This is a genomic window from Corynebacterium axilliensis (assembly GCF_046097495.1).
Lineage (GTDB): Bacteria > Actinomycetota > Actinomycetes > Mycobacteriales > Mycobacteriaceae > Corynebacterium.
This window is the reverse complement of record NZ_CP175768.1, coordinates 2449518-2564860: the sequence shown is the minus strand read 5'-3', so window position 1 is coordinate 2564860 and position 115343 is coordinate 2449518. Positions and strand designations below refer to the sequence as shown.

Here is a 115343-nt window from a genome sequence, read left to right as displayed (position 1 = left end):
AGGGCGGCAGTGATCACTTTGGAGAAACCGCCGTCGCGGCCCTTAACGTCGAACCGGAGCGCATCTTTAAGACCCTCGTTATTGACCTCACCGCGGGCAAGGCCCCAAAGCCGCAGCTCGCCGTGTGCGTGCTGCCGGTGAGCTTCCAGCTCAGCCTCAAGAAGGCCGCCGCCGCGTTCGGCGCCTCCAAGGCCACGATGGCCAAGCCGGAGGATGCCTCCAAGTCCTCCGGCTACATCCCCGGCGGCATCTCCCCGCTGGGCCACAAGAATGTCTTACCCACAGTGGTGGATGAAACCGCGCTGATGTGGGACACCATCTTCTTCTCTGGCGGAAAGCGCGGGCTGGACATTGAGATGAACGCCGAGGACTTGGCGCAAGTCCTCGAGGTGTCCTTCCAAGACGTCCTCGCGGACTAGCGCCCAAGGAGTAGGGCTTAGCCAAAAAGGCTAGAAGAGGGTTGCCGAGGAGGCGTCGATAAGCTCCGCGTAGTCGTTGCGGACGTTGCCCACCGCCGGGTCTGCCGGCTGCGCGGCAAAGCCCCGGACCGAGCTCGGCTCCAGCAGCTCCTCCCCCGCCAGCCACGGACCAATCTCCTCAGACGTCAGGAACTTGGGCAGCCGGTGGTGCAGCCACTCCATCTCCTCTGTGGCTGCCGTGGTCACCATCGTGGCGGACAGGCGGTCCATGCCCGTGGCCCACAGTCCGGCTGCCCACAGCATCCCCTCCGGCCCCGTGACGTAGTACGGCTGCTTCTTCGGCTTGCCCTTCCCGCTACCCGCGGAGTCCTCGTCCGCCTTCCATTCGTAATAGCCATCCAGCGGGATGACGCAGCGCTGGGCCTTGAAGGCATCTCGGAAGGAAGGCTTAGAGGCCACCGTTTCCGCGCGCGCGTTGAACAGCGGAGGCCCATCCAGGTCCTTCTTCCAGTGCGGGATGAGACCCCACCGCGCCGGCTCCACGCGCGCCACGGACTCCTCCACCCGCACGATGGCGATCTGCTGGGTAGGCGCAATATTGTAGCGCGCCGGCGGCAGGCCTTCGGGCGCGTGCACCTCCGTGACGGACTCCCACTGACCAACCTCATCCAGAAGGGACTCGGTGAACAAAACAAATCTTCCGCACATGCCCTTTATTATGGACTACATGTCTGCTTTCTGGAGTGCCCCGCAACCCTCCGGCCCCCTGTCCTGGACACAGGAGGTGCCGGGGTCGAAGTCCATGACCAACCGCGCCCTCATCCTCGCGGCGTTGGCGGACTCCCCCTCCACCATCTACAACCCGCTGGTCTCCCGCGATACGGAGCTGATGAAGGACGCCCTGCGGGCCATGGGCGTGGGCATTGTCGAATCCGGGGCTGAGTCCGGGCCACACCTGCGCGTGGACCCGGCTGGCGGGCTGCACGGCGCGGAGGTTGACTGCGGCCTGGCCGGCACCGTGATGCGCTTTCTGCCGCCGGTGGCAGCACTGGCGGATGGGCCGGTGCTTATCGACGGCGACGCGTACGCCCGCAAGCGCCCCATGTCCACCATGACCGCCGCGTTGCGGGACTTAGGCGTTGACGTCGAGGGCGATAGCCTGCCACTGACAATCACGCCGCACGGCGTGCCGGAGGGCGCCGAGGTGACTATCGATGCTTCCGCGTCCTCCCAGTTCGTCTCCGGCCTGCTCTTGGCCGGCGCCCGCTTCCGCCACGGCATCAGCGTGCACCACGAGGGCGGCGCAGTGCCCTCCCAGCCGCACATCACCATGACCATCCGCATGCTGCAGGAGGCCGGCGTCCACGTCGACGCAGGCGCGGACACCTGGGTGGTACGCCCGGGCGCCATCGCGGGCCGCGAATGGGCTATCGAGCCGGACCTGTCCAACGCCACCCCGTTCCTGGCGGCAGCCGCCGTTGCGGGCGGCAGCGTGAGTGTCCCAGAGTGGCCGGAGGAGACCACGCAGCCGGGGGATGCGTTCCGCGAAATCCTGGAGCAGATGGGGGCGCGGGTGGAGCTAGTCCCCAGCACCCCACAGCAGAAGCAGCAGCTGAAGGTCACCGGCCCCGCGCAGGGCGCGGCAGGTTTGCGCGGTGTAGATCTCAACATGGCCGATATTGGGGAGCTCACCCCCACCGTCGCAGCACTGTGCGCACTGGCCTCAACCCCCTCGACCCTGACCGGCATCGCGCACCTGCGCGGCCACGAGACGGACCGACTGGCAGCCCTGGCTGCCGAAATCAACGGGCTGGGCGGCAACGTCACCGAGCTTGACGACGGTCTCCGGATCACCCCCGCCCCGCTCCATGGCGGAAAGTGGCATGCCTACGCGGACCACCGCATGGCCACCGCCGGCGCCATCATTGGCCTGGTGGTCGAGGGGGTTGAGGTCGACGACATCGAGTGCACGTCAAAGACCCTGCCCGGTTTCGCCACGATGTGGGAGGAGATGCTCCGTGGCTAGGCGCGCTAGCAGCTACGACGAGTCCGACGTCCGTATCCGCCCCGGCAAGGGTTCCCGGCCGCGCACGAAGGACCGCCCGAAGCATAAGGATGCGAAGTTCGGCATGGTCATCACCAAGGACCGCGGGCGCTGGGGCGTGGCGCTGGACGGCGGGCCGGTGGTCACCGCCATGCGCGCCCGGGAGATGGGCCGCACCGCAGTGGAGGTGGGTGACCGCGTCGGCGTGGTCGGTGATACCTCCGGCAAGAAGGACACCCTCGCCCGCATTGTGAAGTTGGAAGAGCGCACCTCGGTACTGCGCCGCACCGCCGACGACACCGACGCCTACGAGCGCATCGTGGTGGCCAACGCGGACCGCCTGCTGATCGTCACCGCGGTGGCCGATCCCCCGCCGCGCTCCGGCTTTGTGGAACGCGCCCTCATCGCCGCGTTTGCCGGCAACATCCGCCCCGTGCTGTGCCTGACCAAGACGGATCTCACCGATCCTGCGCCCTTTGCGGCGGAGTTCGCGGACCTCGATGTCGAGGTGGTCGAGGCCGGCGTCGACGACGAGCTGGCGCAGGTACGCGCGGCTATCGACGGCCACGTGACAGCACTTATCGGCCACTCCGGCGTGGGCAAGTCCACCCTGGTCAACCGCTTGGTCCCCGACGCGCACCGCGAGACCGGTGAAGTATCTGCTGTGGGCAAGGGCCGCCACACCTCGACGCAGTCGGTAGCACTCCGCCTGCCGGAGTCAGAATCCACCCCGCACGGCGGCTGGATCATCGATACCCCCGGTATCCGTTCCTTTGGCCTGGCGCATATCGACGCCGAAAACGTCATCGAGGTCTTCGAAGACCTCGCGGCCGCCATCGAAGACTGCCCCCGTGGCTGCACGCACGCCGGTCCCCCGGCTGACCCGGAATGCGGGCTGGACCTGCATATCGAAGAAGGCACCGCGTCGGCGCGGCGCCGCGATGCGGTGCGCGGGCTCCTCGCGGCCCTGCGCACCAACGTGGACTGGGAGTAAGAACTCTCTCCCCTCCCGCTTTAGTAGTTCGGGAGCATCGCCGCAATCTCCGGCGGCAGGATGTTCTTCAGCTGCGGGACGGCCACGCGGAAGGCGAACATGAGAATGCTCAGCGCGGCGGTGGTGCCGAGGATGATGGCGCCGCCCTTATCGATGTTGCCGAGGGTGTTATCCCGATCGTCATCCTTGTCGGTGCCGTACTTTTCCTTCTTCGCGCAGGCGTTGAGGGCCTTGACGTAGTCCGGCGCAATCTTGCGGAAGGTCTCTGCCACCGCGATGTTGTTCTTGGCGCGCTTTACCTCGTTTTCATCGCTGCTCAGCTCCGCGGTGGTCTCGTAGCTGGGGATCTCGCGGTACAGCTCGTCGGCTTGGTCCTCCACGGCGCGTGCTCGGGAAGCTGCATCCTTGGGCCAGATCTTGTAGTCGTCCTTCAGCAGAGAGGAGTCTACGTCGTTGGCCTTGCCCTCAGCCTTGGACAGGTCCCCCGCCTCATCGTCGCTGAGGCGGATCGTGCACTTGTTGTCCTTCAGCGTGGTGGTCACCGCCCCAGCGGTCGGAGCAACAACGCCGCCGGCAACGAGCGTTGCGGTCAGGGCCGTGGTGGCGAGCACGCGGTGGAGACGGTTGGAGGACATGATAGAGAGCCTTTCGGTGAAGCGGGAGAATTTACTTCAGCAGACTATCAAGTTTTAGCCGAGTGTGGGCAGGTACTTTCCAAACTCCTTGTAGGCGGCCATGCCCACGCTAATGATGCCGAACAGGACAGCAAAGATAACACCCGCAGGTCCGTTGGATGAGCCCTCCAGGATGCGCAGCCACGGCGTCATCGGCTGCTCAGCAATCTTCGGGTCCGGCGCGGTGAGCGTGCCGCCGTTGGCCTGCTCTCCGTCGGTCGTGCCAGCAGCGCTAGCAGCTACCGGTGCCTGTGCCCCGCTGGGTACTTCGGCACCAGCAGTCGGCGCTACGCACGCGCCCGCGCCTAGGGCTACAACCACGGAGGCGGCCACGAGGCGCTTCTTCATCGACGAGGTCATAAGGTTTCGCATGAGGATGGATTCTCCTTTGGATAAAAGAACGTGGGGATTTAAGCTCTGTGATCAGAGCAGTTCCACGAGGAAGGGAAGCTCCGTCGGGTCATAGAACGCCATGAAGTTATCCAGCGCGTCGCCCACGGCCAGCTCCGCGTCCTCGTCGCCCAAATCGGCGGTATCGATGGCCTCAATGGCCTTCGCGGTGGCCGCTTCTGATTCCTCGATGTCGACGTGGATGCACTGCAGGTTGTCCTTCGTGATGACCGCTGGGTCCAGCTTCACCACGGGCTCGCCCATATCGGGCTGGGGCGTCACCACGGATTCATCAACGTTGATGGAGATGACCACTCGGCGGTGCGGGAACTTCTCTTCATCACCAATGGCGAGCAAGCGCAGAGAAGCCATGGAGGCCTCCAAAAATGCGGAGTAGGCAATCTCCTCCTCATCGCCGCCCTCGGTGTAGAACTCCCGCAGCGCCGGGGTCACCATGAACCCCCAGCCCGACCGCGCGGCCAACTGGCCGGTCTGCTCGAGCTCCGCCAACATGGCAAAGGTGGCGGGCAGGTAGACACGCACGTCCGCCACTTAGAACTCACCCTCAATATCGAAGACCGCCTGGACTTCCACGCTGGTGCGGTCGAAGACCGTGTAGAGCATGCCCACCATTCCGTTCTCCACCGCGGCGCGGACGTTGACGATAGAATCATCCACCATCACGCAATCATTGATCGGAAGCTCGATGGCATCCGCTGCCGCCTGGAACGCTGCGCGATCCGGCTTCTCCGCCCCCACTTCCCCGGAGAGCACAACGGCATCAACGATGCCGCGGTACTCCCATTCGCGGATGTGCTCCGCACCGGGACCGCCCGGATCGTTGGACAGGATTGCGGTGGCCACGCCATTAGACTTGGCGGCGGCAAACAGGGCGCGCCAGCGCTTGACGTCCTCTTCGGTGCCGTCGAGCACACCCACATAATCGACGATGAGTCCACGCATATTCTCTATCCTTGGTCCTTCGCGTTGAGCTGTGTTTATCGTCCGAAAGTATAGCGAACATCCAGTACCTATGCCGCCACCACCCACGGCACTGCCCAGCCCGCGCCACCTAGTTTGTGGGTAGAATAAGCACCGCGTCCGTCTCTTCCTCTCCGCGCCAGTCGACCGCGGAAAGGTACATCCCCGTGTACACCCCCATACCCGGCATGAGCCACCTACAGCTCTACGTTGCCCCGCAGCGCATCCGCTACGAGCGCGAGCCGACCGCCGCCGACGTGGCCACCCGCAGCGATATTCATGGGCTCGTCCTCATCGCGCTCGAAGTAGCGGCGACGTTGCGCCCCATGCATCACTTGGATAAGAACCGCTTCGCGCCAGAGATAGTGACCCACATCAAGGCGTGGATCAAAGGCCAGCACTCCAGCGGAAAGCGCGGCCGATTCTCATTAACCAGCCTGCATGCCCGAGCCAACGGCGAATACTTTGGGTCCGCCTTCATCGGCGGACAACAGCGCGCTTTTACGGGGGCGGCCACTGGGCGCTATCTACGCTCCTTCCGCCTCCTCACCGTAGGCACGCGGTTGCCGGCCTCATCAACACGGCCGGCAAGCAAGCTCTAGAACATCGAGCCAAGCTTGATCAGGATCGGGGTCCAATCAATGCCGGCGAAGGCGGCAGAGGCGCTCACCAGCGCCAAGCTAATTCCACCAAACATGGTGGCCTGAGTCGCGGGATTTGGCGCCTGCGCCTCCGCGGCGCTGTACTGCACGGCAACCTCTTCTGCGGCGGTCTCGGCGCACGCGGCAACGTGGCCCTTGTCCTTCACCGCGGCAGCCGGGGCCTCCGCGTCCTGGGTGCCGTCCGCAGCATCCAAGACTGCGGAGAGCTGGCACTGCTCCTCCGGGGCGACCTGCAGCGCAGAGGCGGCTGCACCGCCGCCCAGCAGGGTGGCGGAGGCGAAGACGGACAAACCTACTCGCAGAGAGATGCGGCGCATGGTGAAGACCTCCGAGGGCACAACGGCACGAATAATTAATATCTTGCCAGTATATAGCTAAGTGCCTCCAATGGAAAGACGGTGCGGGGATTGCACCCCGCACCGTCTCTCAATGGCGCTCTAGCGCCCTGCGATGAGCTCTTTGAGGAGCTAGGCCTCGGTATTCTCCGCGGACTCGGCAGCCTTCGCCTCTTCCTGGGCCTTGAACTGCTTGCGCAGCATGAACAGCTGGCGCACAGTTTCTTCCTTCACGCCGTCGTTCATAGCGTTAAACATGTCGCCGCCCTCCTTCTGGTACTCCACCAGCGGATCGCGCTGTGCCATCGCACGCAGGCCGATGCCCTCCTTGAGGTAGTCCATCTCATAGAGGTGCTCGCGCCACTTCTGGTCGATGACCGGCAGGATCACCATGCGCTCGGTGTTGCGCATCTGGCTCTCGCCGCCGATGGCGGTCACTGCTTCCTCCAGCTTGTCGTACTCCGCGTTGGCATCCGAGACCAGCGCGTCACGCAGCTGCTCCGCGGAGAGCTCGCCGGCGGAACCGTACTCGGTGCCGTCCACCAGCTCTTCGTGGGACATCGTCGGGCCGTAGAGAGACTCCAGTGCATTCCACAGCTCATCCAGGTTCCAGTCCTCGACGTAGCCGGTGGCGGTAGCGCCGGACACGTAGGCCGACACGGTGTCATCGATCATCGTACGGATGTTGTCCTTGATGTCACCGGCGTCCAGGATGTCGTGGCGGGTGGCGTAGACAACCTTGCGCTGCTCGTTGAGAACCTCGTCGTACTTGAGCACGTTCTTACGCATCTCGAAGTTCTGGTTCTCCACCTGCGCCTGCGCGCCCTTGATGGAGTTAGACACCATCTTGGCCTCGATCGGGACATCGTCCGGAACGTTGAGGCGGTTCATCATGTTCTCCATGGACTGGCCCACGAAGCGCACCATGAGCTCATCACGCATGGACAGGTAGAAGCGGGTCTCGCCCGGGTCACCCTGACGGCCCGAACGACCGCGCAACTGGTTATCAATACGGCGCGACTCGTGGCGCTCGGTACCCAGCACGTACAGGCCACCTGCCTCACGGACCTCGTCGCCGAGCTTCTTGGAGCGCTCCTTCTCCGCGTCGATCTCGGCGTCCCAGGCCTCCTGGTACTTCTCCTCGTCCTCGAACGGATCGAGGCCGCGTTCACGCAGCTTCTCATCCAGAATGACCTCGGGGTTACCACCCAGCACGATATCGGTACCACGGCCGGCCATGTTGGTGGCCACGGTCACCGCACCCGGGCGGCCGGCACGGGCGACGATCTGGCCCTCCTCCTCGTGGTGCTTAGCGTTGAGCACGGAGTGCTTAACACCGCGCTTGCTCAGCAGCTGGGAGAGGTACTCCGAGCGCTCGACGGAGGTGGTACCCACCAGCACCGGCTGGCCCTTCTCCACGTGCTCAACAATGTCATCGACCACGGCGGCGAACTTCGCCTCCTGGGTCTTGTAGATGCGGTCGGAGTGGTCCTCGCGCTGGTTCGGCTTGTTCGTCGGAATCTGCACCACATCGAGGCCGTAGATGGAGTGCAGCTCGGCTGCCTCGGTCTCTGCGGTACCGGTCATGCCGGAAATCTTGTCGTAGAGGCGGAAGTAGTTCTGGAGGGTAACGGTGGCCAGAGTCTGGTTCTCGTTCTTGATCTCCACCTGCTCCTTGGCCTCAATGGCCTGGTGCATACCCTCGTTGTAGCGGCGGCCAGCCAGCACACGGCCGGTAAAGCCGTCGACGATGAGCACCTCGCCGTTGCGGACGATGTAGTCCTTGTCGCGGGTGAACAGCTCCTTGGCCTTCAACGCGTTGTTGAGGTAGGACACCAGCTGGGAGTGCTCCGGGGCATACAGGTTCTCAATGCCCAGCTGATCCTCGACGAACTCCACGCCATCCTCAAGCACGCCGATGGTGCGCTTCTTGTGGTCCACCTCGTAGTGGATGCCCTCGCGCATCTTCGGGGCCAGCTGTGCGAAGACACCGTAGAACTGGGAGGAGCCGTCCACCGGGCCGGAGATGATGAGCGGGGTACGGGCCTCATCGATAAGGATGGAGTCCACCTCATCGACGATGCAGAAGTTGTGGCCGCGCTGAACGACGTCATCGAGCGAGCGGACCATGTTGTCGCGCAGGTAATCAAAGCCCAGCTCGTTGTTGGTGCCGTAGGTGATATCGCAGGCATAAGCCTCTTTACGCTCCGGCGGGCGCATCTCGGACAGGATCACACCGACAGACAGGCCGAGCCAGCGGTGGACACGGCCCATCATCTCGGCGTCACGCTTGGCCAGGTAGTCGTTGACGGTCACGATGTGCACGCCCTTGCCCCCAAGCGCGTTGAGGTAGGCCGGCAGCAGCGAGGTCAGGGTCTTGCCCTCACCGGTGCGCATCTCCGCCACGTTGCCGAAGTGGAGGGCGGCGCCGCCCATGATCTGCACCTTGTAGTGCTTCTGGTCCAGAACGCGCCAGGCCGCCTCGCGTACGGTGGCGAAGGCCTCGAGAAGGATGTCATTCATCTCGGCGCCATCGGCCAGGCGCTTCTTGAACTCGTCGGTTTTGGCCTTCAGTTCATCGTCGGAAAGCGCGGCGTACTTGTCCTCGAGAGCAATAACATCATCGGCCATCTTGGCCAGGCGCTTAACGGTGCGTCCCTCACCGGCGCGGAGCAGCTTGGAAAGTCCAAACACGTCTAGATAGTCCTTCTTGTCGCGACAATATAGTTAACTCCGCGCCATTGTACTCACTGAGTTTTAAGTCTCGCTCCCCACCTCGCTCAAAAGGGCGCTCCACCCCACTTCTCCCCTGCCGCACGCGTTCCCCCTGCGCCCCTTATGAGCCCCATGCAAGCCCTATGTAACAGATTCTGCCCGCTGAGCGAATGCCACACTGAGGGCGCTACTGAGGACGTTACTGCGCGCCCACGCAGCTAACTCAGGCCCCACTTCCCCCTATTTTCCCTTTCACTCACCCCACTCCCTCACCGACCCCCTGGCAGCGGCGAAGGATTGCCTGTCTAGCCGGCCCGCCGGCTAAGTATTTCTTTGTACTTCTTTCCTAGGCGCGAGGAGCGAGTACAAAAAGAGGACCCAGCTGCACGTGGCAGCGGGGTCCTGTGCCTCTAGCTATCTGCTCAGCGCTGTGGCTTCTAGCCTTTAGCCTTCAGCATTCTCCTCAGTCAAGGAGATGAGACCGTAGTCGTAGGCGTGGCGGCGGTAAACCACGGAGGGCTTGTTGGTTTCCTCATTGACGAAGAGGAAGAAGTCGTGACCCACCAGCTCCATCTCACTGAGTGCGTCGTCGACAGACATCGGGGTGGCCGGGTGCTCCTTGAAGCGCACGATCTGGCCGGGGCGAACGTCCTCGACGGTCTCAGCGTAGGGGTCGATGTAGCGGTCTTCCTTGGCCTGCTTGGCCTGGGCTTCAGCCTCGGCGACCATTTCCGCGGCAATCTCGCCGGTGCCCTTCTGGGCGCGGTGGCCGGACTTGACGTTCTCGCGGCGGACCTTCACCTTGCGCAGGGAGCGCTCCATCTTGCCCAGGGCGGTCTCCAGGGCAGCGTAGAAGGAATCTTCCTTCGCCTCAGCGCGGGCGATGTGGCCCTTGCCGGTGGCGGTGATCTGCAGGCGCTCTGCCTCGGACTCGCGGCGCGGGTTCGGCTCGTGCTGGAGCTCCACGTGGAAGAAAGTCAGAGTCGGATCAAGGCGCTCGATCTTGGCCAACTTTTCGGAGACGCGCTCCTGGAAGTGTTCCGGAACCTCTACGTTACGGCCGGTGATGGTGACCTGAGCGTTGGTCTGCTGGGACATGGACAATGCCTCCCTGTACTCGTGGGGACTGAATGACTGCACATTCCGCGGACTTAAGAAGTTTGTGATGAAAGCTTCATGTCCGCTTCCCTGTGACACCCCTCATGCTACCACTGGTCATAACCAACTTGTCACACCGACCCCCACTTAGGCATCTGCCAGCACAATCGCGCCCGCAACGTCACCCCCGGCACCCCGCACCCGCGCCGCGCTGGCGCGCAGGGTCGCGCCGGTGGTCACGACGTCGTCGACAAGCAGCACCTGCCTCCCCCGCAGCTGTGCCGCGGCCGGGGTGAGCAACACCGCCGAGCGCATATTGTCCGCGCGCTCGTCCGCGTTGAGCCCCGACTGGTCGGCGCTGCCCTCCGCCGTGGCCAGGGCGGGTACCACCCGCCAGCCGGGCAGGCGCGCAGCCGCTGCCGCGCACATCGCTGTCACGGGGTCGCCGCCCCTCTCCCGGGCGGAGGACGCCCGCGTCGGTGCAGGCACCAGCACCGCGGTCTCCGGAATCTCCCCGCGCGCACGCAAGAACTCGATCCCCGCGGCTACTACCGCCCCCGCATGCGCGCGCACCGCGCGATTGCCGCGCTCCTTCATCGCAATGATGATCCCCCGGCGCGTGTCCGAATACGGTCCCAGCGCCCAGGCCGGGAAGCCAAGGGGACGGGGCCTGTCAATTGGATGCGGAACTCGGCGCAGCAGCTGCTGACACCGCGCGCAGAGCACCCCACCGGCCTCTGCTTCCCCGCCGCACCCGGCGCACGGGCGTGGCAAAATGAGCTCGACCAGGGAGGCCGCCGCCTTACCTATCCCCCACCGCTGTGACATGCCCCCACTCTAGCGCTGGCTAGCGTGCCACGATGGGGGACGAGCGCACGCCCTGCAAGCCATCCACCTCGCGCCAATAGGACGACGAGGAGCCGCCGGCCGGCAGCTGCAAGAGGGCGTGGGAGTCCGTGACGTAAAGCGTCGACGGCGAGGCCGCCACCGCCACGACCGGGGCGGTGATATTGCCCGTCGGCAGCGTCGTGGAGGAGGAGCCGTCCTGCTCAATGCGCCACACCGGAGAATTCGACGACGAGGTGCCCACCAGGAGCGATCCATCGGCCTGCCAGTCCAGGGACAGCGCGGAACCGGTCAGTTCCGGGCCGACGCGGTGCACGTTGACGATGCGCCGCTCGCCCGACGTCGCACGCGCGACCACGCCGGTGTAGATGCTGCCGTTGATGATCATGGCTACGCGCGCACCCGTGGCGGAGAGGCGGAGGACGGAAATCTCGCCCTCGATGTCCTCCAGCTCGGACATGTCCACCTCGGAGGTGGAGAGTTCACCGGTGGCCGGCGAACGCGTCACCCGTACCACGCGGTCACCGTCGATGACGGTCCACGCCACCTGGCCGCTATTTTCAAATGTCGGCCGCGCCAGGGTCTTGCCCTTAATGGAGTTCTCCAGGTTCTGCCCCAGCTTGCCCATGGCTAGCTGCGACTCCTCCTCGGAGCGCTTGCGCACGGCGGCCACCACGCCCTCGTCGGAGACGTCCGCAGACTGAATGTCGTGAATCTGCCCGGCAGATCCGCTCACCTCGGCGCTGCCCTCGGACGAAACCTCCAGCAGCGATCCGTCGTTCACGGCGTAGAGGGTCGAGACCGTCTGGGCGGAATCCTCGGGGTTGAATTCCGCGAAGTCATCGATGGTCATCTCTTCCATGCCATCGACGAGTGGGCTGCCATCGATGGTCGCGCGCACTGAGTTCGCCGCCTCTGCGTTGTTGAGCGTCCAGACCAGCTGCGCCGCGAACTTCAGGCGATCCTCTTGGGACATGCCGGCCATGCCGCCGAATTCGTACACCCCGTCGTTGAGGCCCAGGAAGGTGGCATCCTTCGGGATCGGGCTGGACACCGCCGGCGCAATATCGGAGGACGGGCCCTGCAGCAGCAGGGTGACCAGCTCCGCGGCGATGGAGTCCTTGCCGCTGTAAAGCCAGCGGCGGTCCGCCACCAGCAGGCGCTGGGTGGAGTCGAAGAAGTACAGCGACTGCGGGCGGTAGCGGTTGCGTAGCTCGGTGCGCTCAATCACCGCACCCGTCGGCAGGTCCGTGATGCGCCACTGCCCGTCGAACTGGCGCAAGCGCACCGTGGCCTCCAGGCGCGAGTTATCGGGCACGTACGCGCCGCCATCGGCCAAGCGGCCGATGATGTTGCCGCGCACGGAATATTCCAGCTCGCCGTCCTCCATCTTGGAGGTCACCAGGTCCAGGGAGTCCACGACCAGTACCGTGCTGGTGGGGTCCCACGATTCCGAGATGTCCGAGGACAAAAAGGTGCGCGCCGCGGCGTAGTTGCCCACGGGGATGGCCGCGGCGGAATAAAAGTCACGAACCAGCAGGTCCGGCTCGCTGTTGGTGCGCGGCTCCACCACGGCGTCATCGGCGCGATCGTGCGGCTCAAAGGAACCGATGACCTGCGGGTCCGTATCGTGCGGCAGGGTGGAACACCCCACCAGCGCGGTCAAGGAGACACAGCTGAGCACGGCCAGAGTGCCGCAGGTAGTACTCCTCAGCCGTGGGTGCACTGCGCGGGTCATCGCTGCGCCTCCTCATCGAACTCGGGGACACTGTTCTGGTTGAAAGGCGCCTCCTCGGCTACCGGGCCACGGCCCTGGCGCTCGGAGGGCCACACGATTCCGGCAGCGTCCGCGATGGCTGCCGTGCTTTCCGACGCCTCCCCGGGCTCACTCGCGGCCGTGTACGTGTCTGAGCCGTCTGCCGAATTCGGGGCCGGCGCAGCCTCGGCGGTGCTCGAAGCGGTGGCGCCGTCTTCTCCCACCGGAAGCGCTGCCTGGGAGGTGGTCTTCGGCGGTGTCGCTCCGGGCAGGACCAGGGCAATCGGCTCGGACTCCACGGTCGCACCCGGAGTGCGCGGCAGGATGAGGCGGAAGCGCGAGCCGACGCCGAACTCTCCCACCGCGTCGAGGGTGCCGCCGTGCAGGACCGCGTCCTCGCGGGCGATGGCCAGGCCCAGGCCGGTGCCGCCGGAGTGGCGCTTGCGGGAAGAATCCGCACGCCAGAAGCGGTTGAACACCAGCTCCTCCTGTCCCTCCTTGAGGCCCACGCCGGAGTCGGTGACGGCGATCCCCACGGCGTCGTCAGTCGCGGCAATGTCCACCGTCACCGGGTTTCCCTCCGAGTGGTCGATGGCGTTGGCCAGGAGGTTGCGCAGGATGCGCTCGACACGGCGGGAATCGCATTCCACGGACACGGGCTCCTCTGGGGCGTTGACGCGAATCTCCACACCGAGCTCGCCTGCCAGGTGCGCCACCTGGCTCATGGCCGAGTCGACGCACGAGCGAATGTCGATAGAGGCCGTGGACAGGTCTGCCACGCCGGCGTCGTGGCGGGAAATCTCCAGCAGGTCCGCAAGCAGCTCCTCGAAGCGGTCGAGCTCATTGATGAGCAGCTCCGTCGAGCGCTTGGTGTAGGGGCTGAAATCATCGGCGTCGGCCGCAATGACGTCGGCAGCCATGCGCACCGTAGTCAAAGGCGTGCGCAGCTCATGGGAGACGTCGGAGGTGAACTGGCGCTGCAAGTCGCCGTACTCCTCCAACTGGGTAATCTGCCGGGACAACGTGTCCGCCATGTCATTGAAGGAGGACGCCAGGCGGCCCATCTCGTCGTCCGAGTTGACGACCATGCGCTCGCGCAGGTGCCCGGCCGCCAGGCGCTGCGCAATGCGGGAGGCGGAGCGAATCGGGGTGATGACCTGCTGGGTGGCCAGCCAGGCAATGCCCACGAGCAGGACCACGACGACGACACCTGCAGCCGACAGGAGGCCGCGCATCAGCGCCATGGTGGATTCCTCCGACTCCATGGACATCACCAGGTACACCTGGGTATTGGGGATATCGCTCTCGATGGGCGTGCCCATCATCAGCGCGTTATACGTGGCTCCCGATTGCTGGTCCACCTGGGCGTATTGCTGCACAATCTGACCCTGGCTCACCAGCTGACGCATGCTCTCCGGGATGCGGTAGCCCTCCGGGGAGGTTGTTGCCGTGCCATCCCCGTTGTCAACGACCACCACCGGCTCATAGGCCGCCTGCGCGTCGTTTTGCTGGGCGGACATCTGCCCCAAGGCAGCGCGGGCGGAGTTGATGCGCACCTGCGTGGAGTTCGCGGTACCGGTCGCATCGATCTGCTGCTCCACGGCCACGCGGGCGCGCTCCAGCTCCTGGAACGCGGCGTCCTCCTTCTGGCTCACCAGGCGCTGGGTGAGCACGGAGACCAAGGCATACGCCAAAATCAACATGACCACCGCGGAGGCCACCAGAATCATGCCAATGACGCGTGTCTGCAGGGAGGTGCGCCAGCGCTCAGCGACGGTCCCCTGTACCCGCCTTAACCATCCAAAGATAACGGCAGTCCTTTACTCGCCGACTTTTCCGGTCTTGTAGCCCACGCCGCGCACAGTCAGCACGATGTGCGGGTCTTCGGGGTCGTGCTCGATCTTGGCGCGCAGGCGCTGCACGTGCACGTTCACCAAGCGCGTATCCGACGCGTGGCGGTAGCCCCAGACGGATTCCAGCAGCGCTTCGCGCGTGTGGACCTGGCCGGGCTTGCGCGCCATCTCCAGTAGCAGGTCAAACTCCAGCGGCGTCAGCGAAATCTCCCCGCCGCCCTTGCGGGTGACGGTGTGCTCCGGGACGTCGATCAGCAGGTCGCCCACCTCGATCATCTCGCTCGACGAGGACTCCGTGCGGCGCAGACGGGCACGGATGCGAGCGATGAGCTCCTTGGGCTTGAAGGGCTTGGTGATGTAATCATCCGCGCCGGATTCCAGGCCCAGCACCACGTCCACGGTGTCCGTCTTGGCGGTGAGCATCACAATCGGCACGGAGGATTCGGTGCGGATGGCGCGGCAAATGTCCACGCCGTTCATGCCCGGGAGCATGAGGTCCAGCAGAATCAGATCCGGGTCGTGTTCACGAAAGGCAGGGATGGCCTCATTGCCATCATTGACGGCAATGGGGTCAAGGCCCTCTGCTTCCAGCACGATGGTGAGCATTTCGGCAATTGCCGGGTCATCATCCACGACCAAGATTTTCGGTGCCACGTTGCTGTTCTCCTAGTTGTTGACCTGCAGGGACCCCGCCAGGAGATCCTTGACTGATTGGATAATCATATCGGCATCGGCGGTGGCGATCCACCGCCCCGCCCACTGCTGGGCCGCCAAGCGCCGGTACGCGGCTGCCGTGCGCGCCTGCAGCCCGGCGTCGCGCTCGTAGCGGTCGCGCGTGCGGTTTTCGTTCTCGGCCGCTCGGCTCACCGCGCGCCGCCCCGCCTCCTCGACGTCCGTGTCGAGGAAAATCTGCAGCTGTGGCACCGGCAGCCCGAAGCGCCCGAACTCTAGGTCATACACCCAGTCCACCACGGACTCCTCGCCCACGCGGGCGGCGGAGTAGGCGGCATTAGAGGCCACGTAGCGGTCCAAGATGAGCAGGGAGTCCTTACTCGCCGCGGCCTCCTCGAGCTGCTGCTTGGCGCCTAAGCGGTCGAGGGCAAAGAGCGTAGCCATGCCGTAGGCCGAATCGGTGAGGTCCCCCATGCGCCCGTAGAGCGCCTCCTGCGCTAGTTGCGCGTGGACCGAGTCCTCGTAGCGGGGAAAGCCTAGGACCTCGACCGGGCAGTCGACTTCGCGGCGCAGGCGCTGGGTGACGGTGTTCTTTCCGGCGCCGTCGATTCCTTCAATACTGATCAGCATGCGTGTGTTTAGCCTCGTTCTGGTGGGGTTCCGCGGGGGCTTGACAGCAGCCCGGGCCGCCGAGCATACCCGTGCGTGTACTCCGCGCCCTGCGTGGGCTCCGTCGGTCTCCTTGTGGAATCCTCAGGGGCTCTTCTAGGACAGCGCCTCGATGAAGGCCTCAAGGTCGTAGTCTTCCTCCACGCTCTCCAGCAGCTCGAGCGCGTGTTCATTGAGCGTCTCACTGCCGGACCCCGCCAGGTCACGGATGAAGGGGTAGTCCTCCACCACGTCGCCGGCGCTGAACGGCGCACCGCTCCAGATGGCGGCGATGGTAGCGGCGGCAAGCGCGATGCGGCGCTCCTCGTCGCCCTGCTCCTCACCGGAAACGGCCAGCGCGCAGGCATCCTCCACGGCGGCGACGGCTTCGTCGTCCAAGTCTGCGATTTCGTCAAGAAACTCGACGACGGCCTCGTCGCTGAAGATGTCCTCATCCCATGAGCTCATTGGTTTCTCCTTAGTTATCGGAAGTGTTGGTCCACCTGGAAAGCAAGCGCGGTATCTCAACCAATTACTACCATTCTTTACTCCTCTCCACGCGGCCCCTCCACCTCGAGCTCCCCTCAGCCCTCTGCGCAGCGCCCCGCACACGCCCTCTTAGCAGGTTCTGCCCGCACGCATAAATCTGCCAAATCCCTGTGCCCCGGCTGTGTCAACGCGAGGATTACATGGTGAACCGTAGATTTTGTTGACATTCGTGCTATCGTTGTTATCGACTTGTGACCTTTGGCCCGCAGAAAGGAGATGTGCCATGACCAGCTCTACTCGCCGCATGATGACGTTCGTGGCAGTAGGTCTCCTCTGCGCGCTGGCCCTAGGGGTCATCGTGTGGCGCATGAGCGCGCCCTCTTCCCCCGTCGTCGTGGCGGAGCAGGCCTCCACTGAGACGGCGCATTCCTCCAGCGCTCGGGCGACCTCTTCCACGCAGCACACCTACACCACGACGTCGACGACGCCGGAGCCTAAGACCTCCCAGAACTCCACTCTGGCGGCCGGCGGCAACGCAGGAATCGTTAACGATCCGTACCTGGCGCCCAACGCGGTGTTCGACCGCACGGAGCCGGCGGAACCGACGGCCGTCTACCGCCCGGATAACGTCTCCTCCCTGCAGCAGAACTGGCAGCAGGGCCAGCAAAACCAGCAGGCCCCGCAGAGTCCGACTGCTCAGCAGAACCAGCAGAATCAGCAGAACCCGCAACCCCAGCCGGGAACTCTGGGCACGACCACACCGGCGCCGAGCACGCCGTCTGGCCCGCCGTCCACCTCCGCGCCGGCTACGCAGACTGGACCGAACGAACCGACCGAGAACAACAACCACAACAAGTCTGATGACTCCGCTGGAAACGTGGAGCCCTCCACCCCGGAGGGCAACTCCGCGGCGCCGACCCCCAGCGCCCCGATGGAGCCGCAGAACGAGCCGATTGGCCCTGCCAACAACGACTCGCAGCCGAACACGCAGCCTTCTGCGCAGTCTCAACCGGCCGCGAACGCCGCCCCGCAGAGCACACCGTCCCCCGTCGCTGCACCAGCCGCCGCGGCCCTGGCTCCTGACGGGTTGCCGGAGCTTGCGCAGTTCACCGCGCCGAGCGAGGAGTCTGGGAGCGACTCCCAGGCCTCCAAGTCCAACGAGGCACCGACTCCCGAAGCACCAACTGAGGCCGCCCCCACCGGACTGGAACCTACTGAATAGGCCCGCTGAATAAGACCAAAGGGCCCCCGCATTGCTTCTGCGGGGAGCCCTTCTCGTTTATTTTCTTCTTCGGCGCCTGCTTAGACGCGCGCGATGAAGACCTGCGCGGAATCCGCGCCGGCGGCGGTGACCGTCGCTGCGGGATCGTTCGCGGGCAACCACGCCGCGTGGCCCGCGGTCAGGTCCACGGATTCGCCGGCGGAGTTGCGCAGGTTCGCTGCGCCCCCGGTGCACAGCACGATGACGGGGCCGTCGAAGTCCACGTCGAGGGACTCCTCGCCGGCGAGCTCCACGCGGTCGAGCGCGAACTCGTCGATGGGCACCGGGTAGGACCATGCCTGCGCACCGTGCGCGGCCTCCGCGTCCGCCTTATCCTCCTGCGGCACGCGCGGGTCCGCGGCGGCGGAATAGGTCAGGACCTTGACCAGCTCGGGGACATCCACAAACTTCGGGGTCAATCCGCCGCGCAGGACGTTGTCGGAGTTCGCCATGATCTCCACGCCGAGGCCGGAGACGTAAGCATGCAGCTGGCCGGCGTCGAGGTACACGGCCTCGCCCGGCTGCAGCACCACGTGGTTGAGCAGGAGTGCGCCGAGCACGCCGATGTCTCCCGGGTACTGCTCATTGAGCTTGGCCACCGTTCCCATCACGGTGCCCATCCACTCTTCGTCGGCGCCGCGCTCCTGAAGGCGCTCGCCGGCGGCCACGATGGCGGCGATGAGCTCCTTGCGCTTGGCACCGGGGATGGTGATCCAGGTGGTAAACAGCGCGCGAAGGTTGTCGCCTTCAGCCGCGGGATCGTCGGCCAGCATGCCCTCGTAGTGGTTCAGCTCCTCGCACTCCAGGGCCGCGAAGAGGCGGCGGGTCTGCTCCAGCGGACGGAAGCCGGCCATGGCGTAGAACTCCGTGAGGGCCACGATGAGTTCCGGCTTGTGGTTGTCGTCCTTGTAGTTGCGGTTCGAGGCCGTCAGCTCAATCCCGGCCTCGTTCTCGCGGGCAAACCCTTCCTCCGCCTGCGCCTTGGAGGGGTGCGCCTGCAAAGACAGCGGCTCCGCCGCGGCCAGGATCTTGAGCAGGAACGGCAGGCGCGAGCCATAGTCGCCGGAAACCCGGGCACCGATCTGGCCTTCCGGGTCCGCCGCGATGATGTCATCGAGGCGCGTGCCGTCCACGGTGGACGGGTCGGCGGGGTGGGCACCGAACCACAGCTCCGCCACGGGGCTGTCAGACTCCGGCTGTCCCAGCAGGGACGGGATCAACGTGCGCGAGCCCCAGGAGTAATTGCGGGTGGCGCTGTCAAGCAACTGCATAGAAAACCTCTATTTCACGTCATAGGCGGTCGCGGCGTAACTCCGCGTGATGAGCTGCAGCGCGCGGGCCAGATCACCGGACTCGGGGTCGGCGCTCGCTGCAGCGAAAGAATGGGGCAGGTTCGCCTCCTCCTGTCCCCATAAAACAATTTTCAAGGGTACCAAAGGCTCCTCAGATTCGAACGGATCATAGAAGATGTCGCGGGGAGCGTTCTCCACGAGTGGACCCAGCCCCTCGGCGTCCACCACGGTTCCGCCCAGCCCATGGGCCGCCCACACCGCGCCGGCCATCCGCGCAACCAGCGCTCCCAGGTGAACGCGCGTGCGCTCCTCGGAGAATAGATAGGAATCCGGCCCGCTGCTGTGCACCACGTGCCCGCCTTCGGTGAATTCGCGCAGGGCACGTCCCGGATTCGTTGTGGAATCTCGCTGCGGGGAAAGGGCCTCGATTTCCCGGTCCACCGCGTCGGCCACGTCCTCAAGGCGGCGCGCCACCAACTCGGGGTCCTCGGAGAGCACGGCGTGTACGGCGTGCAGCGCGGCGATGTCGCGCACTGGGGAGCGGCCCTGCGTGGTGGGCAAGGTGTCGATGACGAGGGTGTCCTCGGGCGGTTCCTCCACGGTCCCGACGAGGATGGTGGTGGCACCCCGGCGGTCTGCGGTGACGAGGGCGCGCTCGAGCCAGGGGCTCTCCCCGACTGCCACGACGACATCAAGTGCACCGGTGAAGCGGGGCAGGGACTCGGCGACGACCACGGGGACCTCAGCTGGCTCTGCGAGTCCCGCGGCCACGTGGGCGGCGGCCCGGGCAATTTGATCGGCGGCGAGCACGACAAGGCTGCGCGGCTGCATGCCACCCACCGCACGGGCCAGGGTGGGAACCGCCGCGGCCACGAGCCGGGCTTGGGCGCCTTCGTGTGCGGCGTCGAAGAAGCGGACGGTTTCGGGGTCGTAGGAAGTCATAGGCCCGAGCATAGCTAGGATGAATGGGCATGAGCATTCACCCGGTCATCCTCGTCGGCGGCGGCCCGGGCGCCTGGGATCTCATCACGGTGCGCGGCCAGCGCGCGCTGCAGTCCGCGGAGGTCATCGTGGCGGATCACCTGGGCCCCACCGCGCAGCTGGATAAGTTGTGTGACGTTGACGCCAAGGAGCTTATCGACGTCTCCAAGATCCCCTACGGCAGGCAAGTGGCCCAGGAGCGTATCAACGAGATTCTCATCGACCATGCTCTGGCCGGGCGCCGGGTGGTGCGCCTCAAGGGCGGGGACCCGTACGTGTTCGGGCGCGGCTTTGAGGAGCTCACCGCGCTGGCTCAGGCCGGCGTGCCCGTGGAGGTCGTCCCCGGGGTGACCTCGGCGGTGGCGGTCCCGGCGCTGGCGGGCACGCCGGTTACCCACCGCGGGATGGTGCACGCCTTCACGGTGGTCTCTGGCCACCTGCCTCCCGGGCACCCCAAGTCCCTGGTGGATTGGGCGGCGCTGGCGCGCTCCGGGGCGACCCTCTCCGTCATCATGGGAGTAAAGAATGCCGGCGCCATTGCCGCGGCGCTGATCGACGCCTCCCGGGACCCCCGCACCCCCGTCCGCATCATCCAAGAAGGCTCCCTGGATGGCGAGCGCACCTTTAGCTGCGAGCTGGCCCAGCTCGGCGCCACGATGGAGGATAATGCGGTAAAGCCCCCAGCGGTCATTGTGATTGGTGACGTCGCCGGGCTCTAGCCCCGGCCGCCAGCGGTAACGGACGCTGTCTGGTCAGTAGCGTTCGCCTCGGCAGGAGAGCTCGGCTCGGTCGAGGAGACGACTCGGCTGCCGCCGTGTTGGCCGCCGTGCTCCCGCGCGGTCCCCGGCTGTGCTTGCGCACTCCCCTCCTGCTTTTCCACGAGCTTTTCTAAGCGCTTGCGGCGCCGCGTTGCCCACACGGTGAGGCCGACGCCCGCCACCAGTACGGCGACCTGCAGGCCCACGATAACCGCGTGCGGCAGCAGCCAGCCCAGCGCCCGCGGTAGGTTGAGCGCCACGATGGCGGTGCCCACGAACCCGCCCAACAGGGTGGGATTGATGCGGGAGATAAGCCACGCTGCCACGGGTGCGGTGATGGTGCCGCCGATGAGTAGTGCTGCTACCGCCGCCGCGTTCGCCACGATCTCGTCCCACAGGCCCACGATGAATCCTGCCGTCGCGCCGAATGTGACGAGGAACTCCGCGGTGTTGACCGTGCCGACAATGCGCCGGGGCTGCTCGCGGCCCACCGCTAGCAGCGTCGAGGTCGAGATGGGACCCCAGCCGCCGCCACCGGAGGCATCGATGAAGCCACCCACCACTCCCAGACCGGCAAGGAACGGGGTGGAATGCCTTCTGCGGGGTGCCGACTCCGCACGCGGGCGCAGGCGAGAAAAGCGCCACACCAGGTTCAGGCCCATGGCGATGAGGATGGCGGAGGTCACGGGTGCCGCGGCCTCCAGGGAAAGGTTTGAGAGCACCGTCGCGCCCAGAAACGCGGAAAGCCCGCCGGGCACGCCAAGCTTGAGAACGGTGGGCCAATGCACGTTGCCAAAACGCCAGTGGCTAATTCCAGAGACCAGTGTGGTGCCCAGCTCCGAGGTGTGGACCACGGCCGAGGCCGTCGCCGGTCCTAAGCCGGCGAGCAGCAGGATCGTCGTGGAGGTCACGCCGAAGCCCATGCCAATGCCGCCGTCGACAAGCTGGGCCGCGGCACCCGCGAGGGCAATGAGGATGAGGCTACGCATGCGCCACCTCCTCGAAGCGTCGGGCCACAATCCCTGCCAGATCCTCCCCCAGCGGGGGCAGCACCGTGCGGTGCGGGGATGATTGATCGTTTGCCGAGGGCTTGGTGAGGCGGTCTAGCAGCAGCCCGGGGCTGACGGAGAGCGGCACGACCACCTCACGGGTAGCGCCTTCTCCGTGGGCTGCTTCGTGCCCAGTGGCAGTCGCCGGTGCTGGCTGCGTGGCGAAGGACACCTCGGCGGCGCAGCCGGTCAGCTCGCCCACGCGGCGGGCAAGTTGCGCCACGACGGCGTTGGCGCGCGCATCGGAGGAGCCGACAGAGTAGACCACGACCTTCTGCGCTCCGGCCGGGACCCGCTGCGCCAGCAGCTGGGCCATGTCCTCGCCGGTTCCCAGGCCGCGCGCGCGGTGCAGGGTGAGGCCGGACTCGGCGGCAGCGCTGTTCAGTGCGGCGGGGACATCGACGCGCTGGTGGTATCCCTCAGTGAACAACAGGGGCACCACCACGGCTTCGCGCACGCCCTGCGCGGCGAGGTCGCGGGCCGCGGCCCCCAGCGCTGGGGCGGAGAATTCTAGATGCGCGGCGGCTGCCGGAACGCCGGCTTTGTCGCCGGCGGCGCGGGTTAACGCCTCCACGCTCGCCGCCGCCTCCGGGTGGCGCGAGCCGTGCGACAGGGTAATCAGTGCGGTCATGGTGGCCTTCCTCAAATACAGTGCTTAGGCCTCGGGGGTTTCGGGGGCTTGGTGAGCCTGGGGCGCGGTGGAATGCCCGCGCCGAGCCAGGGAGCGCTTGAGCGCCTCGTTGGCGGATACCGCCGGCGCGGGGGCCACGGGGGCGTCGTCCTGGCCGTGGAAGCGCAGCGAGAAGATGCGCAGGCACTCCTGGCACTTCCAGGCAAAGTCGTCTTCCTCATCCGGGAAGAGGTCAGTGCCGGCGCAATAGGGGCAGTAGGCCGGGTGGTTGCGGTTCGGGTTGGGGGTGCGGCGGAAATTCACTGGAGATCCTCGTCGTCGGCACGCAGGACCCAGTGGCGGAACTGCTCGCCGTCCTCGCGCTGCTCCTTGTACTTGTTGACCAGGCGGATGACGTAGTCCGGAACTTCGTCAGCCACCACCTTGTGGCCGCGCAGCTTCCGGCCCCAGTCCGGAGAGAGGCCGAGCGCGCCGCCGAGGTGCACCTGGAAGCCTTCCACGCGGTTGCCGTCGGCGTCGGTGACGATCTGGCCCTTGAGTCCGATATCGGAGACCTGCGAGCGCGCGCAGGCGTTGGGGCAGCCGTTGAGCGCGATGGAGATCGGGACATCGAGGTCACCCAAGGTGTCCTCCAGGATGTCGACGAGCTCGATGGCACGGGCTTTGGTGGTCACGTGCGCCAGCTTGCAGAACTCCAGGCCGGTGCAGGAAATGACGCCGCGGCGGAACTCGGAAGGCTGGGAATACAGGCCGGTCTCATCCAGCGCGCGGGAGAGCGCCGGAATGTCCTCTTCCTCCACGTCAAGGAAGAGCAGCTCCTTCATCGGGGTGGTGCGGATGCGAGTGATGCCGAACTTCTCGGCCACGTCGGCGATGGCAATGAGCTGCTCGCCGGTGGCATGGCCCACGGTGGGCTTGACGCCGACGTAAAACTTGCCGTCCTGCTGGCGGTGCACGCCCAGGTGATCGCGGGTACCGGGGGCGACGGGGAGCGGGGTGCCGTCGAGAAGCGGCTCCTCCAGGTATTCCTCCTCCAGAGCCTTTCGGAACTTCTCAATGCCCCACTGCGCCACCAGGAACTTCAGGCGGGCGCGGTTGCGGTTGCGGCGGAAGCCGTAATCGCGGAAGATGCGGGCCACGCCGGCCCAGACCTCCGGGACGCGCTCAAGCGGGATCCAGGCTCCCAGGGACTGCGAGAGCATTGGGTTGGTGGACAGGCCGCCGCCCACGAAGCAGTCAAAACCCGGGCCGTACTCAGGGTGCTCGGCGCCGACGAAGGCGATGTCCTGAATCTCGTGCGTGACGTCCTGGCGGGCATTGCCGGAAATGGCGGTCTTGAACTTGCGCGGGAGGTTGTGGAACTCCTCGCGCGGAAGATAGTTGTTCTTGATCTCCTCGATGGCCGGGGTGGCGTCAATGATCTCATCGGCAGCCACGCCCGCCACGGGGGAACCAAGAATGACGCGGGGAACGTCGCCGCAGCCCAGCAGGGTATCCAGGCCAACGGAGCGCAGCTTCTCCCAGATGGCGGGGACGTTCTCAATTTCGATCCAGTGCAGCTGGATGTTCTGGCGGTCGGTGAAGTCCGCGGTAGAGCGGACATAATCCCGGGAAATCTCCCCCACCGCGCGCAGCTTCGCCGGATTGGCGCGGCCGCCGTCGAAGCGCACGCGCATCATGAAGTACTCATCCTGCAGCTCAGCGTTGGTGAGCTTGGAGGTCATCTCCCCGCCCAGGTTCTGGTTGCGCTGGGTGTACAGTCCCAGCCACTTAAAGCGCGGGGCCAGGTCTTCTGCGGGGATGGAGGAAAATCCCTCCTTGGAGTAGATGTCGATCACGCGCTGGCGCACGGCGAGGGCCTCGTCCGCCTGCTTGATCTCCTCGTCAGCGTTGAGCGGTGTGGTGCCGTCGATCTTCCACTGGCCTTCCGGCTTCTTCGCGCGCAGCTTTCGCTGTGTGGCGGTGGTCATAGTCTGCTGCCTTTCGTTGGATACTGAAAACCTACCGGTCTAGACGAAACAGACAAAGCAGTCTTTTTTATTTGCAGTGGAATATGCAAAGCACGCTGCGTCTATGCCACAATGATTCCCGAATGTAATTAGAAAAAGTTGCTCAGACACCAGACTAACCGGTTCAATGAAGCCCACGCTCTTTAAAGAACTAAACTTTCGTTAGTTAGCACTCCACTCCGAAAGGTCATCATGACTCAGCAGCCCCTGAAAGTAGCCGTCATCGGCGCCGGCCCGGCCGGCATCTACGCCTCCGACATCCTGGTGAAGAAGACCGGCGGCAACGTTGAGATCGATCTCATCGAGCAGATGCCGGCCCCCTTCGGCCTCATCCGCTACGGCGTGGCCCCGGACCACCCGCGCATCAAGGGCATTGTTAACTCCCTGCACCGCGTGCTCGACACCGAGCAGATCCGCCTGCTGTCCAACATCACCGTTGGCCGCGACGTCACCGTCTCCGAACTGGAGGAATACTACGACGCCATCGTCTTTGCCACCGGCGCCGTAGCAGACCGCGGCATGCAGATCCCGGGCTCCGACCTCGAGGGCATCCACGGTGCGGGCGAGTTCGTCGGCTTCTACGACGGCAACCCACGCTTCGAGCGCTCCTGGGACCTCTCCGCTAAGGAAGTAGCCGTCATCGGCGTGGGCAACGTGGGCCTGGACGTGGCCCGCATCCTGGCCAAGACTGGCGACGAGCTCAAGGAATCCACCGAGATCTCGGATAACGTCTACGAGTCCCTGGCCAAGAACCAGGCCACCACCGTGCGAGTCTTCGGCCGCCGCGGCCCGGCGCAGGCCAAGTTCACCCCACTGGAGCTCAAGGAGCTCGACCACTCCCCGACCATCAACGTGGTGGTGGACCCGGAGGACATCGACTACGACGAGGCCTCCCTCAAGGCCCGCGAAGAAGCCAAGTCCTGCGACTTGGTCTGCCAGACGCTGGAGGGCTACGCCATTCGCGAACCCAAGGACGCACCGCACACCCTGCAGATCCACCTCTTCGAGCAGCCGGTGGAGTTCATCGGTGAGAACGGCAAGGTCACGGCCGTCAAGACCGAGCGCACCGCGCTCAACGGCGACGGCTCCGTGTCCGGCACCGGCAAGTTCACCGAGTGGCCGGCACAGGCGGTCTACCTGGCCGTGGGCTACCGGTCCGACGCCATTGAGGGCGTGCCCTTCAACACCGAGAAGAACGTCATCAACAACGACGGCGGCCACGTCATTGACCTGGACGGCAACGTAGTCAGCGGCCTCTACACCACCGGCTGGATCAAGCGCGGCCCGGTGGGCCTCATCGGCAACACCAAGTCCGACGCCAACGAGACCATCGCCATGCTGCTGGAGGACAACGAAGCGGGCAACCTCTCTCACGAGCGCGAGGAGGACATCGTCGAGCTCTTCGAGTCCAAGGGCCTGGAGCACCTGACCTGGGAGGGCTGGAAGAAGCTGGACGCCGCCGAGCGCGCCCTGGGTGAGGCCGAGGGCCGCGAGCGCAAGAAGTTCGTCGAGTGGGAAGAGATGGTTCTCAACTCGCGCGGCTAAAGCGCACGCTCAGCGCCTCACTGGCACCTCACCGGTGCTTCACTGGCGCAGTCGGCACAGACACAGCGGGCGCGGGGAGAAAGCACTTACGCTTCTCCCCGCGCCCGCTTGCGCGTTGAGTGAGTTTCTCTAGGCGCGGATGATGCCGAGGACCTCGTCCACGATTGCCTGGACCTCGTCCTCCGTCTTGGCCTCGACGTTGAGGCGCAGCAGCGGCTCCGTATTGGAAGCGCGGACGTTGAACCATGCGTCGGTGTCCTTGAGCTGTACGGTCACGCCATCAAGCTCGTCGACGGACTCAATCTTGTCCGCCAGCTCATCCAGCACGCGCTGCGTGGTGGCCTTCTGGTCCTCTACCGTGGAGTTGATCTCTCCCGAGGCCTCGTAGCGCGAGTACTGCGCCATGAGCTCGCTCAGCGGCTTGTCCTGCTCACCCAGTGCAGCCAGCACGTGCATGGCGGCGAGCATGCCGGAGTCCGCGTTCCAGAACTCCTGGAAGTAGTAGTGAGCGGAGTGCTCGCCACCGAAGACCGCCTTCTCCTTGGCCATCTGGGCCTTGATGAAGGAGTGACCCACGCGGGTGCGCACGGCCTTGCCGCCCTTCTCCGCGATGAGCTCCGGAACCGTCTTCGAGGTAATCAGGTTGTGGATGACGGTGGCGCCCGGGAACTTATCCAGGTAGCGCTCCGCCACCAGCGCGCAGATGGCGGACGGGGACACCGGCTGCCCCTTCTCATCCACCACGAAGCAGCGGTCGGCGTCGCCGTCGAAGGCCAGGCCGATGTCCGCCTTCTGCTCCACCACGAACTTCTGCAGGTCCACCAGGTTCTTCGGGTCCAGCGGGTTGGCCTCGTGGTTGGGGAAGGTGCCGTCCAGCTCGAAGTACAAATCACGCACGTCGAAAGGCAGGCCCTCAAATACGGCCGGGACGGTGTGGCCGCCCATGCCGTTCGCGGCATCCACCGCGACGACGAGCGGGCGGGACTGCTCCAGCGGCACCAAGCCTCGCAGGAATGCCGCGTAATCCGGCAGCACCTCGCGCTCAGTGACGGTCCCCGGCTCGCCATCAAAGGCCGGCGTGCCGTCGATCAGCATGTCCTTGATCTGCTCCAGGCCGGTCTCCTGCCCCACCGGCACCGCACCCGCGCGGCACAGCTTGATGCCGTTGTACTTGGCAGGGTTGTGGGAAGCGGTGAACATTGCGCCAGCACAGTTCAGGTTGCCGGCTGCAAAGTAGAGTTCGTCCGTGGAGGTCAGGCCCAACTGGATGACGTTGATGCCCTGCGCCGCAGCGCCTTCAGCGAAAGCCGCCGCCAGGTCCGGGGAGGACGGGCGCATGTCGTGGCCCACGGCTAGGGTGGTCTCGCCCTCACCGCGGAGGATGGCAGCGTAGGCCGCGCCGGTATCCCGCACAAAGGCTTCATCGATGTCCTCGCCCACGACGCCACGGACGTCATAGGCCTTGATCACTGCATTGAGCTGTTCACGAGTTCGCATAGACCACAAGCATACCCGCGTACCCGGCTACTCTACGTCGGGCACCACCGTAAGATGTGCGCGTCGGCGCTGCCGGGCGTCGTGCACGCGGCGCGTGCGGAAGACCGGGTGGTTGGAATTGCGGGGATCCGCGCCGTCGAAGGTGGCAGCGTAATCAATGGGATCGGCACCAGAACCCGTCGTCGAATCGTCGACGAGCCCAGTGGTCACGCGGCCGGCCTCCTTCACGGCCTCCGCCAAGGCGGTGAGGTCATCGTCCTCATCCAGCTCGATGCGGTCCACGCGCACCATCTCCCAGCCCTGCGGCGCAGTGATGCGCTCGCTGTGCTTCTCACACAGATCCCAGCTGTGTGGGTCAGCTTCCTCAGAAAGCGGACCGACCACAGCAGTCTGCTGGGCATAGGCGTACGTCAACGTTGCCACGGCGGGACGGCCGCAGCCGGGGCGAGAGCAATGGCGGGAGGAAGTCACGCGCCCAAGTCTAAACCCTAACTTGAGATTTGAATAGTCCTGCGCGGCGAGTCTGCGCCTTTCGCCCCGCGTCCGCGCTTTAGACTTAGCCGCATGAACGCTCCCCGCCCGCACATCCGCCCGGCCCGCCACCGCCACGGCCGCGGCGCCCGCGGGCCGCTGCTGCCGCAGGCCACCCCGCGCTACCGCAGCGCCGCTGAGCGCTTCGATATGGCGGTCTTGGAGGCCTACGCCCCCATCCAGAACTCCTTCGCGGAACAGCTCGCCGGCCTAGATCTGGCGGTGGATACGGTGCCCCGCATGCGCCTGTCCGTGGACATGACTGTGCTGCCGGACGAGATCATCGCGGATGGCCCCGTACCACTCGGGCGCATCGTGCCTGCCGGCGTGGATTCTCACGGCCAGCCCACCCGCGCCCGCCTAGTCATCTTCCGCATGCCCGTGGAAGAGCGGGTGCGCTCGGCCCGCGAGCGAGAAGAGCTCCTCTCCACCGTGCTTACCGCCCTGGTGGCTAACTACCTCAACCTCGACCCGGAGGATATTGACCCGCGCTTTAGCTGGTAAGACATAAAAATCTCCCCGTCACAGTACCCCACCAGCCTCGCTACACATACAGAAGGCTGATGAGCACCACGACGGGGAGAAGGATTCTTCAGAACTAGCTGATTTCCCGCTTCAGGCGGCGGCGCTCACGGTCCGAAAGACCGCCCCAGATACCGAAGCGCTCATCGTGCTCGAGCGCATACTCCAAGCATTCATCGCGCACCGCGCAGGCCTGGCAAATACGCTTGGCCTCACGGGTTGAGCCGCCCTTTTCTGGGAAAAAGGCTTCCGGATCCGTCTGGGCGCACAGCGCCTGGTCTTGCCACTCCTGCTCGACGGCACCAAAGAGTTCATCGAGCGACATCTCTGCAGCAGCACCGCCACGGAGAATAGCGCTGTTATTCGATTTATTGTCCACGCCGCTTCCTTTCTCCGAGGTCGTTTCTCTCTTAGTCGGTGGCACCGACCCTACACCGAGAATTACTTCTGGTGCCGTGCCCGCCGTGCCGTTGATTACACTGATGTCATTTCACACCGGATCACTAAATATCGTCAACCTGTCCCGAGTGATTTCTCCGCGAACTCGACAAAAACGCAGCACACGATCCCCAATTTTCACACCAGTCACACAACCCACCCTGCGGGGGTGAACGTAGGGGGTACTACATGTAGTGGCACCCCTTAACCCTGTGAACAATTCCAAGGTTTCCTCGGCGTGTCGCCACCCAAGCACAGAGATCTCGTGGATCCCTCACACACCACGCGGCACATGGCGGCAAGAACGTAGAAGCAACAAGAAACGACAAAAAGGCGCCGAAGGAAGCTGTCCTCCCTCGGCGCCCCTGCCTGCCTGCCGGCCGGCCGGACCGGCTAGCTACGTCGATGCCGCACTCGGCGCTTAAGCGTCCGAGCTGAAAACGCACGCCCGCATCCGGGATGCTCACACCCGGGAAGACGCGCATGCCGCCCTGCAGTTCGCAGCGCGCGCCGATGGTCGCGCCTTCGCCAATCACACAGTTGTCGATGTGGGCGTTGGCGCCGATGTGCGCGCCCGAGGCGATGATGGAGTTGCTAATGATCGCCCCCGGCTCAATCTTCACACCGTCGAAGACCACGGTGCCATCCAGGCGCGAGCCCGCGCCGATCTCGGAGCCGCGACCCACCGCAGTGCCGGAGAGCAGGAGCACGCCGCCGGCGATACCGGCGGACTCATCCACCACGGACTCGCCGGTGCGGCCCGCCAGCAGCGGCGAGTGGGCGATGCCACGCACAAGGTCAGAGGAACCGCGCACGAAGTCATCCGGGCGGCCCATGTCGCGCCAGTAGGAGTTGTCCACGTGGCCCACCACGAGGCGGCCGGACTCCAGCAGCTGCGGGAAGGTCTCGCGCTCCACGGAGACCACGCGGTCTGCCGGAATGGTCTCGATGACCTCGCGCTTGAACACGTAGCAGCCGGCGTTGATCTGGTTCGTCGGCGGATCCTCGGTCTTCTCCAAGAAGGCGGTCACGCGGCCGTTGGAATCCGTCGGCACGCAACCAAACGCGCGGGGGTCCGCCACGTTGAGCAGGTGCATCGTCACGTCCGCATCCTTGGCGTGGTGCGTGTCCAAGATGCCGTTGAGGTCCATGCCGGACAGGACGTCGCCGTTGAAGACCATAACGGCGTCGTGGCGCAGCTTGTCGTAGACGTTGCGGATTCCGCCGCCGGTACCCAGCGCGGTCTCCTCCACCACGTATTCAATCTCCAGGCCCAAGTCGGAGCCGTCGCCGAAGTACTCCTCAAAGACCTCCGCCTTGAAGGACGTAGACAGCACCACGTGCTCAATTCCGGCGTCCTTGATGCGGGCCAAAAGGTGCTGCAGGAAGGGGTAGTTCGCCGTCGGCAGCATCGGCTTCGGCGTACCAATCGTCAGCGGGCGCAGGCGGGTGCCGCGGCCACCGACCAGAATCACGGCATCTGCCGTGGAACCCCACTGGGGTGCTGCATCAGTCATAGTGTCTCTGCGTTCCTTTAACTCTTACTGATAAATCAGGCTTAGTGTATCCGCCACACGGCCCTAGGAGCGGTCGCGGCACGCGCTAACCGCCACGCCGCGCAGCCGCAGGCCCAGCCACAGGGCCGCGCGTAGCGGCGCCTCGAACCACCGCGGATGCCGGTCCGCCTGGAAGCGGTAGGCCGAATCATGGTGGGCGCGCAGCATCGCGCCGCGGTGCGCCTGGGTGGAATGTCCCTTGGCGTGGGTAATTTCCGCAGTCGGGCAAAAGATGTTGTCCCAACCAGCGCGGGTGAAGCGGTCTCCTAGGTCCACGTCTTCCAGGTACATGAAGTAGCGCTCGTCAAAGCCGCCAATCTGCTCGAAGGCCTCCCAGCGCACCAAGAGGCAGGAGCCGGAGAGCCAGCCCGCGGGGCGCTCGGTGTCCATGTCAGCGTCGTCGCGGTAGGCCGTCGACCACGGGTTGGAGGGCCACACCGAGCCCAGCAAGGCGTGCCCGATGCCGGTGGCCAGGGTCGGCACGGCGCGCGCCGAGGGGTAGTTGGTGCCGTCGGGCTCCACGATGCGCGGTCCCACCGCCGCAGCCTCCGGGTGACGCTGAGCGCACTCAATGAGCTCGTCCAGGGAGCCAGGGTTGAAGGTGACGTCCGGGTTGGCGATGAGGAAGAACTCCTCGTCCACGCCGCGCTCGCGGGCGTAGCGCGCGCCGGCGTTCATTCCGGCACCGTAGCCCAGGTTTCCGCCGGTGGCGAAGAATTCCACGCCGGAGTGTTCCGCGGCTGCGGCCTGCGGCACGCCGTCGGTGGATCCGTTATCCGCGAGGACCACATACGTGTCCCGCGCCGTGGCCGCGCGCAGCGAGGTCAGGAAGGCGCCGAGGTAGCGGCCGGGGGAGAACGTCACCGTCACGACGGCGAGAGGTTTGCGTAGTTCTTTCACGATGGCATTGAGAGTACTAAACCTGCCACGCTGCACGCGCTCGCGACACTGCTTCACGGTTTTCGGGTTCGCTCACTTAGACTATGTGCCGTGACTTCCCCGAATTCCCCACGCGCCGCCCGCCGCATCCAGGCCGCGCCGTCCTCCCCCGTGTCCGCGCCGCAGCGCGGCTCCACCCCGGTCAAGGCAGTCGTGTCCTTCCTGTCCGCGGTGGTGCTGGTGCTCTCCGGCGTGGGATATTTCACCGTCGGCAAGCTGGGCAATGACATCTCGTCTGCCTCGAACCTGTCCTTGGGCAACGACGGTGGTTTTAAGGACAACGGTCTCGATGGCGCCGTGGACATCCTGCTGGTGGGCAAGGACTCACGCACGGACGCCAAGGGCAATCCCCTCTCCGAGCAGGAGCTGGCGGACCTGCACGCCGGCGTGGCCGAGGGTGAAGAAAATACGGACACCATCATGGTCATCCGCATCCCCAACGACGGCTCCCGCGCCACCGCGGTCTCCATCCCGCGCGATACCTACGTGCACGACGGCGAATTCGGCAACACCAAGATCAACGCCGTTTTTGCGCTGCACAAAGAAGACAAGATGCAGGAGCTCATCCAGGAAAACGCCGAGGCCGAGGCAGCCGGCAAGAAGGCTCCGCATACCGAGAAGGAGATGGAGAAGGAAAGCACGGAGGCCGGCCGCGCGGGGCTGATTTCCATGGTGCGCACGCTCACGGATGTCAGCGTGGATCACTACGCCGAGGTGGGACTGCTCGGCTTTGTGCTGCTTACCGACGCCGTCGGGGGCGTCGACGTCTGTCTCAACAACGACGTGGATGATCCGATGTCGGGTGCGAAGTTCCCCAAGGGCCGCCAGACTCTGCACGGTGCCCAGGGCCTGTCCTTCGTGCGCCAGCGCTACGACCTGCCGCGCGGCGACCTGGACCGCATCGTGCGCCAGCAGGCCTACATGGCCTCGCTGACCTCCAAGGTGCTGGACTCGGGCACATTGACCTCGCCCGGCAAGCTCAACAAGATTGCGGATGCCGTGGAGCGATCCGTCGTCATCGATGACGACTGGGACATCATGGGCTTTGTCACCCAGCTCGCTGGCTTGGCCGGCGGCAACGTCACCTTTACCACCATCCCGGTGACCTCGATTACCGGCACGGGCGACTACGGCGAGTCCGTGGTCACCATCGATACGGCCGAGGTCCACCGCTTCATGGATGATTTGGCCAAGTCGCAGGAGGCGGCCGAGGCCAGCGATCAGCCGGAGGGCGCGCCGTCCGAGGACAACACCGAGGTGGATGAGAAGCCCGTGGCGGACGACATGGAGCTGCACGTGCTCAACGCCGGCACCGTGGACGGCATGGCCGGCGGTATCGGTACGTGGATGAAGAACGTGGGCTACTCCGTCGAGCGCACCGCCAACGCACAGTCGGGCCTCTACTCGGAGTCCCAGATTGTCGCCGCCGATGCGAACGACGAGCGCGCCCAAGCGCTGGCGGAGCAGATGGGTGGCCTGCCGGTGACGGCGAACGAGAACCTCGATCCGGATACCTTCATCGTCGTCGCCACCGACGACTACGCCGGCCCCAAGGACGATTCCGCCATGGAGGAAGAGGCCGCCCAGGCCAGCGAAGCCGACTCTGCAGCGGGTTCGGAGGACCAGGTGGGTACCCCGGGCGATGACTTCGGCACCGCCGAGGTCGCCCCGGAGATCGATGCCGGCGGCGACGGCCCGCGCTGCGTGAACTAGCAGAAGGATCGTGGCGGGCATCCGGCCCGCCACCTACGATGGGCGGACATGGAACTCCTACAGCACCTCCTGTCCGCCGACGCCGCCGCCCCGCGCCTGAGCGTCTACAACGAGGCCGACGGCACGCGCATGGACTTTTCGGCGCAGACCCTGGACAACTGGGCCTCCAAGATTGCCAACATGCTGCTGGAGGAGCTGGACCTAGAGCCCGGCGGTGAGGCGCGCATCCGCATCGACCTGCCCGTGTCCTGGCAGGCGGCGGTCATCGCGCTCGGGGCGCTGGCCGCGGGCGTGGACTTCGATATCACCGACGGCACGCCCCGCTCTAACGAAGCAGCTGGCAACACCCCTGCCGCCGGCGCCCCAGCTACCGACGCCCCTGCTGTCGTCTTCACCTCCCCCGAGTCCTTTGCCGCCGGCGGCGTTCCCGGCGCGGACACCGTGCTCGTCACCCAGGATCCGTTCGGGCGCGGCGTGGTGGAAAGCGGCGGGGAGCTGCCCCTGGGAACCATTGACTTTGGCCCCACCGTGCGCTTCTACGGGGATCAGTTCTATGGCCGGACCACCCCGCTGCCCCAGCTCTTCCCCACCGACTTCGAAGCCGAGCGCGTGCTCTCCCAGGGCTGGCAGGATTTCGCGTCCTTCCAGCGCGCGGTCCTTGAGCCGCTGGCGGCCGGCGGCTCCGCCGTTGTCGTGTCCGGGTTGTGCTCCGCCGACCGCTTGGAAGAAATCGCGTCCAACGAAAAGGTCACCGTGCGCGCCTCTTAGGGTGCAGAAGTGCTGTGAGATAGTAGAGCAATGGTTAGCGGGCTCTACATCTTCATCGGTGTGCTCATCCTCGTGGGCACCATCTGTCAGGGAACAATTGGCTTTGGGCTCGGCACCATTGCCACCCCGATCCTGGCGCTCATTGCACCGGAGCTCGTGCCCACGCTGGTTCTACTGCTGGCCTTCGTCATTTCCACGACCACTATGCTCAAGGCCCGCGCGGCAGTGTCCTGGGACATCGTGGCCATCTCCTCCCTCGCGCGCATCCCGGGCTCAATGCTCGGCGCGTGGGCGATTGCCTCGCTCTCCCACCCCGGCCTATCCCTCTTCATTGGCTGCGCCGTCATCCTGGCCATGACGCTGTCCAGCCTCGGCTGGTCGCCGAAGCGCACGACGTCCACCATCGCGGTGGCGGGCGTGGCCTCCGGGTTCTTAGGTACCTCGACCTCCATTGGCGGCCCGCCCATGGCGCTGGTGCTCAAGGGCTACGATCCGGACCGCGTGCGCGGCACCCTGTCTGGCACCTTTATCGTCGGCACGCTCATTTCCCTGGTCATCCTGGCGCTCCACGGGCAGGTCACCCAGCTACACCTCACCGCCGCTGCGGCCTACCTGCCCGTGGCTATCGTGGGGCTTATCGCCGCGGGCTTCCTCAACCGCTACATCAACGCGCGGATCCTCAACCGCATCGTGGTGGTGGTCGCCATCAGCGCCGCGCTAGCACTCATTGCTGAGGCCCTCCTGGCGTAGCTGCCCCGCCCCCACCGGACCGGGCTTAGCACAGCGAGCGCGCGATAAAGCCGCGGAAGCGCTCCGCCAGGTCCGCGAGCTCCTGGCCCGCGAAGTGGCCAGGGCGCCAGGCGGCCACCAGCGGAACCCCGCCGATGCTCTCTTCCCCGGCCACGATGTCAAAGCCCACCAGCCTGTCCGGCTGCAGCTCCGTCATGAGCGCCACGGCCCGCCCGGCGCGTGCAAGCGCACAGAGTGTCGCCGTGTCATCGCACTCCACGTGCGGGCCCAGGCTCAGGCCCGCGGAACCAATGAAGGAATCGATCACGCCGCGCGAGACACTGCTGCGCGACGGTAAAACCAAGCGCTCCTCCAGCAGGCGCCGAGCCTCCACCGTGGCCGCGCCGCTGCACTCCGCCACCAAGGGGTGTGCGGGCGGGACCCAGGCGCGCACGGGCACCGAGCCCAGCGGCAGCGAGGCCACCTCGCGCACCGGCGGGATCGGCGCGATGACCATGTCCGCGGCACCCTCCAAGGCGTCGAAGACCTCGTAGTGCGAGGTGGGGATGCTGGTGAGCAGGGGAATTGCGGAGCCGGCCTCCTCAATAAAGGGAGCCAGCAGCGTGGAGATTGTCGTCGGCGTGGCCGCCACCCGCAGCGCCGGGGCCGTGCCCGCGCGGAGGACCTCCACCGCCCTGCCGGCGCGGGCGGCGTCGGCAAGGAGTCGCCGGCAGATGGGGAGGAGGGCCCGGGCGGCGTCGGTAAGCACCAGCGTCGATCCTGCCCGCGCGAAGAGCTCCAGGTCGAGCTCCTCCTCAAAGCGCCGCAGCTGCCGGCTCAACGCCGGTTGTGTGATCCCTAAGCGCTCCGCGGCTGCGGTGACCGTTCCGCTCTCTGCCAGGGTCAGGAGATATCTGGCCTTCACCATGTCCATTCCCCTACTCCTACCACAGATCATGCCCTAAAGGCATGACTATCCAACTTTATCGGCATTAGACAACATGGAATCAGCCCAGAATAATGGGACCACCAACACAGTAAATCTAGGGAGGTTCCTAATGTCACACGTCGGCATCGCTATCGCCGAAACCCTCGCCGCGCACGGCGTCAGCCGCGCATTCCTTGTGCCCGGCGAAAGCTTCCTGCCGGTCCTCGACGGACTCTACGACTCCCCGGTGGAGGCCATCGTCACCCGCCAGGAAGGCGGCGCGGCGTACATGGCAGAGGCCCACGGCAAGGCCACCGGCGAGCCGGGCGTGGCCATGGTCACGCGCGGACCCGGCGCGGCCAACGCCTTCGTGGGCATCCACACCGCCTGGCAGGACGCCACTCCGCTGGTCCTCTTCGTCGGCCTCATCCCGGTCTCCGACCGCGACCGCGAGTCCTTCCAAGAGTTCGACCCCAAGGCGTGGTTCGGCACCCAGGCCAAGCAGGTCTTCGTTCTCGACGATCCCGCGCGCGCCTCCCGCGTGGTGGCGGAGGCCTTCTTCCAGGCCAAGCAAGGCCGCCCCGGCCCCGTCATCGTGGGCCTGCCGGAGGATGTCCTCCACCAAGAGTTCACGGGCACCATCCACCAGCCTATCCCGGTATCGGAGGGCGCACTCTCGGCCGCGGACCTGGACTTCCTTTCCGATGAGCTAGCCCGCGCCGAGCGCCCCCTGTTCTTCGCCGGCGGCCCGCGTTGGACGCCGGAGGCAGCGGAGCAGATTACGCGCTTTGCAGAGGCCCACCGCATCCCCATCATTCAGGACTTCCGCGCCGCCGACCGCGTGCCCTTTGACTCCCCCGCCAACGCCGGGTGGCTGGGCTACGGGCGCGATCCGCGCGCCGCGCAGCTGCTCGAGGCAGCCTCCCTCGTCGTTGAGATCGGCGCCGTGCTGGGCGACGTCCCCACGGACGGCTACACCCTGCGCCAGTCCCCGCAGGCCCGCAACATCGCCATCAACCCGGACACCAGCCTGCGCGGGCACTCCGTAGCACTTGAGCGCCACATCGTGGCCAGCCCGGTGGCCTTCGCCGCCGCGCTGGAGGACCTCACCCTGGAGGGTACGGCCGAGCGCGGCGAATGGTTCGACACCGCCCACGCCCACCACCTCGAGTTCGCCACCCTGCCCCAGCCGGCGGACTACCGCCCGGGCAAGGACGGCACCGCCCACCTGGAGTCCATCCTCGCCGCGCTCCATGAGCAGTTGCCGCAGGATTCCCTGTACACCTTCGGCGCGGGCAACCACTGCATCTGGGCGCAGCAGTTCCTGCGCTCTGCGGTCTACCCCTCACAGTTCAGCGTGCGCAACGGCTCCATGGGCTACTCCGTGCCCGCGGGCGTGGCCACCAAGCTGCAGTTCCCCGAGCGCACCGTCGTCACCATCGCCGGCGACGGCGAGTACTTCATGAACGGCCAGGAGCTGGCCACCGCCCTGCAATACGGCGCGCCCTTCCTCATCATCGTCATGTCCAACGGTGAGTTCGGCACCATCCGTGACCACCAGAAGCGCCACTTCCCGGACCGCGTCTCCGGAACGCAGCTGGTCAACCCGGACTTTGCGGAGGTGGCCAAGAGCTTCGGCGCCCACGGCGAGCTCGTCACCGAGGACTCCCAGGCCGCCGGCGCCGTCGCCCGCGCGCTCGACGCCATCCAGAACCAGGGCGTGCCCGCGCTCATCAACATCATCACCGACCAGGACCATTCCCTCCCCATCGCACCAAGGACCGCCTAAGGACCCATCATGAGTACCACTAGCAACTCCCGCCCGATTCGCCTCACCGAGGACGACCACGCCCCGCCCCAGCACAGCACCGACGGGACCGACGGAGACGCGAAGCAGCGCCCAGCCGCCTCCACCGCTTCCTGGATCATCACGCTCTTCGGCACCGCCGTGGGCGCCGGCATCCTCTTCCTGCCGCTCAACGCCGGCGGCTTCGGCTTCTGGCCACTGGTCTTCGCCACGGTCTTTATCTTCCCGCTGGTGTACTTCTCCCACCGCACCTACGCGCGCATCGTCGCCGGTGCCCCGCAGAAGGACCACGGCAAGGACATCCTGGAGCTGGTCTCCCAGTATTTAGGCAAGCGCTCCGGCATCATCTTCGCGGTGCTGTATTGGATCACCGTCTTTTCCACGGTGCTCATCTACGGCGTGTCCATTACCAACGCCGTAGACAGCTTTATTGTCAACCAGCTGGGTGGGCCGTCTATCAACCGCCCGCTGCTCGCCGTCATCTGCGTCGGCGTCATGACCGGTGCCTTCGCTATCGGCCGCAAGCCCATGATCTGGCTGGCCCAGGTGCTGGTCTACCCGCTCATCATCGCGTTGGCGGTGACCTCGATCTACCTCATCCCCCGCTGGGACCTGCACAGCTTCATCCACTACGACGACGGCGCGGACGGCCTGGGACAGATCCTCAAGGGCATCTTCCTCATCCTGCCGGTGCTGGTGTTCTCCTTCTCCCACATGGCGGCCCTGTCCCAGTTCGCCATCGACATGCAGCCGCAGTACGGCGAGAAGACAGAAAAGCGCGTGTCCCGCACCGAGTTCTACACCTCCATCCTGCTGGTGGTCTTCACCATGTTCTTCGTGTGGTCCTGTGTCCTCGCTCTGGGCGCGGACGGCATGAATGAGGCACTGGAGCAAAACATCCCGGTCCTGTCGTACTTTGCCAACGTCACCGGCACCCCGTTCATGGCCTACATGGCGCCCGTCGTGGTCATCTGCGCCATCGTCTCCTCCTACTTCGGCCACATGCTGGGCACCGAGGAGGGCACGGAATACTTGCTGCGCAACGCCGCCCCGGCGCTGGCAGAAAGGGTCTCCCACCGCACGCTGCTCAACATCATCTACGTCATCGCCTTCGTGTGCACCACGCTGGTGGCGGTGTTCAACCCGTCCATCATTTCCATGATTTCTGTGGTCTCCGGCGTGTTCGTGGCGTTCATCGTGTACCTCGTACCGGTATACATGTTCAAGAAGCTGGACGTGTACAAGAAATTCCGCAACGACCCCTGGAACTACTTCGTCTTCGGCATGGGCCTGCTCATTATGGCCGTGACCATCTGGGACATGATTTAGAAAGGACTGATCTGTGCTTCGCAATGACCTCAATGCCTTCCCCGACTACCAGCCGGGCAAGGACTACCCGGATGCCCTCAAGCTGTCCTCCAACGAGGTAGCGTTCGAGCCCTCGAAGGACATCATCGCCGCGGTGGCGGAGGCCGCCTCCTCCACCAACCGCTATCAGCAGCCGGGCAGCCCCGAGCTCACCAACGCGTTGTGCAACTACCTCGACGTGCCCGCCGAGCACATCTTCGTCTCTGCCGGCTCCACTCCCATCCTGCAGGCCACCATTCTGGCCTGCTGCCAGACCGGCGACGAAGTCGTGGTCCCCTGGCGCAGCTTCGAGGCCTACCCCCTCTACGTGCGCATGGCCGGCGCCGAGCCGATCCTCACCCCGCTTACCGACGACTACGCCGTGGATCTCGACGCCGCCCTGGCCGCCATCACCGACAAGACCCGGCTCATCATCCTGTGCAACCCCAACAACCCCACCGGAACGGTCTTCACCCGCGGCGAATTCCGTGCCTTCATGGACCGCGTCCCGGAGGACGTCGTGGTCTTGCTCGACGAGGCCTACTGGGAGTACAACGATGCCCCCGATACCCCGGATTCCGTGGAGGAATACACCCGCTACCCCAACCTGCTCGGCGTGCGCACCTTCTCCAAGGCGTGGGGCCTGGCCGGCATGCGCGTAGGCTACGCGGTGGCCGGCCCTCAGCTCATCAAGGCCCTGCAGCTGCTCTCCCTGCCGCTTACGGTGACCACCATGGCAGAGATGGCCGCGGTGGAAGTGCTCAAGCACCACGACGAGCTTGACGACGCCGTGGCGGAGACCAAGGCCCAGCGCGACCGCGTGACTCAGGCCCTCGGCGCCCAGCAGTCCTACGGCAGCTTCGTGTGGCTGCCCCGCGGGGATGCCCGCGACGTAGAGCAGAAGGTCCTGGACCAGGGTGTAGTTATCCGCCGCTACCTCGACGAAGGCGTGCGCGTGTCCATCACCAACGAAGAGGAGACGACGCAGTTCCTCGAGGCCTGGGAGCGGGCTGGGATTGAGCCCTGGGAGGGCTAACCAGCAAGATCTGCCAATAACGCGGCGAGCCCTACACGAAAGGGCTCGTCCGCATAGGGGTTCGTGTCCGGCTCCCCGGCGTCCTCCGCCGGCAGGAAGGCAGCCTGTGCCGCCATGAGCGTGGGGGCGCTCTCCTGACTTCCGGGCAGTACCTCAAAGATGTCCGTGGGGGCATGGACATCGTAGGCACTGCCGTAAATGAAGGACTCCAGCGCGACAATGCGGGGGACGATGTTTTCGCGCGCCACACCGGCGTGCTCGAGGACCCGCGCCACCAGCTCATACATCTCCACGGTGCGGGGTGCTCCGGAGATGGGGGTGGTGGCAATGAACTGCACAAGTGGCGCGTGCCGCGCGCACACGTCGCGGTAGGACATAGCCCACTCGATCAAGGCCCCGTGGGGCGTGCGCTCTGGGGCTCCAGCAAGTACCGCGCGCAAAGGCCCGCACTCGACCTGCTCCATGACGACATCTTCCACGAGGGCCAGCAGATCGTCTTTCCCCGAAACGTGGTTATAGAGCGCGCTGGTTCCCACACCTAGCCTCCGTGCAATGCGGGACATGGTCAGTTTTTCATACCCCTCTTCCCCCACAATGGTGAGCGCAGCCTGCGCGATTTTATCGCGATTGACCAGCGGCTTAGTCGGACGACCTTTAGATCGGTTACGCACCACAGTCCAAAGTCCTTGTCTTAGATTACGTTTGTTCTGTACAGTGATACGTGACACAAAATGAATATAGTTCATTTTCGTCTCACTTGTCCTTCCATCGTCCCATAGGAACGGAGACACCATCATGACTTCCCTTATCCCATCCGACAATCCCGTCATCGAGCGTGACGTCGTCGTCATCGGCGCCGGCCCCGCCGGCCTCATGGCGGCCCACACGCTCAAGAAGAAGGGGCTGAGCGTCGCCGTCCTCGAGGCTCGCGAGCGCGTCGGTGGCCGCACCTGGAACGGCAAGGTCAAGGACGCGAACGGCGTGGAGCACTTCGTTGAGCTGGGTGGCCAGTGGATTTCCCCAGACCAGACCCGCCTCATCGAGCTCGTTGACGAGCTCGGCCTCGAAACCTTCTCCCGCTACCGCGAGGGCAAGTCCATCTACGTGGCCCCAGACGGCACCCGCCACGAATACGAGGGCACTGTCTTCCCCGCCGACGAGAAGACCATCGCCGAGATGGACCGCCTCATCAAGATCATGGATGACCTCGCCGCCGAGATGGACCCGGCCAACCCGTGGTCCCACCCGAAGGCGAAGGAGCTGGACTCCATCTCCTTCCGCAACTGGCTGGAAACGCTCTCCGACGATGCCGAGGCGATCGATAACGTCTCCATCTACGTTGCCTCCGGCATGCTGACCAAGCCTTCCTACGCCTTCTCCACCCTGCAGGCAGTCCTCATGGCGTGCTCCGCAGGCTCCTTTAGCAACCTCGTGGACGAGGACTTCATCCTGGACAAGCGCGTGGTCGGCGGCATGCAGTCCGTGTCGTTGACGCTGGCTGAGGGCCTGGGTGAGGACGTTCACTTGGGCACCCCGGTCCGCGAGCTGCACTGGGTCGAGCCGGACCCCTCCACGGCCGATGAGCTCAACAAGATCGAGGCCGACGTGCGCAACGGTGTGGCCGGCAACGGCGAGCCGGGCAACGTCACCGCCTACTCTGAGAAGGTCACGGTTAAGGCGCGCTTCGCCGTACTGGCAGTGCCGCCGAACCTCTACAACCGCATTTCCTTTGTGCCGCCGATGCCGCGCGACCAGCAGATCGCACACCAGCACATTTCCATGGGCCTGGTCATTAAGGTCCACGCGGTCTACGAGACCCCGTTCTGGCGCGAGGACGGTCTGTCCGGCACCGGCTTCGGCGGCGGCCGCTTGGTGCAGGAAGTGTACGACAACACCAACTACGGCAAGAACTTCGCGGAATCCACCGACGGAGAAGAGGACCGCTATGGCACCCTTGTCGGCTTCGTCTCCGACGTCTACGCCGAAGAGATGTGGCACCTGTCTGCAGAGGAGCGCAAGGTGCGCATCCTCGAGGCCATGGCGGACTACCTGGGCCCGAAGACCAAGGAGCCCATCGCCTTCTACCTCTCCGACATGGCGGCGGAAGAGTGGACTCGCGGCGCCTACGCCACCTCTTACGATCTGGGCGGGCTCTCGCGCTGGGGCCACCTGCAAAACGAGCCGACCGGCCCGATTTACTACGCCTGCTCCGACATCGCCGCCGAGGGCTACCAGCACGTCGACGGCGCCATTCGCCAGGGCGAGATCGCTGCGCTGACCATCGCTGAGAAGGCACAGTAGCCATGTCCGCCTCTGACTTCCCACGGCGCGGCGCCAGCGGCGCGATCCTCGTCGGCTACGTTTCTACCGACTACGGCATGGACGCCCTTCGCCTGGGCATTGCCCTTGCCAAGGAGCGCAACGTCCGCCTCGAGATCGTCATGGTCGCCCCAGCCCAGAACTCGTTCTCCGGCGTCTACCCGCACGACCGCGGCTACGGCTCCATCCTGGAAGAACAGATTGCTGGCTGGCTTGAAGACGCTCTGGCTGAAGTCCCCGAAGGCATCAACGCCACCGCGCGCATCGTACCGGGCGATTCCGAGGCCGCGGCCTTGAGCGCCACGGCGCAGGAGCTGGGCGCGGATATCCTCGTCGTCGGCGCGCGTAAGGGTGGAATCCTCGGTCGCTTCAAGATGGGATCCGCGGTCAACGCGCTGCTGCATTCCGCTCCGGTACCGGTCGCGCTCGCACCGCGGGGATATTCCCACCCTGGCCCGATCTCCCGCATCACCACGTTCTTTGGCCCCCGCCAAGGAACCTCCGACGTCATCGCCATCGGACTCGACCGCGCCCGCCGCCGCGGGGTGTCGCTGCGGCTCGTCTCGCTCGTCCTCAGCGGCGAGTCGGACATGCAGGGCCTCGGCACCGATGTTCCCAGCGCCGTCCGCGCCTACGCTAATCGACGTCTCGGAGACGTCGCCCAGCACATGCTCGACGCCGGGCACGCCACCACCGAAGTAGCCTCCGGCAAAGACGTCGCCGAAGCCTTGGAGAAACTCGAGTGGGACCACGGCGAGCTGGCTGTCGTCGGCTCCTCCCGCATGGCCGTTCCCGGCCGTCTGTTCCTCGGCACCACTGCCTCGCGCATGTTGCGCCTTATCCCCGTCCCTATGCTCGTCGTGCCGGCTGGATACATGCAAGCCGGCGAGGACGAGAACCTCATCCCGAAAGGTGGCAAGAACACATGACCACCGCAACTCCCCCAACCGCCCCCACTACAACGATAAGCGGCAGCTCCTCCGACAAGGGGCTTGCCACCGGCCGCGTAGGCCTTCTCGGCGCCGTCGTCATTGGCGTCAGCTGCATCGCCCCGACCTACACTCTGACCTCCGGTATTGGACCCACCATTTCCGCTGTGGGCCAGTACGTCCCCGCCGTCCTCCTGCTCGGCTTCATCCCCATGCTGCTCGTGGCCTTTGCCTATCGCGAGCTCAACAACGCGGTTCCAGACTCCGGCACCTCGTTCACGTGGGCCACCAAAGCCTTCGGGCCATGGGCCGGATGGATGGGCGGCTGGGGGCTCATCACCGCGACGATCCTGGTTCTGTCGAACCTGGCCGCTGTCGCCGTAGACTTCTTCTACCTGCTACTGGGCCAGCTCTTTGGCAACCCCGCCATCAGCGACCTGACCCGCAACCTGTGGGTCAACATCCCCACCACCTTCGCCTTCATCACCATCGCGGGGTACATCTCCTACCGCGGCCTTGATTCCACCCAGAAGCTGCAATACGTGCTCGTTGCAATACAAATCGCCGCCATCGTGCTTTTCGACGTCGTGGCGATCCACAACGCCTACACCCACGGTGGCTTCGACTTCACACCGATTTCCCTGGAATGGTTCAACCCCGCAGGAATCGGTAGCTTCTCCCTGGTGGCTGCCGGCATCTCCTTGTCCATCTTCATGTTCTGGGGATGGGACGTGACCCTCACGATGAACGAGGAGACGAAGAACCCCGAGAAAACCCCGGGCCGCGCAGCGACGATTACGGTGCTCATCATCATCGCCCTGTACATCCTCACAGCGCTCGCCGTCATCAGCTGGGCCGGCACCGGTGATACCGGTCTGGGCGCCGGCAACCCGGACAACCAGGAGTCCATCTTCGCCGCACTGTCGGAGCCGGTGCTGGGCAAGGCCTCGATCCTCATCTACATCGCGGTCCTGTCCTCGTCCTTCGCCTCCCTGCAGTCCACCATGGTCGGCCCGGCGCGCACCTTGCTCGCGATGGGCTACTACCGGGCGCTGCCCCCGGCCTTCGCCAAAATCAGCCCGCGCTTCCGCTCCCCATCGACGGCGACCATCGCCTCCGCGGTGGCAGCTGCCGTCTTCTATGCAGCCACGCGTCTGATTTCAGAAAACGCCCTGTGGGACACCATTGCCACGATGGGCCTCATGGTGTGCTTCTACTACGGCATCACCGCTGTGGCCTGCATCTGGTACTTCCGCCACGAGCTGTTTAGCTCCCTGCACAGCATCGTGTTCAAGTTCCTCTTCCCCACCGTGGGCGGCGGATTCTTGCTTATGATGTTCTTCATCACCGCCTACGATTCCATGGACCCGTCCTACGGCTCGGGGTCCGAGATCGGGGGCATCGGAATGGTCTTCATTCTGAGTGTCGCTATCTTGGGCCTTGGCGTGGTGCTCATGCTCTTCACCCGCTTCGCCCACCCGGGCTTCTTCAAGGGTGAAACGCTCACGCGCATCACGTCCCGAGACGACGTCCAGGAAACCCTGGTATAAACGCACACGAGATAAGGAGTGACTAATGTCTAACACCTACCGAGTACAAAATCCCGTAACGAACGAAGTCGTCGAAAACTTTGACCAGGCTACCGACGCCGAGATCGAGGCCGTTCTGGCCAAGTCCGCCGCCGCATACCGCGCCTGGTCTGAGCGCCCGATGTCCGAGCGCGCAGAAATCATGACCCGCGTGTCCGAGCTCTTTGTAGAGCGCAAGGACGAGCTCGCCACCATCGCCGGCGAGGAGATGGGCAAGATCCACTCCGAAGCTGTCGAGGAAGCCGAGTTCTCCGGCGCCATCATCAAGTACTACGCCGAGAACGGCGAGGACTTCACCAAGGACCAGGAGATTCCGACCGCGTCCAACGGTACCGCCGTTATCCGTCGCCTGCCCCTCGGCCCGCTGCTGGGCATCATGCCGTGGAACTTCCCCTACTACCAGATCGCGCGCTTCGTCGCCCCGAACCTGATGTTGGGTAACACCATCATTCTCAAGGACGCCGAGATTTGCCCGCGCTCCGCACTGGCCGTGCAGAAGATCATGGATGACGCTGGCGTTCCGGAAGGCGTGTACAACAACGTCTTTGCCAACCACGACCAGATCTCCACCATCATCTCCGACTCCCGCGTGCAGGGCGTGTCCCTCACCGGTTCCGAGCGTGCTGGTTCCATCGTCGGCGCACAGGCTGGCGAGAACCTCAAGAAGGCCGTGCTGGAGCTCGGCGGTTCCGACCCGTACGTGCTGCTGGACACCGACGATGTCAAGGCTGCCGCCCAGCTGGCGTGGAAGACCCGCATGTACAACACCGGCCAGGCCTGCAACTCCAACAAGCGCATGATTGTCATGGAGGACATCTACGACGAGTTCGTCGCCGAGCTCGAGCGCCTCGCCGACGCTGCCGTTCCGGTCACCCCGGACAAGGAGAAGGAAGGCGGCTACTCCGCACTGTCCTCCCGCGATGCTGCTGAGAAGCTGCGCGACCAGCTCGACCGCGCCGTCGAAGCTGGCGCCAACCTGCGCGTGGGCGGCGAGCTTTCCGAAAAGGGCGCCTACGTCTCCCCCGCCGTCATTACCGATATCCCGGTTGGCTCCGACATCTACTACGAGGAGTTCTTCGGTCCCGTCGCAGCTGTGTACAAGGTCAGCAGCGACGACGAGGCCCTCGACCTGGCCAACAACACCCAGTACGGCCTGGGCGGCACGGTCTTCTCCCAGGATCCCGAGCGCGCTGCCGCCATCTCCCGCCGCCTCGAGTGCGGCATGGCCAACGTCAACACCCCGGCTGGCGAAGGCGAAGAAATCCCCTTCGGCGGCGTGAAGCGCTCCGGCTTCGGCCGCGAGCTGGGTCCGCTGGGCATGGATGAGTTCGTGAACAAGCAGATGTACTACGTGGAGAAGTAAAGCTTCTTCGCCTCCTTAAGCCGGAGAAATCTTCCGAGGAGACTGCCTGATCCTGCTGGATCTCGCGGTCTCCTTGGCTGTTTTCTTCGGGATAGGGAGACTCCGCCCTGCGCAATCGTCCCCATGAAGCTACGCTGACAGTGCTGCGGGGTGCAGCACTCAATCATTTCAGGGGGATATCATGACCACTTTGGTCGTCACCGGCATCAGTAGCTCAGCGATCTACCGCGGAGTAGCTTCCGGGCGCTACGTCAAGATCTGTAACCGCGTCTACCTTCATCGCGAACCCACCGCACGCGAGCTCATCGCCGTACTGTCGGCGCGGTGGCCGGGGCTTCTCGCCACAGGCAAGTCTGCCGCAGAACTCTATTTGGGGCAGGAACTAACCCTCCCCCTCACCGTCGCACATGACCAACGCCTGCCTTCGTCGACGTACTTCACAGGGGTCCGCACGAACCGCCTTTCCTCGCTATGCGTTGATGGGATAGATGCTCACATACCGTGCCTGGCCATCGAGCATCTCGATGATGATGCCCTCGCCATCACCGTCTTGGAGAGCTTTTACCGGAGGCGCCAAGGAAACGCATTCGTGGAAAGAGATAACGCAGGAACCCGACTATCCGCGCGAGCTAAGGCTCTACTCAGCAGAGCAGCCCTTGCCACTGACAGCGGCGCAGAAAGGATCCTCATCCGCGCCCTCAAAGAACGTGGCCTGCGTGTAGAAAACAATGTGTACATGGGGGCCTATTACTGGGACATCTATCTCCCCCAGCTCAATGCCATCATTGAGATCGACGGTTACTCGGTACACCGGGCTGACAATCGCACCGTGTTTATCAGGGACCGTTGGAAGGGAAACGACGCAGTACTAGCTGGATACATTTTCCTGCGCTACACCGGCACGTGCATCAAGTGGGAGCTTCAGCGGGTTGTGGACAACATCCTCTCCGCTCGCAAGGCGCCGGTGCCCATGCCGGAGCAAGGAGTGTGGGATTGGCACGAGGGAATATTGCGTGAGGCCTACCCCGAGCAAGGCTTTGAACTGTCGCTCTAACCGACGAAAGCAGCCGAGGAAGCCTCTCGAACCACTGGGCTCCAAGAGCTTCCTCGGCTGATTTCCACACAGGCACCGCGCGCTGCGACCCTGCCCGGCCTACTTAAACTCGTTGAACTGCTTCACCACTACCTGCAGCGCCTCGCGCCACAGGTCCTCCGGGATGGCCAAGGACGGCAGGAAGCGGATGACGTTGTGGTCCAAGCCGCAGGTGAGAAGGAGTACGCCTTCGGACTTGGCACCGCCGGCAATCTTATGCACGAGCTCGGAGTCCGGCTCGCCGTCGGCGGTCACGAACTCGAGGGCGAGCATGGCGCCGCGGCCGCGGAACTCGGCCACGCGGGAATCGCCAAGAATTGGCTCCAGCTCCTCGCGGGCGATCTTCTCCAGGTTCTGGGCGCGAGCGCCGAAGTCCTTCTCCTCAAATTCCTGGAAGGTAGCCAGTGCTGCGGCACAGGCCACCGGGTTACCGGTGTAGGTGCCACCCAGACCACCCGGTTGCGGGGCGTCCATGATTTCGGCGCGGCCCGTGACCGCAGACAGTGGCATGCCGGAGGCAATACCCTTCGCAATGGTCACCATGTCCGGCACGATCCCCTCGTGGTCGGAGGCGAACCAGGTGCCGGTGCGCATCATGCCGGCCTGGATCTCGTCGACGATGAAGACGACGTCGTTGTCGTTGCACCACTTCTGGATGGCGGCCAGGTATCCCTCGGCCGGGACGACGAAGCCGCCCTCGCCCTGAATCGGCTCGGTGACCACGCAGGCCAGGTTGGCGGCGCCGACTTCCTGCTCAATCATGGTGATGGTGTGCTTGGCGGCCTCGGCACCGCTGAGGCCGTCGCGCAGCGGGTAGGACATCGGCGCGCGGTAGATTTCCGGGGCAAAGGGCCCGAAGCCGTTCTTGTACGGCTGCTGCTTCGCGGTCATGCCCATGGTGAGGTTGGTGCGGCCGTGGAAGGCACGGTCCATGACCACGACTCCGCGCTTGCCGGTGTAGTTGCGGGCAATCTTCACGGCGTTCTCCACGGCCTCGGCGCCGGAGTTGAACAGCGCGGTCTTCTTCGGGTGGTCGCCCGGGGTGACCTCGTTGAGCTTTTCCGCCACGGCCACGTAGGACTCGTACGGGGAGATAGTGAAAGAGGTGTGGGTAAAGTGCGCGACGGCCTCCTGAACGGCGGCAACGACGGCCGGGTTGGATGCGCCAGCGGAGGTGACGGCAATGCCGGAGGCAAGGTCGATGAAGCGGTTGCCGTCGGCGTCGACAAGAATGCCGCCGTCGGCGTCGACCACGTACCCCGGCAGGGACGGCGCCATGCCGGCCGGCAGGGCGTTCTTGCGGCGCTCATCCAGCGCGGCACTCTTCGGGCCGGGGACCTGCTGGCCCAGGTGGCGGGACTGCTCGATGTGGTACTCAAGTTCCTGCATGATGCTCCTTTACGTTCTGTAGGTAACTGCGATGCACATAGTGTGTCCCACAACACTCGCACAACTCTATGGACGAAGTGTACAAATTTAGGACCACCGACTGTGTAGTGTGTCCACCATGCGTGAGATCTCATTCCGTTGGCTGAGCAATCAGCGCTCGCTCAACCTGCGCCCCATCTTCGAAGGCCCCGCCCACTTCGACACCATCCACAGCTCTGAGCTTTCAGACCCCACCGAGTTCACCACGCCGGGCGCGCTCATTCTCACCCTTGGCTTGGCCTTCGAGGACAACGAGGAGGGCTTCGAGCACTATGCCGCCTCCCTGACCGCCGCGGGCGTGCACGGCATTGGATTCGGCACAGGCCTGGCATTTTCCCAGGTTCCACAGGCGCTTGTCGACGCCTGCCGCCGCCACCACCTCACCCTCATCGAGGTTCCCCGCGCCACGCGGTTTATCGCCATCATGTCTGCGGTATCGCAGGAGCAGTCGCGTCTAAACAACAACGCGCAATTCGCTCTTCACCGCCAACAAGAACGCCTCAACAAGGCAGCCGCCGACGGCATCGGCGCGCTTATTGCGCAGGCCAGCAAGGAGCTCGGCGCTGCGGTGGCGGTGTCCAGCACGTCCACCACGGTGAGCCGAGTGGACCACGGCGGACGAAGCGCCGAGGCAGCGGCACGAGAGGCGGCGGAGCAGACGGGGCGGGGCGCGGGGACGTCGACAAGCGCGGGCGCCACCATCACCAGCGTCTTTGGCTCCACCGGACGCCGCTTCGCCGTGGCCGTGACCCGCACAGAAAAGTTCGATTCCTACGCCCGCGCCCTCATTCGCCACCTGGCGGGTTTGAGCAGCCTGCTCTTAGACCACCCCGACACCACGGCGCAGACCATTTTGGGCGCTTTGGCGCTCGACGCACAGCTCGCCGGACTGGACAGCCCCGCCCTGCAGGCTGCCTTTCATATGGTGGACCGCCATGGCTCCATCGACCTTGTCCACATCGCCGCCCCGTCGCCGTCGCGGCTCGCTCGTACCCTCTCCGAGCTCGACAAGGCTGAGCCAGTGCTCTTTGCCCGTCCCGACCACGATTCCGCCCTTATCGCCCTGCCGCCCGGGGCCGCGCAGGACGAGTTGTGGAGTAAGCATGCGCGCTACCTGCGGGTGGCTATTTTGCGGAATGCGCAGTGGCAGGAGCTGAGCCCCGCGGTCGCTTCAGCGCTTACCGCACATGCGCGCAGCCTCCCCATGGGCACCACCTCCCCGTACAGCTCCGCGGCACCCTCCTGGCTGGCGGAACCAGGCGTGCCCGAGGCGCTGGCTACCCGGCGCGCGAGAACTGTAGACGTACTTGCCGCGCACGACGCGCGTCACGGCACCGAGCTCACCGAAACCCTTCGCGCATTCCTCGTGGGCAACGCGAACCTCGCCACCGCGTCGGCGGAGCTGGGGGTGCACCGCCACACGGTGCGCGCGCGGCTGGACAAGGTAGAGAAGCTGTGCAGCGTTGACCTGAGCAATCCAGTGACGCGTGCGGAGCTACTTCTGCTCAGTGTTAGCGCCTGAAACATTTCTCCACGAACGCGAGTTGCGAACCACAATTCGCATGTATAGTGACATACAACACTCAGAATCGCTCACCCAAGGAGGACTATGCGCGCCCCCGACAACGCCATCCCGGTAACCCTCGCCCTACGGTGGTCCGACCAGGACGCGAACGCCCACGTTAATAACGCCACCATCGTCACCCTCGTGGAGGAAGCCCGGGTGCGCGCGGCGAAAGATCTCATCGGCCCGATCTCTACAGAAAGCATCGTTCACGTGGTGCGTTCCCTTAACGTCGTCTACGACGCCGAGCTCACCTACGCCGATTCCATCGAGGCCCGCGTGTGGGTCTCCCACATCGGGAACACCTCCTACACCGTCACCCACGAGCTCATCCAGGAGGGAAAGTCCTGCGTGACGGCGACGGCCACGCTCGTAGTCATTGACACCACGCAGCGCCGGCCCACCCCCCTTCCGGAAGACCTCATCCAGCGCTTGCGCGCCCATCTTTCCGAATAGCCATTCACCTAAGGAGTTCACCATGGTTTCCACCCGCGTTACTGAGATGCTCGGCATCGAGCACGCAATCATCCAAGGCGGCATGCAGTGGGTCGGCCGCGCTGAGCTCGCCGCGGCTGTGTCCAATGCCGGCGGACTCGGCATCATCACCGCCCTGACCCAGCCCACCCCGGAGGACCTGCGCCAGGAGATCCGCCGCGCCCGGGAGCTCACGGACAAGCCTTTCGGCGTCAACCTCACCATGCTGCCGGCCATCACGCCGCCGCCGTACGCGGAGTACCGCGACGTCATTATTGAAGAAGGCGTGAAGATCGCCGAGACCGCCGGTAATAACCCGAAGGACCACATGCCGGCCTTCAAGGACGCCGGTATCACCGTCATCCACAAGTGCACCTCGGTGCGCCACGCGCTTAGCGCGCAGAAGGTGGGTGTCGACATCGTGAGCATCGACGGTTTCGAGTGCGCCGGACACCCGGGCGAGGATGACATTCCGGGCCTGGTACTCATCCCGGCGGCAGCGGACCAGCTGGATATCCCCATCATCGCTTCCGGCGGATTCGCCGATGGCCGCGGGCTCGCCGCTGCCTTGACCCTGGGCGCCGAGGGCATCAACATGGGCACCCGCTTCGTCGCGTCTGCGGAGGCGCCGGTGCACGAGAACGTCAAACAAGCCATCGTGGAGCGCTCTGAGCTCGATACCCAGCTCATCCTCCGCGAGCTGCGCAATTCCACCCGCGTGGCCAAAAACGCCGTGAGCGACGAGGTGGCCGAGCGCCTAGCGCAGGGCGCGGAATTCGGCGATATCCGCCACCTGGTCGCCGGCAAGCGCGGCCGCGCAGTCTACGAAACCGGTGACCTGGATGCCGGGGTGTGGACCTGCGGTACCTCGCAGGGCCTCATCCACGATGTCGCCCCGTGCGCCGACATCGTCTCCCGCATCACCGCCGACGCCGAGCGCATCATCTCCTCCCTCACCGACCTTGTAAAGGACTAACCATGACTGACGCTATCCTGATCCGGCGCGAGGGTGCTGCCCTCATCGCCCAGATCAACAATTCCTCTCGCCGCAATTCCATTGCCAAGGAACACTGCCTCGCCTTGTCTGCCGCGCTTGATAGCGCCTCCCGCGACCCCTCCGTCCGCGCCTTCATCATCACCGGTGACGAGACCGCCTTCTGTGCCGGCGCGGATATCGTGGCCGCCGCCCAGGCCGCAGCCGCCGCGCAGCAGTCAGGCGAGGTACCGGACCCGGCGGAGTCGACGATGCTGCCGCAGCTCAACGCACTCATCGCGCAGATTCAGGCCGCCGAGGTTCCTGTCATCGCCGCGGTCGAAGGCGCGGCCGCCGGCGCGGGCGCCTCGCTGGCCTTGGCCTGCGATCTCATCGTGGGCGGAGAGGAATCCTACTTCACGCTGCCCTTCGGAAAGATTGGCCTCATCCCGGATGGTGGCGTGAGCCTGAGCGCCTACGCTTCGCTGGGTCGCCACCGCGCCCTGGCGCTATCCCTGCTGCAGGACAAGCTGGGGGTCGAGGAGGCGGAGGACGCGGGGATCGTCGCCAAGCGCGCGCCCCGGGGCCAGGCCTTAGAGACCGCCTTGAAGGTGGCCGAGTGCTTCCACGCCGCGCCGCGCGACGCCCTGGCGAAGGCCAAGGAGGCCATCAACCGCACCGCGCTGGGCCAGCTTGAGGAGCAGCTAGCCTGGGAGGAGCCGACGCAGTACGCCCAGATGTCCTCGGCCGGGCACAAAGAGGGCGTAATGGCCTTCTTGGAAAAGCGCCCCGCCCAGTTTGACTAGCAGCTGATTGCCAGGCTGATTCCATGGCCCTGTCAGTGCGTTTGGCCATACTCACTCTTGTGCGTTTGAGAGAGCGCATGCGAGAGAGAACCCCTCGATCCTCGTCGCCGCGGACCTCGCCCCCGCGGAAACCGTCACCCTGGACCCGGCCCGGGTCCTCGGCATCGTCACCGAGGCCGGCGGCGCGACCTCCCACACCGCGATCCTCGCCGCCCAGCTGGGCATCCCTGCCGTGGTGCAGGCCAAAGGTATCCTCGGGGTCGCGCCCGGGAGCTTTGTAGCTATCGACGGCACCTCAGGCGACGTCATCATCACCCCCAGCGACACTGACACCGCCGCCCTGGCCGAGCGGTCGCGCCGCCGCGCGGCTGCTTTGGCGGGCTCCACGGGCTCGGCGGAGCACAACCACAGGGTGGCGCTGCTGGCCAACATCGGCACCGTCGCAGACGCCGCCGCAGCGTCTGGCCTGGACCTGGAGGGCTGCGGCCTGCTCCGCACCGAGTTCCTCTTCGTGGACCGGGAGAGCGCGCCGACCGTGACGGAGCAGGCGGAGATGTATGCGGGCGTGCTCAGGCGTTCGGGCGCCGCCGCGTGGTCCGCCCTTGGCCGCCGCGGGCTGCACCTCTCTCCATGGCGCGCGAGGCGGTCGACGGCTGCGACCTGTGGGTCATGGCCCCTATGGTGGCCACGCAGGAGGAGGCCGAGTGGTTTGTGCGCCGCGCCCGCTCCTTCGGCCTGCCCCAGGTCGGCGTGATGGTGGAGACCCCGGCCGCTGCCTTGACCGCCGAACAGCTCCTGGGTGCGGCGGACTTCGCCTCCATCGGCACGAACGACCTGCTCTGATACCCGAGGGCAATTGCTGTAAGAATAATCACCCTCTCGCGATGCCTGTGGCGCATGGTGGCGGGTTTACACTTATTTTTGTTCTTGTACCGACCACTCGCCTGGGACGTTCGCCCCGGGCACCTAGCCAGGGAAGGACTAACACCGTGACCACGGCAGTTCCCCAGCAAGAGGCCCCTGAGAAGAAGAAGAAGAAATTCGAGTTCCCGTCGGCCTTCACCATTCTCTTTTTCCTCACCGTCATCGCGGTGCTCTGTACTTGGTGGGTGCCAGCCGGCTCCTACTCCAAGGTGGAGTACAACGAGGGCGCCGGCGACCTCGTCGTCACCGCGCCGGGCGGCGAGACCAGCGATATGCCCGCCACCCAGGAAACCCTGGACCAGCTGGGCGTGCCGATCAACATCGACAGCTTCACCGGCGGGGACATCACCAACCCCGTCTCCATCCCCGGCACCTACGAGCGCGTTGACCCGAACCACGCCGGCTTTATGGACATCCCGCTCAGCATGGTGCACGGCACCATCGAGGGCGTGGACATCATCGTGTTCATCCTGGTGCTCGGCGGCCTCATCGGCGTAGTGCGCGCAACCGGGGCGTTCGAATCCGGCTTGTTCGCGCTGACCAAGAAGACGAAGGGCCGCGAGTTCATTCTCGTCGCCGCGGTGTCGATCCTTATGGTGATGGGCGGCTCCTTCTGCGGCCTTGAGGAGGAGGCGGTGGCGTTTTACCCCATCCTCGCCCCCATCTTCATCTCGCTCGGCTTCGACGCGATCATTGTGGTTGGCTCGGTGTTCCTCGCCGGCTCCATCGGCTCGGCATTCTCCACCATCAACCCGTTCTCGGTCATCATCGCCGCCAACTCCGCGGGCATTAAGTTCACCGAGGGTATCGGCTGGCGTGTCGCCGGCGCGGTGGTGGGCGCGATCGTGGTGATTGCCTACCTGTACTGGTACGCCAAGAAGATTAAGAAGGACCCCTCGGCCTCCATCGCCTACGAGGACCGCGAGAAGTTCAACGCGCAGTGGCAGCTCGACACCGCGGAGGAGGACATCCGGTCGTTCGACCTGAAGCAGAAGGTCATCCTGATCCTCTTCGCTGCGGCCTTCCCCATCATGGTGTGGGGCGTGATGGGCCAGGGCTGGTGGTTCCCCACCATGGCAGCGTCCTTCCTCATCATCGCGATCATCATCATGATCCTGTCGCTGTTTGGCAAGCACAAGCTCAGCGAGGGCGAGGTAGTTGAGGCCTTCTCGCAGGGCGCTTCCGAGATGGTGGGCGTGGCCTTGATCATCGGCCTCGCCCGCGGCATCAACTTGGTCCTCAACGAGGGCATGATCTCCGACACCATGCTCGACGCCGCCACCCGCCTCGTCTCCGGCATGCACGGCCCCGTGTTCATCCTGATGCTGATGCTGGTGTTCTTCTTCCTCGGCTTCGTGGTGCCCTCGTCCTCCGGCCTCGCCGTGCTGGCGATGCCGATCATAGCCCCGCTCGCGGACTCCGTGGGCATCCCCCGCTTCATCGCCGTGTCCGCCTACAACTGGGGCCAGTACGCGATGCTCTTCATCGCCCCGACCGGCCTGGTTATGGCCACGCTGCAGATGCTGCATATCAAGTACTCCCACTGGTTGAAGTTCGTCTGGCCGATGGTGGCGTTCATGTTCGTCTTCGGCGGCGCGATGCTTGTCGCGCAGGTGCTCATCTACAGCTAGGGCCGGTGCCCTCCCCCCGCCCTCGGCGGGGCAAGGAGTGGTTCACGGAGACGTACCGGCTACCGTCGCCGTAGATGAAGTGGAGGTGCGACGCCTCCCGAACGATGCGCAGGTAGCCGTCCGTCACCAGTGAATGGCACGCGGAACACAGGGGCAGCAGATTCTCCAGATCTGTGTGGCCCCGTTTTCCCATTCCTTAACGTGGTGGACCTCGATGAAGCGCGTGTGCGTGCACCCCGGCGCTCGGCACGCCGATGTTGTTGGGCAAGTAGGCGTGGCCAGGGTGGTTTTCGGGGTGGTGCGGGCGATGTGAACGATGCCCGTCAGCGCCTGCACTAGCTTCCGGCCGATCGGCAGACCGTACCCGGATACCGTCTGCCGCGGAGCGCACGCCGCCTCCGCCGCCCAGTAGCTCGTCGACGCCGTTGTACGCGATCTCCCCGATCTTTAACGCCGCCGGTAGTACCCGGGTTGCTTCTCGACGTCCTCCCCGCCGGTCTCGCCGTACGCGGTCAGCGCAATCTCGAGCTCGTGATAGCCCAGCTCCCGCTCGTTGGCATTATAAAATTGCTTCCCACAGGCTTTCTATCAGCGGAAACGGCGCCTATAACGTGCGTGTTTTTGCCCCCTCCGCGCCTCAAACCTCCGCATTGCGGACAAGTTGGGTTAAGGGTCAAAAGTGTGTCTGGCTCGGCGTGTCGCTTGGGTTAGATTTGTCCTTTTTGGATGCCGATTGAGTGGGTGTAGTTGGTGTCGATAGCGTTGTCGTAGAGGGCTGGTCGTCCTGTTTCGTGGTCTGCTTGGTTCTCGTTGTGGGTCAGGATAGGTACTTTGGCGAGTTGGTCCTGGCCCCAGTTGGACTGCCTGGCGATTTCTACGGGATCGTCGGGCAGTTCTGTTTTAGATACAGCCACCACTTAAGCATTCGGCGTTGGTGTTCACCGCGTCTTCCGCGGTGAACGAGTGCTAGTAGTTTCAGCTGGGAGTTGATACCGCCTTCAAGGCTGTTGGTGGTGACTTTTATCCGTTGTGTGTCAAGGGGACCTGACCCCCGTTAGGTAGACACCTGATATCCAGCCCGGTTGGGTTGGGAAGAAAGGTAATCTACCACCATGCCTAGGTACTCCGAACAGTTCAAACGTGATGCTGTGGCCCTCTACGAAAACAATGAGGACCTCTCACTTCACGCGGCTTCAGCAGAGCTTGGAGTCAATCGTTCCTCACTTTTCTCCTGGCTTAAGCAGTACGACACCGGCAAGCGTGCTCGCACGAAGACCTTGCGCGATGAGGCTCAGGCGACGACTGATTCTGAGCGGATCCGCCAGCTAGAAAAGGAAGTCTCTAAGCTTCGTGAAGAACGCGATATCCTGCGTAAGGCCGCGAAGTATTTTGCTTAAAGAGACACGCTGGTAATCCGCTTCCAGTTTGTCTATGACCACCGAACCGAATACTCGGTCAAGCGGATGTGCCACGTGTTAAAGCTCAATCGCTCCTCGTTCTACAAATGGGTTAACACCCGCGAAAAACGCAGGTTAAATATGTGCTCTGATGCTCTTATTGGCGCAAAAATCAAAACCATCTTCGATGATGAGCACGGGCTTTATGGTGTTAAACGCATCGCTGCAAGCCTCAACGACGATACGGACTTTCCTCCGGCCAACCATAAGAAGGTTGCACGCATCATGAAATCCATGGGACTGAAAGGCTTTAGTAAGCGGCGTCGGTGCATCACCACCAGGCGCAAGCCTGGCCACCGAGTCATGCCAGATTTAATAGGCCGCAAATTCACCGCTGACAGGCCGAACCACGTCTACGTAGGCGATATCACCTACCTGCCGTGTAAGGGCGGCAAGAACATGTACCTGGCCACGGTCATCGACGTCTACTCGCGCAAGCTCGTTGGTCATGCGCTCGCCGATCACATGCGGGTATCGCTGGTTATCGAAGCTTTGTCTCATGCCAGAAGAGTCCGCGGAAGCCTTAAAGGGGCAATTTTCCATTCTGATCATGGCAGTGTGTACACCTCACAAGCATTTAGGGACCACTGCGCTCATCTTGGTGTGCGCCAATCCATGGGAGCGGTGGGAACGAGTGCCGATAATGCCCTGGCAGAATCGTTTAACGCCACCTTAAAACGTGAAGTCTTGCGTGATCGGAAAGTCTTTGACAATCCAATCAGCTGTCGCCAAGAAGTCTTCCGGTGGTGCATGCGCTACAACACGCGCAGACGGCACTCCTGGTGCAACCTTCTAGCCCCCGATGCCTTCGAAGCACTCACATCAACTACACTGACCCAAGCAGCATAGCTAACCCCCGACGTGTCTACTTTCCGGGGGCCAGGCCCAGGACTCCGTCGGGTGGGTTGAGGAAGACAAACAGCAGGTTGCTGCGCCAGAGGTGGTTCAAACTGCTGTAGGGCCTTGCGCACGCTGGCATTAGTCCAGGTGCGCGTCCAACGACCGGTCTGAGGGTCTTTAACAAGCGTCTTTTCGTCTAACCAGCTGCGGTAGACCGAGGCGAATTCACGCAGTTGAGCACCCCACTGGCTGGCTTGGTCGATAGTGCTAATACGTGTGGGTTTTAGCGCTAGCTGGTAGATGGTGCGCCCGGCATCAGTGCGTGGGCGTGAGGTCGTGTAGCGGCGGACTACGCGTTGAGCATGCACCAGGCAGCGCTGGATAACCGTAGAAGGCCAGCATTATTTGATAGCGCTGGCAGCTCCTTGACCGCCATCGATGACAGCGATAAACGGTGCTGGGATGCGCTGCAAAAGCTGTTTATACGCGTGGGTGGTTTCGCGTTTGCACCAGTGCCAGGCGATGACGTGGTCGATGGTGGCGGCCACGATTAAGCATCCACTGGTGGTGTAGGGCCCATCGATAAAAACCTGATCGTAGATTCGGCCTGTATGCCCGATAGTGGGATCAGGAACGTCAACAAGCCAGCACCAGCTGAAGCGTCGTTTAATCGTTGAAGTGCTGACACCATTGTGTTTGGCTACTGCTGAAAGCGTGGTTGTGGTGGTGCAGTGCTCGATAAACTGGGCGAATGTAGCTGCTTTGGCGACATCTGGCCGGCTTTTGCTGACTGAAGCACCGCAGGCTTTGCATCGCCATCGGGTAGTGCCTTTGCGGGTTGTTCCATTGCGTTTGGTATCACCGCCGCAGTAGCAGCGTGGTCGGTTCTTTGGCATTGAGCCACCACACCACCGCCTACTACCACAGGCGGGCAGCCACACTGTGGATTTACCGCGTTGAGGCCAGATATATGCTCCCAAAGCGTATATCTGACGCTAACCTACAGGTCAGAACCTAAAAATCCCCGATCCCAGACACGCTTTCTGACCCTTTACCCGACAAGTTGGTGCGCGCCAACTATTTGGCCACGAAAACGGGGCACGAAACCTTTCTAGGTTCCGCGCCCCGCGATTGGGCGGCGGGCTTAGCTCTTGATGGAGGTGCCCACGGTGCCGTTCAGGGCCTCGCCGGCGTTCTCCAGCGAGGTGATGATGGCGGTCCGCCCGGCGCCGCCCTCGACGTAGGAGACGCACGCCTCCACCTTAGGCAGCATGGAGCCGGGGGCGAACTGGCCGTCCGCCATGTGCTGCTTGGCCTCGTCGACGGTGATCTCGGTCAGGTCGCGCTGCTCGGGCGTATTGAAGTTGACTGCCACGTTCGCCACGGCCGTGAGGATGATCAGGTGGCTCGCGCCAACTTGGTCAGCCATGATCGCGGCGGAGCGGTCCTTGTCAATCACGGCGGGCACGCCCTCGAAGCCGCCGCCGTCGCGGCGGACAACGGGGATGCCGCCGCCGCCGGTGGAGATAACCACTGCGCCTGCGTTGACGAGCGAGGTGATGGCCTCGCCCTCGACGATCTCCGTCGGCTGCGGCGATGCCACAACCCAGCGCCAGCCGCGGCCGGAGTCCTCCACGTACGTCTCGCCGGTCTCCTCCATGAGGCGCTTCGCGTCCTCCTCGGAGTAGAAGGAGCCGACGGGTTTGTTCGGGTTGTTGAAGGCCGGGTCATCGGCCTGAACTAGTGTCTGGGTGATCAGCGACGCCACGGGCTTGGCAATGTCCCGCTTGTGGAGCTCGTTTTCCAGCGCCTGCTGCAGGTGGTAGCCGATGTAGCCCTGGCTCATGGCGGAGCACTCGGGGAACGGGATCTCCGGCGTGCCGCCGACCTTCTCGGCCGAATTGTCGGTGGCAACCTTGATCATGCCCACCTGAGGACCGTTGCCATGGGTGATGATCACCTCGTGGCCGCCTTCGATGAGGTCGACCAGCGCGGTGGCGGTGCCCTGGATCAGCTCGAGCTGCTCCTGGGGCGAGTTGCCCAAGGCGTTCCCGCCGAGGGCGACAACCAAACGGTGTCCCATGTTGATTCTCCTAGCTGAGGGTGGCGTACATGACGGCCTTGATGGTGTGCATGCGGTTCTCGGCCTCGTCGAAAACCTTGGACTGCGCGGACTCGAAGACCTCGTCGGAGACTTCCATCTCGGACACGCCGAACTTCTCGGCGATGTCGGCGCCGATGGTGGTCTTCGTGTCGTGGAAGGAGGGCAGGCAGTGCATGAAGATAGCGTCGTCGGCGGCCTTGGCCATGACGTCCTTGGTCACGCGGTAGGGCTCGAGGAGCTTGATGCGGGACTCCCAGATGTCGTCGGGCTCGCCCATGGACACCCAGATGTCGGTGTAGATCACGTGCGCGCCGGTGGCGGCCGCGTCCACGTCCTCGGTCAGGGTAACGGAGCCGCCGTTCTCAGCGGCAATCTCCTTGCACTGCTCCACCAGCTCGGCCTTGGGCATCTGCTCCTGCGGGCCGCAGGCGACGAAGTCCAAGCCCAGCTTGGCGCAGACGACCATGAGCGAGTTGGCCACGTTGTTCTGGGCGTCGCCCATGAACACGAACTTGAGGCCCTTAAGGCCCTGCGGGAAGTTCTCCTCCACCGTGAGCATGTCCGCGATCATCTGGGTGGGGTGGAACTCCGTGGTCAGGCCGTTCCACACCGGCACGCCGGCGTTGGCGGCCAGGTCCTCGACGATCTCCTGGGCGAAGCCGCGGTACTCGATGCCGTCGTACATCCGACCGAGCACGCGGGCGGTGTCCTCGATGGATTCCTTCTTGCCCATCTGCGAGGAGCCCGGGTCCAGGTAGGTCACGCCCATGCCCAGGTCCATGCCGGCGACCTCGAAGGAGCAGCGGGTGCGGGTGGAGGTCTTCTCAAAGAGCAGGACGATGTTCTTGCCCTCAAGGTAGCGGTGCGGGGTGCCGGTGAGCTTCAGATTCTTGAACTCTTTGGAGAGCTTGATCAGGTAGCGAATTTCATCGGGGGTGAAGTCGAGTAGCTTGGTGAATTTGCGGCCGCTAAGGCTGACAGGCATTGGAAACTCCTTTTCGAGTTGGAAGAGGACGGTGGGAATTCCGTCCACTGTCGATGGTAACGCCGAGGCGGCTGCTTGTTCTATGCCTAACGCGTATGAGAATTATCACTGTTTGCTTATCGACGATCCCCAGCGAACGTCACCTCGCCCCGCAACACCGTCGCGGCGACGCGGGTGCTGAAGGTGTGGCCGCGGTACGGCGTGTTGCTGGACTTGGAGGCGAAGCCGGCCTCGTCCACCGCCCACGTGTCGTCCTCGTTGACCAGGGTCAGGTTGGCCGGCTCGCCCTCGGCGATGGGCCGGCCCTGGTCGGCGAGGCGGGTGATCTCGGCGGGGCGCTCGGACATGACCTTGGCCACCCAGCGCCAGTCGGCGAGGCCGCCCCTGACAAAGATCTCGGCGATGATGGCCAGGGAGGTCTCCAGACCCAGCATGCCCGGGCGAGCGAGCTCGAACTCGCATGCCTTGTCCTCGGGGGTGTGGGGTGCGTGGTCGGTGGCGACGACGTCCACGGTGCCGTCGAGAAGCGCCCTGCGCAACGCCTCCACATCGGTCTCCTCGCGCAGCGGCGGGTTGACGCGGTAGGTGCCGTCGTAGGTGTCCAGCAGGTCGTCGGAGAGCAGGAGGTGGTGCGGGGTCACCTCGGCGGTGATGTCCGCGCCCTGCTGCTTGCCCCATGCGATCAGCTCGACGGAGCCGGCGGTGGAGGCGTGGCAGAAGTGGACGCGGCCGTGGTAGTCGCGGGCAAGCAGGATGTCGCGGGCCACGATGGACTCCTCGGCGACGCGTGGCCAGCCGCCCAGGCCGAGGCGGCCAGCGTTCTCGCCCTCGTGGGCGCTGGCCCCCTCGGTCAGGCGCGGCTCCTCGCAGTGCTGGGCCAGCAACACGTCGGTACCGCGGGCGTACTCGATGGCGCGGCGCATGACGCGCGGGTTTTCAACGCACTTGCCGTCGTCGGAGAACATGCGCACCTTGGCGTCGGAGCGGGCCATGAGGCCGAACTCGGTGAGCGTCTCGCCCTCTAGGCCCTTGGTAACGGCGCCCACCGGGTGCACGTCGCACAGGCCCACCTGCTGGCCCTTGTGCCAGATGGCCTCGGAGATCACCGGGGAATCGTTCACCGGGGTGGTGTTCGCCATGGCGAACACGGCAGTGAACCCGCCGCGCGCGGCGGCGCGGGAACCGGTCTCGATGGTTTCGGCGTCTTCGCCGCCGGGCTCGCGCAGGTGCACGTGCATGTCCACCAGGCCCGGCAGGAGCACAGCGCCCTTGCCGTCGAGCGTGGAATCCGCCTGGGCGTCCGCGCCCGCGTTGACGGAGGCGATCACGCCGTTTTCCACCAGCACGTTAACCGGCTCGCCCTCGCCGTAGGGGCGGACGTTGGTGATGAGCAGGGAAGTCATGGAAGTCGTCCTTTCGCGGCCCGGTTAGGCCAGATCCTCGTTGGCAAGAAGGGTGTAGAGCACAGCCATACGGGCGTGCACGCCGGTGGCCACCTGCTGCAGCACGGTGGACTTGTCCTGGTCCGGCACCACGTAGTCCATCTCCATGCCGCGCAGCATCGGGCCGGGGTGCATGACAATCGCACCGGGCTTCATCGCGGCGGAGCGCTCCTCGTTCATGCCGAAGAGCGCGGAGTACTCGCGGTTGGACGGGAAGAAGCCGCCCAGCATGCGCTCGGCCTGCACACGCAGCATCATCACCACGTCCGCGTCGGGCAGTTCCGCGTCGAAGTCGGCGGAGGTGCGTACCGGCCAGTTCTCCACGCCCACCGGCAACAGGGTCGGCGGCGCCACGAGCACCACCTCCGCGCCGAGGGTGGACAACAGGTCCACGTTGGAGCGCACCACGCGCGAGTGCAGGCAGTCGCCGCAGATGACAACCTTCTTGCCTGCCACGTCCCCGATGCGCGAGCGCATGGTCACCGCGTCCAGCAGGGCCTGGGTGGGGTGCTGGTGGCGGCCGTCGCCGGCGTTGACCACGCTCGGGCCCTTGCCGCCCGGGGCGACAACCTCGGCCAGGTGCTGGGGCGCGCCGGAGAGCGGGTGGCGGATGATGATCGCGTCGGCGCCCAGCGCCTTCAGCGTCAGGCCCGTGTCCCGCAGGGACTCGCCCTTCTTTACCGAGGAGGTGGAGGCGGCGATGTTCATCATGTTGGCCGACAGTGCCTTGCCCGCGGCCTCGAAGGAGGAGCGGGTGCGCGTGGAGTTCTCGTAGAAGAGGTTGAACACCATGCGGCCGCGCAGCGTGGGCAGCTGGGGCACAGAGCGGCCCTCGAGCGACTCGCGGAAGCGGTCGGCGGTGTCCATCAGGGCGACGATCTCGTCCTTGGACAGGTCAGAAATGCTCAGGAGGTGCTTCACGCTTCTTACGCTTCCTTTCGAGTGAGGATGACCGAGTCGCTGCCGTCAATCTCTTCCAGCAGCACAGCGACCTTTTCTTCGGTGGAGGTGGGCAGGTTCTTGCCCACGTAGTCCGCCCGAACTGGCAGCTCGCGGTGGCCGCGGTCCACTAGGACCGCCAGCTGGATGCGCGCGGGGCGGCCCAAGTCGCGCAGGCTGTCGAGCGCGGCGCGGATGGTGCGGCCGGAGTACAGCACGTCGTCCACCAGCACAACGGTGGCGCCGTCGATCCCCTCGTCGGGGATGGAGGTGGGCTGCAGCGCGCGGTGCGGGCGTCCGCGCAGGTCATCACGGTAAAGCGTGGTGTCAAGAGAGCCGGAGGGGATCGTCTTTCCCCCGTACTGCTCGATCTTGGTGGCGAGCCGCTTCGCCAAGGGAACGCCGCCGGAAGGGATTCCCAGGAGGACAACGCGGTCAGCGTCCGCGGTCTTTTCAATGATCTGGTGCGAAATGCGGTCGAGCGTGCGGTTGATATCCGCAGCGTCCATGAGTTCTCTCATTATTCTGCTCCTTCTCCGCGTCAGTGCGCGGTCCTTAAAGGATCTGTTGTGGCACCCTCTCGGGCTGAGGGAGATGGTAGCACAATGAACTGGCCCCCGAAAGTTGGACTGGTTTAACTCTAGGTGGTTAGGGCTTCAAGGGTCTGATTTCGATATTGCATCGGGGTCAAGCCCTTGAGTCGTTGTTGGATGCGTTCGGTGTTGTACCACTGGATGTAGTCGTCGATCGCCTGGTTGAACTCTGCGACGGTGTCGAAGACTTCTCCGTGGTACATCTCGGTTTTCAAGTGGCCGAAGAAGTTCTCCATGACCGCATTGTCGTAGCAGTTGGCTTTACGCGACATCGACTGAACACCGCCGTTGTCATGAATGAGGTTGCGCCAGGACGAATGCCGGTACTGGAAACCTTGATCGGTGTGCATCATCCCCCCAGTCTCAGGCGCACACATTTTAATCGTCTGAGTTAAAGCATCGGCGGTAAAGGCTGTCGACGGTGATGTAGCCACGGTGTGGGCAACGATTGAACGGTCGAACAGATCCATCACCGGTGACAGGTAGACTTTGCGGCCTGCGATCCTGAACTCGGTGACGTCGCTGACAAAGACGGTGTTTGGCTTATCTGAGGTGAACTTGCGGTCAAGTGTGTTCTCGGCAATGTGGCTGATCGTCCCGTTGTAGGAAACATATAGCCTGCGCTGGCGGACCTTGGCTCGAAGCCCCAACTCGCACATGAGTTTGTAGACGAGCCTGTGGTTGACCACCCACCCCTGGTTGCGCAGGTCAAGTAGCACTCGCCTGTAGCCGTAGCGATGCTTGTTACGTTCGAAGCTTTCCCGGATCGCGTCTTTGAGCGCAGCGTGCTTGTCCGGCTCGCTGAGTCGTTTCTGGTGGTAGAAGAACGTCGATCTCGGCATGCCTGCCGCATCCAAAAGGTATTGCAGACGATGCTGTGACTTGAGGATGACAATCGCCTGGACTTTCAGGCGCGTCCCTGATTCCTCACGTCCCGCATTTTTTTAAGTAAGCGTTGTCCGCTTCCAACCGTGCGATCTGGCGACGCAGCTTGTCCTCCTCCGTGAGCAGCTTCGGCGCGGCCGAACCTTTAGGCCTGCCTTTCGGCTTCGGTTTTAACGCGTCATCGCCACCTTTACGCCATTTCCACGACCACTGGCTGACTAGCTGCTCTGATGACAGGCCAAATTCACGCGCGAGATCCATCGCTGTCTCACCAGCAAGGTGGCGTTGGACAACTTCCTTCTTGATTTCGAACGAATACTGCTGCTTAGTCGGTTTCTCCACGAGACATAACCTGCCATGCAGCGTAAACCGACGATAGAGCATACAGACGGCGTATTTGGAGACATCAAGAGCAGTAGCAGCAGCCTTAAAGCCCATGCCTTGCTCAAAAAGTTCAACCAACTGCTCGCGCTGATGCTCACTCAGCGAACTTCGAGCTCTCAATGAAAACTACTCCCCACTAGTCGGTAACTGATTTTCTCAGTCCAACTAATGGGGAGCAGTTCATCCCTTCGGAGGGCGGCTTAGGCCGATAAACGAAGGTACGTGATAGAGACACCGTCGAGCCCCCGTTCAAACCTGGGGGCTCGACGGCGTTTCGCCTCCTCCACCCCCGCTCGCATCCCCCGCACCCTCCCCCGCCGGCTGCTTCGGGGATGAAAAGCCGAGGGTAGGACGCTCACAGAGATCTGGGAGGAAAGATTCGAGATTGCCACATACATTTTTAATAAAAAAGTTGCATACTATCTTTCGTGCGTTGGAGAGAACGCACACAGAGAGAGATAGAGAAGCTTCAGCGTCCGAGGCCCCCACTGCGTGCGGCCCGGGCGCTGAAGTTTTTCAGTTCTGAGTTTGATGTTGTCTACGTTTTTCCATGTTTACAGCCCTCAGAACTGCTTGCGGAGTCCCCGGCAGCACTTTTAGTCTAGAAATCGTGACACACAACGAATCCGTCCAGGAGACCATTTCGGCATGGCTGCGGCTCGAACGCGCTCGTAACCGTTTTGATACCGAGGCGCGCCGTCACTATGGAATCTCCGGCTCTCATCTCGCACTTCTCCGGCTCATCGATAAGCAGGGCCCCATTTCCCTGCTCGAACTGCGCAAGGTATTGGGCTGGCAGTCTGCCACCATTGGTCAAGCCGTCAAGCGCTTGGTGCGCGACGATCTCATTACGCTGACCGACGACCCTGCGGATCTGCGCCGCCGCGTCTGCCGCATCACTGAGGAGGGCGGGCGCTTCCTGCTTAACGTCCCCATGGCGGGACCGGCCCGCCTGCGTACCTACGAGGTCAGCGAGGACGAGCTCGCCGCCATGCGCCGCGGATTCGAGATCGCGCTGCGCGCCTACGGCTACGAGCCCTGGAGCGACACGAACTAGCTCTCCCCGCAGCCGGAGACGACCAACCGACGGGTCACGTGCGTGAGCACGTCCAGGCCGGCCACGCAGTCGGACTCAGTGGTGAATTCCTTCTCGTTGTGGGAGATGCCGTCTTTAGACGGGATGAACAGCATGACCGTGGGTACGAACTCCTTGAGGTTCGTCGAATCGTGCCCGGCCACCGTGTAGATCTCCTGGTGGGGGTAGCCCAGCTCCTCCACTACCTCGCGCGCCAGCTTTACTCCGGCGTCCGGGTACGGGTTGAGCGCCCACTCGTGGGTGAGATCCAGCGCCACGGACGTGCGGGATTCTTCCTCCGCCGCGGTGATGAGCTCCCGCAGCTTCTCCTGCGCCTGGGACAGGACCTCCGAGGACGGCGAGCGCAGGTCCACGTTGAAGCGCACCTCACGGGCGATCGTCACCGGCGAGTTCGGCTCCAGCGTCAACTGCGATACCGAGGCCTGCAGCTTACCCTCCGGGAACTCACGGGTCAGCCGCTGGACCGCGGAGATGATGAGCGAAGCGCCGAAGAGCGCATCGCGCCGGTCCGCCATGAGCGTCGACCCGGTATGCCCCTGCTCGCCGGACACCACGGCCTGGAATTTTCGCGCTCCCCACGTGGCCGTGACCAGACCAATGGTGTTGCCCGCGGCCTCGAGCTCCTTGCCCTGCTCCACGTGAATTTCCGCGTATGCTGCCAGCGTCGGTGCTTCCTCGCGCGGGGCCCAGCCCGCTTCCTCCTGCGCCTGCGCGACGGTGACGCCGGCGAGATCGGTGACCGATTGGGCGTCGGAAAGCGCAAGCACCCCCGTGAAGACAGAACTGCCCATCATGGACGGCGCGAAGCGCGAGCCTTCCTCGTTGAACCAGTTGATTACGGCGAGGTTGTAGCGCGCGTCCACGCCGGACTGCGCCACCCGGCCCGCCGCATGTGCAGCGGCCAGCACACCATACGCGCCATCGAAGCGGCCAGCTAGCGGCTGCGAGTCCAGGTGCGAACCCAGCCCCACGTAGTCCGCGCCCGGCACGAGTTCGAAGAGGCCGTACTGGTTACCAATCTCGTCATAGATGACCCGCGCGCCGAGGGACTCCAGTACCTCGTGGAACCAGGCGCGGTTGAGGTTATCGCCCTCACTCGCCGCCTGGCGCTCCACACCGCCGCCCGGAGTCGCGCCATTCGCGGACATGGCCTGAAAGTCTGCCAGGAATTGTTCGTTGGTGGTCTCTCGCATGATGTTCTCCTTAGATAGTTCCGTAGCGCAGCTCGCCGCCGACGATGGTGGCGTCCACGCTGATGTCTGTGAATGCAGTGGTCAAAGGGTCGTGGGACAGCAAGGCGAAGTCCGCCAACTGGCCCGGAATCACCTGTCCCTTGCGCCCTGCCCAGCCTGTCGCTGCAGCCGATCCGGCGGTGTAGGCGTACAGGGCTTCCGCAGGTGTTAGCCGGTCCTGTGACCCATAGAGCTCGCCGGACGCGGTGCGCCGCTCCACGAAAGCCTGCATGACGTCCAGCGGCCGGCCCGGCGCGACGGGTTGATCGGAGCTGCCGGGAAGGACCAGAGAGGCATCAAGCAGACGCTTGCCCGGGTAGCTCAGCGCAGCGCGTTTGGGACCCAATGCCTCTGCCATGGCGTCTCCGAAGGCTGAGATGAACAATGGCTGCGGCACCACGACGATGGGTTGACCGCGCAGCCGCTCTATCTGATCCGGCCGCACCACCCCGCCGTGCTCGATGCGGTGCGGCATCGACGGGGCGCCATAGCGTGCAGTGGCTTCCTCCAAGGTTTCAATGGCAAAGTCCACTGCGGCGTCCCCAATAGCGTGAATGGCCAGGGACCAGCCGGAGGCCGCCGCGTCGAGAGCGCGGGAGCGCATCTGGGACGGATCTCCTTGAAAGTAGCCATGGTGCGCGCAGCAGGCATAGTCCTCCGTGAGGGCGGCGGTGGTGCCCAGTAGCGATCCGTCGCTAAATATCTTGACCGGTCCCAACTGCAACCACTCGTCACCGAATCCCGTGCGGATTCCGCCATCAAGTCCCCAGCCGGGACCGTCTGCCGCGTGCCCTGCCACTGCATGCAGTACGTCCATGGTGACCATCACCTGCATTCGTGTGTGCAGGGTGGCGTCTTGGTAGGCAGCGATTTCCCGGGGGCTATGCCCAATCCACCCGCCGGCCACGCCAGCATCCGTTACTGACGTCAGGCCCCATTCCAGGTACTGCCGGGTAGCCTTCTCCAGCGCGCGGCCAATCTCTGCTCCGGATTCAGGCAGCGTGACCTCTTGGATGTAGCGCATCGCGTTTTCATCCAGTACACCGGTGCACCCATTGTCATCGGTGAGGAACTCCCCGCCTTCGACCTCAGGGGGATCTGCGGGGTCCACGCCCGCGGCACGAAGAGCAGCCGTGTTCACTGTGTAGGCGTGCCCAGAATTGTGCTTAATGAGCAGAGGCTTGCCGTTCGTCGCGCGATCCAGCGCTGCAATGTCAACGGAAGCGTCCAACCCTGAGGGCCGGAAGCCGGCAGCAACTATCCACCCGTCGGGGTTAGGCTCAGCAGCAGAAAGCGCGCCGTAGACATCATCGGGCGTGGTGGCGCGGTCTAGGGAGACATCAAGCAGCGTTTGGCCGAACCACACTGAGTGGGCGTGGGCATCATTGAACCCGGGGGTGAGTGTGCGCCCGCCGGCATCCCACGTCTCACCGGCAGGCAACGACCGCGCTGCCTGGTCCAGCGCCAGAACGCGCCCGTTGGCACACGCAACTGCTGACGCCACCGGGTGGTCAGGGTCTTGGGTAAGGATGTGGGCGTTGTCAATAAGCGTGATCATGCATCCTCCTTGTGTGGTTCACCACATCCTAGTTCGTACTGTGACACGCACCAGGCAAAGTACTAACCATCACTGTGTAGGCTTGTGCACATGCACGATGACAGGTGGCGAGCCATTGTCTCCCGCGCCCACGTCCCACAGATGGTGGAGGACTTCCTGACGGAATTTGGGGACCGGTACGGTGATGCGCGGGTGAGCGACGAAGAGCTACGCCTTACCGCCTTCGAAGCCTTCGCCCACATCACCGACATCCTGACAGGCGCGATGCCCTTAGAGGACATGGAGGCGCACTCGCAGGCGCTGGGACGTCGGCGTGCACAGCAGGGCGTGGAACTGGCCTGGCTTATCGACGCCATCCAGCTTGACTTCACCATCCTCTGGTCACACCTACGCACCGCCGCAGGCGCAGATCAGGACACACTGATTGACCACGTGTCTCAGATCCATTCCGTTGTGACTTCGTACAACCTGATGGTGCGTGATGCCTTTCTCCTTGAAGAAGCCCGCAGCCACAACGACGCGCAGCTTGCGCACGCCCGCCACGTGGAACGGCTATTCTCCGCGGAACAATTGGACCCCTTCGACATTGCAGAGGTCGCCCGCGCGCTAGGGGTCGGCCTAACCGATTCCTTTGACGTTGTCGTAGCCCACCCCAGTGCAGCAATTCGCCTCAATAGCCTGCTGCGCAGCCCAATCTCCGCAGGAAAGGCTTTTGGCCATGGCTTTCGCGGCACTTTTGTGGCCTTCTGGCCCATGGCTAATCAGCCAGCATCCACTCAACTTTCCAGTAATTCACTCGTCACCGTCCCGGGAGTACGGTTTTCCCACACCGCGGGCCTCGAAGGCGTCCGGAACGCCGCACGGCAGGCTCCGAGCGTCTTCGCGGCAACCGGCGAGCTCAGCATGCTGTACGACGCGCCCGAGCTTCTCTGGGCCGTGGCCGGGGATGCCCTGGCCAACTTTGAGCACAGCGGAATCAACGAACTCACCCGCGACATAGACACGCTGCGCTGGGAGCATGAGCCGGTGTACGAGACGCTCGTGGCCTTTCTGGATTCTGGATCAGTAAAGGACACCGCGCGCACTTTAGGCTGCCATCGCAATACGGTGATTAATCGCCTTCGCCAGGTCACGGACACTACCGGATTGGACATCTCCCGCCCGAAGGATGCAGCCAAGGCACTCCTCGCTCTTCGCCGCGCGCCACACTAGATCGAAACAGTGGTGTGCACGGTCACAGCTGAACCGCTCAGAATCTGGTGCCATGCATAAAAACACTCAAGACGGCACCCCGCGAGGTGATCTGACTCTATCGTGTTGGGAAAGGTAATATGTCTCACACAAGGAGCACCTCGACATGAGCACTCCCGCATCTTCAGCAGTTCCCACTGAGAGTCTGCCCGCAGAGTCTCAGCACGCAGAAATCCAGGTCGATTCCAAGGACGTCTTCCGCATCGCCAGCTCAGCCTTCGTAGGCACAGCGCTCGAGTGGTACGACTTCTTCCTCTTCGGCACCGCCGCCGCTCTCGTCTTCAATGACCTGTTCTTCTCTGGAATGTCCGGCACGGGAGCAGCGCTCGCGTCCTTCGCTACGTTCGGCGTCGGATTCCTCGCCCGCCCACTCGGCGCCGTGCTATTCGGCCAAATCGGTGACAAGATGGGCCGGCGCCCAGCGCTCATCATCTCCATCGTTGTCATCGGCGTAGCCACCGGCATCATTGGCTTACTCCCCACGTACGCCTCGATCGGCGTCTGGGCTCCCATCGCGCTAGTGATTCTCCGCCTTCTTCAAGGAGTCGCTGTAGGCGGCGAGTGGGGCGGCGCCACCACGATGGCAATCGAGCACGCTCCCGCGGAAAAGCGTGGGCGCTACGCAGCGTTCGTTCAGATCGGCTCCCCCGCGGGAACACTCCTATCTTCCGGCGCCTTCGCACTTGTTCTTATGCTGAGCGACGACGCTGTCAACTCATGGGGCTGGCGCATCCCCTTCCTCATCGCCTTCCCATTCTTGGGCGTTGCCTTGTGGATCCGCACCAAGGCCGAAGAGTCCCCCGTATACAAGGCCCTAGAGGAGGAAGCTGAAGCCGACGAAGCTGCCCACAAGGGCTCACTCAAGGAGCTGTTCACCCGCCACTTTCCGCAGCTCTGCCTGGCATCGGCCGCGGCCTTCCTGGGCATCGGCGGATTCTTCGTCATGAGCACCTACGTACTTTCCTACGCCACCACGGCCCTGGATTTTGAACGCCAGACTGTTGTCAACGCAACCCTGTTGGCCGCTGTGTGCCAGATCTTTATCAATCTCTTCTTTGGCCGACTCGGCGAAAAGTTCGGCCCCGGGCGCATCATTGGCTTTGGCGGAGTGGCCACTGCAGTGATGGCGTGGCCGCTGTGGGCCATGATTGATTCAGGCAACGTGGTACTACTCACCCTGGCAGTCTGCCTGGGGCTCTCCCTAGTCACCATCACCTACTCGGTATCCGGCGTGCTGTTGTCCGAGATCTTCCCGGCAAACGTCCGCTATTCCGGAGTGGCGATTTCCGCCAACATTGCCTCCGCGGTCGCCGGACTGCTCCCCTTCCTCGCCACAGCGATGAATGCGTCCAACGACACCCCTAGCCCCATCCCCGGAATCATCATCTTGGCCGTCGCCGCGCTGATTACCGCTTACGGTGGGTTTGCCGGTGAGAAGCACCGCCGCGACGACGACATCGTCGTCTCCGACTAGCCCACCCCTGAGCACGTGACGCAGCGGTAACATAGTAAGCTGAACCGCTATGACTCACGAGCTGTCCTCCTCCACCCTAGATGCCCGCGCGCGCCGCATCGTGGCCTGGGTGGCTGCGCTGAACCTCCTCGGGTTCTTCGGCGAGGTCCTCGTCGCCTCCATTATTGGCTCCGCTTCCTTGTTCGCGGACGCAGCCGATTTCTTGGAGGACTTCCTCATCAACGCGCTCGTGCTCGCAGCGCTACGGTGGCGCCCGGAGGGACGCCGAAAGGCAAGCTACGTGTTGGCGGGGCTGATTCTGGTGCCCGCGGTGGCGTCACTAAGCACCGCCATATGGAAGATGATCACTGGAGCCGTCCCGGAACCCTTTGCCTTGTCCGGCACTGCCGTGGTGGCGATGCTCATCAATCTCGTGTGCGCCCTGCTGCTGGTGCGGCTGCGCCGCGGTGGGGCGCTCACCCGCGGGGCGTGGCTGGCGGCACGCAACGACGTGGCCGCGAACGTGCTCATCCTGTTGGCTGGCCTGGTGATGCTGGCGTGGGCAAGCCCGTGGCCGGACATCGTGGTTGGGCTCCTTATCGGCGCTATCAACCTGCGCGCAGCGGCCGAGGTCTTTGAACAGGCACGCGCCGAGGATCCGGAGATCGAAGAGGATTAGACGGCGTTAACTTCAGCAGGTTTTAAGCCGTGGGTGTTAACTTTTGCAATTTTGCTTGCTTCTTGCGGGTTAAAAAGTAACTTCCCGACACCTTCCAGCAACCCGATTTCACCCCTGGATGAGGTCAAACTTTAGTTTATGTCCAATCGGTCAAGCAGACGTTTTCGCACCATACGGTCTATAGGGACATTTGCGAGGTAGAGGCAAATTTCTTAGCCAATTGTTCACCTCCGTGCTACCCTATCGAAATTTAATTTAAGGTCAAAAGTATACACAACGTTAAGGGTGCGCTTTCCTGAAATCCGCCTTATGGTTACTTCACGTCACGCACTGAGCCGTACGGAAACACACAGGGCCGTACAGCGCATGCACAGTGCGTCGCCCGACATTCGAGTTCTTCTCGAAGACCCAAACCAACATTTTTCAGGAGATTTCACCATGACCATGCGTCGTCGTACCGCTGGCCTCGTCGCCGGCCTCGCGATTGCAGGCACCGCCCTCATCGCACCGGCAGCTTCTGCTGCAACCCACACCGAGTCCTACCCGGAGACCCCGGCCGTCAACGCCAAGCTCCCCATCGTTCACACCACCCACGGTTCCGACCACATGAAGGCCAACGTCCTCAACCCGCGCCCGGTGTGCAACCCGTGGGAGGACCACCGCACCGTGGTCTACAAGGTGACCGACAACTTCATGCCGGCTGGCACCATCTCCACCACCAACCAGACCAAGAAGGACATCCCGCTGCAGCAGAAGCTGTCCAAGTCCCAGTCCATCTCTTTGTCCGTCAACGGTGACCGTACCGAGACCACCTCCATGAACCTGGGCGGCAAGGGCTCCGGCAAGGGTGCTGAGGGCTCCTTCGGCGTCTCCCGCCAGATTGCCACCAAGCTGGGCGCTTCCGCGTCCTACTCCCTGTCCTGGGAGGCCGGCCAGTCCATCGGACCGTACGACGTTCCGCCGAACCACACCGGTGAGGCCACCTACGGCTTCCGCGTTCTGAACATGACCGGTACCCAGCAGTACTGCAAGCCGAACGGCACCTGGTCCACCCCGACCTTCTGGTCCGCAATGCAGCCGATGAAGAACGAGGTTCGCGTCAAGCTGTACGACGACATCGCGGATTCCTACGCTCCGAACAAGGACGCTCAGAACACCACCGACGTCAACGACCCGAAGGTTGTTGAGGAGGAGAAGTCCCCGGAGGCTGACGCCGAGGTCCTCAAGGACAACGAGGTCGCTCCGGAGGAGAAGGCCGTGTCCGAGGCTGAGGGCAAGAAGGAAGAGGAAGCCGACAAGAAGAAGCAGGAGCAGATCGACAACGGCACCGCTTCCAACGAGAAGCTGGACCTGAAGCCGGTTCTGACCACCTCCGGTGCTAAGCACGCTGGTTTCGCCGGTACCGTTGCTCTCCGCCTGGAGAACGTCGGCTCCGAGCGCTACTACGGCGACTTCCCGGCAGTTCAGTACCGCGTTGATGTCAAGACCGCTGAGGGCCCGAAGGGCGTTGACCGCCTCATCACCCCGCGTTCCTCCAACGGTGCACACATCCGCGACCTGGGCTTCGACGAGAAGACCTCCACCCGCTCCTTCGAGGTGACCCTGGCCAACCCGATCAACGCTGGTGAGTCCGCTCGCGTTGCCAACCTGGACTTCGGCGACGGCAACACCAAGGAAGGCCGCCTGAAGAACTTCATCGAGGTTACCCAGATTTCCCGCCTGAAGGGTGACAACTCCACCGCCAACGACCAGAACGTTGATTCCCGCAAGGCAACCGTCAACGACTTTGGCAAGGAGGCTGAGGGCCTGTTCTAAAACACAGCCCCCGCCCCTTCTAGTGCAGCGCCCTCGGCGCATAGCACAACTGCAAGGAACCCCGACCGCATTGTTCTCGGTCGGGGTTCCTTTATATATAGGTAAGGATCGTGCGAGGCACAGCTACAGGGTGGGCAGGTTCGCGCGCTGCACCTCGGCACGCGCGTTCGAATCGAACGTGGCACACAGTGCCGCGGCGACGAAGCGCACTCCGCCCGCCGGCGAGGAGGAACCAACCCGCTCAGCGCAGCCCTGCAGCGCGGGCATGCCAATATTCTGACCCGGGGAGGTCATGGAATAGAAGGAGGCAGCGGTGAAAGATCCGCCGTCGGCACGCACAGCGTTGGATGAGCCCTTAATGGACTGCCACGCGATGGCACCTACCGGGTCGGTGAGGAACTGATCGCGCTCGGTCTGGGTGAGCTCGGCACTGGCGACGGGGGCGGAGAGGCTTAGAGATACAACCGCAGCGGCAGCTGCGGCAAGAATGCGGTTCTTCATGTTTCACACACTACTGCATGGGTGGCAACTTCACACCCGGTGGTTGTAACCACATAGAAAACGGGGGTAAACCTAGATCACATAGCGCAGAGAAGGCTTTGCCTCTTGAACGTCATGGATACCTGGGAACCGGTCCTGGGCGCCGGTCCGTTGCTCGGAATTGCAGTCGCCTCCATCGCCGCCATCTTGGTTATGGTCATCTTCTTCAAGGTGCACGCCTTCGTCACGCTGGTGACGGTCTCCGGCGCCGCGGCCCGGATGAGATCGCGGTAGAAGCGCTTGAGTGCGGAGCATCCCACGATGGCGCCGGACTCCTGAGCAGCGAGAAATCGTCCGATGGACTCGAGCCAGGGCTTGCGGTCATCGTCGTCAAGCGCGCGCCCCGCCGCCATCTTCTCTATGTTCGCCGCAGGGTGCATATCGTCACCGTCACGAAAAGGAAGGCCGGTGCGCTGCGCCAGCAGCTCCCCCACCGTAGACTTTCCGCAGCTCGATACCCCCCCATAACCACAACGTGCCTGCGCATCGCCCCTCCTTCATACCTTGCACCGATCCTACCCACTCGCGCTACTGTATTTTCGCGGCCCATTGCTTTAGCGATGTTGTCACCACACTCCGCGAAAGGACACACCATGCTTCCCCGTCAGGTATTGCCCACCATCCTTGCGGCAGCACTGGCCGTTCCCCTTGCATCGTGCGCGTCAGTACTTTCCTCCTCCACCACGGATAAGGATCCCGCGACCATCACGCTGGGCTACATTCCCACGTGGTCGGAGGGCTTGTCCGCCGCCTTCCTGTTGGACAATAAGCTCAAGGCAGCCGGCTACGCGGTGGAGCATACGCCGCTTAGCGACGCCTCCTCGGTCTACACCGCACTCGCCTCCGGCGAGATCGATATCTACCCGGCCGCGTGGCCGGAGCACACTCACAAGCAGTACATGGACGAGCACGGCAGGACCATTGAGGACTACGGCGCCTTCTATGACAACGCGCGCCTGACCTGGGCTGTGCCGGAGTACGTCGACGGCATCGATTCCATTGCGGACCTCAAGGGCCAGGCCATCCGCTTCGACGGCCAGGTCGTGGGCATCGAGCCAGGCGCCGGCCTGACCAAGGCCTCCCAGGAGACCATCGACGCCTACGACCTCAACGACTACACCCTGGCCACCTCTTCCACCCCGGCTATGCTCTCGGAGCTGGAATCCGCCACCGCTGCCAAGAAGGACATCGTGGTCACCCTGTGGCGCCCCTTCTGGGCCAACTCCACATTCGCCGTTAAGGATCTGCAGGACCCGGAGGGAACTCTGGACACTACCGAGGGCCTGCACTGGCTAGCACGCGGGGGCTTCGAGTCCGACAACCCGGAAGTCGCTGAGTGGCTCAGGGAGCTAAAGCTTGACGACGATCACTATGGCAGCCTCGAAGATCTCATTGTCAACGAGTACGGCGAGGGCGAGGAGCCTAGGGCCGTCCAGGAATGGCTTGACAAAAACCCAGACGCGGTCACGGACATCAAGTAACTCACCCGCGACACCACCGCGCTGACCTTCGCCGCATCGGGCTTCCATAAGTGCAAAATCCAGTTTCCCAGTGAATGTCCATATTTTTTTAAAGAAATAGACAAGTAATCGTTAAAGGCTGCCCCGTCACCAACTAAAAACGCAGGTCGCCAAACCCCCTACCTGAGCCACCACCCCCGGGTGTCACCCCCAGATTCGAAGCTAACTGGATTTATCTATGCAAATTCAGGCAAAAAGCGCCGAAACTCAGAATTTCTCTGAGAACCCGACCGCAAACCTTCGCAAAATCGCCCTCGAACCTTAAAGTTGCTGGTCAGCTGGCTTTTGATAGCTATGGAGAGCTTTACTTTTAAGTGAAAAGAGCTGCGGAAGCGCAGTAATCACCCGCCAATTCAGGCTTGAAGTAAAGAAAGGCACCGTCAATGTTCCGCCTTCAGTTTGGTTCCACCACTAAGAAGTTCGTCGCCCCGGTCGCGGCTGCCGCAGCCCTCTTCGCCGGCTCCGTCACCGCCCCGGCTTACGCCGCCAGCTCCTTCGGCCCGTTCAATGCCTCCGCCTTCGGCCTGCCGCAGAACATCACCCAGCACGTCCCGGCCGCCGCCGGCCCCGTCGCGCACCCGGCCCCGGCAGCAGCCAGCGTCCAGGGCCTCATCAACCAGACCAATGCTCAGCGCGTGGCCAACGGCCTGGCCCCGCTGCGCGTCGACCCCAGCCTCTCCAACCTGGCGCAAGACTGGGCCAACACCCTGAGCCGCGATGGCGTTACCCGCCATCGTCCGAACTACTGGACCCACTACCCCGCCGGCCTGCCGGCTGGTGGCGAGAACGTCCTCCAGGCCTGGAACGACTACAGCGACGCCCGCCTGGTTCAGCTCTGGATGGACTCCCCGGGCCACCGCAAGAACCTGCTCGACCCTCGCGCGAAGTCCGTGGGCATCGGCATGGCCGTCACCCCGGAGGGCAAGCTCTTCGCCGTACAGAACTTCGGCCGCTAAGCGCCGCGACAGCCCGAAGGCCCAGCCTCTTCCACCGCAAGTGCGTGGAGGGCTGGGCCCTTGGTCGTTTTCGGCGGCAGGGGTACCCGTTCCGCAGGAGCTTGGAGCTAAGACCGTCGGTGCTGTCGTCTCCACCGCCGACCATTAACTCGTCGCCGAGGTAGACACGGTTGTCGTCGCCGTCGCTTCTCCCCACGTGGAATTCACGGAGCTATCAATCCAATTGTCACTTAAGGCAGACAGTACGATAGTCCGTGTGTACAGCCTCGAACGCCAGACGCACCTCTACCTTCATATCGCCGACGAGCTACGCTCACGGATTACAAATGGCGATTTGAAGCCCGGTGATGTACTTCCTTCAGAGCGCACACTCTCTGAGTCCTTCAATGCATCAAGAATTACGCTACGCCGAGCCTTGGACATACTCGAGGCCGAAGACCTCCTTGAGCGTCGCCGAGGCCGCGGAGGCGGAACCTACATTAAGTCGACACCGCCCACCGTCGAACTCAACAGAATAGAAGGATTCCTTCCCCAGCTCCGAGAGAGGGGCCGCATTGTTAAGTCCCAAGTATTGGACACTGACTTGCAATCTGCACGTCCAGAAATCGCCGAAATATTGGGTCTAGAGCAGCACGCTCAGGTATTCCGCATTGTTAGACTACGCAGAGTCAGCGGAGTACCGATGTTGATAGAAGATTCTTTCTTCCCAGTCCCAGTCGCTCCGGACCTCTTGAGTCAAGACTTGACAGGGTCTTTGTATGAGCTCCTGTCTAAGCGATATTGCGCGAAACCCTCTCACAAGAGGGAAACGATCACTCCTGCTCTTCCAACAGCATGGGAGCAGAAGAAGCTTCAACTACGTTCCGACCAGCCCATCCTAAGGATTAAGAGAACGACATATTCGAAAGACGACACCCCAATCGAGCACTCTCTCGATGTCCTTCGTTGCGATTTAGCTCAAGTGGAAGTTTTCACAGATCCGCTAGATACCGCGTAGGACGACCTCTGCCGCATTCTCCATTGCGTCAAAGGAGTAGTCACAGAGCTCCATGCCCTTCGATTTCGGCCCCACGGCAACAGCTGCCATCCCTGCGGAATGAGCGCTAGCAATCCCTGCCGCGGAATCCTCAAATACCAACACAGACTTAGGGTCTACTCCCAGCACCTTGGCCCCAAGAAGGAAACCTTCCGGGTCCGGTTTTCCCGTTTTACATCTTCGATTGTCACAGCAAATGGGATGAGGGCCGATAAGTTACTCTCAAACAACACAGGCTCAATGAGCTTCCTAAAAGTACCGGTGACGATTCCAACCCTTATGTCTCGGCTCTGGAGTGCCTGGATCATGCTCACCGTCTTGGTTCCAATCAGCTCATTTCCACGGCTTTGCTCAAGATAGCTCGCAGTCAGAGCTTCAAGTAACTCCTCTACACGGTGTTCTGCAGAACGAGCTTCCGTCAGCATCCGTGAAATATCTCGGTCACTTAGCCCAAGCAAGGCTTCGTATTCACCCTCTTTTAATGGTTCAAGTTTCAACTTTCTAAGCGCATTGTCATAGGCCTTCTCCAAGACCGCCTCATCGTTACTCAGCGTTCCGTTAAAATCGAAAATTACTGCCGAAGATTCTAATACCAGCTCTACAAAAGGCATATTTTCTCCAATCAAGAACTCCGTCAACCGTTACGGAAGCCAGCATAAGTGGCCCCTATAAAGGACAGGAACTCTTGCTTAAAGGTATTAAATTGTCTTCCACTAGAGTTAACCTGGAGGGAACCTAGGGGAAATCATCGAGTGCCAGACTTTTCAGTGTCCAGAAATTGGTCCTCAAGCTCACTCCGGACTCGAAAGGATTACTCAATGTCCAGCACACTTTCCCGACGTTCAATTCTCCAGGCTCTCGGCCTAGGCGCAGGACTTGCCGTTACCGGCACGACTATTGCAGCCTGCGGAGGAAATAGCTCTTCAACTACGGCCAACCGCAATGCAGGTGGCAACCTCGACGAGATTGTGAAGCTTGCCAAGGAAGAAGGCGAAGTTCGTCTCATTGCCTATCCTGAAACGTGGGCAAACTACAAAGGCCACTTCCAAAAGTTCGAAGAAAAATACGGCGTAAAAATCAAGGTCGACTCCCCAGACGCCTCTTCTGCGGAAGAACTTGAAGCGGTAAAGAACCTTCGGGGTCAAGAAACGCAGCCCGACATCCTCGACATTGGCTACTCATTCACCACTCCTGCGATCAACCAGAAGCTCATTGAGGCATACAAGCCTTCTAACTGGGACGCTATCCCTGAAAACCTCAAAGACAAGGACGGCATGTGGGTAGGTGCCTACTACGGTGTCCTCTCTGTTGGTGTCAACAAGAAGGACGTCGAGGTTCCGACCACCTTTCAAGATCTGAAAGACCCGCAGTACAAGGGGAAGATTTCTCTGCCGGGCGATCCACGCCAGGGCGCCTCTTCCATCGCTACCGTCTTCGCAGCGGCGCTAGCTAATGGTGGATCTTTGGACGATATTCAACCAGGAATCGACTTCTTTGCCGAGCTCGCAGAAATGGGCCACCTTGTGCCGACAGCAGATCCTGCTTCGGGAATGACCACTGGTGAAGCATCGGTCATTTTCGACTGGAATTACAACTGGGTGGGTGTGCAGGACCAGTTGATAAAGGATGGCGTTGATTTTGAGATGACAGTTCTCGAAGATGGTGTATTCGGCAATTACTACGCACAACCGTGCACTATCGAGTCTCCCCATCCTAACGCTGCCCGCCTTTGGATTGACTGGCTTACCTCGGATGAGGGGTCTGAGCAATATGCTTTGGGAGGTGCCGTTCCAGCACGCTTTACGGAACTTGCCGAGGCAGGAAAACTATCTTCCAAGGCCCTTGAAACCCTTCCGGATCCGAAGATCGTGGAGAAGGTCAAGCTGCCAAACTCAGACCAAGGTGACAAGGCGAATTCTGTCATCGCAACTCAGTGGGCCCAAAAGGTAAAGTTCTGATGTCGGTGACAACAATCCCTTCCAGAGAACCCAGTTCACGGAAACAGAAACGAAAGAGTGCCCAAAGTAGCGCGATTAATGTCAAAGCGCTCGTCGGCGCCCTCCCATATTTCGCTTTCGTCTCAGCCTTTTTGATCATCCCGATCATTGCCAATGTAGTTACGGCATTCAAGGATCCTACTGGTCAGCCTTCAACTGAAACTATGGCTGAGGCGGTTAGTTCGACTTATCGTGACGCCTTCCTCTTAACCTTCAATTTGTCACTACTCACGACGATAGTTGGAGGCATTTTTGGGCTAGGTATCGCTTGGGCGTTAACCTCCAGGAATTCCGGGCCAAAATGGCTATCTAACTTGGTTAATAGTTTCTCCGCCTTGGCGGCACAATCAGGCGGAGTACAACTGGCGTATGCATTTATCGCACTTCTTGGAACCAACGGCCTGCTGACCGGAGTAATTCGGAAAGTATTTCCAAACTTCGGTGAGGTATTTTCAATCACCGACTTTGCTGGTGTCGCACTTGTATATCTCTATTTCCAAGTCCCCCTGATGACCGTACTGATGCTTCCATCAATGAGTTCGCTCAAAAAGGAATGGTTTGACGCCGCCTCATCACTCGGAGCTACAAGAATGCAATTTCTTCGAGATGTTGCGCTACCAGTTCTTTGGCCCCCAATTGTTGGTTCATTGCTCCTTCTCTTTGCTAATGCTTTTGCGGCATACGCAACGGCTTACGCTTTGGCAGGAGGCTCACTCAACCTCATTCCAATCGTGATCGGATTCCTCATTAGTGGAAACGTGCTGTTGAACCCTGGCCTAGCCGCTGCACTGGTGACTTGGATGATGATCATCATCCTTATTGCGATGGGTCTGCGACTTGTTCTCACCCGAAGGAGTGACAAATGGCTCAGCAATTAGCCACAGAACTCGACAATAGGTCGAACCAGACACCTGAAAGCGTTCACCGCAAGGATGGAACACGGAATTCTAACTGGGTGGTTACGACCATTCTTGTTGTGGCACTTGTCTTTTTCTTCGGCCCTTGGATTGCTGCCGCCGTCTTTGGATTCACACGACCTGGCGACGGATTTACGCTCGAACCGCTTCTCTCGGCATTCGACAATCCACGTGCAGTCTCAGCAGTGCTCGACACCTTGTTGCTTGCTGTTGCGACCACCCTATTAATGCTCATCCTTTTGGTTCCGACAATCGTATTCCTCAACCTCCATTCCCCAGGGTTGGCAAGAATAGCTGAGCTCCTGTCTGTTCTTCCACTAGTGATTCCTGCGGTTGCGTTGGTATCAGGTGTGTCGGAATTCTATCGCGCAGTGGCCCCATCCTTCTTAGTATCAAAATGGTCGTTAGTGCCCCTGTACGTAATTGTGGCGCTTCCCTTGTGCTATCGCGCAATCGACGCCGGAGTCAAGGCTTTGGACCTCAAAACCATGTTCGCGGCGTCTTCTTCACTCGGTGCAACGTCATCCCAAACCTTGTTCAATGTCGTGCTTCCAAATCTCCGGGTCTCAATGCTCTCGGCTTCCCTGCTTTCTATTGCGATGACTCTTGGTGAGTTCGCGATTGCGTCACTGCTCTTGCACTACACCTTCCCAGTCTTCATTGTGGAAGTCTCACGCAATAACCCCCGAGGCATTGCTGCTCTTTCTTTCATTACGATTCTCATCACTTGGGCGCTTATGGCGTCTATCTCCGCTATCGCAAAGATCGACTCCGCCCGAAAGGAAAAGTAAGGTGACACCGTCACACGTAGAATTAAGAAACATTACCAAGCGTTACGGCTCAAAGACCGTCCTTGACAACCTCAATCTTGAGATCGGCAAGGCTGAACTTGTAGCTCTCCTTGGACCTTCGGGCTGCGGCAAGTCGACAACCCTTAAAATCCTTGCAGGTCTTGAGCAGGCCAATGAAGGTTCTGTTTGTATCGATGGCGACGAAATCTCCTACCTTCCTACCCGTCGCCGCAACATGGGGATCGTTTTCCAAGCATATTCACTGTTTCCCCATCTCAATGCAATTGACAATGTTGCATACGGCTTGAAGATTAGAGGTCACAGCAAGAGCAATCGCCGTAATCGCGCAGGTGAGCTCCTAGAACTCGTAGGGCTTTCAGAGCATGCGATGAAGTTCCCCGGGCAAATGTCAGGCGGCCAGCAACAGCGTGTTGCACTTGCGCGTGCACTGGCTATCGAGCCCCAGCTGCTGCTTCTCGACGAGCCTCTATCTGCACTCGATGCAAAGGTTCGAACTCAATTGAGAGATGAAATCCGAAGGATTCAGCTCTCTGAAGGAATTTCCACTCTCCTGGTCACGCATGATCAAGAGGAGGCTCTTGTCATGGCCGACAGGATTGGTGTCATGAACAATGGAGTAATCGAGCAAATCGGGACCCCTTCACAGCTGTACCACCACCCGCGTTCCCCCTTCATTTCCCAGTTCGTTGGGGTTGTAAACCGTATCTGCGGTGAGTACAACGCTGGCGCTGTAGACGTACTCAATACCCGGGTCGACGTCGTGAATTCTGAAGTGGAGGCATCTGACGGCGATCCATTGGTCTGTCTCATCCGCCCTGAAGATCTCCGCGTGACTCCGGATTCCACTGGCTCCTATCGTGTGCTTAACAAGCAGCTTCGCGGAATTTTCACTTCGGTAATGCTTGCGGGGCCCGGGAACGGAGTAATTCGTGTAGACATGCCCGACCGTGAAGCCAATGAGCTCCCCTCTGGAAGTCAGGTGCGCTTAGAGACCATGCGCCACGATGCCGTTGTGGACCTCCCGACTGACTCCGAGTTAGCTGAATCTGCAAGGGCCAACAGGAAGAGAAATGCGAATGCGTAATCCCGAAAATGTTCAGAACAGCGAAAATGCCGGCGCAAAGAGACGAATTTTGCTGATCGGTGTGGATGGGGTTCGATGGGACATTGCTGCCGAGCAGGAAGTCGGTTCGACCCTTCAAAAGCTCGCAGGGGAAGGGCATTGGTTCTCCATGCACATGGAAGTTCCGACGATTTCTGCACCAGGCTGGGCCAGTATCCTTACGGGTTCCACACACGCAGAACACGGACTTAGGGATAACAGCTGCGTGGGTGGGCGAACATGGAACTGCCCTGATTTCCTGTCGCAAGCCTTCTACAGGGACCAGTCAACACGAACATTCGCCGCAGCAGGTTGGCCAGTACTTGTTGATCCCAGCGGCCTTGGCCCCATCATCCATCCTCGAATCGAGCAGCAATACGCCGGTCTCCACCGTGTAATTGCCCGCGATGGCGAGACTTATGGTTATGAACGCATCGATGCGGAGATTGCTGACTTCACCCTGGCAGCAGTCCGCAGCGGTAGCTTTGATGTGGGGTTCATGTATTGCTGCAGCGTGGACGATGCCGGTCACGTATATGGTCTGATGGGGAGCGAATATCGCAAGGCGATCCAGTCAGTTGATCAGCATATTGAGCGAGTTGTTTCTGCAGTAGAGCAGCGCGCAACCAACTACGACGAAGATTGGCTCGTCGTCGTGACCACTGACCACGGTCACGTTGATGAAGGAGGTCATGGCGGTAGTTCCGAGAGAGAGCGCGAATCATGGGTTATCGCATGGAGTCCGACTGGTTCGCTGCCGTGCTGGCCATCTGAAATTGAACCGCACAAACTGGCCTCTCTAATTCTCGCTGAACGGGAATCTTAGTAGTCAACCGTCAAACACATTGTCGGCGACGTCGCCCGCCCGGCTGAGGATTACATCCGGGCGGACACACTTTTAACCCCCAATCGTATTCGGCGAGGCGCGTTGTACACATGCTAAGGCGAATTCGCGTAACGCACGAGAGACCAGGTTGGCCAAGGTAGTAGTCATTCAGCAGAACTTAGCCAGATCGCTTCAAGAGGGCTGGAATTCAGGTGTCTCCCTAGCAAGGATTAGGCCCGCTGGTCATCAGAGTCGTCTTCCGACGGACAACCGGCCTGACTGCCGCCGTCCGCCTAGAAACTTCAAAGAATTCACAAAATTCATAAACTTCACAAGTCTTCAAAGGGGCAGTGTGCCATTGTCCCGTCATGCACACTCGGCACGCCAATCCGTCTTACGGCTACATTCGAAGCAACACCATCACTGCTGGTAGGCCGCAATGAGGTAATACAGGATTGTGGGTTTGCCCCTGCTGATGACCCCGGCACTCACGAAAGGACTTCCCTCATCACTGGCGCAAAGTATAGGCAAACTGAGCCCTTCAATACTGTCAAGGACGAAGCACTTCACTCATACGCAGTTGGATGACTCTGAGCAAAAATTCGACTACCGGCCTTGTCGAACGCCTACGTAGCGACATCATTCACCTCTTGGCCAAGGCCCGGAAAGCTCAAGGGTGTAAATGTCTCAATCCTTTGGCATCAGAGACGGGCTCGACCCAGATGCCAGAGTTGCCAAAAGTCGAGAGCTTTCTCTCGGAAGCAATTTCACTACTGGGACACACCAGCGCGCTCCCATGATGAGGTGTCAGAGGCGCGCGATATTCTATAGACGTACCAACTCTTTCCCGTCCCTTTAGAAAGGTCTCTCTCCATGGCCTCCATCTTTCGCACTGTCTCGTGGGAAGTGCAGCAACTAGTCAATGACGTTCACTCCGGAAAGATTCAACTCCCGGACCTCCAGAGGCCATTTGTCTGGCCCACGTCGAAAGTCCGTGACCTCTTTGATTCGATGTACCGCGGTTACCCCGTAGGCGAGCTCATGTTTTGGGACGTTGCTGCTGATGGTGAGTCACGGTCCATCTCGGGTGACGCTAATTTCATCGGCCAGCACCAGATTATTGATGGTCAACAACGTTTGACCAGCCTCTATGCGGCGATTAAAGGATTTCCTGTCCGAGACGTCAACTACAACGAGAAGCAGATCCGCATCGCATTTAATCCCTTCAGTGAGAAGTTTGAGGTTCGTACGCCACCTATTGCCAAGTCTCCTGAATGGATCGAAGATATATCTACCTACTTCGCCAACCCATTCAAAGCAATGAAGGCCTTCTTCAACCGGTATGAAGAATCAGGGGGCTCCCTCAGCGATGATGAGGAAGAGGCAATTCACGCGGTATTCAGCAAGCTTTCTGGTCTTGAGAAATATCAATTCAACGTCGTCCATCTTCAAAGCGAGGCTGACAAGCGCCTCGTTGCTGACGTCTTCGTTCGCATCAACTCAGAAGGCGTTCGACTGAAAGCCTACGACTACATTCTGACGTGGCTGAGTGTTTTCTGGCCCGAAGGCCGTGAGCAAATCGAAGAATTCTCACGCAACTCGCGGATGTCTCCTGCGCATGCAAGCTCCGCACTGGGAAAGGAAGTCCGTTGGACTGCTCACAATCCCTATATCGACGTGGAGAATGGCCACCTTGTTCGCGCGATGGTTGCTGTCGGACAAAGGCGCGGCCGCTTGCAAGACGCCTACGCGGCCCTTCAGGCAAAGGAACGTCACACCGGCCGAGTAAACCCCGAGCGCCAAGAACGCGAGCTCGGACTACTCAAGGAAGCCCTTCCGGTCGTTGTGAATCCTACGAACTGGACGGAATTCATTCGCTCGATTCAGGCAGCCGGATTCCGAACCAACCGGAACGTTACCTCGCACATGAATATCATCTACTCTTACGTGATCTTCTTGCTTGGTCGCAATGACTTTGGTGTTGAACTCGCTCGACTTCGTGCATTGGTAGCCCGCTGGCTCTTCATGTCGCAGCTCACCGGCCGCTATACGGGCTCGTCCGAGTCCCAAATTCAAAAAGACCTCGACCAGATTGCTGCGCTGGACAAAGGGGATGCGTATGGTTTCGAAGAGCTGCTCAACCGCACAATCGCTACTCAGCTCACCGAGGACTACTGGCGTTTCAATCTGCCGCAGAATTTGGTTACATCCGGTGCTTCGCTGTCACCGCACTACCAGTGCTACCTTGCAGCGTTGAACATTCTGGATGCAAAGATGTTCATGCTCAACGAGCGCGTTCGTGACTGGATGGATCCCAACCAGCCCGCAGCTAAAGGTACCGAGGGGCACCATCTTTTCCCGCGCAAATACCAGGAAAAGGTCTTGGGAATTACGGACTTCAAGCGCATCAATCAGGTCGCTAACTTTGCTCCCACAGATTGGGCTACCAACATCCATATTTCGGATCGAGCTCCGAAGGATTACTGGCAGGAGCTCGTCGATAAGCGCTCGCAAGGCGAAGAATGGCTCAAGCAGCAAATGTACTGGCATGCCATTCCTGAGGGTTGGGAAGACATGGACTACGACGAGTTCCTTTCCAACCGCCGCAAGCTCATTGCCGTGGTTATCCGTGATGCTTTCGCACACATCACAGCTGATTCTGCACCCGTTATTTCAACGACTGACGTGGAGGAGCGTGCCGCATCCCGGACCCTGCAAGAGTTCTTTGAGGCCGAACTTTTGAAATCCGGCGACCTTCTCGATCCGGTTGATCCAGATTGGATTGTTGATGCCGTCATTAATGAGGACGGCCACCTTGTCATCGATGGCATCAATGTTTTTGACTCACTGGATGAAGCCGCGCACTCCCTCGGCGTGACGAACCTTAGGGGCGAAGAGTTCTGGGCCTTAGAAGATGGCGATGACTTGGTGCCGCTGTCTAGGTTGTCTGCTAGTTCATAGGCGGTTGTCTTCGCCCCGGACTGCACGCCACCCCTGCCCCCGCACGTTTGCTTCTTTACTATTCGCGCAGAGTTTCCATATCCCGAGTTATTCCTCCGCTTGCCGGGAATGCAACACCTGTCGACGCGGGTGCTTCCGCAGTGGCAGAGGGAGGGGCGTCGGCAAGTGCGGCGTGAAGCCTCACCACGCACATGGATGACGCAAGTGCACCGTTGACCGGCCGCCCGTGACCCCAAATCCATGAGGGTATACTCCTGATGTTCTTGTTACTCTCTTTCTCTCATGAGGTTTCTGAAATGGGATTCTTCAAAGCTGTTGCTGGATTGCTGGCAATAGGTGGCGTAGGTTACGGCGCGTATTCGGTCCTTGGACCGGATGCGTCCGATGACGTGATTACAGTCCAGAGCATCGTCGATGGCGATACAATCGACGTCACTCAGGACGGCACGTCTACGCGCGTTCGCCTGCTCAACATCGATACACCAGAAATGGGCAAGGAGTGTTTGGCAGAAGAAGCAAAGCAGTACCTTGCGGATTTGCTCCCCACAGGAACAGTAGTGACGCTCGAGTACGACACAGACCGCGAGGATCAGTACGGTCGCACCTTAGCCGGTGTGTTCAAAAAGGCTCACTCGTAAATGCATCGGTAGCTGAGGAGGGCCTTGCCGTCCCGATGAAGGTGGGCAGCAACACCCGCTTCTTCCCCGACGTATCCGCAGCTGCCGACAGAGCCCGAGCCGCTGGCAAGGGCATTAACTCGGTAGGCCCGGAATGCGTTTTCGGCACTACCAACTCGTACCAGTCCTATGAGGATGCACGAGCAGCAGTCGACGAAGCACAGCAGTTCCGCTTTGATGACATGTGGAACGACGAGGAACTAGACAAGGCGCGCCACTATGCGGAGCGCGTATTAGCTGCAAAGGACGTAATCTCCAAGTTGGAGAAGTCACTGAACGAACAGTCTGATTTCCACAAGGCTGCCTTCGGAGATAAATACGCAAGATTCCTGCAAGAGCTAGATGCAGACGCCACTGAGCAAAAAGACAATCTTAATCGCAAGATCTCGGCCGCTGAGGAGGCACGCGAAAAGAAGCGCGCCGAAGAACAAGCCGCGCGCGAAGCCGAAGAAGCTGCACAACGCCAGGCCGCGCAAGAAGCAGCCGAGGCTGCCCGTCGCGCGCAGCAAGAAGCTCAACAGGCCGCGCCCGCGTACCAGGCCCCGGCCGCACCTGCACCCAGCAACCCGGTAGACACATATACCGGTTGCCGCGCCTACGGTGGAAACTACGCAATGACCAGCATTGACAAAAAGGGACAACCCTACGCGCAGATTGACTGCACTACGCGTGCGCAGATTGGTTAAGGAGCCGTAACCAAAGACTCAAGCGCCTCCTTACCTCCACGCAGGTGGAACCAATGACCAGAGATACCGAGCGACGTCTTCCCAAACAGACTTGGGGATGAATGCTGCAAGGGCACCGAGCAGGGCAACGACTGCTCCGACAGCGATGATTGCACTACGCGAGGACCCGCCGGAGGACACGTCGGCGCTCCCCTCTTGTGCTGGGTGGTCGGGGCTATCGCTCGTTTCTACGGGAGGAACGGTGCGATGCCGCTTGATGTACTCGGCAAAGACATCGACGTCGATTGCCGTGCCCGTCGAGATGACGTCAGCATCGCCGAAAGAATCGACCTTGTCGCCTCCGTTGACCACATAGTTGCTAATGGCCAGCGAATACGTTGAGTCCATATCCAGCGGGGTGCCGTCCTCGAGCTCAACTGAGGTCACGCGCTTACCAAAGGGTGCTGACTCGTCGTAGTCAAAGGTGAATCCGGCGGTCCGGGGGAATCCGTTTCCGCCCGCTGGGTTGGATTCAATGCCCTTTTCCAGGGCATCCTTGATCTGAGAGCCCGTTGCACGAATCGCCACGGGCGAGTTCCCGAACGGCAGCACCGACTGTGCATCCCTCCGAGTCAGAGTTCCTGCTTCGAGGTCCGCACGCTGACCGCCACCGTTCTGCCAGCCCAGTTGGGTGTCGAAGTGCTCCCGGTAGGCGTCGGCCACCAAGGGACCAAGCTCGGCCTTGGTCAGCGGCTTCGACGCCGTGCCTAGCTCCTCGCTGAGCTGACGGTCCAGCTCGCCATAAAGCTCTTCGGAGCGCGCCGCCCACTGTGCGTTAGCAGGCAAGGAAGGGTTTACCGCGTGATTTTCTACCTTCACCGAGCTCTTCTGAGTTGAACGGTCAACGGAGATATCCAGGTGGACTAACGTGCCGTAATCAGCGCGCGGTGCGACGATGGGCCGGCCATCCGCGGTAAACGTCACCTCTTCCGGCGATTGCGCTTCATTTTCTTCGCGCAGCGCCGCAGCGAGTTCGGGAACAGCATCCATCACTCGAATCGTGTCATCCTTGGAGATCTGACTCAGCAGGATGATTGCATCCACGTCTTGTGCACGCAGCCTGTCGACGCCTCCCCGTGCCGCCTCAACGAAGTCCCCAACCACGACGTCCTTGGCAGCAACAGTGCGGTCAAGATCAGCCGTGAGGGATACGAACCCAACGTTGAGGTCACCAGACTTAGCCTGAAACGTTGTCCCGTCTTCGCTGATTGGGTTACCGCCCTGCGTGGTTAGATTACTCGAAATCCACGGAAATTCGGCCTTGTCAATTAGGTCGCGGGTGTGGTCCACCCCGTAATCAAAGTCATGGTTTCCAAAGTTTCCCACGTCTACGCCAAGGTCATTGAAGGCATCTACGAAAGGCTCACCACGGAATACGGACCCGAAGAGGCTTCCGGCAGCGAGCTCTCCGCCAAAAGCAACGATCGGATCGCCTTCCTGCTGCCGCAGGCGTTCAAGCGCGGTGGCAAGGTAGGCAATTCCGCCCTGGCGGGAACCGTCATCCCATGTACGAGGTTCAAACTCCTTCATGTCTTGGAAGTACACGACGTCCCCGTTAACGGTGCCAGAGTGAGCAGGCTCGGCTTCCACCGCAGTTGCATGAGCAGCCGGCAGCGAGACAAGAGAGAACAGGGCTAGAGCAATGTGAGTTGTGCGCATGGAAAAATTCTTATCGGGCGCAGCTTGAGAACTTTCGTATTTCGAGCAAACTCTGGGTGAACATTCAATCCCACGACTCAATTTCTCAACCGCCGAACTCCATGAAGCGTGCACTCCCCTCAATCGTCTGTTCTCTTACTGTGCTCGATGTTCTCAGTCCCGCTGCGTCTCCTATACTTTTGACGTGGTTAAACGAGTAACTTTGGGCGACGTCGCGAAGGCGGCTGGTGTCTATACAGCGACGGTAAGCATGGTACTCAACAGGAAGCCGGGCTCGCGAATTCCCGCGTCAACGATTGACAAGGTCAAGGCTGAAGCGCCCGCCACGATGTTAGCGGTTCCACGTGGAGGAGCCCAGAGCTCGTGCATCGCAAAATGACAACATCCTTGTCTGGAATTGTTTCCCCTAGGTTGCCCCAGGTCGTCCCAGACAAGGATGCTTAGAGCTGCGGTAGCCTACTTAGTGCTAACGAGCGCCTTACCCAGTACGGTCGGAATTTGAGGATTGATCCTAAGCTCTCCAACCTCCGGAAGCTCCTCCACCACCGGCGGCCGGCGCAATTCGTTTTCTATGATGGAGGACAACGTCTGGGCCATATTGCGCGTCGACGTATCTGCCCAGAGGGTGCCGAGGTTCTTATTGAGTCGAACGCCCAAAACTTGTTGGAATTTTTCAAAAGCTTCTTCGCGTGCCTGTTCGTTTCGCTGCTGGAATTCGACCTTGCTTTGTTCGGCGCGCTGCCGCCAAGCCTCAATAGCAGCTTGATTCTGCTGCTCAACTTCACGCCGCTTCTGCCGCATAGTGCGCCGGAGGTAGGCGATGAGGAACGGAAGAATACAAGCGATAACAAACGCCAGTCCAAGGACCGCCACTGAAATGCTTGCAAACTTATTCACGCCCTGGCTGGCTTGGCTTTCCATGTCGCGGGCAGCTTCCAACACGTCCGTTCGCGTCGAGCAGTACCGTTCCACGCCCGCAGGGTCCTGGGGGAAGGCTGCCGGATCAAGTTCAGCGCCCTTCGAAGAAGCGCGATCGAGGTCTTCCTGCATGGTCTCCGCCGTGCAGCCTTCATTGAGCAGCATCTGGGCTTCAGACGCATCATAGAATTCAGGAATGAGATCCTCCTGATTTTCCACAAATTCAGGGTATTCTTCAGCCAACGAATCGAACTTGCTCTGTACGTCGCTACTGACCGACCCCTGCGTGAGGGCTCCACCAATTCCGCCGATGATCGGAACAAGAATTGCAGCCAAGATCATGATCACCACGGACGGGCCGATGATCATGGCGAACCCTGCAACTCCGTCTGGAACCTTTTGCGGTGGCAATTCCTTGTCTACCGGCGGAGCCTCCAGCTTAGGGGGATCGATGAACACACCGGTGTGGAGGGCATCGGAGCGCCAGTGCTGCTCCTTCCACTGCGGGAACTCCTGGACCACATCAACCATTCTCGCCGAAACTACGCGCAGCCATGCATTGGATAGGTTCTCGAAATTTTCAAGATACTTCTTCGCTTGTGGCCTGTAGTTGTAGTAGTAATCTCTACCCACGCCATCGCGCCATTGAGCGAAGTTGATGTGCTTGAGATCCTCAAGCTGCTCTTCCGTTTTCTGGGCAAAAGCATTGATTGACTTATCAATCGTGCGTAGTTCACCCACAATTTGGCGAGTCTGCTCTCTCTGCGCTTCAATAGACTCTTCCAACAGACGGTGCGTAGTCTGCTGGTCACGGTGGTTCAATGCAGCGGCGGACGCAGCAATCGCGTTTCCGACACGTGTTGCACGAAGTTGTTTCTGCGCAGTGTCTCTCAGTTGATTGACGCTTGACGTCATGTCGCTATACCGGCGCGACATATCGCTTCGTGTTGCCATATGCTTCCATTCCTTTTGGGTATCCCATATACGCACCCGGCGCAATGAACTAACACACGCCCGCAGTAAGTACGCCCGATTCATTCTAGGCGCAAAAGGAAACATTGAAAGCGAGTTTATACATCAATTTATATAGATGTTTAAGGCGTTAAAATAGTTTAAATATGTAGCGTCCAGCACGACCCGACAGCACACAATCCGCCCAACCGAACCCCACCCCTGCACACACCCCCACATTAGGCATTTCTAATTTCCGCGCAGAATTTTCGCCAGCTCTCATCTTATTCACGTGTGTCACAATCTGTAGCCCGCATCCTTCGCCAGAGCATCGCCCCACATAGATGGCATTCCCCTCAGCGAAGGCGCACACACCCCAACAGTCAGCCGGGTCACCCCGCGGAATGAATAGCTTTCCGTAATACTATGCATCTCGCCGCAAAACCCGCGTACACAGGGACTTTCGCACGAGGCTAGGTGTTTGAAAATATCCCCGCCTCGTCATAGTGTTGTCACCCAACTCACACTAACCACCGTTCGGTGGCGCGGTTCACCGCGTTGCTGGGCGGTATCCACCGAGCACAGAGAGGTTCACTCAGATGACAACTCCTCCATTGGGCGTCTGGTCCGAGGCGGGCACGCTCCGCCAAGTCATGGTGTGCGCACCGGGACTGGCTCACGAGCGGCTGACTCCTAGCAACTGTGAAGCACTGCTTTTCGACGACGTCATGTGGGTCGACGAGGCCAAGCGGCACCACGCGGAGTTCGTCGCCAAGCTGCGCAGCTATGGCGTCGAGGTGCTGGAGATGCACACACTGCTGGAGGAGACGCTCAACACCCCGGCTGGGCGCGACTTCATCCTGGACTTCAAGCTGCTGGATAAGAACGTCGGCGTGGGCGTGGGCGGCGAGCTGCGCCACTGGTTTGAGGAGATGCCCACCGCGCGCCTGGCGGAGCTCCTCATCGGCGGGGTTCCCTTCGCCGAAATCCCAAAGGGGCTGGGCCACGGCATCATCGACGCGATGCGGGAGGTCAGCGGACCGTCGGAGTTCGCACTGCGCCCGCTGCCCAATACGCAGTTCTCCCGGGACAACTCCGCGTGGATCTACGGTGGGGTGTCACTCAACCCCATGTGTCTGCCTGCCCGACACCAGGAAACCCTGCTCACCCGGGCCATCTATAACTACCACCCGCGGTTTGCGGAGGCGGACTTTAAGTTCTGGTATGGCAACACGGATGAGGACCCGGGCCTGGCGGCGCTCGAGGGCGGTGACATCATGCCGATAGGCAAGGGCATCGTCCTGGTCGGCATGGGCGAGCGCACCACATGGCAGGGCGTGAGCCAGCTGGCCATGCGCCTGTTCGAGGAAGGCGCGGCCAGCAAGATCATCATCGCCGCCATGGCTGAAGACCGCGCGTCGATGCACCTGGATACCGTCTTTACCTTCCTGGACGCGGACAAGGTCACCGCCTACCCCAAGGTGGTGGATACGATTCGGCCGATTGTCCTGCATCCGGCCACAAGCACGGCGCCTTTCGACGTCGAACTGCCCACCGAGTCTTTCCTCGACGTCGTCGCCAAGGCGATCGGCATCGGCAGCTTCCACGTCGTGGAGACCGGTGGTGACTCCTACACCGCCGCCCGCGAGCAGTGGGATGATGCCAACAACGTGGTGGCCATTGAGCCGGGCGTGGTGGTGGCCTATGACCGCAACAAGCACACCAACCAGAAGCTGAGGGCTGCGGGCGTGGAGGTAGTGGAGATTGGCTCTGCGGAACTGGGGCGTGGACGCGGTGGTGGACACTGCATGACCTGCCCGATTATCCGTGACGCCATTGACTACTAGAGAATAATATTAATGACTACTTCCAATGAAGACGCCGTGCCGTATTCCGCAACGGCCGACGGCGCCCCCAACCCGGGCGCCCCTGCCAAGTCCGAGGGCACCGCACTGAGCTGGGTGCTCGCCCTTTTCGGCACCGCCATGGGCGCCGGCATCCTGTTCTTACCGTTGCAAGCGGGCTCCTTCGGCTTCTGGCCGCTGGCCTTTGCCACGGTGATAATTTTCCCCCTGGTGTATTTTTCCCACCGTACCTACGCGCGGATCGTCGCGGGAGCGCCCCGCCAAGACTACGGGCTGGACATCCTGGAGTTGGTGCGCAAGTACCTCGGGCGCAACACCGGCTTGTTCGTGGCCCTGATGTATTCGCTGGCGAATGTTCCCACGGTGTTCATCTACGCCATCTCGTTGACCAACGCCATCGACAGCTTCATTGTGAACCAACTTCACGGCCCCTCCGTGAACCGTTGGGTTCTCTCCGTGCTGTGCGTGGGAATCCTGACCGGCATCTTCGCCGTCGGCCGCAAGCCCATGCTGTGGCTGGCCCAGATGTTGGTCTACCCCCTCATCATTTCCCTGGCGGCGACCTCGTTGTACCTCATCCCGCAGTGGGACCTCCAGGCCTTCGTGGACGTGAAGTATGAGGACGGCAGTTGGCCGTACGTGCTGCTCGGCGCGGTGCTCATCTTGCCGGTACTGGCGTTTTCTTTCTCCCACATGGCGGCCCTGTCGCAGATGTCCGTGGACATGCAGCCCACCTACGGGAAGAACACCGAAAAGCGCGTATCCCGCATCGAGTTCTACACCGCCGCACTGCTGGTTATCTTCACTATGCTCTTCGTGTGGTCCTGTGTGCTGGCCTTGGGTGCCGATGGAATGCAGGAGGCCTCCGAGCAGAACATCCCGGTCCTGTCCTACTTTGCCAACGTCACCGGCGTGCAAGTTCTGGCGTGGCTGGCTCCCCTGATTGTCATCTTCGCCATCGCCACGTCCTACTTCGGCACCATGCTGGGCGCGGAGGAAGGCACCGCCTACATGGTGCGCCTCCTGGCGCCGCGCACGGCGAACCGCCTCAACCGCCGCACGCTGCTAACCGTGGTCTACACGTTCATCTTCATCACTGGCACGCTGGTCTCGGTATTCAACCCGCCGATCCTCAACCTCATCTACGTGGTGGGCGGCGTATTCGATGCCGTCCTCATTTTCCTCCTGCCGGTGTACATGTTCCACCGCGTCAAGGAGTACAAGAAGTTCCGCGGAGATCCGTGGAACTACTTCGTCTTCGTCCTGGGCTCTATCATCCTGGGCATCACCATCTGGGACCTGTTCTAAGAACGCAGGTTCGACAGTCCCCTCCCCTTGAGCGCCGCGGGAGGGCGGGGACTCTGGGGAAGGCGCGTCCAAGCTTGATACACCGTGACACGTCGACAGTCGCGGCGGGGTTTCACCACGGGGGAGGAGATCGGGGAAACTAGTTCGGGCGCCTCCACGGCGGACGCGCCCGCCTTTTCAGGCTATTGCCAGCTCTTTGCCCATCAGCACGCCAGATACAACCACCTCCACACGGGGTCAATCAATAGTTGGTGCACGAAAGATCAAAAGGCTGGACGGGCGCCCATTAACATCGCTAACTTTCTTGCGAACGTGAAAATTATTTCTTCAGCAACGTTGATACTGCGCCACCCCGGGACCTAGGATTATCCCAGGATTCAAGAAGTTACCAACCATTATTAAACTTTCTTTAAGGACGGTATACAGGTGCACATCAAGGGAGTACGCGCGCTCGCGCCGCTGGCCGCCACGGTGGCTGCGGCAGCGTTCCTCGCGCCGGTGGCGCAGGCGGCCAACGTTCCGCCCATGCCGCAGGCCTACCCCATCACGAACCTCTACAAGAGCTGCAGCCTCACCGGTGAAAAGTCGGATACCCCGGAGTGGCACTTTGCGGAGACGGGTCGCCGCTACTTGAGCGACGGCACCCTGCAGTTTAAAAACACCACCAACCAGGAGGTGCCATACACCGCCTCCGTGGAGACGGGCACCAATCACAAGATTGAGGCCAACTCCAAGGCCGCCATGCCTTCTGGCTGGGACACCACCGCTAAGTCCGATATCGGCCTGAAGATGAGCAACGGCTGGCACGATAAGGAAACCTTCGGCCCCGTTACCCTCAAGCCGGGCGAGTCCTTCCGCGTGGAGTACGGCGTAGTGGAAAAGGACTTCATCTCCATGTTCGTCGGCTGCAACGACGACCGCGTAGAGAACATGCCGGGCGCCAACGTCATCCGCGGCAAGGGCCCAGCGGAGCGCTACGCCTTTGCCTACATCATCAAGGCAGACGGTTCCATCTCTGACCTGGCCATGGAAATCCCGTCCCGCTCCCCGGGCGCGAACTCCAAGCCGGTAGAGGGCAACTACACCTCCGTTTCCGGCCCCAGCCTGGAAAAGATTGCGGACCCGAAGAAGGACGAGGTCATGCAGCCCTCTGAGGACCTGCAGCGCGATCCCTCCTGGCCTAAGGAGGGCGAGACCTGCGAGGGCCGCGATAGCTCCTGGTACCCGCTGGACATCACCGCGGTAACCCCTACCTTCCGCAAGCCGGGCTACTCCACCGACTTCCTCAACTGGTCCAAGGGTGATTACGAGTACGCGCCGGTCACGGACTTCGTCGTGGGTGCGGAGCACGCGCCGTACACCAACTGGCAGGGCAACCGCGGCGATATTCCGAAGGGCTGGCTGGAGTCCGTCGGTGCGGTCAAGCGCGCCTACATGCCGGTGGGCACCGAGCTCAAGCACGTCGACCTCGCCCCGGGTGAGCGCGTGCGCGTGGAGTACGGCACCACCATGACCCGCATCAACTACCGCGAGATTCACTGCGGCCAGGACGGCAAGTACAGCCTGACCTCCAACTACAAGCAGACCACCGCTCCCAGCGGCTTCTGGGCGGAGGCCACCATCACGGGCAAGGACGGCTCCACGCGCACCGAGGACGTCACCCCGGATGACTACCGTGACCTGCCCGTAGCCACCCAGACCATCTACTAATCATCACCCACACTTCTCAAGGAGTTATCACTATGTTCAAGACCAAGATTGCCTCCACCGCCGCCGCGCTGGCCGTTGCCTCCGGCATCCTCTTCGCTCCGGCCGCCAACGCCCTGCCGGCGCGCGACCTGGGCCCGGCCAATCCGACGACCATCGGCGAGCACTGCGCCAACCCGGGTGATACCGGCCAGACCGTGCAGATCAAGCGCACCTACTTCGACGGCTCCGCCGGTTCCTGGACCGTCTCCAACTACAACGACGAGCCGCTGCCGGTCACCCGCTCCATCACGGAGACCAAGACCAAGACCTGGAACGTGTCCGCCGGTGTGGACTTCAAGCTGATGGACCTCATCAACTTCACCTTCTCCTCCAGCTACACCGATTCCCAGTCCTACGAGGTGGGCGAGCAGGTCGGCCCGTACAACATCGCACCGGGCAAGACCGCCGTGCTGCGCGCCGGCTGGGTCGTCTCCGACTTCGAGGGCCAGAAGACCATCTGCGGTTCCGATAACACCTGGCAGGCCAACGGCGGCACCTTCACCGCTACCCTGCCGAAGGAGCGCCACATCGAGGTCTCCACGCGCGACAACAACGATTGGGGCTAAGGCGTGCTGAAGAAGTCCATCGCGAGCACCTTCGCCGCACTGAGTTTGCTGGCGGCCGCCCCCGTTGCCCACGCCGCGGATTTCGGCGGGGACTTCGAGCTGCCGCAGCGCTGGAACGAGGACCACAAGCCGGGCACGCACTGCTCCACGCCGGGTGAGAACGGCACCTACGTCACCGCCACCCGCCGCTGGTTCAAGCAGACCGACGCCACGAGCGTGGCCAACCGCAACGCCGAGCCGGTCCCGGTCAGCCACACCGTCACTCAGTCCCGCACCCAGACCATCGAGGTCTCCGGGTCGCTCAAGGGCGAGGGCGAGCTGGCCAAGGTGCTGACCCAGACCTACGGTTTCACCTACGTCAACGAGCAGCACTGGAAGCTCAACCAGGAGGTCGGCCCCTACGAGCTGCCGGCGAACTCCCAGGGCAAGCTGGTGTGGGGCTTTACCATGCTGGACACCGACGGCCAGGACGTGCGCTGCACCCAGGACCTCACCTGGGAGGCTCAGGGCCAGCCCTACTCCGCCACCGTGCCGGAGGCGCGCTATTCCGAGCTGCAGCTTTCCGACGCCCCCGTCTGGAACTAACTCTCCTCCCCCAGCCCACGCAGAGGGCACTCACAGAACGCTTCTCAGCGTCTGCGGGTGCCCTCTTTTTGACGTTTCCAGCCTGATCAAATGGCAACGAGAGCATTGCAGAACGGCAATGGAGGGCTTGCAGAACGGCAGCGAGATCATTGCAGAACGGCAACGAAACCCTTGCAAAACCGCAAATTTGCAGGTAGATTTACCGCCATGACCGATACTTTCCTACACAGAAACGCACGAGGATTGGCCGAGGAAATCCTATCCGATACCCCCGTGCTGACCATTTCTGGCGCACGCCAAGTGGGAAAGAGCACTCTCGTTCATCAATTACTCGGAAACAGAGAGCATAGGTTCTTTAACCTTGATGAGAGCGCTTCTCTCGCGTCAGCTAAAGCGGACCCAGACGGGTTCGTCAGACAGCTCCCCAAGGGGACACTAGCCATTGATGAAATACAGCGCGCACCTGAACTCTTTCGTGCAATCAAAGGCGCCCTCGAAGAAGATCGACGGCCAGGTCGTTTTATTCTCACTGGGTCCTCCAATCTCCTCAGCCCCACAGGAGCTGAAGAATCTCTCGCTGGTCGCGCGGAAACAATCCGCCTCCACGGCCTTAGTGTGGGCGAACGTTTGGGTATCCACGACGACTTTGCAGGTCGAGTGTGGTCATTGAAGGAAGCAGGCGTGAATCCCACATCTACACCTTCTCGAAATGACTATTTTCAGCTCTTCTGCACCCCCAGTTTCCCAGGGCTAAGAGACACAAGTCGGCGGCGACAGCACCGTTGGTTCGACGCCTACGTTGAGCGCATCTTGTCAAAAGATGCTGCCGAGCTATATGGAATTCAATTCCCCGACCGCTTACAGAATCTTCTCAATAAATTCGCCGCACAAGGAACCGCTGAGCTTGTAGCGGCGCACGTTGGCCGCGCGCTCGATATTCCCCAACGCTCGGTTCCCACTTATGTGTCTGCATTGAGCGATGTCTTCTTGCTCAACCAGTTGCCATCATGGGGAACCAACCTTGAGAAGCGCGCTATTTCTAAACCCAAGGTTTTTCTTTCGGATACAGCACTTGCCACAAGCCTGGCAGGGCTTGATCCACAAGCAATGGAGATGAATATCTCCAGCGCGATTACCGGAGGCATCTGCGAAGCCTTTGTCGCCAACGAGCTCCTCAAGCAAAAGGCGTGGTCATCCATTGACTATCGCCTCTTCCACTTTCGTACTTCCACTGGAAAAGAAGTTGACCTCGTACTGGAATCACGATCCCGTGACATTGTCGGCGTCGAGGTCAAAGCTGCTATGTCAATTCAGTCGAAGGACTTTGCCGGACTGCGCTATCTTAAACAAGTTGCAGGCTCTTCCTTCCGTGCAGGAATCGTCTTGTATACAGGCAAAGACGTCCTACCGATGGGTGAGAGCCTCTGGGCAATGCCCATCTCGGCCCTATGGCACGGTTAAACCAGCGGCCACGAATATACTGCGTCCCATGTCCCACCGGATTTTCTCTGTTCCTTTTGCTGATATTTACCCGCACTACGTCACCAAGGTCGAGCGCAAGGACAGAACCGTTAATGAGCTCCACGCAGTCATCACGTGGCTAACCGGCTACTCAGTAGAAGAGCTCAACCGCGTTCGCGAGGACAAGGTCACCCTAGAGGGGTTCTTCGCCCAAGCCCCGGCGCTGAACCCGTCCCGCTCACTCATTACCGGCAGCATGTGCGGGTACAAGGTGCAAGACATCGAGAATCCGCTCATGCAAAACATCCGCTACATGGACAAGCTTGTTGACGAGCTAGCCAAGGGCAAGGCCATGGAGAAGATACTGCGCGCTTAGAGCGCTTAGAGCGTTGAGAACTCTTCAGGCCCGCAAAGCCACCGTACGGGCCCGCCGGCTTTGACATACTAGTTGCATGGATCACACGGACCGCACGGACTCACCTCAGCCTTTCGCCCACGCTTTCCCCGCCTGGGCGGAGGCAATCGTCGACGTGCTGGAGCGCGAGTTTCCCGCCGCGATGCACCACACCAGCTCCTCCGCCGCCGATTGCGTCGTGCGCCCGCGTGAGCTCCACCCCAGCTTCTACGGCTGCTTCGATTGGCACTCCAGCGTCCACATGCAGTACTCGGGAGTGCTGCTTCACGCAGTGCTTGACGACGTCCCACCGGCCCTCACCGCCGTCCTGGGCCAGCGCCTGAGCCCCACTGCCCTTGCGGTGGAACAGGACTATCTCACTGCTCACCCGGGCTACGAGATGCCCTATGGCCGCGCCTGGCTGATGCAGCTGGCCGCGGCCCGCCCGACGGAGCCGCTGCTCGCGCTGGCAGAGCTGAGCGCCGGCCACTGCCAGTCCTGGCTCTCCACGCTCAGCCAGCCCATTCGCCACGGAATGCACGCCAATACCGCCTTCAACCTCTTCCTCCTCCTGGAAGCGGCCGAGAAGCTGGAGTATTCCGGCCTGGCGGAATCGGCGCGCGCGGCGGCGTTGCGGATGTTTGGCAGCGACCGCAACTACCCCATCCACTGGGAGCTCTCCGGCCACGACTTCCTGTCCAATGGCCTGTCGGAGGCACTCCTCATGTCGCGCGTGCTGCCGAGCGGGCCTGAAGGCACAGACTCTGAGCGCTGGCTCGACGGCTTCCTCCCGGACCGCGCCGCGGCACTGGACTTTCTTAGCCAGGTACCCGAGGTCCGCGATCCCACCGATGGCCGCCTGGCCCACCTTTTCGGCTTGGCGCTCTCGCGCGCATGGATGCTTACAGAACTCGCCAATCATTTCGGTGACTCCGTGCACGGGCACGCCGCACGCCTGGCAGCAAGCGCGGAGCCGCAGCTTACCGACGGCGACTTCATGTCCACCCACTGGCTTATCACCTTCGCGCTGCGCTACCAGCTGGCTGCGACGGAGAAGCTCGAGTAATCAAGTAGTACTGTAAATCTCTTAAGGATTCTTTGTCTCAGGAGCTCACCATGGATTCTCGCTACTCGGCGCAGCGCGATAGCTACCGCTTGCCCGAAGAGGGAATCCGCATCGATCTTCGCGCCGAGCGTGCTCGTCGGCGGGCGGGAGCAGGGCGGCGTCGGCAAGCATCAGCCCCGCAGCGCCGCACTCCACCGCGCACCGCCGCCCAGCGTCCTGTGCCACCCCGGCCGCAGCGCACGCGCCCGTCGACTCAGCCAGCCCAGCGCACGCCATCCCAGCGCACGGTGACCCGCCGCCGTGGACTGTCGCTCGCAGCCATCCTGGCAGTTGTGGTCCTCGGCATCATCGCGGCCGTCGGCTTCAACAGCAGCCCGGAGGAACCTACTCCCCCAACTTCCACAGAAGCCGCCGCCGAACCCGCCGCGGTCATCGAGCCTTCCCCCGCCGTGGAGATGTCCATCCCCTCCATCGATGTGCGCGCCACCTTCGAGGACGGCTCGTGCCGGGTCAAGGACGACAAGATCAACCCTGACTCCATGCGGGAGGCCTGCACCTACACCGCTGAGGGCAAGCCCTACGCGTTGCCGGGAACGGACTCCCCGGACATCGTGGTCATCGCCGGCCACACGGGCGCGGGCGTGCCGGCGGTGTTTAACAACCTCTACGATGGCCGCGCAAACGAACACAAGGTCTCCATCGGTGACAAGCTCTACCTGCGCACGGAGAACTCCGGCGATGAGTGGCTGGTCTACACCGCGACGGACCTGCACGATCCGTCCAAGGACGGCCTGGAGCAAGACACGAGCATCTGGGGCGAGGGCCCGATGCCGGGCCGACTGCTCACCATCAGCTGCATCCAGCCTGCGAACTTGCTTGCCGCCGCGGTGCGCAATGCCGTGGTGGGCTGGCAGTTCGACGGCGTAGCAACAGCTCCCGAGCAGGCCTCGTAGCTCCCCACGCATCCCCCCTCACGCCGCGACCAGCAATGTTATAACCCCAAGCGGGGGTGAACTTTTCCGCCACGAGCCTGCCCGGGGAGATTTTCTTAAACCAGCGGACGCGGTGCCCACCTCCGCGCGCATTTAGCAGCCCACACCTGCTGTTATCCATACAAGCTTATGCCTCTTACCACGTCTACCAGTAGGAATTACTGGAACTTATCGTGGAAATCACCCACCAACCTCTGTGACCAATGTGAAAGTTGGGACTAGTGTGATTGGCGTCGATGCAGTCCCCTCACAGAACTACAAGGAGTTTCCCTATGAAGCGCATGACCCGCACCCTGACCGCCGCCGCACTGTCCGGCGCACTCGCACTCGGCGGCACCGCCGTTGCCTCCGCGCAGATTCCGGCCCCGGCCGAGTTCGAGCTCGATGGCGTGACCTACCAGAAACAGGCCAACGGCGAGTACAAGAGCACGAACGAGCTCGGCGCCACCACCCTGACCGCCGATCAGGCACAGGCTGCCTGGGAGCGCCTCCAGGAGCAGCAGGCAGGCGAGGAGCCTGCTGACGCACCGGCTAGCGAGGAGACCACCGAGACCGAGACCGCTCCGACCACCACCAGCGTGCTCGCACCGGATGTAGACATGGCCTCCACGGGCGAGTCCACCGCACCGTCTTCCGTTGACTACCCGCTCAACGGCGAGCCCACTTCCGAGTTCGACAAGAAGCAGCTGGCCTGGCTGGCTCTGCCGGCCGCCCTCGTTATCGGTGGCGTGACCTGGTACCTGGCCAAGGATGGCAAGACCTACGTCAAGTCCGAAGAGGCTGCCCAGAAGTCCGAGCTGTCCGCTGAGGAGAAGGCCGAGTCCGAGCAGCTCCTCAAGGACAACCACGATGAGGTCATCGCCCAGGGCGGCAAGGTTGCCCAGGGTCAGGCCGCTGCCGACGCAGCCCAGGAGCCGCAGGTAGCAAACCGCGGTATCTCCGCTGAGACCGGCTCCAACACCGTGGCTCGCGGCCTCGCCGCACTCGCTATCGCCGCCATGCTGGCAGCTGGCGCCGTCGTCGCCCGCCGTAAGCAGCTCTTCTAAGAGTTCGCTCTAAGAAGCACTTCAGCGCTCCTCGCCCCGGTTGTGGGGCAAGGAGCGCTGTTGCTGTTTTCTACTTCTTGCGGCGCGCTACTTCAGCGTGACCTTGTAATACAACGGCTTCGACTTCCACGTGAAGGTCACGTTATCCACGCGCTCGGAGTAGCCACCGGTGGAATTGGTGTACCACAGCGGAATTGCGGGGAGGTCCTCCATGAGCACCGCCTGGGCCTCGTTGACCTTCGCCACCGATTCGTCGTCGTTGGGCGCTGCGGCAGCCTTCTTAAGCAGCGCGTCGAACTCGGGGTTGGCATAGGCGGCATCGTTAGTCGCGGCACCCGTCGCGTACAGCGGCTCCAGGAAGCTCGACGGCGACGGGTACACCGACTGCCACCCGGTACGGAACGCGCCGGTAATGGTCTTGTTCGTTACCTCGTCGCGCAGGGACTTGAAATCCGGGTACGGCGCCGGCTGGGCGTCAATGTCGAGGGTGTTGCGGATGAAATTCACCACCGCGTCGACCCACTCCTTGTGGCTGCCGTCGGAGTTAAAGGCCACGGTAAACGGCCCCTCGAAGGGCTGCATTTTCTCCGCCTTCGCCCACAGCTCCCGGGCCTTCTCCGGGTTGTAGTCCAGCACCTCATGGCCAGGGATGTCAGTCGCGCCGTCGTTGACGACGGGCGAGGTAAAGTCCACCGCCGGCGTATTCGTGCCCTGGAAGATAGTGTCCGTGATCTCCTCGCGGTCAATGGCCATGGACAGCGCCTGGCGGCGCAGGGCGCCCGCCTCCCCGCGGAAGTTCTTATCCCCCTCCGGGATGGTGATGGACTGGAAGATGGCGGCGGGCTCGTTGACCGCCCGCTCCCCCAAGTCGGTCTCAAAGTTGGCCAGGGCCGAGGACGGAATCGATTCCAGCACGTCCAAGTTCCCGGAGAGGAGATCCGCGTAGGCCGCGCTGGCGTCGGCATAGAAAACGAAGTTCAGGCCGTCGTTCTGCGCCTTGCGGTCCCCGGTGTACTTCTCATTGGGGACCAGGACCGCGTTCTGGTTGTGGTTCCATTCCTGCAGCTTGTAAGGGCCACTGCCCACCGGCTTTTGACCGTAGGCATCCAGGTCATCGAAAGCGGCCTCTTGCATAGGGAAGAACACCGAGTAGCCCAGGCGCGTTTCAAAGTCCGCGGTGGGCTCCGCCAGCTCGATGGTGAAGGTCTTGTCATCATTGACGCTAAGCCCCTCCATGGTTTTCGCGCCCTCCTCATAGCCCTTGATGGGCTCGAAGAAGTAGGCGGAGATCATGCTGTTGTGTACCGCGCTGTTCCACGTGTTGACGTAGTCCTGCGCGCGCACGGGCGTGCCGTCAGAAAACACCGCGTCGTCCTTGATCGTCACCTTGTAGGTCACGTCATCGGTCTTCTCAATCTTCTCCGCTTGGTCATTGTGAACCTCTCCGTTTTCGTCGAAGTAGACCAGCCCGGAGTAGATGAGGTCAATAAGCGTCGCACCTGGGACATCGCTGGTATCGGCCGGGATGAGTGGCTTTTGCGGCTCAGTCGAGTTGGTGGTGATGAATTCAGAGCCCGAGGCGCTGCTGGACCCATCACTGCCGCATGCTGCCAGCCCGGCCACCGTGCCCATTACCGCAAGGCTTGCGCCCACCCTTGTCCACATCATGAATTCTCCTTAAAATAATTAACGTGATGTGAATTGTCTCATATTTGAATCTGTGTATGCTGCATTTCACCCACCTGGGTTGCCGGGGCACCCCGGACACCTCCAGGGCAGTTCGCTCACACGAACCGTAGGGGGTGGACCCACTTCACAAAGCCACGTGACGCGGGCTACACTAAACCCCGCCAGATTGTTCAACAATTTCCTGAAGGGGACGAGACCGTGAGCGCGCTACGCATAGACCTCAACGCCGACCTGGGTGAGACCACCGCGGGCAACCCCGTGGCGGACGACGCCGCCATGCTGCAGCTGGTGTCCTCCGCCAACGTGGCCACCGGCTTCCACGCCGGCGACCCGCACTCGATTGCCGGCACGCTCCGCGCCGCGACCGCGGCAGGCGTGACCGTCGGCGCGCACGTGGGCTACAACGACCCCGCCGCCTTCGGCCGCCGCTTCATCGACTACAACCCTGCCGAGCTGGCCGACGAAGTCACGTACCAAATCGGCGCCCTCCAGGCCCTGGCCCAGGCCAACGGCACGCAGGTGGCCTACGTCAAGCCGCACGGCGCGATGTACAACGCCATCGTCCACCACGAGGCCCAGGCCCACGCCGTCATCGACGGCATCAAGGCCTTTGGCGATCTGCCGGTCATGCTGCTGCCGGGCGGCGTGGCCGTGGACATCGCAGAGAAGAAGGGGCTCACCGTCATCCGCGAGGCCTTCGCGGACCGCAACTACAACCCCGATGGCACGCTCGTCTCTCGCCGCGAGGCGAATGCGGTGATGGGTGATGAGGGGGACGTCGTCAAGCGCGTGCTCGACGTCGCCGAAACCGGCTCCGTCACCGCCATCGATGGCACCGTGCTCAACGTGGACGCCCAGTCGGTGTGCACGCACGGCGACTCCCCCGGCGCGGTTGCCCTGCTGCGCGGTGTGGTGGAGGAGCTCACCGCCCGCGGCATCGAGATTCGGAGCGTTATCTAATGCGCATTCACCCCGTAGGCACCCGCGCGCTGCTCATTGAGCTGGAGGATTTGTCCCAGGTCATGGCGTGGCACTCCGCGCTGGACGCCCACCCGCTCAAGGACCAGGTCGACGCCATCGCCGCCGCCACGACCCTGCTGCTGACGTTCGCCACGCCGAACTCCGCCGCCGCGGCCGCGGAGCGCCTGGAGGACTTCCACCCCAGCGCCCAGGCCGGCGACGACCCGCGCCTGGTGGAGATCGACGTGCTGTACGACGGCGAAGATCTCGAGGAAGCCGCAGAACTCATGGGCATGTCCCGCGAGGGGCTCATTGACTGGCACACCTCCACCGAATGGCTCGCGGCCTTCGGCGGCTTCGCCCCGGGTTTTACCTATTGCACCCCGGCGGACCCGGCGCAGAACTTCAACATTGAGCGCCGCGCTACCCCGCGCACCGCGGTCCCGGCGGGCGCGGTGGGCATCGCCGGCGGGTTCTCCGCGGTCTATCCGCGCGTCTCCCCCGGCGGCTGGCAGCTGCTGGGCACCACCACAACCCCGATGTGGGAGTCCGACGCCCAGCCGCCCGCGCTGGTCCAGCCGGGCGACCGCGTGCGCTACCGCGCCGTGAGCTCCCTGCCGGACTTCGTGTCCACCAACCTCGAGGCCCGCCGTACCCCGGCGCGCCTGCCGCGCATGGAGGTCCTCGACGCCGGCCTGCTCACCCTCTTCCAGGACCAGGGCCGCCCCGGCCGAGGCAACCTGGGCGTGACCCCCTCGGGCGCGGCGGACCTGGCGGCGGCGGCCACCGCGAACGTGGCGGTGGGCAACCCGCGCGGGGCGACGGTGCTCGAAAACATCGGCGGCATCACGCTGCGCGCGCTGACCGACGCCGTCATGTGCGTCACCGGCGCCCAGTCCCGCGTGCTGCTGGGAGACATGCCGGTCCACCTGGCCCGCCCGGTCCTCGTTCCTGCTGGTTCGACCGTAACGGTGCACCCAGCCACGGTGGGCTTGCGCTCTTACATCGCCATCCGCGGCGGAATCGTCGCGGACGCAGAGTTGGGTTCCGCCTCCACGGACGTGCTCTCCGGGCTGGGCCCCTCCCCGGTGCAGCAGGGCGACGTCATCGGCGTTCTGCCCCGCTCCACCGCCATGACCGACGGCCAGCTGGCTAACCCGTTGCGCGTGAGCCAGGGCCGCCAGGGCCAGACCCAGGGCGTGCTGCGTTGTGTGCTCGGCCCCCGCGATGACTGGTTCACTCCGGACAGCATCAATGCTTTCCTCACCACCGAGTGGACGGTCACCCCGCAGTCCAACCGCGTGGGCGTGCGCCTTATCGGGCCACAGGATTCCGAGGGCCTGGAGCGCTCCCGGGAGGGAGAGCTTCCCTCGGAGGGCATGGTGGCCGGCTCAGTCCAGGTACCGCCCAGCGGCGAGCCCGTGATTTTCCTCCGGGACCACGCCGTGACCGGCGGCTATCCGGTCATCGCCACCGTATTGGAAGAAGACATCGACATCGCCGCGCAGCTCCCCTCGGGAGCCACGGTCCGCTTTGAACTCGCTTAAACACACTGAAGGATAATCATGATTTCTGCAGTCCTTATTGCTAACCGCGGCGAGATCGCCGTCCGTATCGCCCGCACCGCCCGCGACCTGGGTATTCGCTCCATCGCTATTTACTCGGAGGCCGATGCCGGCGCCCTGCACACCCAGGTGGCCGACGAGGCCTACGCGCTGCCCGGCAACTCCGCGGCGGATACCTACATGAACGTTCCCGCGCTGCTCGATATCGCAGTGCGCGCCGGTGCCGACGCCATCCACCCGGGCTACGGCTTCCTCTCCGAAAACGCCGACTTTGCCCGCACCGTGGCCGAGGCCGGCCTGACGTGGATTGGCCCGTCTCCGGAGTCCATCGAGCTGCTCGGTGACAAGATTGCCGCGCGCCGCGTAGCCGAAGAGGTCGGCGCGCCCCTGGCCCCGGGCACCTCCGATCCCATCGATGACTGGCAGGAAGCCCGCGCCTTCGCCGAAGAGCACGGCCTGCCCATCGCCATCAAGGCTGCTTATGGTGGCGGCGGACGCGGCCTCAAGGTGGTCGAAAACCTCGAGGACATCGAGGCCGCCTTCAACTCCGCTGGCCGCGAGGCCAAGGAGGCCTTCGGCCGCGCGGAGTGCTACGTGGAGAAGTTCCTCACCCACCCGCGCCACGTCGAGGCGCAGATCCTGGCCGATACGCACGGCAACGTCGCAGTCCTGGGCACCCGCGATTGCTCCACCCAGCGCCGCTTCCAGAAGCTCATCGAGGAAGCGCCCGCGCCCGCGCTTACCGACGACCAGCGCCACGGCATCCACGAAGGTGCTCGCGCCATCTGCGCCAAGGTGGGCTACACCGGCGCCGGCACCGTCGAGTACATCGTCTCCGAGGACGGCACCATCTCCTTCCTCGAGGTCAACACCCGTGTCCAGGTGGAGCACCCGGTGACCGAGATGGTCACGGGCGTGGACATCATTGCGGAGCAGTTCCGCATCGCCGCCGGCGAGCCGCTGTCCTTCGCGTCCGGCGCGTCTGAAGCGGACGCTTCAGACCCTGAGATGAACGGCCACGCCTTTGAGTTCCGCATCAACGCCGAGGACATCCTCAACGGCTTTGCCCCCTGCCCGGGCACCGTCGTGCGCTTCGAGCCACCGACGGGCCCCGGCCTCCGCGTGGACGCCGGCGTGCGCTCCGGTTCCATCGTCCCGCCCTACTACGACTCGCTGGTGGCCAAGCTCCTGGTCTGGGGCCCAACCCGCGAGATTGCGCTGAACCGCTCGAAGCGGGCTCTCCAGGAGTTCGACATCGAGGGCGTGCGCACCGTGCTGCCCTTCCACCGCGACATGGTGGCCTCCCAGGTCCTGGTGGACCACGGCGATGCCGAGGCCACCGCCGGCATCTACACCGACTGGCTGGACCACAACTACCGCCCCTCCGCCGAGGCCACGAGCCACGTCGCCCCGGTCGAGACCATCTACGCCAAGCGCACCCGCGTGGCCCTGGAAATCGACGGCAAGCTCGTCAGCGTGGGCTTCCCCGCTGAACTCCTTGCGGCGGGTGCGCCGGCGGCGCAGGCTGCAGGGCAGGCTTCCGGGGCGTCGGCAAGCAGCGGCACCGGTGAGAACGAGGTGACCTGCCCCTACGAGGCCAACCTCGTGGCGTGGAACGTGGCCGACGGCGACACCGTCGAAGAAGGCCAGGCCATCGCCACCATCGAGGCCATGAAGATGGAATCCGCCGTCAAGGCCCCCGCCTCCGGAAAGGTCTCCCTCGAGGCCGCAGAAGGCGACCGCCTCGAGCCGGGCGCGGTCATCGCCACCATCGGCTAAGTCACGATGCTTGCTGATTCCGTCGCGTCCGCTCTGCGCGCCGCCATCTCCGAGGGCGAGTACATGCCCGGCCAGCAGCTCAGCGAGGTCCGCGCGGCCGAGCGCTTCGAGTGCTCCCGCAACACCCTGCGGGAGTCCTTCGCCATGCTGGCCGCCGAGCGCATTGTCGAGCGCCTGCCCCACCGCGGCGTCTTCATCGCGACACCGGACGAGGACTTCGTGCGCGATCTCTACCTGGCCCGCGCCGCCATCGAGCCGGCCGCCGCGCGCTACGGCACCTTCCCGGATCCCAGCGAGCTCATCCGCCTCACCGAATCCGCCGCGCTTTCCGACGCTCCCCGCCCCCTCCTCAACCAGCAATTCCACCGACAGCTCGTCGCGGGACTGGGCTCTGCCACGCTGGACCGCACGATGTCGCACCTGCTCGCCCGCATGCGCGTGACGTTCCTGCTCACGCTGGAGCGCTACCCGCACATCCACGACGACCACGTGCAGTCCAACATCGACTTGGCCCAGCTCATCGCCCGCGGCGAGCGGGATGCCGCGGCCGACGCCTGCCGCGCCGACCTCATGCGCGCGATGAACGCCATCCTCCGCGTCCTCTAGCTCCGTCCCCTTCACAGGCCGCTGGCTGCCGCTCGCCGTGGCCACCCCAAGGTTCACAACCGCTAGGGTTCAGGTCAGAAGGCACGAGTCATATGGTTCGTTTGCACCCAAGTGAACCATATGCGGGCGAAAGGATGGTTCGTTTGCCCCCAAAGGAGCCTTCTGACTAGTGCCTTGTGAATGAAACCATGTGTAGGTGCGACAGGCCTAGGGAATGAGGAAGTCGCGGTCCGGGATATCGGTGACCAGCATTTTGCCCGGGGCGTGCGTGATGGCCAGGCTGGGCCGCGAGTTCATGACGATGGCTTGTGGGGTCACGCCGCACGCCCAGAAGACGGGAATGGTGCCCGCGGGGATATCGATGGCATCGCCGAAGTCGGGCTGCGATAGGTCCTCGATGCCGATGGCGGCCGGGTCGCCCACGTGGACGGGCGCGCCGTGGACGGCCGGGTAGCGGGAAGTGATGCGCACGGCATCGGACACCTGGCTCGCGGGAATGGGACGCATGGACACGACCATCGGTCCGGAGAAGACTCCAGCGGGCCTCGTGGCGATGGTGGTGCGATACATCGGCACGTTGCGGCCTTGATCAATGTGGGCGAGCAGGACGCCGTTATCGAGCAGTGCGTTCTCAAAGGTAAAAGAACAGCCGATGAGGAAGGAGATGGTGTCTGGGGAGTAGAAGGGGGTGGCGTCGGCAAGCGTATGCGTGAGCTGGCCGCCCTCATAGATGTTGTAGGCCGGGATATCCGTTCGCACGTCCCCGCCCGGGATGAGGTCAGAGGTGTACTCGCCGGCTTCCAGCACCCCGACGATAGGACAGGGCTTGGGATTGCGCTGGGCAAAGAGCAGGAAGTCGAAGGCGTACTCGCGCGGCAGGGCGATGAGGTTGGCCTGCATGAAGCCGCGCGCATGGCCCGCAGTCGTGGCCATAGCGTGCGTGCGGGCAAAGGCGCGAACTTCTTCCGGGGTACGCATCATGCCCACAGGTTGACGATTCCAGAAATCGACTTAACGCCGACAATAATTTCCAGCCCCAGGGCCAGCACGCCCAGAATGAGCAGCCACATCGGCTGCTTCACGCCGTGCGTGAGGTCGCGGCGGCGGAAAGCCACCCACATGACCATGGCAAAGGCGATGGGCAGAATGATGCCATTGAAGGCGCCGGCAAAGATGAGCAGCTTCTGCGGGGCGGAGTTGAGCAGCGCGAAGAGAACCGTGCACACCACGATGAACCCCACGGTAAGGAGGTTGCGGGTGCGCGGGCTGGTCTTCTGCGTGGTGACGAAGCTGATCGACGTATACGAGGCGCCGATGACGGAGGACAGGCCCGCGGCGAAGAGGACCACGCCGAAGGCGCGGAGGCCGAACTCGCCGGCGGCGTTGTAGAAGGCGTCGGCAGCCGTGTTGTCCTCAGACAGGGCCACGCCGGTGGCGACGACGCCCAGGACCGCCAGGAAGAGGAGTACGCGCATGATGCCGGTGACGATGATGCCCAGCACCGAGGTCTTGGTAATTGCGCCGACATTCTCCGGGCCGGACAGGCCCGAGTCAATGAGGCGGTGCGCGCCGGCGAAGGTGATGTAGCCGCCCACGGTGCCGCCGATAAGCGTGGTGATGACGAAGAAGTCCACGGACTCCGGCATGACGGTGTTCTTCAGGGCCTCGCCCACCGGGGGCTGGGAGACAATGGCCACGTAGAGCATGAGCAGAATCATGATGGCACCCAGGCCCGCGACGATGCGGTCCAGCGCCACGCCTGCACGCTTGGACAGGAAGACCAGCACGGCGATGGCGGCGGCGATGATGCCGCCCAGGCGAGCGTCGATGCCCAGCATGGCATTGACGCCCAGGCCGGTGCCGGCAATGTTGCCGATATTAAAGACGATGCCGCCGATGAAGACGAGCACGGCGAGGAACCAGCCCAGTCCCGGCAGCACGGTATTGCCCAGCTCGTTGGCACGCATGCCAGAGATGGCCAGCACGCGCCAGACGTTGAGCTGGATGGCAATGTCCACGATGATCGACAACGCAATGGCGAACGCGAAGGCCGCGCCCATCTGCACAGTAAAGACGGAGGTCTGGGTAAGGAAGCCGGGGCCGATGGCGGAGGTGGCCATGAGGAACATGGCGCCGGCCATGGCGCCGATGCCCTTGGGTGCGGCGGGCTTGTCGACGGCTGGGTTTGCCTGGGCTTCAGGGGTTGCCTGGGTTTCGGGGCTGGTCTGGTTGGTGGTGGCAGGGCCCGCGCCGCCCTGAGCGGGCACGGCGTTTGACTCGGAACTCACTTTTGGGAACCTTTCGTGACGCAGGTCGCATTAATTATTGGTGAAAGCATAAAGGTTGTTGAACAATCTGTAAATAGACGGGGGTGGCGCGCGGGCAAAAAGTGCCCTAGGATACACAGTTAACTAATCACCATTCGTTTCACACATGGAGGAAATCGTGCCCCAGGACATCTACATCGCGGGCGCTGCGCGCCTGCCCATCGGCAAATTCGGCGGCAGCCTCGCCCGCCTCTCCCTCACCGAGCTCGGCTCCCTCGCCGCCGAAGCGGCTATTGACCGTTCGGGCCTGAGCGGCGCCGACCTTGATACCGCCGTGGCTTCCAACGTCATGCCCGTGGTGCCGAAGGACCTGTACCTCTCCCGCGCTATCGCTAAGAATGTGGGCATGCCGGATTCCTCCACCGCCATGGGTGTCAACCGGCTGTGCGGCTCCGGTGTCCAGGCCGTCATCAGCGCGGCCCAGCTGCTGCAGTCCGGCGACGGCTCCCTGGCCCTGGCCGTCGGCGCGGAATCCATGAGCAACGCGCCCTATTCCGTCGAAGGCGCGCGCTTTGGCAAGCGCATGGGTGACGGCAAGCTCTATGACTGGCTCACCGGTGCACTTTCCTGCCCCTTCGGCACTGGCCACATGGGTGTCACCGCGGAGAACGTCGCCGCGGACAACGACATCTCCCGCGAGCGCCAGGACGAATTCTCCGCCGAGTCTCAGGAGCGTGCCGCCCAGGCCCGCGCGGAAGGCGTGCATGCTGAGGAAATCGTCCCGGTGGGCGAGCTGGATTTTGATGAGGGGGTGCGGGAGACGAACGTCGAGAAGCTGGCGAAGCTCAAGCCAGTCTTCGTTAAGGACGGAACCGTCACCGCTGGCAACGCCTCCGGCATCAACGATGGCGCCGCGGCCGCCGTGCTGGCCACCGCGGAGGAAGTGACCAAGCGTGGCCTCAACCCGCTGGCCAAGATTGTGTCCTGGTCCATCGCGGGTGTGGATCCGACGCGCATGGGCATCGGCCCCATCGCCGCCGTCCCAAAGGCCCTGGACAAGGCCGGCTTGAAGCTGGAGGACATCGACCTCATCGAGTCCAACGAGGCCTTTGCCGCCCAGGCCATTGCCGTGCAGGATGAGCTGGGCTTCGACCCGGCCAAGACCAACGTCTACGGCGGCGCCGTCGCGCACGGCCACCCGGTGGGTGCCACGGGCGTCATCCTGCTGACCAAGCTGGCTTACGCGCTGCGCCACCAGAATAAGCGCTATGGCCTGGTCACCATGTGTATCGGCGGCGGTCAGGGAATCGCCATGATTATTGAGAATGGAGAAAAGTAAATGAGCATCACCAAGGTAGCCGTCATCGGCGCAGGTTCTATGGGGTCTGGCATCGCGGCGCTCTGCGCATCCGCGGGCATGGACGTGGTCCTGCTGGACCAGAACGCGGAGGGCGCCCAGCGCGGCGTCGACATCCAGCTCAAGCGCAAGGGCTTCCACCTGCCGGAGTTTGCCGAGCGCGTGCGCGCCAGCGATGACTACGCGCTGTTGGAGGACCGCGAGTGGGTCATCGAGGCCATCTTCGAGGACCTGGGCGCCAAGCACGCGCTGTACGACGCCATCGAGCCCTATTTGCCGACGGAGGCTCTGTTGAGCTCGAATACCTCTACCCTGCCGCTTGAATCCCTCCTCGAGGGCGTTCCGGAGGCCCGCCGCGACAAGTTCGCCATCACGCACTTCTTCAACCCGCCGAAGGTGATGCGCCTGGTGGAGCTCATCGCCTCCGGCTCCACGGAGGCCGCACTGCGCACGACCATCGAGCAGACGCTGGGCAAGATTGCCCTCGAATGCCGCGACACCCCGGGCTTTATTGCCAACCGCGTGGGCTGCTACTGGATGGCCGCCGGCGTGGCACGCGCCCGCGAGTTCGACGTGAGCTACGAGCTTGCCGACGCCGCCTTTGGCCGCGCCTTCGGCATCCCGCGCACCGGCATCTTCGGCCTGCTCGACTACATCGGCCTCCAGCTGGTCAAGCCGATTTGGAAGTCTCTGGAGACCGCCCTCCCTGAGGGCGATCCTCTCCTCGAGGTTCCCCTCGGTGATGACTCCTTCATCGAGGGCCTCGTGTCTCGCGGTCTGACCGGCCGCACCGGTGATGGCGGCTTCTACCGCGGCCGCGACGAGGTCATCAACGCTTCTTATGAGTACGTGTCCCGCTCAGTGCCTACCGATCCGGTCGTGGGCCTCAAGGATCCCCGCGAGGTCATGGAGACCGACTCCCCGGGCGGCCGCTTCGCCCGCGCGGTCTTCCTCGACACGCTGGCGTACTGCTGCGAGGTCGCCCCCTCCATTGCTGACCATGTGGGTCTCATCGACGAAGGCCTTACTCTTGGTTTCGGCTGGAAGAAGGGCATCTTCGCGCTTGCCGACGCCATCGGGATCGACTGGGTCGCCTCCGCCTACGGCTCCGAGGTTCCTTCCTTGGTCTCCGCCGCGGCCTCGGCGGGTGGGTTCTACGGCAAAGGCTCGGTGCTCTCTTCTCAGGGAGAACGTCAGGACCTCGCACCGCGCGAAGGTGTCGTGACCTTGGCTTCCCTGTCAGCGGAGACCATCGTCTCCCTGGACGCGGGCGCGGTTCACGCGGTGTCTACCCCGGCTGGTCGCATCGGCATCATCGACCTGCACACCCCGATGAACTCCCTGCCCACCCCAGCACTGGAAGTCATCCGTGCGGCTCTCGACGCAGTCTCCTCCTCCGACCTTGTCGCGCTGGTCATCGGCAACGACAAGCCGGTCTTCTGCGCTGGTGCTGACCTGGCCTCCATTGCGTCCGCCGGTGAGTCCGGCGATGCCTCGCTCGTTGAATCCCTCCTCTCGGACGGCTCGACCACCTTGCGTGCCCTCAAGTTCGCCCCGGTTCCGGTCGTCGCTGCTGTGCGCGGCGTAGCCCTGGGCGGCGGCTTCGAAACCGCCCTGGCCTGTGACCGAATTGTCGCTCACGCCGATACTCGCCTCGGCTTCCCAGAGCGCACCGTGGGCCTCTACCCCGGCTGGACGGGCACCATTTCCGCGCTGGAGCGCCTCAAGGCGGCCGGTGTCTCGGACTACCACCAGAAAGCCTTCGACTTCATCGCCTCTGCCCGCAACTTCTCCTCGGCTTTTGAGGCCCAGAAGGCAGGCTTCCTCTCCTCCGATGATGTCGTACTCATGTCCTACGACCACGTCCTCGCCCGCGCGCTCGAGGAGGCCGAGGCCCTGGCCGGCTCCTACGCCCCGCCGGCCGATGGGCAGATTGAGATGTACTCCGGCTCGCCTGCCCTGGACCGCGATTGGCCTATCGAGGGCACCACCGAGAACGACCACGTCATCGTGGCGAAGCTCGCCGAGATGTACACCGGCTCCGGCTCGCTGAGCTTCACCGAGTTCTGCGACCGCGAGGTGGAGTACGACGTGCCGCTGGTCCTGCTGCCGGCCAACGTGGACCGCGCTAAGCACATGGCCGCGACCCGCAAGCCGCTCAACAACTAGCCCCGGGTCCTTCCCGCCCCGCTCCCCTTGTTCGGAGCGGGGTTTCCTCTTTCGCTGCGTTTGAACCGGCAATTCTGGCGCAGCTCTGTGCCCCACACATGGTTTCACTCATTAGGCATTAGTCACATGGTTCGTTTGCCCCCAAGTAAACCTTTTAGGCTCCTATAGATGGTTCGTTTGGCCCCAAACAGGCCTTTTGATTAATGCCTTTCGAGGAGAACCATTTGGTCCGAAGCCTATTCTCTTTATGCCGAGCGTTGTTGCACGGTCCCCAAAGCATGTCGCACCTCGGCGATTACTTGCTCTCGGTTCTGCAACAAATCACGCGGCGAGTACCGCAATACGATAAACCCCATGTTCTGGAGATACTTCTCGCGTTGCCGCTCCGCGCGAATCACGGCCTCGGAAGATTTGCCATACGTCACTCCGTCATACTTGACGGCGCCATCTATCTCCACGATAACCCTCCCGCCAAGAAGTATGTCCGGCCTATACCCGCCTTGAAGCTCCGGCTGAACAGCAATCTCTCCTCCAAGGCCCACTGCGATAAGAACTCCACGCGCAAAAGACTCATACGGAGATTCAGAGAGTCCGGTGGCAGAC

Annotated in this window: 99 protein-coding genes and 8 pseudogenes (2 of these 107 cut by a window edge); 60 read left to right on the top strand and 47 right to left on the bottom strand. The window is 62.8% G+C overall.

The window, feature by feature from the left end; translation table 11 throughout:
- Window positions 1-419, top strand: the 3' portion of a protein-coding gene (gene ybaK, locus ACKFR8_RS12310; RefSeq protein WP_296133297.1) for a Cys-tRNA(Pro) deacylase. Its footprint begins 85 nt before the window's first position; the window shows 419 of its 504 coding nt (coding positions 86-504); its start codon lies beyond the left edge, outside the window; the stop codon is at window positions 417-419.
- Window positions 420-449: 30 nt separating this feature from the next.
- Here the strand turns inward: ybaK and ACKFR8_RS12305 are convergent, their stop codons facing one another.
- Window positions 450-1127, bottom strand: coding sequence for an SOS response-associated peptidase (locus ACKFR8_RS12305; protein WP_306506989.1), 678 nt, complete (start codon window positions 1125-1127; stop codon window positions 450-452).
- On the opposite strand from ACKFR8_RS12305, the gene aroA reads away from it, so the two are divergent.
- Together aroA and rsgA are read left to right on the top strand one after the other, a co-directional pair.
- On the top strand, window positions 1126-2445 hold the full coding sequence (gene aroA, locus ACKFR8_RS12300) for a 3-phosphoshikimate 1-carboxyvinyltransferase (RefSeq protein WP_408930218.1): 1320 nt from the start codon (window positions 1126-1128) through the stop codon (window positions 2443-2445). The two genes, ACKFR8_RS12305 and aroA, sit on opposite strands and share 2 nt — an antisense overlap.
- Window positions 2438-3457: a ribosome small subunit-dependent GTPase A gene (rsgA, locus tag ACKFR8_RS12295; protein ID WP_296133303.1), complete on the top strand. Its 1020-nt coding sequence runs from the start codon at window positions 2438-2440 to the stop codon at window positions 3455-3457. Before aroA ends, rsgA begins: the two co-directional genes overlap by 8 nt.
- Before the next feature lie 20 nt (window positions 3458-3477).
- Here the strand turns inward: rsgA and ACKFR8_RS12290 are convergent, their stop codons facing one another.
- The 4 genes from ACKFR8_RS12290 to ACKFR8_RS12275 are packed head-to-tail and all read right to left on the bottom strand — an operon-like array spanning window position 3478 to window position 5484.
- Window positions 3478-4092 (bottom strand): hypothetical protein, encoded by a 615-nt coding sequence (locus ACKFR8_RS12290; protein ID WP_296133305.1) that lies wholly within the window; start codon window positions 4090-4092, stop codon window positions 3478-3480.
- A 54-nt stretch (window positions 4093-4146) separates the two neighbouring features.
- Window positions 4147-4503: a hypothetical protein gene (locus ACKFR8_RS12285; protein ID WP_296133306.1), complete on the bottom strand. Its 357-nt coding sequence runs from the start codon at window positions 4501-4503 to the stop codon at window positions 4147-4149.
- Window positions 4504-4554: 51 nt separating this feature from the next.
- A complete protein-coding gene (locus ACKFR8_RS12280) occupies window positions 4555-5064 on the bottom strand; it encodes a DUF6912 family protein (protein WP_296133318.1) in 510 nt (169 codons plus the stop codon).
- 9 nt (window positions 5065-5073) lie between these two features.
- Entirely contained in the window at window positions 5074-5484 is a 411-nt protein-coding gene (locus ACKFR8_RS12275) for an HAD-IA family hydrolase (protein ID WP_408930217.1), read from the bottom strand.
- Between the two features lie 185 nt (window positions 5485-5669).
- Here ACKFR8_RS12275 and ACKFR8_RS12270 point away from each other — a divergent pair, with 185 nt between their 5' ends.
- Complete coding sequence (locus tag ACKFR8_RS12270; RefSeq protein ID WP_408930216.1) at window positions 5670-6104, top strand: hypothetical protein; 435 nt, start codon at window positions 5670-5672, stop codon at window positions 6102-6104.
- On the opposite strand, the gene ACKFR8_RS12265 is transcribed toward ACKFR8_RS12270, so the two are convergent.
- The 9 genes from ACKFR8_RS12265 to ACKFR8_RS12225 form a co-directional block, all read right to left on the bottom strand.
- Window positions 6101-6481: a hypothetical protein gene (locus ACKFR8_RS12265; RefSeq protein ID WP_408930215.1), complete on the bottom strand. Its 381-nt coding sequence runs from the start codon at window positions 6479-6481 to the stop codon at window positions 6101-6103. The genes ACKFR8_RS12270 and ACKFR8_RS12265 overlap by 4 nt on opposite strands.
- Before the next feature lie 150 nt (window positions 6482-6631).
- Window positions 6632-9193 (bottom strand): preprotein translocase subunit SecA, encoded by a 2562-nt coding sequence (gene secA / locus ACKFR8_RS12260; RefSeq protein WP_408930214.1) that lies wholly within the window; start codon window positions 9191-9193, stop codon window positions 6632-6634.
- Window positions 9194-9658: 465 nt separating this feature from the next.
- The gene (gene hpf / locus ACKFR8_RS12255; RefSeq protein WP_296132851.1) at window positions 9659-10312 is read right to left on the bottom strand and encodes a ribosome hibernation-promoting factor, HPF/YfiA family; all 654 of its coding nucleotides are present in this window, start codon (window positions 10310-10312) and stop codon (window positions 9659-9661) included.
- A 147-nt stretch (window positions 10313-10459) separates the two neighbouring features.
- Window positions 10460-11140 (bottom strand): ComF family protein, encoded by a 681-nt coding sequence (locus ACKFR8_RS12250; protein WP_306506986.1) that lies wholly within the window; start codon window positions 11138-11140, stop codon window positions 10460-10462.
- Window positions 11141-11159: 19 nt separating this feature from the next.
- A complete protein-coding gene (gene lpqB / locus ACKFR8_RS12245) occupies window positions 11160-12896 on the bottom strand; it encodes an MtrAB system accessory lipoprotein LpqB (RefSeq protein ID WP_408930213.1) in 1737 nt (578 codons plus the stop codon).
- The gene (gene mtrB / locus ACKFR8_RS12240; RefSeq protein ID WP_408931020.1) at window positions 12893-14665 is read right to left on the bottom strand and encodes an MtrAB system histidine kinase MtrB; all 1773 of its coding nucleotides are present in this window, start codon (window positions 14663-14665) and stop codon (window positions 12893-12895) included. The genes lpqB and mtrB overlap by 4 nt, the downstream gene beginning before the upstream one ends.
- 69 nt (window positions 14666-14734) lie before the next feature.
- Window positions 14735-15421, bottom strand: a complete 687-nt coding sequence (mtrA, locus tag ACKFR8_RS12235; RefSeq protein ID WP_408930212.1) for an MtrAB system response regulator MtrA — start codon at window positions 15419-15421, stop codon at window positions 14735-14737.
- Window positions 15422-15433: 12 nt separating this feature from the next.
- A complete protein-coding gene (locus tag ACKFR8_RS12230) occupies window positions 15434-16069 on the bottom strand; it encodes a dTMP kinase (RefSeq protein WP_408930211.1) in 636 nt (211 codons plus the stop codon).
- A gap of 135 nt (window positions 16070-16204) precedes the next feature.
- Window positions 16205-16555 (bottom strand): DUF4259 domain-containing protein, encoded by a 351-nt coding sequence (locus ACKFR8_RS12225; protein WP_296132845.1) that lies wholly within the window; start codon window positions 16553-16555, stop codon window positions 16205-16207.
- 304 nt (window positions 16556-16859) lie between these two features.
- Here ACKFR8_RS12225 and ACKFR8_RS12220 point away from each other — a divergent pair, with 304 nt between their 5' ends.
- The gene (locus ACKFR8_RS12220) at window positions 16860-17798 is read left to right on the top strand and encodes a hypothetical protein (protein WP_296132843.1); all 939 of its coding nucleotides are present in this window, start codon (window positions 16860-16862) and stop codon (window positions 17796-17798) included.
- Between the two features lie 80 nt (window positions 17799-17878).
- Here the strand turns inward: ACKFR8_RS12220 and manA are convergent, their stop codons facing one another.
- Both manA and ACKFR8_RS12210 read right to left on the bottom strand, forming a co-directional pair.
- Window positions 17879-19108, bottom strand: a complete 1230-nt coding sequence (gene manA / locus ACKFR8_RS12215) for a mannose-6-phosphate isomerase, class I (protein WP_296132841.1) — start codon at window positions 19106-19108, stop codon at window positions 17879-17881.
- Window positions 19109-19117: 9 nt separating this feature from the next.
- On the bottom strand, window positions 19118-20071 hold the full coding sequence (locus ACKFR8_RS12210) for an exopolyphosphatase (RefSeq protein WP_306506983.1): 954 nt from the start codon (window positions 20069-20071) through the stop codon (window positions 19118-19120).
- A gap of 29 nt (window positions 20072-20100) precedes the next feature.
- Between ACKFR8_RS12210 and cobA the strand changes: the two genes are divergently transcribed.
- Window positions 20101-20829: a uroporphyrinogen-III C-methyltransferase gene (gene cobA / locus ACKFR8_RS12205; RefSeq protein ID WP_296132837.1), complete on the top strand. Its 729-nt coding sequence runs from the start codon at window positions 20101-20103 to the stop codon at window positions 20827-20829.
- On the opposite strand, the gene ACKFR8_RS12200 is transcribed toward cobA, so the two are convergent.
- The 4 genes from ACKFR8_RS12200 to ACKFR8_RS12185 are packed head-to-tail and all read right to left on the bottom strand — an operon-like array spanning window position 20826 to window position 24518.
- Complete coding sequence (locus ACKFR8_RS12200) at window positions 20826-21857, bottom strand: sulfite exporter TauE/SafE family protein (RefSeq protein WP_408930210.1); 1032 nt, start codon at window positions 21855-21857, stop codon at window positions 20826-20828. The two genes, cobA and ACKFR8_RS12200, sit on opposite strands and share 4 nt — an antisense overlap.
- The gene (locus tag ACKFR8_RS12195; protein WP_408930209.1) at window positions 21850-22548 is read right to left on the bottom strand and encodes a sirohydrochlorin chelatase; all 699 of its coding nucleotides are present in this window, start codon (window positions 22546-22548) and stop codon (window positions 21850-21852) included. Before ACKFR8_RS12195 ends, ACKFR8_RS12200 begins: the two co-directional genes overlap by 8 nt.
- 24 nt (window positions 22549-22572) lie before the next feature.
- The gene (locus ACKFR8_RS12190; protein ID WP_408930208.1) at window positions 22573-22851 is read right to left on the bottom strand and encodes a hypothetical protein; all 279 of its coding nucleotides are present in this window, start codon (window positions 22849-22851) and stop codon (window positions 22573-22575) included.
- Window positions 22848-24518 (bottom strand): nitrite/sulfite reductase, encoded by a 1671-nt coding sequence (locus tag ACKFR8_RS12185; RefSeq protein ID WP_408930207.1) that lies wholly within the window; start codon window positions 24516-24518, stop codon window positions 22848-22850. The genes ACKFR8_RS12190 and ACKFR8_RS12185 overlap by 4 nt, the downstream gene beginning before the upstream one ends.
- Window positions 24519-24749: 231 nt before the next feature.
- Between ACKFR8_RS12185 and ACKFR8_RS12180 the strand changes: the two genes are divergently transcribed.
- Window positions 24750-26102, top strand: a complete 1353-nt coding sequence (locus ACKFR8_RS12180; RefSeq protein ID WP_296132827.1) for an FAD-dependent oxidoreductase — start codon at window positions 24750-24752, stop codon at window positions 26100-26102.
- A 129-nt stretch (window positions 26103-26231) separates the two neighbouring features.
- Here ACKFR8_RS12180 and ACKFR8_RS12175 read toward each other — a convergent pair whose 3' ends face one another.
- A complete protein-coding gene (locus ACKFR8_RS12175) occupies window positions 26232-27599 on the bottom strand; it encodes a phosphomannomutase/phosphoglucomutase (protein ID WP_296132825.1) in 1368 nt (455 codons plus the stop codon).
- 27 nt (window positions 27600-27626) lie between these two features.
- Window positions 27627-28070 (bottom strand): DUF3499 domain-containing protein, encoded by a 444-nt coding sequence (locus tag ACKFR8_RS12170; RefSeq protein WP_296132823.1) that lies wholly within the window; start codon window positions 28068-28070, stop codon window positions 27627-27629.
- Between the two features lie 93 nt (window positions 28071-28163).
- On the opposite strand from ACKFR8_RS12170, the gene ACKFR8_RS12165 reads away from it, so the two are divergent.
- A complete protein-coding gene (locus tag ACKFR8_RS12165) occupies window positions 28164-28634 on the top strand; it encodes a metallopeptidase family protein (RefSeq protein WP_408930206.1) in 471 nt (156 codons plus the stop codon).
- 94 nt (window positions 28635-28728) lie between these two features.
- On the opposite strand, the gene ACKFR8_RS12160 is transcribed toward ACKFR8_RS12165, so the two are convergent.
- The 3 genes and pseudogenes from ACKFR8_RS12160 to ACKFR8_RS12150 all read right to left on the bottom strand — a co-directional run bounded on the left by ACKFR8_RS12160 (window position 28729) and on the right by ACKFR8_RS12150 (window position 31546).
- Window positions 28729-28977: a WhiB family transcriptional regulator gene (locus ACKFR8_RS12160; RefSeq protein ID WP_296132853.1), complete on the bottom strand. Its 249-nt coding sequence runs from the start codon at window positions 28975-28977 to the stop codon at window positions 28729-28731.
- Window positions 28978-29527: 550 nt separating this feature from the next.
- Window positions 29528-30607 (bottom strand): annotated as a pseudogene (locus ACKFR8_RS12155) (sugar phosphate nucleotidyltransferase); the annotation flags it as partial.
- A 63-nt stretch (window positions 30608-30670) separates the two neighbouring features.
- Entirely contained in the window at window positions 30671-31546 is an 876-nt protein-coding gene (locus tag ACKFR8_RS12150; protein ID WP_408930205.1) for a glycosyltransferase family 2 protein, read from the bottom strand.
- Window positions 31547-31636: 90 nt separating this feature from the next.
- Between ACKFR8_RS12150 and ACKFR8_RS12145 the strand changes: the two genes are divergently transcribed.
- From ACKFR8_RS12145 to ACKFR8_RS12135, 3 genes are read left to right on the top strand one after another with little or no spacing between them, the layout of a single operon-like run.
- Window positions 31637-33298, top strand: coding sequence for an LCP family protein (locus tag ACKFR8_RS12145; RefSeq protein WP_296132813.1), 1662 nt, complete (start codon window positions 31637-31639; stop codon window positions 33296-33298).
- 48 nt (window positions 33299-33346) lie between these two features.
- Complete coding sequence (locus tag ACKFR8_RS12140) at window positions 33347-34066, top strand: TIGR03089 family protein (RefSeq protein ID WP_296132812.1); 720 nt, start codon at window positions 33347-33349, stop codon at window positions 34064-34066.
- Between the two features lie 30 nt (window positions 34067-34096).
- On the top strand, window positions 34097-34816 hold the full coding sequence (locus ACKFR8_RS12135; protein WP_296132810.1) for a sulfite exporter TauE/SafE family protein: 720 nt from the start codon (window positions 34097-34099) through the stop codon (window positions 34814-34816).
- Window positions 34817-34841: 25 nt separating this feature from the next.
- Here ACKFR8_RS12135 and ACKFR8_RS12130 read toward each other — a convergent pair whose 3' ends face one another.
- Window positions 34842-35723 carry a LysR family transcriptional regulator gene (locus ACKFR8_RS12130; RefSeq protein WP_296132808.1) on the bottom strand — a complete coding sequence of 294 codons (882 nt, stop codon included), beginning with the start codon at window positions 35721-35723 and terminating at the stop codon, window positions 34842-34844.
- A gap of 130 nt (window positions 35724-35853) precedes the next feature.
- Between ACKFR8_RS12130 and ACKFR8_RS12125 the strand changes: the two genes are divergently transcribed.
- From ACKFR8_RS12125 to ACKFR8_RS12115, 3 genes are read left to right on the top strand one after another with little or no spacing between them, the layout of a single operon-like run.
- Window positions 35854-37512, top strand: a complete 1659-nt coding sequence (locus ACKFR8_RS12125; protein ID WP_408930204.1) for a thiamine pyrophosphate-dependent enzyme — start codon at window positions 35854-35856, stop codon at window positions 37510-37512.
- A 9-nt stretch (window positions 37513-37521) separates the two neighbouring features.
- Window positions 37522-38859 carry an aromatic amino acid transport family protein gene (locus ACKFR8_RS12120; RefSeq protein ID WP_296132804.1) on the top strand — a complete coding sequence of 446 codons (1338 nt, stop codon included), beginning with the start codon at window positions 37522-37524 and terminating at the stop codon, window positions 38857-38859.
- Window positions 38860-38872: 13 nt separating this feature from the next.
- The gene (locus ACKFR8_RS12115; RefSeq protein ID WP_296132802.1) at window positions 38873-39913 is read left to right on the top strand and encodes a histidinol-phosphate transaminase; all 1041 of its coding nucleotides are present in this window, start codon (window positions 38873-38875) and stop codon (window positions 39911-39913) included.
- On the opposite strand, the gene ACKFR8_RS12110 is transcribed toward ACKFR8_RS12115, so the two are convergent.
- A complete protein-coding gene (locus tag ACKFR8_RS12110) occupies window positions 39910-40584 on the bottom strand; it encodes a TetR/AcrR family transcriptional regulator (protein WP_408930203.1) in 675 nt (224 codons plus the stop codon). The two genes, ACKFR8_RS12115 and ACKFR8_RS12110, sit on opposite strands and share 4 nt — an antisense overlap.
- A 124-nt stretch (window positions 40585-40708) precedes the next feature.
- Here ACKFR8_RS12110 and ACKFR8_RS12105 point away from each other — a divergent pair, with 124 nt between their 5' ends.
- The 5 genes from ACKFR8_RS12105 to ACKFR8_RS12085 all read left to right on the top strand — a co-directional run bounded on the left by ACKFR8_RS12105 (window position 40709) and on the right by ACKFR8_RS12085 (window position 47167).
- A complete protein-coding gene (locus ACKFR8_RS12105; RefSeq protein WP_296132799.1) occupies window positions 40709-42214 on the top strand; it encodes a flavin monoamine oxidase family protein in 1506 nt (501 codons plus the stop codon).
- Between the two features lie 2 nt (window positions 42215-42216).
- Entirely contained in the window at window positions 42217-43161 is a 945-nt protein-coding gene (locus tag ACKFR8_RS12100; protein ID WP_296132797.1) for a universal stress protein, read from the top strand.
- Window positions 43158-44711 carry an APC family permease gene (locus ACKFR8_RS12095; protein ID WP_408930202.1) on the top strand — a complete coding sequence of 518 codons (1554 nt, stop codon included), beginning with the start codon at window positions 43158-43160 and terminating at the stop codon, window positions 44709-44711. The genes ACKFR8_RS12100 and ACKFR8_RS12095 overlap by 4 nt, the downstream gene beginning before the upstream one ends.
- A 25-nt stretch (window positions 44712-44736) precedes the next feature.
- Window positions 44737-46113, top strand: coding sequence for an NAD-dependent succinate-semialdehyde dehydrogenase (locus tag ACKFR8_RS12090; protein WP_296132793.1), 1377 nt, complete (start codon window positions 44737-44739; stop codon window positions 46111-46113).
- Window positions 46114-46294: 181 nt separating this feature from the next.
- Complete coding sequence (locus ACKFR8_RS12085; RefSeq protein ID WP_296132790.1) at window positions 46295-47167, top strand: DUF559 domain-containing protein; 873 nt, start codon at window positions 46295-46297, stop codon at window positions 47165-47167.
- Between the two features lie 99 nt (window positions 47168-47266).
- On the opposite strand, the gene gabT is transcribed toward ACKFR8_RS12085, so the two are convergent.
- The gene (gabT, locus tag ACKFR8_RS12080; protein ID WP_296132785.1) at window positions 47267-48595 is read right to left on the bottom strand and encodes a 4-aminobutyrate--2-oxoglutarate transaminase; all 1329 of its coding nucleotides are present in this window, start codon (window positions 48593-48595) and stop codon (window positions 47267-47269) included.
- Window positions 48596-48713: 118 nt separating this feature from the next.
- Between gabT and ACKFR8_RS12075 the strand changes: the two genes are divergently transcribed.
- The 7 genes and pseudogenes from ACKFR8_RS12075 (at window position 48714) to ACKFR8_RS12045 (ending at window position 55006) form a co-directional block, all read left to right on the top strand.
- Window positions 48714-50156 carry a PucR family transcriptional regulator gene (locus tag ACKFR8_RS12075; RefSeq protein WP_296132783.1) on the top strand — a complete coding sequence of 481 codons (1443 nt, stop codon included), beginning with the start codon at window positions 48714-48716 and terminating at the stop codon, window positions 50154-50156.
- Window positions 50157-50243: 87 nt separating this feature from the next.
- The gene (locus ACKFR8_RS12070; protein WP_296132781.1) at window positions 50244-50654 is read left to right on the top strand and encodes an acyl-CoA thioesterase; all 411 of its coding nucleotides are present in this window, start codon (window positions 50244-50246) and stop codon (window positions 50652-50654) included.
- A gap of 22 nt (window positions 50655-50676) precedes the next feature.
- Window positions 50677-51648: an NAD(P)H-dependent flavin oxidoreductase gene (locus ACKFR8_RS12065; protein WP_296132779.1), complete on the top strand. Its 972-nt coding sequence runs from the start codon at window positions 50677-50679 to the stop codon at window positions 51646-51648.
- 2 nt (window positions 51649-51650) lie between these two features.
- Window positions 51651-52451 carry an enoyl-CoA hydratase-related protein gene (locus ACKFR8_RS12060; protein WP_408930201.1) on the top strand — a complete coding sequence of 267 codons (801 nt, stop codon included), beginning with the start codon at window positions 51651-51653 and terminating at the stop codon, window positions 52449-52451.
- A 97-nt stretch (window positions 52452-52548) separates the two neighbouring features.
- Window positions 52549-52968: pseudogene (locus ACKFR8_RS12055) on the top strand (PEP-utilizing enzyme); the annotation flags it as partial.
- 113 nt (window positions 52969-53081) lie between these two features.
- Window positions 53082-53294 (top strand): putative PEP-binding protein, encoded by a 213-nt coding sequence (locus ACKFR8_RS12050; RefSeq protein ID WP_408930200.1) that lies wholly within the window; start codon window positions 53082-53084, stop codon window positions 53292-53294.
- A gap of 146 nt (window positions 53295-53440) precedes the next feature.
- Window positions 53441-55006 carry a YfcC family protein gene (locus tag ACKFR8_RS12045; protein ID WP_408930199.1) on the top strand — a complete coding sequence of 522 codons (1566 nt, stop codon included), beginning with the start codon at window positions 53441-53443 and terminating at the stop codon, window positions 55004-55006.
- Window positions 55007-55713: 707 nt separating this feature from the next.
- On the opposite strand, the pseudogene ACKFR8_RS12040 reads toward ACKFR8_RS12045, so the two are convergent.
- Window positions 55714-56045 (bottom strand): annotated as a pseudogene (locus ACKFR8_RS12040) (IS256 family transposase); the annotation flags it as partial.
- A 73-nt stretch (window positions 56046-56118) separates the two neighbouring features.
- Between ACKFR8_RS12040 and ACKFR8_RS12035 the strand changes: the two are divergent.
- A pseudogene (locus ACKFR8_RS12035) lies at window positions 56119-57312 on the top strand (IS3 family transposase).
- Window positions 57313-57349: 37 nt separating this feature from the next.
- On the opposite strand, the pseudogene ACKFR8_RS12030 reads toward ACKFR8_RS12035, so the two are convergent.
- From ACKFR8_RS12030 to ACKFR8_RS12000, 7 genes and pseudogenes are all read right to left on the bottom strand, one after another.
- Window positions 57350-58199, bottom strand: a pseudogene (locus ACKFR8_RS12030) (IS1249 family transposase); the annotation flags it as partial.
- Between the two features lie 248 nt (window positions 58200-58447).
- On the bottom strand, window positions 58448-59386 hold the full coding sequence (arcC, locus tag ACKFR8_RS12025; protein ID WP_408930198.1) for a carbamate kinase: 939 nt from the start codon (window positions 59384-59386) through the stop codon (window positions 58448-58450).
- A 10-nt stretch (window positions 59387-59396) separates the two neighbouring features.
- Window positions 59397-60392, bottom strand: coding sequence for an ornithine carbamoyltransferase (gene argF, locus ACKFR8_RS12020; protein WP_306506957.1), 996 nt, complete (start codon window positions 60390-60392; stop codon window positions 59397-59399).
- Between the two features lie 116 nt (window positions 60393-60508).
- Window positions 60509-61795: a dihydroorotase gene (locus tag ACKFR8_RS12015; RefSeq protein ID WP_306506956.1), complete on the bottom strand. Its 1287-nt coding sequence runs from the start codon at window positions 61793-61795 to the stop codon at window positions 60509-60511.
- 24 nt (window positions 61796-61819) lie between these two features.
- Window positions 61820-62755 (bottom strand): aspartate carbamoyltransferase catalytic subunit, encoded by a 936-nt coding sequence (locus tag ACKFR8_RS12010; protein ID WP_306506955.1) that lies wholly within the window; start codon window positions 62753-62755, stop codon window positions 61820-61822.
- A gap of 5 nt (window positions 62756-62760) precedes the next feature.
- Window positions 62761-63318, bottom strand: a complete 558-nt coding sequence (gene pyrR, locus ACKFR8_RS12005) for a bifunctional pyr operon transcriptional regulator/uracil phosphoribosyltransferase PyrR (protein ID WP_408931019.1) — start codon at window positions 63316-63318, stop codon at window positions 62761-62763.
- Window positions 63319-63413: 95 nt separating this feature from the next.
- A pseudogene (locus ACKFR8_RS12000) lies at window positions 63414-64709 on the bottom strand (IS3 family transposase).
- A gap of 536 nt (window positions 64710-65245) precedes the next feature.
- Here ACKFR8_RS12000 and ACKFR8_RS11995 point away from each other — a divergent pair.
- Window positions 65246-65692, top strand: coding sequence for a MarR family winged helix-turn-helix transcriptional regulator (locus tag ACKFR8_RS11995; protein ID WP_296131951.1), 447 nt, complete (start codon window positions 65246-65248; stop codon window positions 65690-65692).
- Here the strand turns inward: ACKFR8_RS11995 and ACKFR8_RS11990 are convergent.
- Both ACKFR8_RS11990 and ACKFR8_RS11985 read right to left on the bottom strand, forming a co-directional pair.
- Window positions 65689-66924: a M20 family metallo-hydrolase gene (locus ACKFR8_RS11990; protein ID WP_296131948.1), complete on the bottom strand. Its 1236-nt coding sequence runs from the start codon at window positions 66922-66924 to the stop codon at window positions 65689-65691. The genes ACKFR8_RS11995 and ACKFR8_RS11990 overlap by 4 nt on opposite strands.
- A 10-nt stretch (window positions 66925-66934) precedes the next feature.
- A complete protein-coding gene (locus ACKFR8_RS11985) occupies window positions 66935-68521 on the bottom strand; it encodes an amidohydrolase (protein WP_408930197.1) in 1587 nt (528 codons plus the stop codon).
- Window positions 68522-68611: 90 nt separating this feature from the next.
- Here ACKFR8_RS11985 and ACKFR8_RS11980 point away from each other — a divergent pair, with 90 nt between their 5' ends.
- The 4 genes from ACKFR8_RS11980 to ACKFR8_RS11965 all read left to right on the top strand — a co-directional run bounded on the left by ACKFR8_RS11980 (window position 68612) and on the right by ACKFR8_RS11965 (window position 73719).
- Window positions 68612-69733 carry a PucR family transcriptional regulator gene (locus tag ACKFR8_RS11980; RefSeq protein WP_408930196.1) on the top strand — a complete coding sequence of 374 codons (1122 nt, stop codon included), beginning with the start codon at window positions 68612-68614 and terminating at the stop codon, window positions 69731-69733.
- Between the two features lie 145 nt (window positions 69734-69878).
- Window positions 69879-71246 (top strand): MFS transporter, encoded by a 1368-nt coding sequence (locus ACKFR8_RS11975; RefSeq protein WP_408930195.1) that lies wholly within the window; start codon window positions 69879-69881, stop codon window positions 71244-71246.
- 49 nt (window positions 71247-71295) lie between these two features.
- On the top strand, window positions 71296-71904 hold the full coding sequence (locus ACKFR8_RS11970) for a cation transporter (RefSeq protein ID WP_408930194.1): 609 nt from the start codon (window positions 71296-71298) through the stop codon (window positions 71902-71904).
- A 438-nt stretch (window positions 71905-72342) separates the two neighbouring features.
- Window positions 72343-73719, top strand: a complete 1377-nt coding sequence (locus ACKFR8_RS11965; protein ID WP_408930193.1) for a hypothetical protein — start codon at window positions 72343-72345, stop codon at window positions 73717-73719.
- 123 nt (window positions 73720-73842) lie between these two features.
- On the opposite strand, the gene ACKFR8_RS11960 is transcribed toward ACKFR8_RS11965, so the two are convergent.
- The gene (locus tag ACKFR8_RS11960) at window positions 73843-74220 is read right to left on the bottom strand and encodes a hypothetical protein (protein WP_296131927.1); all 378 of its coding nucleotides are present in this window, start codon (window positions 74218-74220) and stop codon (window positions 73843-73845) included.
- Window positions 74221-74453: 233 nt separating this feature from the next.
- Window positions 74454-74746 (bottom strand): annotated as a pseudogene (locus tag ACKFR8_RS11955) (gluconokinase); the annotation flags it as partial.
- Between the two features lie 106 nt (window positions 74747-74852).
- On the opposite strand from ACKFR8_RS11955, the gene ACKFR8_RS11950 reads away from it, so the two are divergent.
- The 3 genes from ACKFR8_RS11950 (at window position 74853) to ACKFR8_RS11940 (ending at window position 77732) form a co-directional block, all read left to right on the top strand.
- Window positions 74853-75740: a glycine betaine ABC transporter substrate-binding protein gene (locus ACKFR8_RS11950; protein ID WP_408930192.1), complete on the top strand. Its 888-nt coding sequence runs from the start codon at window positions 74853-74855 to the stop codon at window positions 75738-75740.
- A gap of 422 nt (window positions 75741-76162) precedes the next feature.
- Complete coding sequence (locus tag ACKFR8_RS11945; protein WP_408930191.1) at window positions 76163-76735, top strand: CAP domain-containing protein; 573 nt, start codon at window positions 76163-76165, stop codon at window positions 76733-76735.
- 196 nt (window positions 76736-76931) lie between these two features.
- The gene (locus tag ACKFR8_RS11940) at window positions 76932-77732 is read left to right on the top strand and encodes a GntR family transcriptional regulator (RefSeq protein ID WP_366780291.1); all 801 of its coding nucleotides are present in this window, start codon (window positions 76932-76934) and stop codon (window positions 77730-77732) included.
- On the opposite strand, the pseudogene ACKFR8_RS11935 reads toward ACKFR8_RS11940, so the two are convergent.
- Window positions 77718-78382 (bottom strand): annotated as a pseudogene (locus tag ACKFR8_RS11935) (HAD family hydrolase). The gene ACKFR8_RS11940 and the pseudogene ACKFR8_RS11935 sit on opposite strands and share 15 nt — an antisense overlap.
- Window positions 78383-78589: 207 nt before the next feature.
- Between ACKFR8_RS11935 and ACKFR8_RS11930 the strand changes: the two are divergent.
- From ACKFR8_RS11930 to ACKFR8_RS11895, 8 genes are all read left to right on the top strand, one after another.
- Complete coding sequence (locus tag ACKFR8_RS11930) at window positions 78590-79729, top strand: ABC transporter substrate-binding protein (RefSeq protein ID WP_408930190.1); 1140 nt, start codon at window positions 78590-78592, stop codon at window positions 79727-79729.
- Between the two features lie 131 nt (window positions 79730-79860).
- Window positions 79861-80646: an ABC transporter permease gene (locus ACKFR8_RS11925; RefSeq protein ID WP_296131912.1), complete on the top strand. Its 786-nt coding sequence runs from the start codon at window positions 79861-79863 to the stop codon at window positions 80644-80646.
- Window positions 80631-81476: an ABC transporter permease gene (locus ACKFR8_RS11920; RefSeq protein WP_408930189.1), complete on the top strand. Its 846-nt coding sequence runs from the start codon at window positions 80631-80633 to the stop codon at window positions 81474-81476. Before ACKFR8_RS11925 ends, ACKFR8_RS11920 begins: the two co-directional genes overlap by 16 nt.
- 1 nt (window position 81477) lies before the next feature.
- On the top strand, window positions 81478-82581 hold the full coding sequence (locus ACKFR8_RS11915; RefSeq protein WP_296131906.1) for an ABC transporter ATP-binding protein: 1104 nt from the start codon (window positions 81478-81480) through the stop codon (window positions 82579-82581).
- Window positions 82574-83425, top strand: coding sequence for an alkaline phosphatase family protein (locus ACKFR8_RS11910; RefSeq protein ID WP_408930188.1), 852 nt, complete (start codon window positions 82574-82576; stop codon window positions 83423-83425). Before ACKFR8_RS11915 ends, ACKFR8_RS11910 begins: the two co-directional genes overlap by 8 nt.
- Window positions 83426-84298: 873 nt before the next feature.
- Window positions 84299-86386: a GmrSD restriction endonuclease domain-containing protein gene (locus ACKFR8_RS11905; RefSeq protein ID WP_408930187.1), complete on the top strand. Its 2088-nt coding sequence runs from the start codon at window positions 84299-84301 to the stop codon at window positions 86384-86386.
- A 257-nt stretch (window positions 86387-86643) separates the two neighbouring features.
- A complete protein-coding gene (locus ACKFR8_RS11900) occupies window positions 86644-87024 on the top strand; it encodes a thermonuclease family protein (protein ID WP_408930186.1) in 381 nt (126 codons plus the stop codon).
- Window positions 87025-87065: 41 nt separating this feature from the next.
- Complete coding sequence (locus ACKFR8_RS11895; RefSeq protein ID WP_408930185.1) at window positions 87066-87749, top strand: hypothetical protein; 684 nt, start codon at window positions 87066-87068, stop codon at window positions 87747-87749.
- A gap of 30 nt (window positions 87750-87779) precedes the next feature.
- Here the strand turns inward: ACKFR8_RS11895 and ACKFR8_RS11890 are convergent, their stop codons facing one another.
- Complete coding sequence (locus tag ACKFR8_RS11890; RefSeq protein WP_408930184.1) at window positions 87780-89447, bottom strand: bifunctional metallophosphatase/5'-nucleotidase; 1668 nt, start codon at window positions 89445-89447, stop codon at window positions 87780-87782.
- 184 nt (window positions 89448-89631) lie between these two features.
- Between ACKFR8_RS11890 and ACKFR8_RS11885 the strand changes: the two genes are divergently transcribed.
- Window positions 89632-89826, top strand: a complete 195-nt coding sequence (locus tag ACKFR8_RS11885) for a LacI family DNA-binding transcriptional regulator (protein WP_408930183.1) — start codon at window positions 89632-89634, stop codon at window positions 89824-89826.
- A 77-nt stretch (window positions 89827-89903) separates the two neighbouring features.
- Here the strand turns inward: ACKFR8_RS11885 and ACKFR8_RS11880 are convergent, their stop codons facing one another.
- Window positions 89904-91319 (bottom strand): hypothetical protein, encoded by a 1416-nt coding sequence (locus ACKFR8_RS11880; protein WP_408930182.1) that lies wholly within the window; start codon window positions 91317-91319, stop codon window positions 89904-89906.
- 596 nt (window positions 91320-91915) lie between these two features.
- On the opposite strand from ACKFR8_RS11880, the gene ACKFR8_RS11875 reads away from it, so the two are divergent.
- The 10 genes from ACKFR8_RS11875 to ACKFR8_RS11830 all read left to right on the top strand — a co-directional run bounded on the left by ACKFR8_RS11875 (window position 91916) and on the right by ACKFR8_RS11830 (window position 102348).
- Entirely contained in the window at window positions 91916-93163 is a 1248-nt protein-coding gene (locus ACKFR8_RS11875; protein ID WP_408930181.1) for an arginine deiminase, read from the top strand.
- A 12-nt stretch (window positions 93164-93175) separates the two neighbouring features.
- The gene (locus ACKFR8_RS11870; RefSeq protein ID WP_306507161.1) at window positions 93176-94489 is read left to right on the top strand and encodes an amino acid permease; all 1314 of its coding nucleotides are present in this window, start codon (window positions 93176-93178) and stop codon (window positions 94487-94489) included.
- Between the two features lie 426 nt (window positions 94490-94915).
- On the top strand, window positions 94916-96199 hold the full coding sequence (locus ACKFR8_RS11865; RefSeq protein ID WP_408930180.1) for a hypothetical protein: 1284 nt from the start codon (window positions 94916-94918) through the stop codon (window positions 96197-96199).
- Between the two features lie 32 nt (window positions 96200-96231).
- A complete protein-coding gene (locus ACKFR8_RS11860) occupies window positions 96232-96804 on the top strand; it encodes a hypothetical protein (protein ID WP_408930179.1) in 573 nt (190 codons plus the stop codon).
- A gap of 3 nt (window positions 96805-96807) precedes the next feature.
- Window positions 96808-97389: a hypothetical protein gene (locus ACKFR8_RS11855; RefSeq protein WP_408930178.1), complete on the top strand. Its 582-nt coding sequence runs from the start codon at window positions 96808-96810 to the stop codon at window positions 97387-97389.
- 207 nt (window positions 97390-97596) lie between these two features.
- Entirely contained in the window at window positions 97597-98850 is a 1254-nt protein-coding gene (locus tag ACKFR8_RS11850) for an ATP-binding protein (protein ID WP_408930177.1), read from the top strand.
- Window positions 98851-98878: 28 nt separating this feature from the next.
- Window positions 98879-99226: a DUF2200 domain-containing protein gene (locus tag ACKFR8_RS11845; protein ID WP_408930176.1), complete on the top strand. Its 348-nt coding sequence runs from the start codon at window positions 98879-98881 to the stop codon at window positions 99224-99226.
- A 76-nt stretch (window positions 99227-99302) separates the two neighbouring features.
- A complete protein-coding gene (locus ACKFR8_RS11840) occupies window positions 99303-100310 on the top strand; it encodes a DUF2891 family protein (protein ID WP_408930175.1) in 1008 nt (335 codons plus the stop codon).
- Window positions 100311-100360: 50 nt separating this feature from the next.
- Window positions 100361-101263, top strand: coding sequence for a hypothetical protein (locus tag ACKFR8_RS11835; protein WP_408930174.1), 903 nt, complete (start codon window positions 100361-100363; stop codon window positions 101261-101263).
- A 311-nt stretch (window positions 101264-101574) separates the two neighbouring features.
- Window positions 101575-102348: a hypothetical protein gene (locus ACKFR8_RS11830; RefSeq protein ID WP_408930173.1), complete on the top strand. Its 774-nt coding sequence runs from the start codon at window positions 101575-101577 to the stop codon at window positions 102346-102348.
- 87 nt (window positions 102349-102435) lie between these two features.
- On the opposite strand, the gene ACKFR8_RS11825 is transcribed toward ACKFR8_RS11830, so the two are convergent.
- Window positions 102436-104013 (bottom strand): peptide ABC transporter substrate-binding protein, encoded by a 1578-nt coding sequence (locus tag ACKFR8_RS11825; RefSeq protein ID WP_408931018.1) that lies wholly within the window; start codon window positions 104011-104013, stop codon window positions 102436-102438.
- A gap of 222 nt (window positions 104014-104235) precedes the next feature.
- Between ACKFR8_RS11825 and ACKFR8_RS11820 the strand changes: the two genes are divergently transcribed.
- From ACKFR8_RS11820 to ACKFR8_RS11805, 4 genes are read left to right on the top strand one after another with little or no spacing between them, the layout of a single operon-like run.
- Entirely contained in the window at window positions 104236-104997 is a 762-nt protein-coding gene (locus ACKFR8_RS11820) for a LamB/YcsF family protein (RefSeq protein WP_408930172.1), read from the top strand.
- A complete protein-coding gene (locus ACKFR8_RS11815) occupies window positions 104997-106544 on the top strand; it encodes a 5-oxoprolinase subunit B/C family protein (RefSeq protein WP_408930171.1) in 1548 nt (515 codons plus the stop codon). Before ACKFR8_RS11820 ends, ACKFR8_RS11815 begins: the two co-directional genes overlap by 1 nt.
- A gap of 18 nt (window positions 106545-106562) precedes the next feature.
- The gene (locus ACKFR8_RS11810; protein WP_408930170.1) at window positions 106563-108341 is read left to right on the top strand and encodes an acetyl/propionyl/methylcrotonyl-CoA carboxylase subunit alpha; all 1779 of its coding nucleotides are present in this window, start codon (window positions 106563-106565) and stop codon (window positions 108339-108341) included.
- A 6-nt stretch (window positions 108342-108347) separates the two neighbouring features.
- The gene (locus ACKFR8_RS11805) at window positions 108348-108947 is read left to right on the top strand and encodes a GntR family transcriptional regulator (protein WP_296133543.1); all 600 of its coding nucleotides are present in this window, start codon (window positions 108348-108350) and stop codon (window positions 108945-108947) included.
- A 207-nt stretch (window positions 108948-109154) separates the two neighbouring features.
- Here ACKFR8_RS11805 and ACKFR8_RS11800 read toward each other — a convergent pair whose 3' ends face one another.
- A complete protein-coding gene (locus ACKFR8_RS11800; RefSeq protein WP_296133588.1) occupies window positions 109155-109925 on the bottom strand; it encodes a putative hydro-lyase in 771 nt (256 codons plus the stop codon).
- A complete protein-coding gene (locus ACKFR8_RS11795; protein WP_296133589.1) occupies window positions 109925-111088 on the bottom strand; it encodes an NRAMP family divalent metal transporter in 1164 nt (387 codons plus the stop codon). Before ACKFR8_RS11795 ends, ACKFR8_RS11800 begins: the two co-directional genes overlap by 1 nt.
- Before the next feature lie 304 nt (window positions 111089-111392).
- Between ACKFR8_RS11795 and ACKFR8_RS11790 the strand changes: the two genes are divergently transcribed.
- Window positions 111393-112553: an acetyl-CoA C-acyltransferase gene (locus ACKFR8_RS11790; RefSeq protein ID WP_296133545.1), complete on the top strand. Its 1161-nt coding sequence runs from the start codon at window positions 111393-111395 to the stop codon at window positions 112551-112553.
- The gene (locus tag ACKFR8_RS11785; RefSeq protein WP_296133546.1) at window positions 112554-114740 is read left to right on the top strand and encodes a 3-hydroxyacyl-CoA dehydrogenase/enoyl-CoA hydratase family protein; all 2187 of its coding nucleotides are present in this window, start codon (window positions 112554-112556) and stop codon (window positions 114738-114740) included.
- A gap of 245 nt (window positions 114741-114985) precedes the next feature.
- Here the strand turns inward: ACKFR8_RS11785 and ACKFR8_RS11780 are convergent, their stop codons facing one another.
- Window positions 114986-115343, bottom strand: the 3' portion of a protein-coding gene (locus ACKFR8_RS11780) for a DUF559 domain-containing protein (protein WP_296133549.1). The gene runs 554 nt beyond the window's last position; 358 of the gene's 912 nt are visible here — the last part of the coding sequence; the start codon falls outside the window, past its right edge; it ends in the stop codon at window positions 114986-114988.

Coding starts and splice junctions, on each gene's coding strand:
- aroA (WP_408930218.1), top strand. CDS start 1,126: ATGCCCTTTATTATGGACTACATGTCTGCTTTCTGGAGTGCCCCGCAA.
- ACKFR8_RS12305 (WP_306506989.1), bottom strand. CDS start 1,127: ATGTGCGGAAGATTTGTTTTGTTCACCGAGTCCCTTCTGGATGAGGTT.
- ACKFR8_RS12290 (WP_296133305.1), bottom strand. CDS start 4,092: ATGTCCTCCAACCGTCTCCACCGCGTGCTCGCCACCACGGCCCTGACC.
- ACKFR8_RS12285 (WP_296133306.1), bottom strand. CDS start 4,503: ATGCGAAACCTTATGACCTCGTCGATGAAGAAGCGCCTCGTGGCCGCC.
- ACKFR8_RS12275 (WP_408930217.1), bottom strand. CDS start 5,484: ATGCGTGGACTCATCGTCGATTATGTGGGTGTGCTCGACGGCACCGAA.
- ACKFR8_RS12265 (WP_408930215.1), bottom strand. CDS start 6,481: ATGCGCCGCATCTCTCTGCGAGTAGGTTTGTCCGTCTTCGCCTCCGCC.
- hpf (WP_296132851.1), bottom strand. CDS start 10,312: ATGTCCCAGCAGACCAACGCTCAGGTCACCATCACCGGCCGTAACGTA.
- ACKFR8_RS12250 (WP_306506986.1), bottom strand. CDS start 11,140: ATGTCACAGCGGTGGGGGATAGGTAAGGCGGCGGCCTCCCTGGTCGAG.
- lpqB (WP_408930213.1), bottom strand. CDS start 12,896: ATGACCCGCGCAGTGCACCCACGGCTGAGGAGTACTACCTGCGGCACT.
- ACKFR8_RS12230 (WP_408930211.1), bottom strand. CDS start 16,069: ATGCTGATCAGTATTGAAGGAATCGACGGCGCCGGAAAGAACACCGTC.
- ACKFR8_RS12225 (WP_296132845.1), bottom strand. CDS start 16,555: ATGAGCTCATGGGATGAGGACATCTTCAGCGACGAGGCCGTCGTCGAG.
- ACKFR8_RS12220 (WP_296132843.1), top strand. CDS start 16,860: ATGACCAGCTCTACTCGCCGCATGATGACGTTCGTGGCAGTAGGTCTC.
- manA (WP_296132841.1), bottom strand. CDS start 19,108: ATGCAGTTGCTTGACAGCGCCACCCGCAATTACTCCTGGGGCTCGCGC.
- ACKFR8_RS12210 (WP_306506983.1), bottom strand. CDS start 20,071: ATGACTTCCTACGACCCCGAAACCGTCCGCTTCTTCGACGCCGCACAC.
- cobA (WP_296132837.1), top strand. CDS start 20,101: ATGAGCATTCACCCGGTCATCCTCGTCGGCGGCGGCCCGGGCGCCTGG.
- ACKFR8_RS12200 (WP_408930210.1), bottom strand. CDS start 21,857: ATGCGTAGCCTCATCCTCATTGCCCTCGCGGGTGCCGCGGCCCAGCTT.
- ACKFR8_RS12195 (WP_408930209.1), bottom strand. CDS start 22,548: ATGACCGCACTGATTACCCTGTCGCACGGCTCGCGCCACCCGGAGGCG.
- ACKFR8_RS12185 (WP_408930207.1), bottom strand. CDS start 24,518: ATGACCACCGCCACACAGCGAAAGCTGCGCGCGAAGAAGCCGGAAGGC.
- ACKFR8_RS12180 (WP_296132827.1), top strand. CDS start 24,750: ATGACTCAGCAGCCCCTGAAAGTAGCCGTCATCGGCGCCGGCCCGGCC.
- ACKFR8_RS12175 (WP_296132825.1), bottom strand. CDS start 27,599: ATGCGAACTCGTGAACAGCTCAATGCAGTGATCAAGGCCTATGACGTC.
- ACKFR8_RS12165 (WP_408930206.1), top strand. CDS start 28,164: ATGAACGCTCCCCGCCCGCACATCCGCCCGGCCCGCCACCGCCACGGC.
- ACKFR8_RS12160 (WP_296132853.1), bottom strand. CDS start 28,977: ATGTCGCTCGATGAACTCTTTGGTGCCGTCGAGCAGGAGTGGCAAGAC.
- ACKFR8_RS12140 (WP_296132812.1), top strand. CDS start 33,347: ATGGAACTCCTACAGCACCTCCTGTCCGCCGACGCCGCCGCCCCGCGC.
- ACKFR8_RS12135 (WP_296132810.1), top strand. CDS start 34,097: ATGGTTAGCGGGCTCTACATCTTCATCGGTGTGCTCATCCTCGTGGGC.
- ACKFR8_RS12130 (WP_296132808.1), bottom strand. CDS start 35,723: ATGGTGAAGGCCAGATATCTCCTGACCCTGGCAGAGAGCGGAACGGTC.
- ACKFR8_RS12125 (WP_408930204.1), top strand. CDS start 35,854: ATGTCACACGTCGGCATCGCTATCGCCGAAACCCTCGCCGCGCACGGC.
- ACKFR8_RS12120 (WP_296132804.1), top strand. CDS start 37,522: ATGAGTACCACTAGCAACTCCCGCCCGATTCGCCTCACCGAGGACGAC.
- ACKFR8_RS12105 (WP_296132799.1), top strand. CDS start 40,709: ATGACTTCCCTTATCCCATCCGACAATCCCGTCATCGAGCGTGACGTC.
- ACKFR8_RS12100 (WP_296132797.1), top strand. CDS start 42,217: ATGTCCGCCTCTGACTTCCCACGGCGCGGCGCCAGCGGCGCGATCCTC.
- ACKFR8_RS12095 (WP_408930202.1), top strand. CDS start 43,158: ATGACCACCGCAACTCCCCCAACCGCCCCCACTACAACGATAAGCGGC.
- ACKFR8_RS12090 (WP_296132793.1), top strand. CDS start 44,737: ATGTCTAACACCTACCGAGTACAAAATCCCGTAACGAACGAAGTCGTC.
- ACKFR8_RS12085 (WP_296132790.1), top strand. CDS start 46,295: ATGACCACTTTGGTCGTCACCGGCATCAGTAGCTCAGCGATCTACCGC.
- gabT (WP_296132785.1), bottom strand. CDS start 48,595: ATGCAGGAACTTGAGTACCACATCGAGCAGTCCCGCCACCTGGGCCAG.
- ACKFR8_RS12075 (WP_296132783.1), top strand. CDS start 48,714: ATGCGTGAGATCTCATTCCGTTGGCTGAGCAATCAGCGCTCGCTCAAC.
- ACKFR8_RS12070 (WP_296132781.1), top strand. CDS start 50,244: ATGCGCGCCCCCGACAACGCCATCCCGGTAACCCTCGCCCTACGGTGG.
- ACKFR8_RS12065 (WP_296132779.1), top strand. CDS start 50,677: ATGGTTTCCACCCGCGTTACTGAGATGCTCGGCATCGAGCACGCAATC.
- ACKFR8_RS12060 (WP_408930201.1), top strand. CDS start 51,651: ATGACTGACGCTATCCTGATCCGGCGCGAGGGTGCTGCCCTCATCGCC.
- ACKFR8_RS12050 (WP_408930200.1), top strand. CDS start 53,082: ATGGCGCGCGAGGCGGTCGACGGCTGCGACCTGTGGGTCATGGCCCCT.
- arcC (WP_408930198.1), bottom strand. CDS start 59,386: ATGGGACACCGTTTGGTTGTCGCCCTCGGCGGGAACGCCTTGGGCAAC.
- argF (WP_306506957.1), bottom strand. CDS start 60,392: ATGCCTGTCAGCCTTAGCGGCCGCAAATTCACCAAGCTACTCGACTTC.
- ACKFR8_RS12015 (WP_306506956.1), bottom strand. CDS start 61,795: ATGACTTCCCTGCTCATCACCAACGTCCGCCCCTACGGCGAGGGCGAG.
- ACKFR8_RS11990 (WP_296131948.1), bottom strand. CDS start 66,924: ATGCGAGAGACCACCAACGAACAATTCCTGGCAGACTTTCAGGCCATG.
- ACKFR8_RS11985 (WP_408930197.1), bottom strand. CDS start 68,521: ATGATCACGCTTATTGACAACGCCCACATCCTTACCCAAGACCCTGAC.
- ACKFR8_RS11980 (WP_408930196.1), top strand. CDS start 68,612: ATGCACGATGACAGGTGGCGAGCCATTGTCTCCCGCGCCCACGTCCCA.
- ACKFR8_RS11975 (WP_408930195.1), top strand. CDS start 69,879: ATGAGCACTCCCGCATCTTCAGCAGTTCCCACTGAGAGTCTGCCCGCA.
- ACKFR8_RS11970 (WP_408930194.1), top strand. CDS start 71,296: ATGACTCACGAGCTGTCCTCCTCCACCCTAGATGCCCGCGCGCGCCGC.
- ACKFR8_RS11965 (WP_408930193.1), top strand. CDS start 72,343: ATGACCATGCGTCGTCGTACCGCTGGCCTCGTCGCCGGCCTCGCGATT.
- ACKFR8_RS11960 (WP_296131927.1), bottom strand. CDS start 74,220: ATGAAGAACCGCATTCTTGCCGCAGCTGCCGCTGCGGTTGTATCTCTA.
- ACKFR8_RS11950 (WP_408930192.1), top strand. CDS start 74,853: ATGCTTCCCCGTCAGGTATTGCCCACCATCCTTGCGGCAGCACTGGCC.
- ACKFR8_RS11945 (WP_408930191.1), top strand. CDS start 76,163: ATGTTCCGCCTTCAGTTTGGTTCCACCACTAAGAAGTTCGTCGCCCCG.
- ACKFR8_RS11930 (WP_408930190.1), top strand. CDS start 78,590: ATGTCCAGCACACTTTCCCGACGTTCAATTCTCCAGGCTCTCGGCCTA.
- ACKFR8_RS11920 (WP_408930189.1), top strand. CDS start 80,631: ATGGCTCAGCAATTAGCCACAGAACTCGACAATAGGTCGAACCAGACA.
- ACKFR8_RS11910 (WP_408930188.1), top strand. CDS start 82,574: ATGCGTAATCCCGAAAATGTTCAGAACAGCGAAAATGCCGGCGCAAAG.
- ACKFR8_RS11905 (WP_408930187.1), top strand. CDS start 84,299: ATGGCCTCCATCTTTCGCACTGTCTCGTGGGAAGTGCAGCAACTAGTC.
- ACKFR8_RS11900 (WP_408930186.1), top strand. CDS start 86,644: ATGTTCTTGTTACTCTCTTTCTCTCATGAGGTTTCTGAAATGGGATTC.
- ACKFR8_RS11890 (WP_408930184.1), bottom strand. CDS start 89,447: ATGCGCACAACTCACATTGCTCTAGCCCTGTTCTCTCTTGTCTCGCTG.
- ACKFR8_RS11880 (WP_408930182.1), bottom strand. CDS start 91,319: ATGGCAACACGAAGCGATATGTCGCGCCGGTATAGCGACATGACGTCA.
- ACKFR8_RS11875 (WP_408930181.1), top strand. CDS start 91,916: ATGACAACTCCTCCATTGGGCGTCTGGTCCGAGGCGGGCACGCTCCGC.
- ACKFR8_RS11870 (WP_306507161.1), top strand. CDS start 93,176: ATGACTACTTCCAATGAAGACGCCGTGCCGTATTCCGCAACGGCCGAC.
- ACKFR8_RS11860 (WP_408930179.1), top strand. CDS start 96,232: ATGTTCAAGACCAAGATTGCCTCCACCGCCGCCGCGCTGGCCGTTGCC.
- ACKFR8_RS11850 (WP_408930177.1), top strand. CDS start 97,597: ATGACCGATACTTTCCTACACAGAAACGCACGAGGATTGGCCGAGGAA.
- ACKFR8_RS11845 (WP_408930176.1), top strand. CDS start 98,879: ATGTCCCACCGGATTTTCTCTGTTCCTTTTGCTGATATTTACCCGCAC.
- ACKFR8_RS11840 (WP_408930175.1), top strand. CDS start 99,303: ATGGATCACACGGACCGCACGGACTCACCTCAGCCTTTCGCCCACGCT.
- ACKFR8_RS11835 (WP_408930174.1), top strand. CDS start 100,361: ATGGATTCTCGCTACTCGGCGCAGCGCGATAGCTACCGCTTGCCCGAA.
- ACKFR8_RS11830 (WP_408930173.1), top strand. CDS start 101,575: ATGAAGCGCATGACCCGCACCCTGACCGCCGCCGCACTGTCCGGCGCA.
- ACKFR8_RS11825 (WP_408931018.1), bottom strand. CDS start 104,013: ATGTGGACAAGGGTGGGCGCAAGCCTTGCGGTAATGGGCACGGTGGCC.
- ACKFR8_RS11815 (WP_408930171.1), top strand. CDS start 104,997: ATGCGCATTCACCCCGTAGGCACCCGCGCGCTGCTCATTGAGCTGGAG.
- ACKFR8_RS11810 (WP_408930170.1), top strand. CDS start 106,563: ATGATTTCTGCAGTCCTTATTGCTAACCGCGGCGAGATCGCCGTCCGT.
- ACKFR8_RS11805 (WP_296133543.1), top strand. CDS start 108,348: ATGCTTGCTGATTCCGTCGCGTCCGCTCTGCGCGCCGCCATCTCCGAG.
- ACKFR8_RS11800 (WP_296133588.1), bottom strand. CDS start 109,925: ATGCGTACCCCGGAAGAAGTTCGCGCCTTTGCCCGCACGCACGCTATG.
- ACKFR8_RS11795 (WP_296133589.1), bottom strand. CDS start 111,088: ATGGCCGGCGCCATGTTCCTCATGGCCACCTCCGCCATCGGCCCCGGC.
- ACKFR8_RS11785 (WP_296133546.1), top strand. CDS start 112,554: ATGAGCATCACCAAGGTAGCCGTCATCGGCGCAGGTTCTATGGGGTCT.